The sequence below is a fragment of the Rhizobium sp. K33 genome (genome assembly GCF_056501445.1).
The window spans coordinates 4,486,116-4,583,718 of the sequence record NZ_CP096478.1; the positions used below are offsets into that span (position 1 = coordinate 4,486,116).

Annotated in this window: 83 protein-coding genes, 4 tRNA genes and 1 riboswitch (1 of these 88 running past the window's edge); of the genes, 57 read left to right on the forward strand and 30 right to left on the reverse strand. The window is 62.5% G+C overall.

Annotation, left to right across the window (positions count from 1 at the left end):
- From M1E12_RS21655 to pyrC, 3 genes are all read left to right on the forward strand, one after another.
- On the forward strand, positions 1-2,027 hold the 3' portion of the coding sequence (locus M1E12_RS21655) for an ATP-binding protein (protein WP_479563244.1). 235 nt of this gene lie to the left of the window's left edge; the window shows 2,027 of its 2,262 coding nt (coding positions 236-2,262); the start codon falls outside the window, past its left edge; it ends in the stop codon at positions 2,025-2,027.
- Between the two features lie 17 nt (positions 2,028-2,044).
- The gene (locus M1E12_RS21660; protein WP_479563245.1) at positions 2,045-3,130 is read left to right on the forward strand and encodes an HD domain-containing phosphohydrolase; all 1,086 of its coding nucleotides are present in this window, start codon (positions 2,045-2,047) and stop codon (positions 3,128-3,130) included.
- A gap of 66 nt (positions 3,131-3,196) precedes the next feature.
- Complete coding sequence (gene pyrC, locus M1E12_RS21665) at positions 3,197-4,234, forward strand: dihydroorotase (RefSeq protein WP_479563246.1); 1,038 nt, start codon at positions 3,197-3,199, stop codon at positions 4,232-4,234.
- A gap of 70 nt (positions 4,235-4,304) precedes the next feature.
- On the opposite strand, the gene M1E12_RS21670 is transcribed toward pyrC, so the two are convergent.
- Positions 4,305-4,460: a DUF3096 domain-containing protein gene (locus tag M1E12_RS21670; RefSeq protein WP_113460090.1), complete on the reverse strand. Its 156-nt coding sequence runs from the start codon at positions 4,458-4,460 to the stop codon at positions 4,305-4,307.
- A gap of 131 nt (positions 4,461-4,591) precedes the next feature.
- On the opposite strand from M1E12_RS21670, the gene M1E12_RS21675 reads away from it, so the two are divergent.
- The 3 genes from M1E12_RS21675 (at position 4,592) to M1E12_RS21685 (ending at position 6,940) form a co-directional block, all read left to right on the forward strand.
- Positions 4,592-5,284 carry an orotate phosphoribosyltransferase gene (locus M1E12_RS21675; RefSeq protein ID WP_479563247.1) on the forward strand — a complete coding sequence of 231 codons (693 nt, stop codon included), beginning with the start codon at positions 4,592-4,594 and terminating at the stop codon, positions 5,282-5,284.
- Between the two features lie 77 nt (positions 5,285-5,361).
- Entirely contained in the window at positions 5,362-6,288 is a 927-nt protein-coding gene (locus M1E12_RS21680) for a carbohydrate kinase family protein (RefSeq protein ID WP_479563248.1), read from the forward strand.
- Between the two features lie 106 nt (positions 6,289-6,394).
- Positions 6,395-6,940 carry a hypothetical protein gene (locus tag M1E12_RS21685; protein ID WP_479563249.1) on the forward strand — a complete coding sequence of 182 codons (546 nt, stop codon included), beginning with the start codon at positions 6,395-6,397 and terminating at the stop codon, positions 6,938-6,940.
- Positions 6,941-6,985: 45 nt separating this feature from the next.
- Here M1E12_RS21685 and pgi read toward each other — a convergent pair whose 3' ends face one another.
- Entirely contained in the window at positions 6,986-8,614 is a 1,629-nt protein-coding gene (gene pgi / locus M1E12_RS21690; RefSeq protein WP_479563250.1) for a glucose-6-phosphate isomerase, read from the reverse strand.
- A gap of 102 nt (positions 8,615-8,716) precedes the next feature.
- Positions 8,717-10,423: a long-chain-fatty-acid--CoA ligase gene (locus tag M1E12_RS21695; protein ID WP_479563251.1), complete on the reverse strand. Its 1,707-nt coding sequence runs from the start codon at positions 10,421-10,423 to the stop codon at positions 8,717-8,719.
- Positions 10,424-10,650: 227 nt separating this feature from the next.
- On the opposite strand from M1E12_RS21695, the gene M1E12_RS21700 reads away from it, so the two are divergent.
- Positions 10,651-11,046, forward strand: a complete 396-nt coding sequence (locus M1E12_RS21700) for a PRC-barrel domain-containing protein (protein ID WP_113460082.1) — start codon at positions 10,651-10,653, stop codon at positions 11,044-11,046.
- Between the two features lie 237 nt (positions 11,047-11,283).
- Here M1E12_RS21700 and M1E12_RS21705 read toward each other — a convergent pair.
- The 3 genes from M1E12_RS21705 to M1E12_RS21715 form a co-directional block, all read right to left on the reverse strand.
- Positions 11,284-11,359, reverse strand: a tRNA-Thr gene (locus tag M1E12_RS21705).
- A 148-nt stretch (positions 11,360-11,507) separates the two neighbouring features.
- On the reverse strand, positions 11,508-12,569 hold the full coding sequence (locus tag M1E12_RS21710) for a DUF1176 domain-containing protein (RefSeq protein ID WP_479563252.1): 1,062 nt from the start codon (positions 12,567-12,569) through the stop codon (positions 11,508-11,510).
- A gap of 45 nt (positions 12,570-12,614) precedes the next feature.
- The gene (locus M1E12_RS21715) at positions 12,615-13,574 is read right to left on the reverse strand and encodes an NAD(P)H-dependent flavin oxidoreductase (protein ID WP_136542682.1); all 960 of its coding nucleotides are present in this window, start codon (positions 13,572-13,574) and stop codon (positions 12,615-12,617) included.
- A 269-nt stretch (positions 13,575-13,843) separates the two neighbouring features.
- On the opposite strand from M1E12_RS21715, the gene M1E12_RS21720 reads away from it, so the two are divergent.
- Complete coding sequence (locus tag M1E12_RS21720) at positions 13,844-15,037, forward strand: hypothetical protein (protein WP_479563253.1); 1,194 nt, start codon at positions 13,844-13,846, stop codon at positions 15,035-15,037.
- A gap of 27 nt (positions 15,038-15,064) precedes the next feature.
- Here the strand turns inward: M1E12_RS21720 and ppk2 are convergent, their stop codons facing one another.
- The gene (ppk2, locus tag M1E12_RS21725; RefSeq protein WP_113460078.1) at positions 15,065-15,946 is read right to left on the reverse strand and encodes a polyphosphate kinase 2; all 882 of its coding nucleotides are present in this window, start codon (positions 15,944-15,946) and stop codon (positions 15,065-15,067) included.
- A 198-nt stretch (positions 15,947-16,144) separates the two neighbouring features.
- Between ppk2 and phoR the strand changes: the two genes are divergently transcribed.
- From phoR to phoB, 7 genes are all read left to right on the forward strand, one after another.
- Entirely contained in the window at positions 16,145-17,401 is a 1,257-nt protein-coding gene (phoR, locus tag M1E12_RS21730; RefSeq protein ID WP_479563254.1) for a phosphate regulon sensor histidine kinase PhoR, read from the forward strand.
- A 188-nt stretch (positions 17,402-17,589) separates the two neighbouring features.
- Positions 17,590-18,630, forward strand: coding sequence for a substrate-binding domain-containing protein (locus M1E12_RS21735; RefSeq protein WP_479563255.1), 1,041 nt, complete (start codon positions 17,590-17,592; stop codon positions 18,628-18,630).
- A gap of 69 nt (positions 18,631-18,699) precedes the next feature.
- Positions 18,700-20,160, forward strand: a complete 1,461-nt coding sequence (gene pstC / locus M1E12_RS21740) for a phosphate ABC transporter permease subunit PstC (protein WP_136542687.1) — start codon at positions 18,700-18,702, stop codon at positions 20,158-20,160.
- Complete coding sequence (gene pstA, locus M1E12_RS21745; protein WP_479563256.1) at positions 20,157-21,512, forward strand: phosphate ABC transporter permease PstA; 1,356 nt, start codon at positions 20,157-20,159, stop codon at positions 21,510-21,512. Before pstC ends, pstA begins: the two co-directional genes overlap by 4 nt.
- Before the next feature lie 35 nt (positions 21,513-21,547).
- The gene (gene pstB, locus M1E12_RS21750) at positions 21,548-22,333 is read left to right on the forward strand and encodes a phosphate ABC transporter ATP-binding protein PstB (protein ID WP_246035129.1); all 786 of its coding nucleotides are present in this window, start codon (positions 21,548-21,550) and stop codon (positions 22,331-22,333) included.
- 46 nt (positions 22,334-22,379) lie between these two features.
- Positions 22,380-23,093 carry a phosphate signaling complex protein PhoU gene (phoU, locus tag M1E12_RS21755; protein WP_113460073.1) on the forward strand — a complete coding sequence of 238 codons (714 nt, stop codon included), beginning with the start codon at positions 22,380-22,382 and terminating at the stop codon, positions 23,091-23,093.
- A 25-nt stretch (positions 23,094-23,118) separates the two neighbouring features.
- Complete coding sequence (phoB, locus tag M1E12_RS21760; RefSeq protein WP_006727960.1) at positions 23,119-23,802, forward strand: phosphate regulon transcriptional regulator PhoB; 684 nt, start codon at positions 23,119-23,121, stop codon at positions 23,800-23,802.
- Between the two features lie 128 nt (positions 23,803-23,930).
- Here phoB and M1E12_RS21765 read toward each other — a convergent pair whose 3' ends face one another.
- Positions 23,931-24,467 carry a GcrA family cell cycle regulator gene (locus M1E12_RS21765; protein ID WP_136542741.1) on the reverse strand — a complete coding sequence of 179 codons (537 nt, stop codon included), beginning with the start codon at positions 24,465-24,467 and terminating at the stop codon, positions 23,931-23,933.
- Between the two features lie 445 nt (positions 24,468-24,912).
- On the opposite strand from M1E12_RS21765, the gene M1E12_RS21770 reads away from it, so the two are divergent.
- The 3 genes from M1E12_RS21770 to M1E12_RS21780 all read left to right on the forward strand — a co-directional run bounded on the left by M1E12_RS21770 (position 24,913) and on the right by M1E12_RS21780 (position 28,160).
- Positions 24,913-26,115 carry an acetylornithine transaminase gene (locus tag M1E12_RS21770; RefSeq protein WP_479563257.1) on the forward strand — a complete coding sequence of 401 codons (1,203 nt, stop codon included), beginning with the start codon at positions 24,913-24,915 and terminating at the stop codon, positions 26,113-26,115.
- Positions 26,116-26,129: 14 nt separating this feature from the next.
- Positions 26,130-27,047 carry an ornithine carbamoyltransferase gene (gene argF, locus M1E12_RS21775; RefSeq protein ID WP_136542691.1) on the forward strand — a complete coding sequence of 306 codons (918 nt, stop codon included), beginning with the start codon at positions 26,130-26,132 and terminating at the stop codon, positions 27,045-27,047.
- Positions 27,048-27,167: 120 nt separating this feature from the next.
- Positions 27,168-28,160: an Hsp33 family molecular chaperone gene (locus tag M1E12_RS21780; RefSeq protein ID WP_136542692.1), complete on the forward strand. Its 993-nt coding sequence runs from the start codon at positions 27,168-27,170 to the stop codon at positions 28,158-28,160.
- A gap of 125 nt (positions 28,161-28,285) precedes the next feature.
- Here M1E12_RS21780 and M1E12_RS21785 read toward each other — a convergent pair whose 3' ends face one another.
- From M1E12_RS21785 to M1E12_RS21795, 3 genes are all read right to left on the reverse strand, one after another.
- The gene (locus tag M1E12_RS21785; RefSeq protein WP_479563258.1) at positions 28,286-29,212 is read right to left on the reverse strand and encodes an MYG1 family protein; all 927 of its coding nucleotides are present in this window, start codon (positions 29,210-29,212) and stop codon (positions 28,286-28,288) included.
- Positions 29,213-29,292: 80 nt separating this feature from the next.
- Positions 29,293-29,685: a Co2+/Mg2+ efflux protein ApaG gene (gene apaG, locus M1E12_RS21790; protein WP_113460067.1), complete on the reverse strand. Its 393-nt coding sequence runs from the start codon at positions 29,683-29,685 to the stop codon at positions 29,293-29,295.
- Positions 29,686-29,877: 192 nt separating this feature from the next.
- Positions 29,878-31,056, reverse strand: a complete 1,179-nt coding sequence (locus tag M1E12_RS21795) for an O-succinylhomoserine sulfhydrylase (protein ID WP_479563259.1) — start codon at positions 31,054-31,056, stop codon at positions 29,878-29,880.
- A 45-nt stretch (positions 31,057-31,101) separates the two neighbouring features.
- Positions 31,102-31,180: riboswitch (SAM riboswitch) on the reverse strand.
- 73 nt (positions 31,181-31,253) lie between these two features.
- On the opposite strand from M1E12_RS21795, the gene M1E12_RS21800 reads away from it, so the two are divergent.
- Together M1E12_RS21800 and M1E12_RS21805 are read left to right on the forward strand one after the other, a co-directional pair.
- Positions 31,254-32,351 (forward strand): 2'-deoxycytidine 5'-triphosphate deaminase, encoded by a 1,098-nt coding sequence (locus M1E12_RS21800; protein WP_479563260.1) that lies wholly within the window; start codon positions 31,254-31,256, stop codon positions 32,349-32,351.
- Between the two features lie 73 nt (positions 32,352-32,424).
- Positions 32,425-32,498 (forward strand) — tRNA-Gly (locus M1E12_RS21805).
- Positions 32,499-32,505: 7 nt separating this feature from the next.
- Here M1E12_RS21805 and M1E12_RS21810 read toward each other — a convergent pair.
- Positions 32,506-33,060: an NADPH-dependent FMN reductase gene (locus M1E12_RS21810; RefSeq protein WP_479563261.1), complete on the reverse strand. Its 555-nt coding sequence runs from the start codon at positions 33,058-33,060 to the stop codon at positions 32,506-32,508.
- Positions 33,061-33,114: 54 nt separating this feature from the next.
- Here M1E12_RS21810 and M1E12_RS21815 point away from each other — a divergent pair, with 54 nt between their 5' ends.
- Positions 33,115-34,659, forward strand: coding sequence for a VOC family protein (locus M1E12_RS21815; protein ID WP_479563262.1), 1,545 nt, complete (start codon positions 33,115-33,117; stop codon positions 34,657-34,659).
- Here M1E12_RS21815 and M1E12_RS21820 read toward each other — a convergent pair.
- Entirely contained in the window at positions 34,608-36,434 is a 1,827-nt protein-coding gene (locus M1E12_RS21820; protein ID WP_479563263.1) for a glycosyltransferase family 2 protein, read from the reverse strand. The genes M1E12_RS21815 and M1E12_RS21820 overlap by 52 nt on opposite strands.
- 236 nt (positions 36,435-36,670) lie before the next feature.
- Between M1E12_RS21820 and M1E12_RS21825 the strand changes: the two genes are divergently transcribed.
- On the forward strand, positions 36,671-37,543 hold the full coding sequence (locus M1E12_RS21825) for a transporter substrate-binding domain-containing protein (RefSeq protein WP_479563264.1): 873 nt from the start codon (positions 36,671-36,673) through the stop codon (positions 37,541-37,543).
- A 6-nt stretch (positions 37,544-37,549) separates the two neighbouring features.
- Here M1E12_RS21825 and M1E12_RS21830 read toward each other — a convergent pair whose 3' ends face one another.
- The 5 genes from M1E12_RS21830 to M1E12_RS21850 form a co-directional block, all read right to left on the reverse strand.
- Positions 37,550-37,963: a tellurite resistance TerB family protein gene (locus M1E12_RS21830; RefSeq protein ID WP_136542700.1), complete on the reverse strand. Its 414-nt coding sequence runs from the start codon at positions 37,961-37,963 to the stop codon at positions 37,550-37,552.
- Between the two features lie 99 nt (positions 37,964-38,062).
- Positions 38,063-38,776, reverse strand: coding sequence for a thermonuclease family protein (locus M1E12_RS21835; protein WP_479563265.1), 714 nt, complete (start codon positions 38,774-38,776; stop codon positions 38,063-38,065).
- Positions 38,777-38,789: 13 nt separating this feature from the next.
- Positions 38,790-39,458 carry a S24 family peptidase gene (locus tag M1E12_RS21840; protein ID WP_113460058.1) on the reverse strand — a complete coding sequence of 223 codons (669 nt, stop codon included), beginning with the start codon at positions 39,456-39,458 and terminating at the stop codon, positions 38,790-38,792.
- Positions 39,459-39,571: 113 nt separating this feature from the next.
- Complete coding sequence (locus tag M1E12_RS21845) at positions 39,572-40,219, reverse strand: response regulator (RefSeq protein ID WP_113460057.1); 648 nt, start codon at positions 40,217-40,219, stop codon at positions 39,572-39,574.
- Positions 40,220-40,340: 121 nt separating this feature from the next.
- Positions 40,341-40,772, reverse strand: coding sequence for a hypothetical protein (locus tag M1E12_RS21850; protein WP_479563266.1), 432 nt, complete (start codon positions 40,770-40,772; stop codon positions 40,341-40,343).
- A 97-nt stretch (positions 40,773-40,869) separates the two neighbouring features.
- On the opposite strand from M1E12_RS21850, the gene M1E12_RS21855 reads away from it, so the two are divergent.
- Positions 40,870-41,226 (forward strand): DUF952 domain-containing protein, encoded by a 357-nt coding sequence (locus tag M1E12_RS21855; RefSeq protein WP_479563267.1) that lies wholly within the window; start codon positions 40,870-40,872, stop codon positions 41,224-41,226.
- Complete coding sequence (locus M1E12_RS21860) at positions 41,226-42,314, forward strand: quinone-dependent dihydroorotate dehydrogenase (protein ID WP_479563268.1); 1,089 nt, start codon at positions 41,226-41,228, stop codon at positions 42,312-42,314. The genes M1E12_RS21855 and M1E12_RS21860 overlap by 1 nt, the downstream gene beginning before the upstream one ends.
- On the opposite strand, the gene M1E12_RS21865 is transcribed toward M1E12_RS21860, so the two are convergent.
- From M1E12_RS21865 to M1E12_RS21875, 3 genes are read right to left on the reverse strand one after another with little or no spacing between them, the layout of a single operon-like run.
- The gene (locus M1E12_RS21865) at positions 42,290-43,636 is read right to left on the reverse strand and encodes an MATE family efflux transporter (protein WP_479563269.1); all 1,347 of its coding nucleotides are present in this window, start codon (positions 43,634-43,636) and stop codon (positions 42,290-42,292) included. The genes M1E12_RS21860 and M1E12_RS21865 overlap by 25 nt on opposite strands.
- A 36-nt stretch (positions 43,637-43,672) precedes the next feature.
- Positions 43,673-44,170, reverse strand: a complete 498-nt coding sequence (locus M1E12_RS21870) for a CAP domain-containing protein (protein ID WP_113460052.1) — start codon at positions 44,168-44,170, stop codon at positions 43,673-43,675.
- A 7-nt stretch (positions 44,171-44,177) separates the two neighbouring features.
- Entirely contained in the window at positions 44,178-44,444 is a 267-nt protein-coding gene (locus tag M1E12_RS21875) for a DUF6460 domain-containing protein (RefSeq protein WP_113460051.1), read from the reverse strand.
- A 167-nt stretch (positions 44,445-44,611) separates the two neighbouring features.
- Here M1E12_RS21875 and M1E12_RS21880 point away from each other — a divergent pair, with 167 nt between their 5' ends.
- Together M1E12_RS21880 and M1E12_RS21885 are read left to right on the forward strand one after the other, a co-directional pair.
- Positions 44,612-45,550 carry a class I SAM-dependent methyltransferase gene (locus tag M1E12_RS21880; RefSeq protein ID WP_479563270.1) on the forward strand — a complete coding sequence of 313 codons (939 nt, stop codon included), beginning with the start codon at positions 44,612-44,614 and terminating at the stop codon, positions 45,548-45,550.
- 114 nt (positions 45,551-45,664) lie between these two features.
- Positions 45,665-46,303, forward strand: coding sequence for a YitT family protein (locus M1E12_RS21885; RefSeq protein ID WP_113460050.1), 639 nt, complete (start codon positions 45,665-45,667; stop codon positions 46,301-46,303).
- Between the two features lie 4 nt (positions 46,304-46,307).
- Here M1E12_RS21885 and M1E12_RS21890 read toward each other — a convergent pair whose 3' ends face one another.
- Positions 46,308-46,649: a hypothetical protein gene (locus M1E12_RS21890; RefSeq protein ID WP_479563271.1), complete on the reverse strand. Its 342-nt coding sequence runs from the start codon at positions 46,647-46,649 to the stop codon at positions 46,308-46,310.
- A gap of 123 nt (positions 46,650-46,772) precedes the next feature.
- Positions 46,773-47,048 (reverse strand): type II toxin-antitoxin system Phd/YefM family antitoxin, encoded by a 276-nt coding sequence (locus M1E12_RS21895; RefSeq protein ID WP_479563272.1) that lies wholly within the window; start codon positions 47,046-47,048, stop codon positions 46,773-46,775.
- A gap of 126 nt (positions 47,049-47,174) precedes the next feature.
- Between M1E12_RS21895 and M1E12_RS21900 the strand changes: the two genes are divergently transcribed.
- Together M1E12_RS21900 and pdeM are read left to right on the forward strand one after the other, a co-directional pair.
- On the forward strand, positions 47,175-49,694 hold the full coding sequence (locus M1E12_RS21900; protein WP_479563273.1) for a ligase-associated DNA damage response DEXH box helicase: 2,520 nt from the start codon (positions 47,175-47,177) through the stop codon (positions 49,692-49,694).
- A 56-nt stretch (positions 49,695-49,750) separates the two neighbouring features.
- Positions 49,751-50,467, forward strand: a complete 717-nt coding sequence (pdeM, locus tag M1E12_RS21905; RefSeq protein ID WP_479564942.1) for a ligase-associated DNA damage response endonuclease PdeM — start codon at positions 49,751-49,753, stop codon at positions 50,465-50,467.
- Positions 50,468-50,470: 3 nt separating this feature from the next.
- Here pdeM and M1E12_RS21910 read toward each other — a convergent pair whose 3' ends face one another.
- The 3 genes from M1E12_RS21910 to M1E12_RS21920 all read right to left on the reverse strand — a co-directional run bounded on the left by M1E12_RS21910 (position 50,471) and on the right by M1E12_RS21920 (position 56,207).
- Positions 50,471-51,274 (reverse strand): TIGR02186 family protein, encoded by an 804-nt coding sequence (locus M1E12_RS21910; RefSeq protein WP_479563274.1) that lies wholly within the window; start codon positions 51,272-51,274, stop codon positions 50,471-50,473.
- A gap of 1 nt (position 51,275) precedes the next feature.
- Complete coding sequence (locus M1E12_RS21915; protein ID WP_136542716.1) at positions 51,276-52,193, reverse strand: sulfite exporter TauE/SafE family protein; 918 nt, start codon at positions 52,191-52,193, stop codon at positions 51,276-51,278.
- Between the two features lie 204 nt (positions 52,194-52,397).
- Entirely contained in the window at positions 52,398-56,207 is a 3,810-nt protein-coding gene (locus M1E12_RS21920; RefSeq protein WP_479563275.1) for a peptidoglycan-binding protein, read from the reverse strand.
- A 394-nt stretch (positions 56,208-56,601) separates the two neighbouring features.
- Here M1E12_RS21920 and M1E12_RS21925 point away from each other — a divergent pair, with 394 nt between their 5' ends.
- The 4 genes from M1E12_RS21925 to M1E12_RS21940 all read left to right on the forward strand — a co-directional run bounded on the left by M1E12_RS21925 (position 56,602) and on the right by M1E12_RS21940 (position 62,255).
- The gene (locus M1E12_RS21925) at positions 56,602-58,395 is read left to right on the forward strand and encodes an acyl-CoA dehydrogenase C-terminal domain-containing protein (protein ID WP_479563276.1); all 1,794 of its coding nucleotides are present in this window, start codon (positions 56,602-56,604) and stop codon (positions 58,393-58,395) included.
- 195 nt (positions 58,396-58,590) lie between these two features.
- Positions 58,591-59,799 (forward strand): acetyl-CoA C-acetyltransferase, encoded by a 1,209-nt coding sequence (locus M1E12_RS21930; RefSeq protein ID WP_479563277.1) that lies wholly within the window; start codon positions 58,591-58,593, stop codon positions 59,797-59,799.
- Positions 59,800-59,809: 10 nt separating this feature from the next.
- Positions 59,810-60,007: a hypothetical protein gene (locus M1E12_RS21935; protein ID WP_479563278.1), complete on the forward strand. Its 198-nt coding sequence runs from the start codon at positions 59,810-59,812 to the stop codon at positions 60,005-60,007.
- A 34-nt stretch (positions 60,008-60,041) separates the two neighbouring features.
- Positions 60,042-62,255: an FAD-dependent oxidoreductase gene (locus M1E12_RS21940; protein WP_479563279.1), complete on the forward strand. Its 2,214-nt coding sequence runs from the start codon at positions 60,042-60,044 to the stop codon at positions 62,253-62,255.
- Between the two features lie 69 nt (positions 62,256-62,324).
- Here the strand turns inward: M1E12_RS21940 and M1E12_RS21945 are convergent, their stop codons facing one another.
- Positions 62,325-63,356, reverse strand: a complete 1,032-nt coding sequence (locus M1E12_RS21945; protein ID WP_479563280.1) for a glycerophosphodiester phosphodiesterase family protein — start codon at positions 63,354-63,356, stop codon at positions 62,325-62,327.
- Positions 63,357-63,516: 160 nt separating this feature from the next.
- On the opposite strand from M1E12_RS21945, the gene M1E12_RS21950 reads away from it, so the two are divergent.
- Entirely contained in the window at positions 63,517-65,232 is a 1,716-nt protein-coding gene (locus M1E12_RS21950; protein WP_479563281.1) for a GH32 C-terminal domain-containing protein, read from the forward strand.
- Positions 65,233-65,302: 70 nt separating this feature from the next.
- On the forward strand, positions 65,303-66,778 hold the full coding sequence (locus M1E12_RS21955) for a pyruvate kinase (protein ID WP_136542725.1): 1,476 nt from the start codon (positions 65,303-65,305) through the stop codon (positions 66,776-66,778).
- 33 nt (positions 66,779-66,811) lie between these two features.
- Here M1E12_RS21955 and M1E12_RS21960 read toward each other — a convergent pair whose 3' ends face one another.
- Positions 66,812-70,318: a hybrid sensor histidine kinase/response regulator gene (locus M1E12_RS21960; RefSeq protein ID WP_479563282.1), complete on the reverse strand. Its 3,507-nt coding sequence runs from the start codon at positions 70,316-70,318 to the stop codon at positions 66,812-66,814.
- A gap of 203 nt (positions 70,319-70,521) precedes the next feature.
- On the opposite strand from M1E12_RS21960, the gene mscL reads away from it, so the two are divergent.
- The 6 genes from mscL to M1E12_RS21990 all read left to right on the forward strand — a co-directional run bounded on the left by mscL (position 70,522) and on the right by M1E12_RS21990 (position 78,597).
- Positions 70,522-70,947, forward strand: coding sequence for a large conductance mechanosensitive channel protein MscL (mscL, locus tag M1E12_RS21965; RefSeq protein WP_113460035.1), 426 nt, complete (start codon positions 70,522-70,524; stop codon positions 70,945-70,947).
- Between the two features lie 131 nt (positions 70,948-71,078).
- Positions 71,079-72,248: a pyridoxal phosphate-dependent aminotransferase gene (locus M1E12_RS21970; protein WP_479563283.1), complete on the forward strand. Its 1,170-nt coding sequence runs from the start codon at positions 71,079-71,081 to the stop codon at positions 72,246-72,248.
- Between the two features lie 169 nt (positions 72,249-72,417).
- Positions 72,418-73,449, forward strand: coding sequence for a UDP-glucose 4-epimerase GalE (gene galE / locus M1E12_RS21975; protein ID WP_479563284.1), 1,032 nt, complete (start codon positions 72,418-72,420; stop codon positions 73,447-73,449).
- 182 nt (positions 73,450-73,631) lie between these two features.
- Entirely contained in the window at positions 73,632-74,702 is a 1,071-nt protein-coding gene (locus M1E12_RS21980; RefSeq protein ID WP_136542731.1) for an HlyD family secretion protein, read from the forward strand.
- A 1-nt stretch (position 74,703) separates the two neighbouring features.
- Positions 74,704-77,481 carry a ribosome-associated ATPase/putative transporter RbbA gene (gene rbbA / locus M1E12_RS21985; RefSeq protein WP_479563285.1) on the forward strand — a complete coding sequence of 926 codons (2,778 nt, stop codon included), beginning with the start codon at positions 74,704-74,706 and terminating at the stop codon, positions 77,479-77,481.
- Positions 77,482-77,484: 3 nt separating this feature from the next.
- Positions 77,485-78,597 (forward strand): ABC transporter permease, encoded by a 1,113-nt coding sequence (locus tag M1E12_RS21990; protein WP_479563286.1) that lies wholly within the window; start codon positions 77,485-77,487, stop codon positions 78,595-78,597.
- 104 nt (positions 78,598-78,701) lie between these two features.
- Here M1E12_RS21990 and katG read toward each other — a convergent pair whose 3' ends face one another.
- Positions 78,702-80,879 carry a catalase/peroxidase HPI gene (gene katG / locus M1E12_RS21995; RefSeq protein ID WP_479563287.1) on the reverse strand — a complete coding sequence of 726 codons (2,178 nt, stop codon included), beginning with the start codon at positions 80,877-80,879 and terminating at the stop codon, positions 78,702-78,704.
- A 264-nt stretch (positions 80,880-81,143) separates the two neighbouring features.
- On the opposite strand from katG, the gene M1E12_RS22000 reads away from it, so the two are divergent.
- On the forward strand, positions 81,144-82,058 hold the full coding sequence (locus M1E12_RS22000; protein WP_136542735.1) for a hydrogen peroxide-inducible genes activator: 915 nt from the start codon (positions 81,144-81,146) through the stop codon (positions 82,056-82,058).
- Between the two features lie 59 nt (positions 82,059-82,117).
- Positions 82,118-82,753: a hypothetical protein gene (locus M1E12_RS22005; RefSeq protein ID WP_479563288.1), complete on the forward strand. Its 636-nt coding sequence runs from the start codon at positions 82,118-82,120 to the stop codon at positions 82,751-82,753.
- A 60-nt stretch (positions 82,754-82,813) separates the two neighbouring features.
- Here M1E12_RS22005 and M1E12_RS22010 read toward each other — a convergent pair.
- Positions 82,814-82,888, reverse strand: a tRNA-Thr gene (locus tag M1E12_RS22010).
- Between the two features lie 155 nt (positions 82,889-83,043).
- Here M1E12_RS22010 and M1E12_RS22015 point away from each other — a divergent pair.
- The 15 genes from M1E12_RS22015 (at position 83,044) to M1E12_RS22085 (ending at position 97,556) form a co-directional block, all read left to right on the forward strand.
- Positions 83,044-83,301, forward strand: coding sequence for a hypothetical protein (locus tag M1E12_RS22015; protein ID WP_310240234.1), 258 nt, complete (start codon positions 83,044-83,046; stop codon positions 83,299-83,301).
- Positions 83,302-83,482: 181 nt separating this feature from the next.
- Positions 83,483-84,775, forward strand: a complete 1,293-nt coding sequence (murA, locus tag M1E12_RS22020) for a UDP-N-acetylglucosamine 1-carboxyvinyltransferase (RefSeq protein ID WP_113460025.1) — start codon at positions 83,483-83,485, stop codon at positions 84,773-84,775.
- A gap of 136 nt (positions 84,776-84,911) precedes the next feature.
- The gene (locus M1E12_RS22025) at positions 84,912-85,349 is read left to right on the forward strand and encodes a DUF2948 family protein (RefSeq protein ID WP_479563289.1); all 438 of its coding nucleotides are present in this window, start codon (positions 84,912-84,914) and stop codon (positions 85,347-85,349) included.
- A gap of 64 nt (positions 85,350-85,413) precedes the next feature.
- Complete coding sequence (gene hisD, locus M1E12_RS22030) at positions 85,414-86,712, forward strand: histidinol dehydrogenase (RefSeq protein WP_479563290.1); 1,299 nt, start codon at positions 85,414-85,416, stop codon at positions 86,710-86,712.
- Between the two features lie 2 nt (positions 86,713-86,714).
- Entirely contained in the window at positions 86,715-87,188 is a 474-nt protein-coding gene (locus tag M1E12_RS22035) for a UPF0262 family protein (protein WP_113460022.1), read from the forward strand.
- Between the two features lie 5 nt (positions 87,189-87,193).
- Positions 87,194-87,655: an arsenate-mycothiol transferase ArsC gene (locus M1E12_RS22040; protein WP_479563291.1), complete on the forward strand. Its 462-nt coding sequence runs from the start codon at positions 87,194-87,196 to the stop codon at positions 87,653-87,655.
- Between the two features lie 143 nt (positions 87,656-87,798).
- Positions 87,799-88,017, forward strand: a complete 219-nt coding sequence (gene infA, locus M1E12_RS22045) for a translation initiation factor IF-1 (RefSeq protein WP_004435948.1) — start codon at positions 87,799-87,801, stop codon at positions 88,015-88,017.
- Between the two features lie 39 nt (positions 88,018-88,056).
- Positions 88,057-88,677, forward strand: a complete 621-nt coding sequence (locus M1E12_RS22050; RefSeq protein WP_113460020.1) for a Maf-like protein — start codon at positions 88,057-88,059, stop codon at positions 88,675-88,677.
- A gap of 2 nt (positions 88,678-88,679) precedes the next feature.
- Positions 88,680-88,892 carry a DNA gyrase inhibitor YacG gene (gene yacG / locus M1E12_RS22055; RefSeq protein WP_136543212.1) on the forward strand — a complete coding sequence of 71 codons (213 nt, stop codon included), beginning with the start codon at positions 88,680-88,682 and terminating at the stop codon, positions 88,890-88,892.
- Positions 88,893-89,095: 203 nt separating this feature from the next.
- A tRNA-Phe gene (locus tag M1E12_RS22060) sits at positions 89,096-89,171 on the forward strand.
- A gap of 215 nt (positions 89,172-89,386) precedes the next feature.
- Positions 89,387-90,367: a flagellin N-terminal helical domain-containing protein gene (locus tag M1E12_RS22065; RefSeq protein WP_479563292.1), complete on the forward strand. Its 981-nt coding sequence runs from the start codon at positions 89,387-89,389 to the stop codon at positions 90,365-90,367.
- Between the two features lie 175 nt (positions 90,368-90,542).
- Positions 90,543-91,145: a TetR/AcrR family transcriptional regulator gene (locus M1E12_RS22070; protein WP_479563293.1), complete on the forward strand. Its 603-nt coding sequence runs from the start codon at positions 90,543-90,545 to the stop codon at positions 91,143-91,145.
- A 23-nt stretch (positions 91,146-91,168) separates the two neighbouring features.
- Positions 91,169-92,320, forward strand: a complete 1,152-nt coding sequence (locus M1E12_RS22075) for an efflux RND transporter periplasmic adaptor subunit (protein ID WP_479563294.1) — start codon at positions 91,169-91,171, stop codon at positions 92,318-92,320.
- Between the two features lie 32 nt (positions 92,321-92,352).
- Positions 92,353-95,424 carry an efflux RND transporter permease subunit gene (locus M1E12_RS22080; RefSeq protein WP_479563295.1) on the forward strand — a complete coding sequence of 1,024 codons (3,072 nt, stop codon included), beginning with the start codon at positions 92,353-92,355 and terminating at the stop codon, positions 95,422-95,424.
- Between the two features lie 533 nt (positions 95,425-95,957).
- Positions 95,958-97,556, forward strand: a complete 1,599-nt coding sequence (locus M1E12_RS22085; protein ID WP_479563296.1) for an ABC transporter substrate-binding protein — start codon at positions 95,958-95,960, stop codon at positions 97,554-97,556.
- The last annotated feature ends 47 nt before the right edge of the window (positions 97,557-97,603 follow it).

A 97,603-nucleotide genomic window follows, 5' to 3' on the forward strand; every position in this document is an offset into this window, starting at 1 on the left:
AACCGACACCGCAGGAGCTCGATGAGCTCGCCCTGCGCTACGACATTCTCTACTCGCGCATCTCCATCCTCGACCAGGCCAAGTTCGGCACGTATTTCTCCGGCGACGAGAAGATCCGCAGCTACATCAACGAAGTCACGCAGACGGTCCAGGCGGCGCAGCCGATGTTCGACGCCTATGCGGCGGGTGTCACTCCCGATTCCGCCCAGCTGCAGCAGCTCAACGATCTCCTGGGCCCGATGGGCCGGGCAGCCGAGGACTTCCTTCTCTACACCAATACACGCGTCAGCTACGAACGCGCCGAGAGCCGCTCGACCATCCTCAATCTGGAGCGCACCTCCACGGTGATGCTGACATTGCTGATGGGGTCGGTGGTGTTCCTGGTTGTGACCCTCAACCGTCAGCTCCGCTCGGTCCGTCGCTCGAGCCACGAATTGCAAGTCATGGCGGCTCAGTTGAGTGAGGCCTATGAGGCGGCCGATGCCGGCAACCGGGCGAAGTCGCAATTCATGGCGACCATGGGCCACGAAATCCGCACGCCGCTCAACGCCATCCTCGGCATGTCCGAACTGCTCGAACTGTCGGAACTGCCCGATGACGCGCTTTCCAGCGTCAAGACGATCCGCTCGTCCGGCGAAGCGCTGCTCGAGATCATCAACGAGATCCTGGACTTCTCCAAGATCGAACACGGCAAGCTGGAGCTCGAGGAGCGTGCCTTCGACGTTTGCGCGCTGGCCGAGAGCACCGTCAGCATCATCCGCGGTCGCGCCGATGATCACCAGAACACCGTGATCCTCGATCTGCCGGATTCGCTTCAGGCGCTGTACGTCAAGACCGATCCAACGCGCCTGCGCCAGGTCCTGCTCAATCTCCTGTCGAACGCCGTCAAGTTCACCCATCAGGGCACGGTCACGCTCCGCCTGCGCGACTTCTACCGCGAGGGCAAGCTGATGATCCGCTTCGAGGTGGAAGATACCGGCATCGGCATCGACGAGGCCGGCCTCGACAAGCTGTTCAAGCCTTTCTCGCAGGTCGACGCCTCGATCAGCCGTCGCTATGGCGGCACGGGTCTCGGCCTTACCATCTGCAAGCAGATCGTCGAGAAGCTCGGCGGTGAGCTCGGCATGAGCAGCACCGTCGGTGTCGGTTCGATCTTCTGGTTCGAACTCGGCGTCGTGCCGGTCACCCGCGAAGAGGCGAGCGGCCTCGATGCCAAGGTCGTCGCCGAGGAAACCCTGCCGCGCAAGCGCATCCTCCTGGTCGAGGACAATAAGGTGAACCAGATCGTCGCCACCCGCTTCCTCGCCCGCCTGGGCCAGGACGTCGAGATTGCCAATGATGGCGCCGAAGCCGTGTCCATCTCGCGTGAGCGGGCCTTCGATCTGATCCTTATGGACATGCAGATGCCGGTCATGGACGGCATCGAGGCGACGAAGCGGATAATCGCCGAAGGTGGTCCCTCCGCCGAAGCCCCGATCATCGCCATGACAGCCAATGCCTCCGACGACGATCGTCGCCGTTGCCTCGAGGCCGGCATGAAGGGCTTCGAATCCAAACCCGTGACGTTGGAAAGATTGAAGAAGATGATTGCACACGCCACGTCCTCGACGCGCGAAACCGCGCCGACAGCGGCAACGACGACAGCGCCCCAGAAGCTGGAACTGCCGGAAGTGGATCTGGTCGACATGCCGCTTCAGTCCATGCCAGGCCTCGGCATTGAAGGGCTCGACGAAGCCCGCCATGCCGAGCTCGTCGATGCACTCGGCGAGGACGTCTTCCAGGAGCTTGTGGAATCCTTCTTCGACGATGCCACGGGATTGATGGACGAGTTGAACGAGGCGCTCCGCAAGAACGATCCGGAACGGGTTGATCGTGTCCTGCACACGATCAAGGGAGCGGCCTTCAATGTCGGTCTGAACGATCTTGCCCTGAGAGCAAACGCCCTCAGGAGCCAGACACCGGCGCCCGCGGATATCGAAATGTTCGGCGAGGAGATCCTCGCACTCAAATTCAAACTGGTTGCCTGAGAAGCAAGGAGACGTTCATGCGTATTTTGTTGGTGGACGACAACAGCACAAACCTAAAGCTCCTGACGAAGCTCGTCGGCAAGCTCGACAACTGCGAGGCCCTGCCTTACGCCAGCCCCGACGCCGTGCTCTCGGCCTTGCCCGAACTCGATTTCGACATCGCGATCATCGATTACCAGATGCCGGTCTATAACGGTGTTGAGCTCTACACGGAAATCGTCCGCTTCGACAAATATGCCGAGGTGCCGGTGATATTCGTCACCGCCGACAAGGACATGACGACCCGCATGGCGGCCTTGAATGCCGGTGCAATCGACTTCCTGACGAAACCGGTGAACCCCGTCGAGTTTCAGGCGCGCGTCCAGAACATCGTCAGCCTCGCCCGTGCCCGTCGCCAGCTGGCAGACCAGGCCGAGTGGCTGCGCCGCGAGGTCGAGCGTGCCGTCGGCGAATTGCGTGAGCGCGAGCAGGAAATCATTCACCGGCTGACGCTCGCTGCCGGCTACAAGGACCCGGAGACCGCGCGCCACACGCTGCGCGTCGCGCTCTATTCCGAAGCCATTGCGATCGAACTCGGCCTCTCGCCGCAGCTCTGCCATGACATCCGGCTGGCAGCCCCGATGCATGATATCGGCAAGGTGGCCATGCCGGATACGGTGCTTCTGAAGCAGGGGCGCCTGACCGAAGCCGAGTATCGTCAGATGCAGGCGCATGCCGAAATCGGCAGCGATATTCTCGGCCGCTCGCATTCTTCGCTGCTGCAGCTTGCCTCCGAGATTGCCGCCAGCCACCACGAGCGCTGGGACGGCCAGGGGTATCCGAACCGTCTCGTCGGCACGGCGATCCCGATCTCGGGGCGCATCGTCTGCATCGCCGACAACTTCGATGCCCTGACCACGGAGCGGCCCTACAAGCCGGCCTGGACATTCGAGCGCACGGTCGAGCATATCCTCGGCCGCGCCGGCACCCAGTTCGATCCCGACTGCGTGGCCGCTTTCGAGCGGGCATTGCCGCGGATCAAGGCGATCATGGAGCAGGATCGGCTGGAGCAGGCCCAGGAGGTCGAAAAAGCCATGATCTCGGCGAGCGAACGCGTCGCCTGATGCTTTGATCCCAAGGGATGGACATGCTAAGGGCGGCGAGTTCTCGTCAAGCCGGAGGCTCGCCCCATGTCATCCCTCACCATCCGCCGCCCAGACGACTGGCACCTGCATCTGCGCGATGGTGCCATGCTGGAAGGCGTGATCGGCGACACCAGCCGGCATTTTGCCCGCGCGATCATCATGCCGAACCTCGTGCCGCCGGTGGTCACATCAGCGGATGCGCGCGCCTATCGCGAGCGAATTCTGAAGGCGATTCCCGCAGGCGATCGCTTCGAGCCACTGATGACGCTCTATCTGACAGAGCACACCAATCCCGATGACGTCGAGGAGGGCAAACGCTCCGGCCTGATCACGGCCGTGAAGCTCTATCCCGCAGGCGCGACGACCAATTCGCATGGCGGTGTGCGAGACATGGAAAAGGCCATGCCGGTGCTGGAGCGCATGGCGAAGATCGGCCTGCCGCTCTGCGTCCATGGCGAGGTGACCACACCGGAAGTCGATATCTTCGATCGCGAGAAGGTCTTCATCGACACTGTCCTGGATCCGCTGCGCAAGCGGCTGCCGGAACTGAAGGTCACCATGGAGCACGTGACGACCGAAGACGGCATCGGGTACATCCGCTCCGCGGAGCGCAATCTGGCGGGCTCGATCACCACGCATCACCTGATCATCAACCGCAACGACATTCTCGTCGGCGGCATCCAGCCCCATTACTACTGCCTGCCGGTCGCCAAGCGAGAGAACCATCGCCAGGCCCTGCGCAAGGCGGCCGTCTCCGGTGATGCAAGGTTTTTCCTCGGGACTGACAGTGCCCCGCATGTCGATCCCTTGAAGGAATGCGCCTGCGGCTGTGCGGGCATCTATACGTCGATCAACACCATGAGCTGCCTGGCGCATGTCTTCGAACAGGAGAACGCCCTGGACAAGCTCGAAGCCTTCGCGTCGCTCAACGGCCCCGCCTGGTATGGCCTGCCGGCGAACGAGGAGACCATCACGCTGGTGAAGCGGGATCAACCGGTCGAGTTCCCGCAAAAGATCTACACCGGCGCCGGTCCCGTGACCATCTTCAATCCGAAGTTCCCGCTCCACTGGGATGTCGCCTGAAAAGGAGAGCACCTGACGCTAGACGTCAGATGCTCGTTTTGGAGCTTTACCTGAAAGCTCTCAGCCTTCTTCAGCCGCCCATCGTGGCCAGCTGAGGCCAGAGCCCTAGGACGCCGACGAGGATGAGATAGAGCGCGACCACGTAGTTGAGCAGGCGCGGCATGATGAGGATGAGAACGCCGGCGATCAGGGCGACGAGCGGCTGGATGACGAGGACGTTGTCCATGATTTGCGATCCTTTGTGGTTGGCAGAGCACTTAAAGGTCGGCCGACCCGGATTGTTCCATCGCAGCCCATCTGGCGGGCCGGGCAGCTTGCTGCTATTGCGCCTTGACTGAAGTTTGACAGGAGCGCCCGATGATCCAGACCCCCTTCACCGATCCCGCCGTCATGGCAGACCTCGTGGCGAAGATGCTCTGGGAGATCAAGGCGGTGCATTTCAACGCGGCCGAGCCCTATAAGCTCTCCTCGGGCATGAAGAGCCCGGTTTACATCGACTGCCGCAAGCTTCTCTCCTATCCGCGCGTGCGCTCGGCGGTGATGGACTTCGCAGCCGCGACCCTGATGCGCAATGCGGGCTTCGAACAGTTCGACTGCATTGCAGGCGGCGAGACGGCCGGTATCCCGTTTGCAGCGCTTCTCGCCGATCGCCTCGCCCTGCCGATGATCTATGTACGCAAGGCCCCCAAGGGCCATGGCCGCAATGCCCAGATCGAAGGCCATATGCCGGAAGGTGCGCGCGTGCTCGTTATCGAGGACCTGACGACAGCGGGCGGCAGCATGTTCAAGTTCATCGATGCTATCCGGGCTGCCGGCGGCGTGGTTGATCACGGCATCGCACTCTTCTTCTACGGCATCTTCCCGGAGGCGCTTGAGCGGTTCGATGCCGGCAAGGTAAAGCTCCACTACATCGCCACATGGCGAAACGTTCTTGCCGTGGCCCGCGAGCAGCAACTGTTCGACGAGAAGACGCTGTCGGAAGTCGAGGCCTTCCTCGATGCACCGCTCGAATGGTCGGGACGCAATGGCGGGATTTCGTCGCTCACCTGAGCAAATGCTCATGCTCGCTCTGGAAATCAGGCGCGATATGGTTTAAATCGATTGAAACAGAGTACTGGGAGGTCGAGATGATCCTGTGTTGCGGCGAAGCGCTGATCGACATGTTGCCACGCGAAACCACGCTGGGCGAGCGCGCCTTCGCGCCCTATGCCGGCGGCGCGATCTTCAACACGGCGATTGCGCTCGGGCGCCTCGGCATCGACACCGGCTTCTTCACCGGCCTTTCCGACGACATGCTGGGCGACATCCTGCGCGACACGCTGAAATCATCCGGCGTCGATTTTAGCTATTGCGCGACGCTGTCGCGGCCCTGCACGATCGCGCTGGTGAAGCTCACCAACGGACAGGCATCCTACGCGTTCTACGACGAGAACACGGCCGGCCGGATGATCACGGAAGCTGATCTGCCGACGCTGGACGATCGCTGTGAGGCCCTGCATTTCGGCGCCATCAGCCTGATCCCGGAACCCTGCGGCTCGACCTACGAGGCGCTGATGACGCGCGAGCACAAGACCCGCGTGATCTCGCTCGACCCGAATATCCGCCCCGGCTTCATCAAGGACAAGGCCGCCCACCAGGCCCGCATCGCCCGCATGGCCGACATGTCCGACATCCTGAAATTCTCCGATGAAGATCTCGACTGGTTCGATCTCCAGGGCAGCCAGGACGAACGCGCTGCCCATTGGCTGACGCGCGGCGCCAAGCTCGTGGTGCTGACGAAGGGCGCCGAAGGCGCGACGGCCTATACGGCCAACTTCAAGGTCTCGGTGCCCTCGAACAAGGTCGAGGTGGTCGACACCGTCGGCGCCGGCGATACGTTCGACGCGGGCATTCTGGCATCGCTGAAGCGTCAGGGATTGCTGACCAAGGAAAAGGTCGCAACTCTTTCGGAAGAGGCTGTGCGCGAGGCGCTGACGGTGGGCGCGAAGGCCGCCGCAGTGACGGTGTCACGGGCAGGGGCCAACCCGCCGACGGCGGCGGAGATTGGGTTCTGAGGCTTAGCTGCTCTTTGGGTCTCCGTAACCTAGTTTGTAGCCTTCGTTGGTGCTGATCGCGTCTACCCCGTACTGTGCCGCGAGGATGGAGCCATGAGATCGCTTGGTGCTTGGATACGAATTCTTACCCTCGCCAGAATGGGTTGCGGGCAGTAAGCCCTACGCAATTGCGCTGGGAGCAGTTGGCGCCGGCTTGGCGTACTATGGCGTGCGACGGCTCTTGAATCTGCCGCCGACTACCAAGCGTCATCAGATCATCAATGATTTGCTAGCGGGGCCGGGTTTTTTCCTATCGAGGCAAAAAAGGCAGAAGATTAGCCTCGCGCTCTTACCGCTCGCCGGCTTCGCAGCGGCACATGTATCAGTCTCCCAGCTTCTCCCAATGTCTATTACACTTGCTATCGGCAAGCAGGCCGAGCGGACTTATCAGGTTGATCGTGTGGTGCAGGATAAGGCGTGCAAATACGCTGTCTACTTGCGTGACATGCCGTTCGGGCGCGATCCACTTTGCGGCTTGCCTGAGTGGTTTCGCATTTCCCTCAAGCCGGGGGATTCTCTAGTGATCGAGGGCACGGGATCAGCTGCAGGCATCTTCATCGATACCGTACGCGTCGTTGGAAATGGGGCTCATAGTCACACCGAAGTCAGATAGGCCGTTACTATGCAGCGCGTCTGGCGTGACATCTTACGCGTCTGCTCACCCCGTCTTCCGTTCCGCCAGCGCCGACACCAACCCCGCCGTCGAGCTGTCGTGCCCCGTGGCCGCCACTTTGCCCTGCACCACGGGCAGAAGCCCCGTCGCCAGTTCCTTGCCTAGTTCCACGCCCCACTGGTCGAAGGAATTGATCCGGAAGACGACGCCTTCGACGAAGACGCGGTGTTCGTAGAGCGCGATCAGGCGACCGAGGGTGAAGGGGGTGAGCTGCTCGTAGACGAAGGTGATCGACGGGCGGTTGCCGGAGAAGACGCGATGCGGGGCGAGGAAATCGGCCTCTTCGTCGGAAACACCCTTGGCGGTCAGCTGGCTCTTGGCTTCCGCGAGCGTACGGCCCTTCATGAGCGCTTCCGACTGCGCCAGGCAATTGGCGATCAGCAATTCGTGCTGGTGGCGCAGTTCCGGTTCGAAGCCGTTGGCCGCGATCAGGAACTCTGCCGGGATGACGCTCGTGCCCTGGTGGATCAGCTGGTAGAAGGCGTGCTGGCCATTGGTGCCGGGTTCGCCCCAGACGACCGGGCCCGATGCCCTCTGCACCGGCTTGCCGTCGATCGTGACGCTCTTGCCGTTCGATTCCATGTCGAGCTGCTGCAGATAGGCAGGAAAGCGCGACAGACGCTGATCGTAAGGCAGGATCGCGCGGGTCTGATAGTTCAGCACATTGCGATGATAGACGCCAAGCGCGCCGAGCAGCATCGGCAGGTTCTGCCGGAAGGGGGCGTTGCGGAAATGCTCGTCCATCGCATGGCCGCCGGCGAGAAAATCGCCGAAATTGTCCGGGCCGATTGCGATCATCAGCGGCAGGCCGATGGCCGACCAGATCGAATAGCGTCCACCGACCCAGTCCCAGAAGCCGAAGACGCGGGATGCATCGATGCCGAAGGCGGCGACCTTGTCGAGCGCGGTCGAGACGGCGCAGAAATGATGGCCGACAGCTGCTTCCCCGAGCGCATCGGCGATGAAGGCGCGCGCCGTCTGGGCGTTGGTCATGGTCTCGATGGTGGTGAAGGTCTTCGAGGCGACGATGAAGAGCGTGGTCTGGGCCGAAAGCGCCTTCAGGGTGTCGGCGATATGGGCGCCGTCGATATTCGAGACGAAATGCAGGCGCGGGCCGTCGTGGAAGGGAGAGAGCGCCAGCGTCGCCATGACCGGACCGAGATCCGAGCCGCCGATACCGATATTGACGACATCGGTGATTGCCTTGCCGGTCGCACCCTTGATCTCGCCGGAGCGGATGCCGTCGGCAAACTTGCCCATGGCATCGAGAACGGCATTCACATCAGGCATGACGTCGCGCCCGTCGACCATGACCGGACGGTTCGAGCGATTGCGCAGGGCCGTGTGCAGCACGGCGCGACCTTCGGTGAAGTTGATCGGCGCACCGGAGAACATCTCGTCACGCTTTTCGGCAACCCCGGCCGCCGTCATCAGCTGCTCGAGCAGATCGAGCACCTCGTCATTCACGGCGCATTTGGAATAGTCCATCAACAGGTCGTCGAGCGAGGCCGAGAAGCGGCTGAAGCGCTGCGGATCGGCGGCAAAGGCGGCGCGCAGATCTTCGGCATGGGTGGCGGCGACCGTGCTCGTCAGTGTGTCGATGATGGATTGCATCGGAATGTCCCTGGTTCGACGATGATGCCGGGGACCTTATTAGCGAGTTGAGACGGGATCAAGACGAAGGGGAGGCCGAAGCCTCCCCAAATTTAAATCGATTTATTTTCCGTCGCGCAACTCGCGTCGCAGGATCTTGCCGACATTGGTTTTCGGCAGTTCGGTGCGAAACTCGATGTAGCGCGGACGCTTGTAGTTGGTGAGGTTGGCGGCGCAATGCGCCTTCAGCTCGTCAATGGTGAGGTTCTCGTCCTTCTTGACGACGAAGAGCTTGACGGCCTCGCCCGAATGTTCGTCCGGAACGCCGACGGCAGCGCATTCGAGAACGCCGGCATGCATGACGGCCACTTCCTCGATCTCGTTCGGATAGACGTTGAAGCCGGAGACCAGGATCATGTCCTTCTTGCGGTCGACGATCTTCACGTAGCCGCGCTCGTCCATCAGGCCCATGTCGCCTGAGCGGAAGAAACCGTCGGCCGTCATCACCTTGGCCGTCTCTTCCGGTCGCTGCCAATAGCCGGCCATGACCTGCGGGCCGCGGATGCAGATCTCGCCCACTTCGCCGATGGGCAGCGTGTTGCCGTCCTCGTCGCGGATCTCGATATCCGTGGAGGGAAGGGGCAGGCCGATCATGCCGGTAAAGTCGCGCACGTCCAGCCGGTTGACGGTTGCGACCGGCGAGGTCTCCGACAGGCCGTAACCCTCGGTGATCGGGCGCCCGGTCATCTCCAGCCACCGCTCGGCCACTGGCCGCTGGATCGCCATGCCGCCGCCGAGGACCAGCATGAGCGAGGAGAAATCGATCTTCTTGAAGTCCGGATTGTTCATCATCGCGTTGAACAGCGTGTTGAGGCCCGGGAAGACATGCGCCTTGAAGCTCTGCAGCTCCTTGATGAAGGCGGGAATATCGCGCGGATTGGCGATCAGCAGGTTGTGGCCGCCAAGCGCAATGCCCATCAGCGAATTCACGGTCAGCGCGAAGATGTGGTAGAGCGGCAGCGCGCAGACGAAGTTCAGCACATCGGGACGTCCTTGTCCCGCAAAAGCCGCCTCCAGCCACAGCGCGATCTGCTGCTTGTTGGCCAGCAGATTGGCATGCGTCAGCGTCGCGCCCTTGGAAACACCCGTCGTGCCGCCGGTATACTGAAGGAACGCGACGTCGCTCGACACGACCTCGACAGGCTTGAGCGACAGCTTGTCACCTTCGGCCAGCATCGCCTTGAAGCCCTTGTGGCCGGGGATCGACCAGGCCGGAACCAGCTTCTTGACCTTGCGCACGACGAGATTGACGATGTGGCCCTTGAGACCCAGCATGTCACCCATGGTGCAGACAATCACATGCTTCACGTCGGTGCGGGCAACCACCTGCTCGACTGTATGGGCGAAGTTTTCCAGGACCACGATGGCCTTGGCGCCGGAATCCTTGAGTTGATGCTCGAGTTCGCGCGGCGTGTAGAGCGGGTTGACGTTTACCACTGTCATGCCGGCGCGCAGGATGCCGTAGACGGTTACCGGGTTCTGCAGGATGTTCGGCGTCATGACGGCAACGCGGTCGCCCTTAACGAGGCCCTTTGCCTGCAGCCAGGCGCCCACCTTGCGGGACTGCTGCTCCAGTTCGCGGAAGGTCATGCCCCGACCCATGCTGGAAAAAGCCAGCCGGTCGGCAAATTTCGCGCAGCTTGCCTCGAAGAGCGCGCCCAGCGATGCATGGGCATGCGGCGCGATCTCAGCCGGCACGGCGGCCGGATAGGACTGGATCCAGATTTTTTCGGCGGCGCGGCCGCTGAGGCGGCTCATGGTTTCCGTCATCGTGTACCTCCCGAAACCCTTGTTGTCTGCATGCCCTTCCCGGGGCCGATTCCTCCTCAGGCCCCGAGAGCTTATGCTTTCACACCGGCAGTGCAAGTGACGGGACGCTATATAACCTTGACGTAAACGTCAACAATCGCGTGGTCTCTCCACAAGGCGTCGGCGCGGAACCAAGCTCTTCTGCACCCGTTTACCCATCACGAACAACCGAGAAGGAGGATTTCCCAATGTTGCAGGAAAACCGAAACAATGTCGCCGGCCAGGACCCTTACGTGAAGGACACCGCGAGCCTCATCGCAAGCGACAAGGTCGAAGGCACTGCTGTTTATGGCCGCGACGGTGACCGGATCGGCTCGATCCAGCGCATCATCCTCGAAAAGCGTGGCGGCCGCGTCGCCTATGCGGTTCTGAGCTTCGGCGGTTTCTGGGGTATCGGCGACGACTACTATCCGCTGCCCTGGGAAAAGCTGACTTACGATGAAAGCCTCGATGGCTATCGCATCGACCTCAGCAAGGAGCAGGTGGAAGCCGCGCCGCGCTATCGCGACGACAGCGAGGACTGGTACCGCAACAACGGCCGCTCGGTCTACGACTACTATGGCGTTCCGCCCTACTGGATCTGACCAGTAGCACAAGGTGATATGATCGAAGGGCTCCGCAGTGCGGGGCCCTTTTCCGTGCCGGGGTATCAAAGAAAAGAACGGGCGGCAGCGTAATCGCGCTGCAGCGGGAGAGACGTCAATCAACCCGCCCGAGCCCGTACTAAAGTTTACGGCACTCGCGTCCGACGGCGCTCTTAGCACAGAATGCCAAGACGGGAACGGATATTCCGCAGTCTACGATCAACAAGGGAAAAGAAGTGGTGCCGCTTACGTGACTCGAACACGTGACCCCGTCATTACGAATGACGTGCTCTACCAACTGAGCTAAAGCGGCCTCTGCGAACCGGTTTGACCGTCGCGTTTGGTGAGGGGCTGATACAGGGATTGCCGGGTGATTTCAAGCCGGTTTTCGGCCCTCGTGGAAAAATTCCCGAGCGTTCCTGAGGCGGGGCCGTCGCGATGTCACGCCCCCGCCGGATGACCTACTTCACCGGCCAGGTCTTTGGCCAGCTGCCGGGATCGATCTCGTCCGTCTCGCTGAACTGTTCCGGGCAATCGCGGTAGGTCTCCTCGGTCAGCACAAGCTGCGGTCCCATCGCGCCTTCTGCAATGCGCCACTGGCTGTAGGTGCCGCAATCGCCGATACCCCGGCCCTTGAAGAAGGACGAAAAGCTCTTTGTCTCCCAGTCATAGGCGAGGTTGAAGGCCTGCGGCGTGGCGCTGGGAGCGCCGTCGACCATGGTCGGGAAGGCAAGCGGAAAGATCATGCCGTAGGCGTCGGCATAGGCGACATAGGGCATGTTGTAGGCGCCGCTCATGCCGCAGGGCGTGACATAGATGGTGGTGTTTTCGTCGATCGCATGGGAGAGCGCGTTGCCGTTGAACATGGCGGGATCCGTCTCGGCGCAGTCGCCACCTTCGGCGAAGTGGCTGCGGATCCCCTCCGGCAGTTCGGCAATCGACATGAGATCTGTCACCGGCAGCGGCGGGTTTGGGGCCTTGTCGCCCTTGGCGCTCATCGCGTCGACATGGCCGATGCGATCTTGATATTCATCGATGAACAGGAGGCTGGCAGCCGCGCCGGCCAGAGGAAGATCGCCCTTCGCGGTTTTCTCACCGCGCTTCATGGTAATCGTCGCGGTCGTGCCGTTCTTCAGGCTGTCGATCAGCCCGTCGCCGATGAAATCGCCGTTGAGGGTGAAGGCATAGGTGCCGGGTTCGGCGCTGACCGACGAGCCCGTCACGACCAGCGGTTCCGACCCGTCGACGGAGATCGTCACCTCCGCGACACCTTCGCCTTCGATCAAGGCGTTGTCGCTTGGCGAGACCACCAGCACGACCGGAGCCTCGGGCTTGCCGCTGCGCTGCAATTCGAAGCCGGACAAGGGATTGTCGGAAAGGAATTGCCGCATGCTGCAGGAACGCGTCTGGCTGCAGGAGACCTGCCAGGACTTGAACTCCTTGTAGGCGCCGTCGTCCGCCTGGCTGGAGAGGGCTCCGCTCAACAGGGTGACGAGTGTGAGGGTGGCTTTCAGATAACGCATGGGTCCCCGCAAATCAGATCTGCGGGGACGCTAGCAGCCGAAGCCTCAGCCGCAAATCGCCTTTTTTGCGTCTATATATTCGCGCTCCAGTCGGTCGACGACGGCCGAGACCGGTTCCACCGCCTTGACCGCGCCGATGCCCTGGCCGCAGCCCCAGATATCCTTCCACGCCTTGGCGCCCGTGGTCGCCTTGTCGAAGTCCATCTTCGAGGGGTCGGCAACGGGCAGATTGTCCGGATCCATGCCGGCTGCCACGATCGACGGCTTCAGATAATTGCCATGGATGCCGGTGAAGTAGTTGGAATAGACAATGTCATTGGCATGGGCGTCGACGATCGCCTGCTTGTATTCGTCCGAGGCGCGGGCCTCTTCCGTCGCAATGAAGGGCGAGCCGATATAGGCCATGTCGGCGCCCATGGCCTGGGCAGCCAGCACTGCGCCACCATTGGCGATCGCGCCCGCCAGAAGAAGCGGACCGTCGAACCACTCGCGGATTTCCTGGACGAGAGCGAACGGAGACAAGGTGCCGGCATGACCGCCGGCCCCGGTCGCAACCGCGATCAGACCGTCTGCACCCTTGCGGATGGCAGAATTGGCATGGCGGTTGTTGATCACGTCATGCAGCACGATGCCGCCATAGGAATGCACGGCGGCATTGACCTCCGGCACGGCGCCAAGCGAGGAGATCACGATCGGCACCTTGTACTTCACGCACATCATCAGGTCGTGTTCGAGCCGCTTGTTCGACATGTGCACGATCTGGTTGACGGCAAAGGGGGCGGCCGGACGATCGGGGTTCTTCGCGTTGTGGGAGGCGAGTTCTTCCGTGATTTCCGCCAGCCACTCGTCGAGCTGCGCTTCCGGACGCGCATTGAGAGCCGGAAAGGCGCCGACGATGCCGGCCTTGCACTGGGCAAGCGTCAGCTTCGGATGCGATATGATGAAGAGTGGTGAGGCGACGACAGGAAGCCTCAGATTGTCTTTCAGAATCGGCGGCAGAGCCATCACTTCACCTCCCAGGAAGTTTACGTTTACGCAAACGTCAAATATCAGAACATTGGTCGCGAGAAAAGCCGGTCCATGTTACGGATGGTTTTCGAAGTCGCTTTGATCAGCCATCCGTCCATGACGCTGCCAGCGGCTCGGCCTCATTCCTGTGTTTATTGCGCGCCATAGCGATGTTCCGGGCTTGTGCTGGAAAAATCGAGCGTTTACCGAATCGAAACTATGAAATTGATGTGGCTGGGGCGACCCCAAAAGGAGTATGGCGGCCAATGAGCGGATTGGAAACGGCCATCAGAAACGCCTTGGAGCGCTCGGAGCGGACGAATGCGGAAGCGCGCGCGCGCGTTTATCAGTCGGCGCGCCAGGCGCTGGAGACGGGCCTGCGCAAGCAGAACATCGATGATCCCGAGGCCATCAACTACCAGCGCCGCCGGCTCGAAGCCCTCATTCATGAAATCGAACTGGAAGAACGTGCCCGCCTCGAAGTGAGGCCGGAGCCGCCGGTCTCTCAGGTCGCTCCTCCGCCTGTCTCTCCCGCCGCAGCGCCGATGCGTGCCGCGCCAGAGCCTGCCGTATCGTCGACGACGGACCGCCGAACGGGCCGTGTTGAACCGGGCTTCGCCTCCGTCGAGCCCGCGGACCGCACGCCAGAGCCTGCCCGCGAACCCTCGTTTGCCGACGACATCTCCGTGCCGCCCGACGTTGCCCGCGATGCGCATGCCGATGATGAAGGCCCGATGCCGGACATGCGCTCGGAGCGTCCGCTGAAGGCGCCTCGCCGCCGTCGCGGTGTGGTGGCGCGCCTGATGATCCTGTCGATCTTTTTGGCGACACTCGGCATTGGCGCCTGGTGGGTCTATTCCTCCGGTTTGCTGCTGTCGGAGGCCGAGCGTGATACCTCCGTGCCCAATCCGCCGCCGCGTGTCGAAGCGGAGGACTTTTCCGGAACGCCGGAGCCGGCAACGCCTGCCGCGCCCGCAGGCCCCCAGGCGATCGACGCTCGCGGCGGCTTCTCCGACGACTGGATTGAGGTCTTCGAGCCGCAGCAGGTCTCCGCACTTCGCCCGCGGGCCAATGCACTCGTCGACATCGTCACCGCCAGCGACGGAAATGCCGCCCAGATCGTCTCGCGCAGCGCAGACGCCGCCGGTGCCGTTGAAGTGACCGTGCCGACAGAGATCCTGCGCGAACTGGCAGGGCGCACCTCGACGATCGCGCTGACGGTGCAGTCCACTGACGACAAGCCGGTGCAGATCTCGGTGGAATGCGATTTTCCCCGCATGGGCGACTGCCCGCGCCACCGCTTCACGGTCAATCCGCAGAAGCTCGACGCTCTGTTCCGCGTGTCATTCGACAACGGCATGGCGCCTTCGACACCGGGTCGTCTCTTGATCAATGCCGATCTGGCCGGCGAGGGCAGGGGTGTGAACCTCTACGCAATCCGCATCCTGCCGGGCCAATGAGCCCCGGCAGGGCATCGCCTGGCGTTCTTACTTGAGAAAGTCGGGTCCGCTGCCGATGATCTTCTTGTCCAGTTTTCCGATCTTTTCCGGATCCTTGCCCTCGTAGTCGAGGGAAAGCAGCATGTGGCGGATGAGATTCAGCCGCGCCCGGCGCTTGTCATTGGCATGCAGCACTGTCCACGGCGCCCTCTCGGTATGCGTTTCCTTCAGCATCCGGTCGCGGGCCTTCGTGTAGTCGTCCCACTTGTGAAGGGCGGCAATGTCCATGGGCGAAAGCTTCCAGCACTTTAGCGGATCGTGCCGACGGTCGTGGAAGCGCTTGAGCTGCATCTCCTGCCCCGTGTCCAGCCAGAACTTGAAGAAGCGGATGCCTTCCCGCTCGATCAGCTTTTCGAAGCGCGGCACCTGTTCCAGGAAGCTCTCGTACTGGTCTGGCGTGCAGAAGCCCATGACCGGTTCCACCCCGGCGCGGTTGTACCAGGAGCGGTCGAAGAGCACGAATTCTCCGGCGGTCGGGAAGTGGGAGATGTAGCGCTGGAAATACCACTGGCCGCGCTCGGTTTCGGTCGGCTTCGTCAGCGCAACGACCCGGGCAGAACGAGGGTTCATGTAGGAGAGCGTGGCGTGAATAGCGCCGCCCTTGCCGGCTGCGTCCCGGCCTTCGAACAGGGCCATCACCCGCTCGCCAGTCTTCTGCATCCAGAACTGAACCTTGACCAGCTCGATTTGCAGCTGAGTCAGTTCCTTCTCGTAATCCTTTTCCGACAGTTTCTTGTCATAGGGGAAGCCGCCGGACTTCAGCGCATTGTCCTCGATCCAGTCTGGAAGCTCCGGTAGGTCGATATCGAAGATCCGCTCCTGGCCTCCGACTGTCAGTGTCACTGCCCGGCTTTCCGTCTGCGCATCCATCCCGATTTCCCCTTTGGCTGCTTTTGGTTTTCCTACTTGAGACCAAGCCGAAATGAAGTTCAAGCGTCTCTGTTCCACGCCGGGCCGATCGCGAGCAGCGGGGATAAGACGATCCGTCCAATGGTGCGCTGGTGTAACTTCTGTCATGAATCACGGTTATCAGGCTGGAACAATGATGAAGCGGAGCGTGCGCACGCAATGACAGACGACACTGGCGACGGTTGGCGCAACGATCTTCGGCGGGTTCTGTCGGCTTGGGTTTATATTCTGGCAGCGGCGATCCTATCGGTTGCGGCCTGGGCGACCGGCGCGGCAACCGGCTATGCCGTCATCCTGTTCTGCTTGCTCTTCCTGCTCGTCGTCTTCCGGCAACTGCCGGTCGAAGAGGCGCCTGTCGTGCCAGCGCCCGCCGCAGAGGTGGACGAGCCGGCCCCGGATCCGCTGCCCCTGATCCTGGCATCGCTGGATGGGCTCGACATGCCGATCTTCGTGCTGGGGCTGGAAGCCGAGCTTATCGCGCAGAACCACGCGGCAGAAAAAGTATTCGGCGATCTGGTCGCCGGCCTGCATGTTTCGACACGCTGGCGCTCTCCCGGCATTCTCGACATGATCCGGGAGACCATCGAGACGGGCGCACCGAACCAGATCGAACACTCCGAACGGCATCCCTCGGAGCGCGTCTACATCGTTCGCGTGGCGCCCGTCGATCCGTCCTTCACCTCTGGCGCTTCCTATTTCCTCCTGTCCTTCCGGGACATCTCGGAACTGCGCCGCCTCGACCGCATGCGCAGCGATTTCGTCGCCAATGCCAGCCACGAACTGCGCACGCCGCTCGCGTCACTTCGCGGCTTCATCGAAACCATGCAGGGGCCTGCCCGCGACGATGCGAAGGCCAAGGATCGCTTCCTCACCATCATGCTCGATCAGGCGAACCGCATGAGCCGTCTCGTCGACGACCTGCTCTCCCTGTCGCGCCTGGAACTCAAGGCGCATGTGGCACCAGACCAGAAGGTAGAGCTCGCGCCGATCCTGGGCCATGTGCGTGACAGCCTCGCGCCACTAGCCGCCGAGCTCGGGGTGGAGATCCGGCTCGATCTGCCCGAGGAGAAGGTCGAGGTCATGGGCGAGCGGGATGAACTTGTGCAGGTCTTCGAGAACCTCATGGAGAACGCCTGCAAATATGGTCAGGAGGGCAAGTATGTTGACGTCTCCCTGCGCCGTGAACCCGGCGGCGCGACGGAAGTGAGCGTGCGCGACCACGGTCCGGGTATTCCGGCCGAGCATGTTCCGCGGCTCACCGAGCGCTTCTACCGCGTGAATGTCGAAGACAGCAGATCGAAAAAGGGCACCGGTCTGGGCTTGGCGATCGTCAAGCATATCCTCACACGCCACCGGGCCCGCCTCATCGTGCGGTCAGATCTTGGCGCCGGAAGCGTCTTCACCGTACGTTTTTGACATAAAACCGTCGTCTGTTTGTCGGTAATTTCCGTAAATAATTGAAATTACGGATTTTTCATTGTCACAAATGTTTCACCGAACTGACATAAAAGCGTGAGCCTAGAGCCGCTAAGAACTCAGTCGCCGCTGCTCGGGAGACGCCGCAACGGCCGCAAAGACACACAAGCCCATTCCGGGAGATGATCATGAACGCTCTGAAACTTTCCGTAGCTGCCTTGGCGGCCTCCGTGGCCTTCGCCGGCGCTGCAGTAGCCCGCGACCAGATCCAGATTGCTGGTTCTTCCACCGTCCTGCCCTACGCTTCCATCGTTGCCGAAGCTTTCGGCGAAAACACCGACTTCGCGACCCCGGTTGTTGAGTCCGGCGGTTCTGGCGCTGGCCGCAAGAAGCTCTGCGAAGGCGTGGGTGAAAACACCATCGACATCGCAAACTCCTCCTCGCGCATCAGCAAGTCCGACATCGAGCTCTGCAAGACCAACGGTGTAAACGACATCCAGGAAGTTCGCATCGGTTACGACGGCATCGTATTCGCTTCGGACATCAACGGTCCGGAATACGCCTTCACCCCGTCTGACTGGCACAACGCTCTCGCTGCCAAGGTTCTCAAGGACGGCCAGCTGGTCGACAACCCCTACAAGGCCTGGAACGAAATCCGCGCCGACCTGCCGGCACAGCCGATCCTCGCCTTCATCCCGGGTACCAAGCACGGCACCCGCGAAGTCTTCGACACCAAGGTCATCGTAGCTGGTTGCGAAGAAAACGGCGCGTTCGAAGCCCTGAAGACCGCCGCCGGTGGCGACGAAGACAAGGCTGAAGAAGGCTGCATGGCCCTGCGTACGGACGGCGTTTCCGTCGACATCGACGGCGACTACACCGAGACGCTCGCTCGCGTCGACGCCAACAAGAACGGCATCGGCGTCTTCGGTCTGTCCTTCTACCAGAACAACACCGACAAGCTCCGCGTAGCCACCATGGGCGGCGTTGTTCCTTCGGTTGAGACCATCGCCAAGGGCGAATACCCGGTCTCGCGTCCGCTGTACTTCTACGTCAAGAACGCTCACCTCGACGTCATCCCGGGTCTCCAGGAATACGTAGAGTTCTTCGTTTCTGACGAAATGGCCGGCCCGGATGGCCCGCTCGCTGCTTACGGCCTCGTTTCCGACCCGGAACTGGCCAAGACGCAGGAAGCCGTCAAGGCCCGCACGCCGATGGCGCCGCTGAACTAATCTGAGTGATCGACCGGCGGCGCGCTTCGTGCCGCCGGTCTTTTTTGTTTGGCAGGGGGCGTCTACGATATGAGTGGCGGCATCATAGTTCTAATTCTGGCGGTCCTTGCAGCGGTCGGCTTCGTCCTCGGCAAGCGCCGCGCTCGTTTTCTTTCAGATCGCAGCGGCGAGAAGCTTCACTCGCTTCCGGGCTATTATGGCCAGACCGTTGCCCTCTTTACCGCAGTCCCGGCATTCCTCTTGATGTTGGCCTGGCTGTTCCTGCAGCCGATATTCGTCGAAAGCCGCGCAGACGCGCTCATTCCTGACAGTGTCATCCCCGAAGGAGGCGCCCGCAGTCTCGTTCTCTCGGATGTTCGCCGTATCGCCGGTGGCCTCGACGCCATGATCGCGAACCAGGACGCAAGCGCCAGCGCGCTTGTCGATGGCCAGATCGACGTCTCCACGGTCCGGGCGCGCCTGGCCGAGGTTGGCGTGGCATTGGCCGGTGATGTGCCGGCAGAAGTCTTCGAAGCCGCTAAGGTTTACCGCGATCTCTCGCGCACCGGATCGATCGCGATGACGATCGTGGTTCTGGCGCTCTCAATCGGTCTCGGCCTCTGGTCCCTGAGCCGGATCCGCACCGACATGCGCGCCCGCAATGTCAGCGAAACCTTCGTGACGGTGCTTCTGATCGCGTCCTCCACGATCGCCATTCTCACCACGGTCGGCATCGTTGGCTCACTCGTCTTCGAGACCATCAACTTCTTCCGGATGTATCCGGCCTCCGAATTCTTCTTCTCGACCGTCTGGAACCCACAGTTCCGCGGTGGGTCAGAGCTTGGCATTCTGCCGCTGCTCTGGGGAACGCTCTACGTCTCCTTCGTTGCACTCCTGGTTGCCGTTCCGCTCGGTCTGCTCATTGCCATCTATCTCTCGGAATATGCCGGTGCGACCCTGCGCAGCTTTGCCAAGCCCGCAATCGAAGTGCTCGCCGGCATCCCGACGATCGTCTACGGTCTCTTCGCTCTGGTCACCGTCGGCCCGCTGATCCGCGACTGGCTTGCCCAGCCGCTGGGCCTTGGTACCTCTTCGTCCTCGGTTCTGACCGCGGGCCTGGTCATGGGCATCATGATCATCCCCTTCGTCAGCTCGCTTTCGGACGACATCATCAACGCGGTTCCGCAGTCGCTCCGTGACGGGTCCTATGGCCTCGGTGCCACCCAGTCGGAAACGATCAAGCGGGTGATCCTGCCGGCCGCACTTCCGGGCGTCATGGGTGCCATCCTCCTGGCCGCAAGCCGCGCGATCGGTGAAACCATGATCGTCGTGCTCGGCGCAGGCGCCGCTGCGAAGCTCGATCTCAATCCCTTCGAGGCCATGACGACGGTGACGGTCAAGATCGTCAGCCAGCTGACGGGCGACACCGAATTCGCAAGCCCTGAGACCCTGGTCGCCTTCGCGCTTGGCCTCACACTTTTCGTCATCACGCTCGGCCTCAACGTCGTGGCCCTCTACATCGTACGCAAGTACCGGGAGCAGTACGAATGACCGACATCACCGCTTTCGAAACCGCCCCCAAGGCTGCCGGCGCCAAGTCCATCCTTGCCTCCGACGCCCGCACCCAGAAGCGCAATGCGGCGGAAGCCCGCTTCCGCATGATGGGCCTGATTGCCGTCATCATCGGCGTTCTGGCACTCGTCGGGCTCCTGGCCTCGATCCTGTCGAACGGTCTGTCGTCCTTCCGCCAGACCTACATCACTCTGAATGTCGACCTGGACGCCGCCAAGCTGGACAAGCAGGGCAACCGGGACCTAGCAGAGATCGCCAAGGTTTCGACCTTCGGCTATGCACCTCTCATCGAGGCCGCACTGGCCAGGACCATGCAGGAAAACGGCATTGCCGTCGAAGGCATGAACGCAAAGGCCGCTACCGAACTCATTTCCAAGGAAGCGCCGGCCAGCCTGCGCAACTACGTGCTCGCCAATCCTGACGTGATCGGCACCACGGTGTCCTTCGATCTCCTGGCCTCCGGCCGTATCGACGGCTACTACAAGGGCCGTGTGACGATGGAAAGCGCTGCGCTCGACCGCAACACGTCGCCGGAGCAACTGCGCCTTGCGGATGAACTCAAGGAAGCGGGCGTGCTGACTACCCGCTTCAACTGGGACTTCTTCACCGCACCTGATGCCTCCGACACCCGGCCTGAAGCTTCCGGTCTCGGCGTTGCCATCCTCGGCTCGGCTTACATGATGCTCATCGTGCTTTGCCTCTCCCTGCCGCTCGGCGTCGCCGCCTCGATCTATCTCGAGGAATTCGCGCCGCAGAACTGGTTCACCGACCTGATCGAGGTGAACATCGCCAACCTGGCGGCCGTACCCTCGATCGTCTTCGGTATCCTCGGTCTTGCCGTCTTCATCAACTATGCCGGCCTGCCGCAGTCGGCGCCGGTAGTCGGTGGCCTCGTCCTCACCTTGATGACGCTGCCCACCATCATCATTGCCACCCGCGCAGCATTGAAGGCTGTCCCGCCGTCGATCCGTGATGCGGCCCTCGGCGTCGGCGCCTCGAAGATGCAGTCGATTTTCCATCACGTGCTGCCGCTCGCCATGCCCGGCATCCTGACCGGCACGATCATCGGTCTCGCTCAGGCACTGGGCGAAACGGCGCCGCTGCTTCTGATCGGCATGGTCGCCTTTGTTCGCGAATATCCGGCTGGTCCGCCGGAAGGCTTCTTCGACCCGGCCTCAGCGCTCCCCGTCCAGGTCTACAACTGGACCCAGCGCGGCGATCCGGCCTTCGTCGAGCGTGCCTCCGGTGCCATCATCGTGCTTCTGGTATTCCTGATCCTGATGAACCTGATCGCAATCATTCTTCGTCGCCGCTTCGAGCGTCGCTGGTAAGGAGGTGTATGATGATGAACAATCTCGCGACTAAAATGACCACGACGAAAGCGCCACCCATGAACGAAACGAAGATCACCGCCCGCAACGTGCAGGTCTATTACGGTGAGAAGCACGCCATCAAGGACGTCAACATCGACATCCGTCCGCGTTCCGTCACCGCCTTCATCGGCCCGTCGGGCTGCGGCAAGTCGACCTTCCTGCGCTGCATCAACCGCATGAACGACACGATTGCCAGCTGCCGCGTCGAAGGCAACATCCTGATCGACGCCGAAAACATCTATGACGCCAAGGTTGACCCGGTTCAGCTGCGCGCCAAGGTCGGCATGGTCTTCCAGAAGCCGAACCCGTTCCCGAAGTCGATCTACGAGAACGTCGCCTATGGCCCGCGCATCCATGGTCTCGCCCGCAACAAGGCGGACCTCGATGAGATCGTCTCGATCGCCCTGCAGAAGGCCGGTCTCTGGAACGAAGTGAAGGATCGTCTGGACTCCGCTGGCACAGGTCTTTCCGGCGGTCAGCAGCAGCGTCTGTGCATTGCGCGCGCCGTTGCCGTCAGCCCGGAAGTCATCCTGATGGACGAGCCCTGCTCGGCGCTTGACCCGATCGCCACCGCCAAGGTCGAGGAGCTGATCCACGAGCTGCGCGAAAACTTCACCATCGTGATCGTTACCCACTCGATGCAGCAGGCCGCGCGCGTCTCCCAGCGCACGGCGATGTTCCACCTCGGCGAACTGGTCGAGGAGAACGACACCGACAAGATGTTCACGAATCCGGATGACCAGCGCACGCAGGACTACATCATGGGCCGCTTCGGCTGAGCCCTGACGTCATCCACGGTTGAACTCACTTTCAAGGATGTTTCCTATGGGCTCCTCTCACATTTACTCGGCCTTCGACGACGAACTGAAGTTCCTGATGCGCCGCATCTCCGAAATGGGTGGTCTGGCCGAGCAGATGGTCGCAGACAGCGTTCGTGCACTGGTCAATTCCGATGCCGCACTGGCACAGAAGGTCATCTCCGACGACGTGGTCATGGATGCCATGGAGCGCGAGATCGGTGACAAGGCCGTCGTGACGATCGCCAAGCGCCAGCCGGTGGCGTCCGACCTGCGCGAGATCATCGGTGCGCTCCGCATCGCTGCTGACCTCGAGCGTGTCGGCGATCTCGGCAAGAGTAACTCCAAGCGCGTCGTCGCCATCCAGGCAACCGGCGTGCCGCGCAAGCTTGCCCGTGGCCTGGAGCATCTCTCCGATCTGGCGCTTGCCCAGCTCAAGGAAGTGCTCGACGTCTACACGACCCGTTCGGCCGAAAAGGCGAAGTCGATCCGTGACCGCGACGAGGAGATCGATGCCATCTACACCTCGCTGTTCCGCGAACTCCTGACCTACATGATGGAAGATCCGCGCAACATCACGAGCTGCACGCATCTGCTCTTCTGTGCCAAGAACATCGAGCGCATCGGCGACCACGCGACCAATATCGCCGAAACCATCTATTACATGACCACCGGCGCCCAGCCGGAAGGTGAGCGCCCGAAGGAAGACCAGACTGCTTCCGTCGGTGCGATCTCCGAGTGACGACGGCCAGCGAGGTTGATGACTGATGCAGCCTAAGATCGCCGTAGTCGAAGACGAGGAGGCCCTGTCGGTTCTCCTGCGCTACAATCTCGAAGCCGAGGGATACGAGGTCGAGACCATCCTGCGAGGCGACGAAGCCGAGATCAGGCTTCAGGAGCGGGTTCCTGACCTGCTCATCCTCGACTGGATGCTTCCCGGTGTTTCCGGGATCGAGCTTTGCCGCCGGCTGCGGGTGCGCCCCGAAACCGAGCGCCTGCCGATCATCATGCTGACGGCACGCGGCGAGGAAAGCGAGCGTGTGCGTGGCCTCGCGACCGGTGCGGACGACTATGTGGTCAAGCCCTTCTCGACGCCGGAACTGATGGCCCGCGTCAAGGCCATGCTGCGTCGCGCCAAGCCAGAGGTCCTCTCCAGCGTCCTGCGCTGCGGTGACATAGAGCTCGACCGCGAAACGCACCGCGTACACCGCAAGAGCCGCGAGGTTCGTCTCGGCCCGACGGAATTCCGCCTTCTGGAGTTCCTGATGGCGTCTCCCGGTCGCGTCTTCTCGCGTTCGCAGCTCCTGGATGGCGTCTGGGGTCACGACATCTATGTCGACGAGCGTACGGTCGACGTCCATGTCGGTCGCCTGCGCAAGGCGCTCAATTTCTCGAACATGCAGGATGTCATCCGCACCGTACGTGGCGCGGGATACTCCATGGAAGCCTGAGCGCTCCCAATCCACCCGTCCAGACAAGGCCGCACGGTTTGCCCGTAGCGGCCTTTTTCTTTGGCTCTACGGCCAAAAGAAAACGGGCCCCGAAGGACCCGTTCATCATCTGATCTGTCGCCGAGGGATCAGCGGGCAGCCTTGCGGCGCTCGCTGACCGGCTGATAGGCGAGCTTGGCGTGATAGGTGCAATAAGGTGCACTATCGGCAATCTCGCAGCCGCAGAAATGGAAGTCGTCCTTCATCGGGTCGCCGATCGGCCACTTGCAGGTCCGCTCGGTGAGCTCCGTCAGCGCCAGGCGGCGCGAGATCGGAACGACGACGTTCAGCGACCGGCGAACCTCGACCTCTTCATAGGCCTCGACTTCGATCTCTTCCTTCAGCGCGGTCGCACCGGCAGTCCGGGTAACGGTGCGGGTGCTGGTATTGGCCGCCGGACGGTTCTGGAACGCAGCGGGGCGCGGCGTCTGGGCCGGGCGCTTGGCAGGACGGGCCGCAGACGAGCTGCCGCCGGCCTTGGCGCGACCGGGAAGGTTCAGCCGGTGAACCTTGCCGATGACGGCGTTGCGGCTTACGCCGCCAAGTTGTGCTGCGATCTGGCTGGCGCTGAGGCCCTCGGCCCATAGCCGTTTCAGTTTCTCGACCCGCTCATCAGTCCATTGCATAGTCGTCATGCCATTTCTCTCCGCCGCTCGCGTCTGTGATGGCAGAATCCGTCACCGCTGCTTCGGATGAATCCGAAACACAACCGCCTCGATACTGTCGGTGAGCACTTCCGCCGCATGCAATCTATTAATGAAATTTAACCTAGAGCCAGCCTGACTCCGTGACAAGAGTCGCCGGAATCATCTGGAATCGATTTCGCGGTTTTCCCCAACTTGCTTCCCGAGTGAGTCAAGTATGCAACAGGTGGAATCTTGCTCGGCACTCGTCCAGCGCGTGTCGACCAAAAGGGCGCTTACTCCTGCGATTCCTGCAGAATTCGTTGACAGCTCAGAGCGAAATGCTGATAGTGCCCCCGCCGCCGAAAGGCGGCATTTTTAATTTTTCTTGGGCCTCGCAATGGCCTATCCGTCACGTCACGGATCGTCGAGAAGGATCGTAAACGCCATGGCCGAAGCTACGCCGCTCTACCAGACCTACAATCGGGCGCCGCTGCGTTTCGAACGAGGCGAGGGCGTCTGGCTAGTGACCGAAAGCGGCGAGCGCTATCTCGATTTCGCAGCCGGTGTCGCCGTGACCTCTGTGGGCCATGGCCATCCGCATGTCGTGGGTGCGCTGAAGGATCAGGCCGACAAGGTCTGGCACCTGTCGAACCTCTATGAGGTACCCGGTCAAGAAGTGCTGGCCAAGCGGCTGACCGAGGAGACATTCGCCGATCGTGTCTTCTTCACCAATTCCGGCGCGGAAGCCCTGGAATGTGCCATCAAGACGGCCCGCCGCTACCACTTTGCGAAGGGGCATCCAGAGAAGTTTCACATCATCACCATGGAAGGCGCCTTCCATGGCCGCACGATCGCGACGATCGCGGCCGGCGGCCAGGAAAAATATCTGGAAGGCTTCGGCCCCAAGGCTCCGGGTTTCGATCAGGTGCCGTTCGGTGATCTGGATGCCGTGAAGGCGGCCATATCCGACGCCACCGCCGCGATCCTCGTCGAGCCCGTACAGGGCGAGGGCGGTATCCGCCCGATCCCCGTCGAGATGCTGAAGGCTCTGCGCGCCCTGTGCGACGAGCACGGCCTGCTGCTGATCTTGGATGAGGTTCAGTGCGGCGTCGGCCGCACGGGTAAGCTCTTTGCGCATGAATGGGCCGGCATCAAGCCTGATCTGATGGCGGTCGCCAAGGGCATCGGCGGCGGCTTCCCGCTCGGCGCCTGCCTCGCGACCGAAGAGGCCGCCTATGGCATGAAGCCCGGCACCCATGGCTCGACCTATGGCGGCAATCCGCTCGCCATGGCCGTCGGCAACGCCGTGCTCGACGTCGTGCTGACCGACGGCTTTCTCGAGAACGTACGCGATACGGCGCTCGTTTTCCGCCAGGGACTGGCTTCTCTCAAGGACCGTTTCCCCGATGTGATCGAAGAAGTGCGCGGCGAAGGCCTGATGCTCGGCATCAAGGCCAAGGTCCCGAACACCGAACTCTTGATGGCGATGCGTGACGAGCACTTGCTCGGCGTTCCCGCCGGCGACAACGTCATCCGCCTTCTGCCGCCGCTCACGGTAACGGCCGAAGAGGCGCGCGACGGCCTCGCCCGCATCGAACAGGCAGCAGAACACATCCGCGCCAAGGCCGCAGTCGCCGCGTCAGCCTAAGACAGGATTCATTCATGGCATCTCCGAAGCATTTTCTCGATCTCTCCGCTGTCACGGCTGGGGACCTCCGCGGCATTCTCGAAGACGCGAAGACCCGCAAGCAGGCCACCAAGGCGGGCACCGCCGACAAGCCGCTCGCCGGCAAGATGCTCGCGATGATCTTCGAGAAGCCTTCGACCCGCACCCGCGTCTCCTTCGATGTCGGCATGCGCCAGCTGGGTGGCGAGACGCTGTTCCTCTCCGGCACCGAGATGCAGCTGGGCCGCGCCGAGACGATCGGCGATACGGCCAAGGTTCTGTCGCGCTATGTCGATGCGATCATGATCCGCACCACCGACCATGCCCGCCTCCTGGAAATGGCCGAGCATGCGACGGTGCCGGTCATCAATGCGCTGACGGATCTGACGCACCCCTGTCAGATCATGGCCGACATCATGACGATCGAGGAGCATCGCGGCCCGGTCACGGGCAAGACGCTCGCCTGGACCGGTGACGGCAACAATGTCCTGCATTCGCTTGTCGAGGGCGCGGCCCGCTTCGGCTACAAGATGAACATGGCCGTTCCGCTTGGGTCCGAGCCGGATGACAAGATCCTCAACTGGGCCCGCAACAATGGCGGCGAGATCATGCTGTGCCACGATGCCGATCGCGCTGTTGCCGGCGCCGACGCCGTGATCACCGACACCTGGGTCTCGATGAACCAGGAGCACAAGGCGCGCGGCCACAACGTCTTCCAGCCTTTCCAGGTCAATGCCGACCTGATGAAGAAGGCAAAGGACGAGGCTCTCTTCCTGCATTGCCTGCCCGCCCATCGCGGCGAGGAAGTCACGGACGAAGTGATCGATGGCGTTCAGTCCGTTGTCTTCGACGAGGCGGAAAACAGGCTGCATGCGCAAAAGTCGATCCTGGCCTGGTGCCTGGGCGCCATCTGAGGCCAAAAGAGCGGCGGTCGCGCCTGACTTGACCTTTGGCACGGGTGATCCCATCTGTGCCCTTTCTGATCGGGCCGCTCGGGCCCTGCGTAAGGCGCTTGGGGCGCCGGGAGTACATTCATGTCGACGAGACAAGCAGAACTCGGCGAATTCGGTTTCGCCGGCGATGATCGCGTGGTCCCCTTTCAGGTGGAAGGGCTCGACGTGCGCGGTCGCGCGGTCCAGCTCGGACCGCTGATCAACACCATCCTTGACCGTCACGCCTATCCTGCGCCGGTGGCACGGCTTCTGGCCGAAGCCATCGTCTTGACGGTGCTGATCGGGACGTCGCTCAAGTTCGAAGGCAAGTTCACCGTGCAGACCAAGGGCAACGGCCCGGTCGATCTGCTGGTCGCCGATTTCACCACGCCGGAGAACGTGCGCGCCTATGCTCGCTTTGATGAGCAGGCCGTAGCGGATGCGGTTGCCGCCGGCCGTGCGTCGCCCGAAGAACTGCTGGGCGAAGGCGTGCTTGCCTTCACCATCGACCAGGGCTCCTTCATGCAACCCTATCAGGGCATCGTACCACTCGATGGGACCTCGCTCGAGGACATCGCGGGTGTCTACTTCCGCCAGTCGGAGCAGATCCCGACGCGTGTGCGTCTTGGCGCTGCCGAACTCTTCGATCGCGACGCCGATGGAAAGCCACGCCGGACCTGGCGGGCAGGCGGTCTGATCGCGCAGTTCCTGCCGGATGCGCCCGAGCGCATGCGCCAGCCGGATCTGCATGGCGGCGACGGTGACGACCGCGACACCGATCTGCATGGTGGCGACGACGCCTGGGACGAAGCACGTGTCCTCGTTGAAACGATCGACGCGGACGAGTTGACCGATCCGCAGGTCGGCATCGAACGGCTGCTCTTCCGGCTCTTCCACGAGCGCGGCGTGCGTGCTTACGATCCGCAGCCGGTCTACGACCGCTGCAGCTGCTCCCGCGAGCGGCTAAAGGGCGTGCTCCAGGGCTTCTCCGCGGAAGAGATCGAGGCAAGCTCCGAGGACGGCAAGATCACGGTGACCTGCGAGTTCTGCTCGACGAACTATGATTTCGACCCCGCAGAACTCACGGCGGCTTGAGACGAATGAAGTGATTTGAAAGGGGCCGGGCAACCGGCCCTTCTTGCATCTTCCGGCGGCCGGGTCCTGCGATCCTAGCCGGCGCGGCTCACCCAGCAGGCGTCAGTAGCTAGTCCACGAGACTTTCAGGATTTTGCAAGCGCTTCGGCGACCGCGATTTCCGCCATCTTCAAAATCGCCTCGCGAGACTTCGCTGCAGCGATGAAGCGACCGTTGTGACAGAAGGTGGCGCCTGCGACGCCTGAGACTGCTTCCAGATCGGCATTGCTCAGTCCGGCCCAGGCCACGGGCAGATCGGCGCGTTGCTCGAAGCTGTCTTCCGTCTTGCGGATGCCGGTGATGCACCAGTCCTTGTTACGAGGATGCACGACGAAGAGCAGATGGTCGGCGCCAGCCTTCACGATCGCAGGGCGGAAGGGCATGCCCATCGGCAGTTCCAGGACGCGACTGGTGCCATTGGCGGCGATGGCATCGAGCACCATGCTTTCGGCGCGAAGTTTGGAGGCGCGCTGCGCGATGCCAGCCTCGACGATCGCGCGGGCGATGGCGAGCGCCGCATGGAAACCGCGATCATCGGCGCCGGGCGCTCGGTCATCGAAGACGGGTTTTAAGGTTTCAAGCAGGCTCGGCAGTGTGAGATCCGCCAGCGGCCCTGCGGCAGACGGGCTGAGGGCGCCATTGTCCATCAGATCGATCGGCAGGACGAATTTCGTGTCGAAGCTCTGATGAAGTGCCTCCACATGATCTGCCGGGATGCCGAGCGCGGCAAGATAGGCGCGCCCATAATGCTTCCAGATGAGGCCGAAAGAGCTGTAGGGCTGGCCATCCTCGCGCAAGGGCGCGCCGCGCTGGTGGTGATCGAAAATCTGCGCCGCCGCATCATAGGCACCACCGACATCGTAGATGATGCGATCGGAGGCAGGCGTAATCCATTCGGGTGCGCGGCTGCGCACGATCGTCGCGTCAGGATGGAGCCGGGCCAGGATGACGGAGGACAGCAATTCGTCGGCATGGAAGCCGCCACTATGGGTGACGAGATGGGTGATGTTCATGCCGGAAGAACCTTTGCCGCAGGGGTGCTGATCAAGCCTTCCAGATAGCGGCAGGCACCCTTCAACTCAACTGCCAATCGTCAATTGAGAGTGCGCACCATGCCCGGGCTGTCGAGCGAGAAGGCGGGGATGGCGACATCGAAGCTCTCCCCATCGTCGGTCTCCATCCGGTAGGTCCCGTACATCATGCCCGAGGGCGTATCGAGCGGGCAGCCGGAGGAGTATTCGTAGGTATCGCCAGGGTCGAGACGCGGCTGTTCGCCGACGACGCCGGGCCCGCTCACTTCGTCCACCTGGCCGTTCTGGTCGGTGATGTGCCAATAGCGGTGGGTCAGCCGAACGCTCTTGCCGGAATGATTGGAGATCACGATCCGGTAGCCCCAGACATAGCGGCTGTCATCGGGGTCCGACTGTTCCTCGAGATAGTAAGGTTCAACGAGAACCTCTATGTCCCGTGTCAGTGCGCGATACATGCCTGGACCCTGCGAAAACATCCTGCGATCATGACAGAAACGGCGTTCTTTGTGGCGGTAGCAAGATCAGCCGCAGAACGTCCCGAAGCTTTCAAGGGATAACGACGTGACCGGTGCCGTCAAGGGCCATGGACCGGCTGCGAGACGTCTCGCAGCCGAATTTGTTGCAATATGAAGCGCTTTGAGTAGCACTCAGAGGCGGTTGAGCGCCTTGGCCAGATCTTCGAGCAGATCCTGGGTGTCTTCGATCCCGCAGGAGAGACGCACGGTTCCGGCAGAAATTCCGAGTTCGGCACGGGCTTCGTTGGTCAGGTTCTTGTGCGTCGTGGTCGCCGGATGAGTGATCAGGCTCTTCGCGTCGCCGAGATTGTTGGAGATCTTGATGATCTCCAGCGCATTCTGCAGCTTGAAGGCCGCTTCCTTGCCACCCTTCATCTCGAAGCAGACCAGCGTCGAGCCACCGGTCATCTGCTTGGCGATGATGTCGGCCTGCGGATGATCCTTGCGACCCGGATAGATGACCTTGCCCACCGCGGACTGCTCGGCCAGGAAATCGGCAATCGCGGTTGCGTTCTCCGTCTGCTGCTTGACGCGCAGCGGCAGCGTCTCCATGCCCTTCAGAAGCGTCCAGGCATTGAACGGCGACATGGCAGGACCCGTGTGGCGGAAATAGTCGTGCAGGTTCTCGTTGATCCATTCCTTCGACGACAGCACCACGCCGCCGAGGCAGCGGCCCTGGCCATCGATATGCTTGGTCGCGGAGTAGACGACGACATGCGCGCCGAGCTCCAGCGGCTTCTGGAAGAGCGGCGTCGCAAAGACGTTGTCGACGATCAGCTTGGCGCCAACCTGGTTGGCGAGCTTGGCGACACCGGCCACGTCGATGACCTCGAGCGTCGGGTTGGTCGGGCTTTCCAGGAACATCACCTTGGTGTTCGGCCGGATGGCAGCTTCCCAGTTGGCAAGATCACGGCCGTCGACAAGCGTGCATTCGACGCCGTAGCGCGGGGCAAGCGTCTCGACGACATAGCGGCAGGAGCCGAACAGCGCGCGTGCCGCGACGATATGATCGCCGGCCTTGACCTGGCAGAGCACGGCAGCGGCAACGGCGGCCATGCCGGACGCCATGGCGCGCGCATCCTCGGCGCCTTCCATCATGCACATGCGCTTTTCGAACATGTCATTGGTGGGGCTGCCATAGCGGGCATAGATGTAGCCGTCGTTCTCGCCCTTGAAGCGGGCTTCTGCCGCTTCCGAGCTGTCATAGACGAAGCCCTGGGTGAGGAAGATCGCTTCAGACGTCTCGCCATAGGGAGAGCGCAGCGTGCCGCCATGGACGAGTTGGGTTGCCGGGCGCCAGTTCTTGCTCATGCACGTGCCTTTCGAACACAAAAAAACCGGTCGCGAGAACGGACCGGTTTCGTAAACCCGGTCTATTTAGCCACTTGTTTAACGTGGCTGCAAGCCGACCGGCCAAATCACCACGGGATAAGGCTGCCTTACGCCTTCGCGGGCCTTGCGTCAATTGGTGGGCTTTGGTTTTGTCGAGCCCAAACGGGATTGAGAAGATGACCATGAAGTCAGGGATTTTGTCCGATCGCGCGATCGGCGCCTTGTTCGGTGGCGGCCAGCTGAAAAGCGAGGCCATGCTGGACAAGGATCAGATCCAGCCGGCAAGCCTCGACCTCCGCCTGGGCGGCAAGGCGATCCGCGTCCGTGCGAGCTTCATGCCGGGCCGGGGTCACACCGTCGCCGAGAAGCTGGAGCGGCTGACGCTCCACGAGGTCGATCTGGAAAATGGCGCCGTTCTCGAAACCGGCTGCGTCTACATCGTGCCCTTGATGGAAAGCCTCGACCTGCCGGCCGAGATTTCAGCCTCGGCCAACCCGAAGAGCTCGACAGGCCGCCTCGACATCTTCACCCGCGTCATGGTCGATTACGCCCAGGAATTCGACAAGGTCCCCGCCGGCTACAAGGGCCAGCTCTACCTGGAGATTTCGCCGCGCACCTTCCCGATCATCGTGCGCCGCGGTTCGCGCCTCTCGCAGATCCGTTTCCGTGTGGGCCATGCCGTGTTGGGCGAAAGCGAGCTTTTGGATCTCCACAAGGCGGAAACCCTCGTCGCAAGCGACATGCCGAATGTCTCTGGCGGGGGTATTGCGCTCTCGATCGACCTAAAGGGCTCGGGCCCGGAAGGGCTGATCGGCTATCGTGGCAAGCACCATACGTCTGTCATCGATGTCGACCGCAAGGGTGCACATGACGTGCTCGACTTCTGGGAGCCGCTTTACAGCCGCGGCCGCGACGAGCTGATCCTCGACCCGGACGAATTCTATATCCTCGTCTCCAACGAAGCCGTGCATGTGCCGCCGCTCTACGCCGCCGAGATGACGCCTTATGATCCGCTCGTTGGTGAGTTTCGCGTGCACTATGCGGGCTTCTTCGACCCCGGCTTCGGCCATGCCCCGGCCGGCGGCTCCGGCAGCCGCGCGGTGTTGGAAGTCAGAAGCCACGAAGTGCCGTTCATCCTCGAACACGGCCAGGTCATCGGCCGCCTGGTCTACGAGCACATGCAGGAGCGCCCCGAAGGCCTCTACGGCTCAGGCCTCGGCTCCAACTACCAGGCGCAAGGGTTGAAACTCTCCAAACACTTCCGCCTGCCCTGAGACATGCGCCGCCTGCAAGCTTCGCTGCCGGCGCTTGACACTGGCAGCGAACTGTTGGATTCCTCTCCCCGTCGCGGGTGTAGCTCAATGGTAGAGCAGCAGCTTCCCAAGCTGAATACGAGGGTTCGATTCCCTTCACCCGCTCCAGCTGTTCTCAACGAGCCTCCGCAAACCGCGCAAACGCTGCCAAGAGATCCCCCAGACGCTTGGCCGTTGCCTCGTCGGTGAGGTTGCCGTCGGCGTCGAACAGGGTATGCGCGCGAGACACCATCAGGCGTTTTTCTGAAAACGTTCGGCAGCCCAGCGTGTGCAGCACACTAAGCCAGGCATTCTGGCTGAGCAGCGTGCCGAAATTGCCGGGCGAGGCGCCGACGAGAGCGAAGGCTTTGCCGCCGAAGACCTTCGGGATGTCGGAAGAGGGACGCGACAGCCAGTCGATGGCGTTCTTGAAGGCACCGGGAATGCTGTTGTTGTATTCGGGCGTGAACAGGATGACACCGTCGGCGGCGGTGATCTTTTCCTTCAGTTCCGTCACGGCGGCCGGAATGCCCTCGGCCGCTTCCAGGTCCCCGTCATAAAGCGGGATGCCATGAATGCCGGTGGTCTGAAGCACATAGCCTTCGGCTGGCAGGCCGGCGGCGGCCTTCAGCAGAGCCGAGTTGAGCGAAGCCTTGCGCAGACTTCCCGAAATGCCAAGCAGTGTCACCATGATCTGGTCCCCGTGTCGATATGTTGTAAGGAAGGGTAGAACAGGGAGACGAGCATGACCAGCGGCCTGCACCACATCACGGCGATCACCCGCAAGATCCAGGCGAATGTCGATTTCTACTGCGGTTTTCTGGGGCTGAGGCTCGTCAAGCGCACCGGCGGATTCGAGGATGCGGCACAGCTCCATCTGTTCTACGGCGATGCCGAGGCAAGCCCCGGTTCCCTGGTGACCTTCCTGGCCTGGGAAGATGGATCACCCGGCCGTGTCGGCCATGGCGCTGCAAGCGAGATCGCATTTGCCATTCATCCGGAAGCGATCGGCTTCTGGCTGACCCGTGCATTGCAGTTCGGCGTATCCGCCTCGGGTCCGGCGACGGAATTTGGTGAGCCGGTCCTGAGGCTGACGGATCCCGATGGCATCATCGTCAAGCTCGTCGGCACAACGGCGGTAGAGCCCGGTGCCGCATGGCCCGTTCGCGGGATCGAAGAAGCCGATGCCGTTACCCGCCTGCGGGCGGCCACGCTCCTGTCGGAGAAGCCGGCGGAAAGCCTTAATTTCCTCGCCCGACATGCAGGCTTTTCCGTCGCTGGAACCGAGGGCACGATCACGCGGCTGATTTCGGCGAGCGGCCAGGCGATCGACGTGCGCGATGCCACTGGCTTCTGGCCGGCGGCCCCCGGCACGGGTGCGATCGATCATATTGCCCTGCGCATGCCTGATCAGGCGGCGGTTGAGGCGCAGGCGGCGGCGCTCAGATCCCGCGGTGACGACATGATCAACATGCATGACCGCAAATATTTCTATTCGCTTTATGTGCGAGAGCCGGCCGGCGGGCTGATCGAACTCGCCTCGGACGGCCCCGGTTTTGCCGTCGACGAGCCGCTGGAAACCCTCGGCAGCCGGCTCTTCATCCCCGAGCACTTTCATCTGCGCCCCGAGGATATCGTGCCCATGCTGCCGCAATTCGGGCTTCCGGGAGAGCCGCGCATCATCTACCGCGACCTGCCTTTCGTGCACCGCATCCATGAGCCGGACGCGCCGGACGGATCGACGCTTGTCCTGCTGCATGGCACGGGCGGCAACGAGGCGAGCCTCCTGCCGTTCGGCCGGAAGATCGCCCCCTCCTCGACCCTGATCGGCCCACGGGGGCGCTCGACGGAGGAGGGCGTTGCGCGCTTCTTCCGCCGCTTTGGCGCTCGCGAATACGATCAGAAGGACATTCGCTCGGAGGCAGAGGCATTCGTTGCCTTTGTTCAGCGGGCCGAGGAAGCCTATGGGCTGGACAAGGAGCGCCTGTCTTTTGCCGGCTATTCGAATGGCGCAAACTTCCTCGCCGCTGTGATCATGCTGCATCCGGGCCTGGTGCGCGAGGCCTTGCTGCTGCGCCCGGTGCCGGTCCTGGTCGATCCGCCGGACAATGATCTCTCCGGCACGCGCATACGCATCCTGGTGGGTGCCGATGACCCTGCCGGGGAGGAGACTTCGGTTCTGACCGAACAGTTGCGCAGGCACGGAGCCTTGGTCGATCTGGTGACGGTTGCCGGGGATCACGCCTTGTCCGAGGCGGATGTCATCGCAGCGAAGACTTGGGCCGACTGAGCAGCAAGGCCCGGTGGCAGAGAGCCGCCACGGCTTGGTGTATGCGGCGTCTTGTTCCAGTGAAAGGGCTTGAGCCTCAGTTCGAGCACCGCCTTCCAGGCGGCGAGCGACACGGCCATCCAGTAGATCGGGATCATCGCCCATTTCCAGCCCATGCCCTTCTTCTCGCGGTCGGTCATCGGGGTCGCCCCGAGGGCAAAGAAGACGGCGTAGCTGCCGAGAATGTTGAACACGTCCATGGCGAGCATCATCGTTGTAAAGACACTCGGCTGAGGCGCCGGGATCTGCATCAGCGAGAGGACGGAAAGGGTGATAAAGACGATCAGCCCGGGATGGCTGAGTGCCGCGACCAGCATGCCGCCGACGAGAAGCTGGAAGACGAGGAAGGAGAGCGGCCCCATCTCGCGCGCCGTGCGCAAAGGCCGGCGCATCAGCACCAACCAGGTTTGGAGCCAGCCCTTGTACCAGCGCGTCCTCTGGGCAAGCCAGACCTTGAACTCCGTGGGCGCGTCCTCGTAGGTCGGAAGCGTCAATGTCGACGCGCGGTAACCCATGCGACAAAGACGCATCCCGAGATCAGCATCCTCGGTGACATTGAAGGGATCCCAGCCGCCACTGGCCTTCAGAAGCGCCGTTCGAAAATGGTTTGAGGTGCCACCGAGTGGCAGCGGCAGCCGGTAGAAGCCGAGCGCCGGCAGCAGACGACGAAACAGCGCCGAATATTCGAGCGCAAAGATGGCACTGATCCAGCTCTCGCCGGCATTGCCGATGACGAGCGGCGCCTGCAGGCAGGCGAGTTCTGCTGGTCCCAGCTCGAAGGCGTGGAAGGCTTCGCGCAGTTGCTGCGGATGCGGCCGGTCTTCCGCGTCGTAGATGGTGAGGAACTTGCCGCGCGCGCCGGCCAGCGCATAGGTCAAAGCCTTGGGCTTGGTGCGTGGTGCCATGGCCGGCACCTCGACCACTTCGATATGCGGTCCCGGCCGCGCCTGTCGGATCGCCTCCAGCGTCTCGAGGTCGTCCGCCTCGCAGACCAGTTTCACGTCGAGCAGGCTGCGCGGCCAGTCGAGTGCATCGAGCGCCGCGATCAATTGCGGCACGACGGCGGCCTCGCGGTAAAGCGCGACCATGACGGTATAGACCGGAAGGACATCGCATCCGCTTTCCAGCGAGGCTTCGAGCCTCGGATGCCGCTTGCCATGCGAGATGGCCATGATCCTCAGAAAGAGGGCGGCTGCATGGAAGAAGGAGAGCAGCATGTGCCCCAGCACGACGGCGAGCATCGGAGCGAAGACCAAAAGCAGGCTGAGAAGACAGAGGCTGGCACCGGCAACAAAGCCTTGATCGCCGGTGACCACCAGCCGCGCAGAGAGAGACTGCACGCTGTCGAACAGCCCCCGCACGGCATCGCTGACGCGCCGTGTTTCCCCCGCCTTCCACAGCGCTTTGCGGATCGCCGACGGCGTCGTGATGGCAAGATTGCCGGCGCCGTTGCCATGGCGGCCAAAGCGTCTGGCAAGGCCCTCCATGTGCAGGATCTGCGGCGCCACAGCCATCACCGGCTGCCTGTCGGTGTATTGCAGCCGTACCATGTGCGGCTCGGCCAATTGCGTATCGCCGCAGAGGGGGTCCCCAACCAGCGCGGGATCGATCACCGGCAGGAAGGGCAGTCCATACATGCGCGCAAGCCCGGCAAAATAGGCGTCTTCTTCGATCACGCCGCTGGCGAGAAGCTCGGTTTCGATGCTGGTGCCATTGGTGGCCGCGCGTTGTGCCATACGGGCGATCAAGGGCTTGGAAATTCCCAACCGGTGCAACAAGCCGGCCTCGGGTTTCAAATGCTGAAAATCAGGCGATCCGGCTGCGCGGCCCGCGCTCCGTTGGTCATGCACCCGCGTTGGACTCTGGCGCACGGCAACGATCCGCGGGCCGTATTCCCTCGTCCACACCAAGCTGCTACACGTCATCCGGTCGGATCGACGCCCCACTCATACCCCGGTTGATGATGATAGAGATGCGCGCAAAAGTTACATCCCTAGATTTAATGGGGTTGTGGGCCTCGGTTCTCGCCTTTTTGATGCTGATTTCGGTCTCGACGCCGCCGGCGCGGGCCCAGGATACGGACCTCCCGATCCTCTTCGATGCGCGCGAACGGCTGGTGCGGCCCGATGTGAGCAGCGTGTTGCGCCTGCGCTTCCTGACAACGACGGACTTTCCGCCCTTCAATTTCACCGATCAGAGCGGCCGTCTGGCTGGTTTCCACGTCGATCTTGCGCGGGCGCTCTGCGCCGAACTTGGTCTGCAGGCTCGCTGCCAGATCCAGGCAATGCCCTATGGACAGCTGGTCTCGGCGCTGGAGGCAGGGCAGGGCGAAGCGGTGATGGCCGGTGTCGCCGTAACGCCGGAGCTGCGGGAGCAGTTCAATTTCACCCGGCCCTATCTTCTCCTGCCGGCCCGCTTTCTGATGCAGGGTGATACGGTTCTGCCGCGGCAGGATGCGCAGGGGCTGTTTGGCCGCAAGGTCGGCGTGGTCAAGGATACCGCCCATGCCGCCATGCTGAAGAGCTTCTTCCCCGATATCGAAGCCGTCCCCTTTGACGATCAGGATGCCTTGATGACGGCATTGAAGGAGAAGCAGGTGCCGGCCGTCTTCGCCGACGCCTTGCAGCTGTCCTTCTGGATGATGAGCCCGGCCGCAGACGGATGCTGCCGCTTTCTCGACGGCCCATTCCTGTCGGAGCGGCATCTCGGCGAAGGCATGACGATCATGGTGCGCGGCCAGGACGGCGCACTGATGGCGGCCCTTGAAAGTGCGCTCGCCGCGCTGTCGAAGGATGGCCGGCTGGAGGAGATCTATCTGCGCTACTTCCCCGCCGGCCTCTTCTGAGAATAGTCAGATCCGGCGATAGCGCGCAGACGCGCTACGCTCCAGCGCGGCACAGGTGAGCTTGTCCAGCTCCAGGCGGTCGCGCAACATCTGCAGCAGGCGCAATTCCTCCGGCTTGACCGAGAGGTCGACGGCGGCGATCTCGACAGCCAGTGCGTAAGCCGTCTCATGCAGCCATTCCGGCAGCGCGTCTCGGATGGTCTCGAGCATGATGTCGAGCCCCTCGGGTCCGGAGATCAGGCTTGCGCAACGCTGCGAAACCTCGATCAGGCGCTCCTTGTCGAAATTTTCGAAGACCGGAAGAATATCGATCAATTGACCGATGCGGACGAGTTCCTTTTCCGCCATGGCATTGTCGACGGCTGATGCCATGACCATGACGAAAATCAGCGCTTCTTCCGGAGAGACAGGCTTGTTCATGTAACGTGGTTTCCAGTTGCGTGCGGCCAGAGAGTAGGAGCCGCTTTGCAGCCTTTCAAGGGAGCGGCGGTTTGCAACCCTTTGATGACCCAGGTTCGATCAACGCTGGGGCTCACCAAAAAGCCCGCGTCTTTCGGCGCGGGCTTCTTCCGTCAGCACGGCGAGCGCCGAGCCGGGTTCCGCTTCCGCCCACCCGTATTTCGCAAGCCAGGAGGAGACATCCTGAACGCCGACCCAGCAGCGCGCCCGGATTTCGCCCTGCCATGCGGCGGAACTCGTTTCGCAGGCAAGCGAACGGTTTCGCAGGAAAAGCCTTTGCTGGGTCCGTGCCATGGCACCGCAAGGCCAGGAACCGCCGTCTGCGGCAAGGCAGGTGCGGTTGACATCCGTCTCCGCAATATCGGCCAGGCGCACGCGCTGTTGAGGGCCGAAGGCAACAAGCCCGGCCGAGAGACTGAGCGGACGATGGAGAAGGACGACTTTCGGTTTTGCCGGCTGCACGGTTTCCGACAGCGGCGCCCGCGCTTCGACCCGTTCGAGATCCTCTGCATTGGCAAAGGCCGGCGAACCGAAGACGTCAGGCTCGATGGCCCGGACCGCGCGTTGCGGCTCCGGCTCCGCCATAGGCTCGATCGCCTCGGGCGGCAGGGCGCTGACATCGGGCAGATCGAGCTCGGACGGATCCGGCACGTCGAGGTCCTGCATATCGTAGTCGACGGGGTCATCGCGCAGCGACTCGCCGGCGGCCATGACAAGATAGGCCCACAGGAGGAGCCCGATCGCGCCTGCGATGAAGGTACCGATCCGTCGCATTAGGTCCGTTTTCCTATTGGCTCGCCCAGATGATGCGGGCCACCCACTCGACGTCACCCATGTCGAGAGTGCGGGGCGGATGGTCCGGATTGAGCGACTGCAACTCGATCGACTTGGCGCTCTGCCGGGCAAGGATCTTCGCCATGACTTCGCCTTCTCGCGTCTTGACCACCACACGGTCGCCACGTCGCACCTGGGCGCCGGGTTCGACGATCAGGATGTCGCCGTCGCGGTAGAGCGGCTTCATGCTTTCGCCCTGGACCTCCAGCGCATAGACGCCGTTGTTGCGGCCGGGTGCCGCGGGAAATTCCACGAGATCCCAGCCCTGGCCGGCAGGAAAGCCGCCATCGTCGAAAAAGCCACCGGCACCGGCCTGTGCCATGCCCAGAAGGGGGATCGAGCTCGCCTGGGGTGGAAATGTCCCCTGCGGCAGCGGGCTTCCCCGCAGGCCTTCCGGGGAGACATGGCGCATGAACTGGTCGAGGCTCGCGCCTGTCGCCTCCAGAACCTTCGCGATGGATTCGGTGGAGGGCCAGCGCATACGACCGTCGGCCCCGACGCGCTTGGACTTGTTGAAGGATGTGGGGTCGAGGCCCGCCCGGCGCGCAAGACCGGAAGGCGTCAGCGAATGCTGCTCCGCCAGCCGATCAATCGCGGCCCATATGCTGTCATGCGAAAGCATGTTCGCGCCTCTTAGAGCGCCGGAAACCTCGGATGCCCCTCTCCGGCCATGGCTCACCATAGATCAGGGGATGCCGATAGTAAAGCAAAAAGGAATAAAATCCTCTGGATCGCTTACGCCACCATGGCCATGTTGATCTTGCCGAGCTGGATGACAGCCTGCGTACGGCTATCGACCTTGAGCTTCAGCAGGATCGCGGAAACATGGGCCTTGATCGTCGCTTCCGAGACGCCGAGCTCATAGGCGATCTGCTTGTTGAGCAGTCCTTCGCCGAGCATGCCGAGGACGCGGCTCTGCTGCGGCGTCAGGGTTCTCAGGCGATTGATCAGATCGGCAACGTCGGGATCTGTCTCCTGACCGCCCTGATAGCTCTCCGGCGTGGCGATGTCGCCTTCGAGCACGGACTGGATGCTGGAGCGTATCTCGTCGATCCCGGCCGATTTCGAGATGAAGCCCGAAGCGCCGAGCTCAAGCGCCCGGCGGATGGTCACGGCGTCGTCCGTGGCGGACACAATGACGAGCGGCAGGCTCGCAAATTCCGCACGAAGCGCCATCAGGCCGGAAAAGCCGGAAACGCCAGGCATGGCGAGATCCAGAAGCATAAGATCGGCTTCCGGATGATCGGCCGCCGCCTTGCGTGCGGCTTCGAAATCGCCGGCTTCGATGATGGTTTGTGTACCGTCAATGCCGGTCACGGCCTGGCGCAGCGCGCCCCGAAACAGCGGATGGTCGTCGGCGATGATGAAGGTCGATGCAGCCATGTCACAGCCCCCTCCCAAGAGCGATGTCATATTGCGCACGAATGCGTGGTCTTCTTTTAGCGCTTGCGGAGCCACTAGACAATGGTCGTGCACGGATTGCGCGACCGGCGCTTGACCAATGTCAAGTTCTGTCCGGAATGGGCTCTTGTTGTGGCTGTTCCTCTGCCCCCTGGAACTCCTGAACCAAGTTGAAGAAGGCTCGCATGAAGCGCTCCATGATGCCGATCGATCGGTCGATCTCGGCATCGCTCGGCAACTCGCCGCTCCGCGCGGCCGTCCCGTCCGCCAGTTGTCGTTCAAGCGCCTCGACCCGCTTTTCCAGACGCGCAAGATCTTCGTCATAGGCAGCGCGCTCGTCTGCCGCCATGCGGCAGGTCAGCGTGCCCTGATCCTCGGCGCAGAGTGTCACGGCGCCCGTCTGCCGATCGAGCCGCACGAAGCCGCTTTCCGATTTTTCCAGCGTATAGCGCTCGGCATTCGCTTCTTGAGCGACTGCCGCCGGCGTTGCGAGTGACAGGACCGCCAAGCCGAGCACCGCTTTTCTGATGAGCATCTGAGCCTCCTCCTGTCGTTCCGCGCGCAGGGCGTGGACATTTGTCGACGTTTGCGGCAAACCGCCTCGACCCTCATGATCTGCGAGAGACCGGACCTTGGACAAGACCATATACAAGATCGTGCCGCGAGAATTATGGCAGGAAGCACGCAAGGCGGGCCTTTTCAAGGGCGCGCCGATCGACCTCAAGGACGGCTACATCCATTTTTCGACGGCAGCCCAGGCCATCGAGACAGCGAGGCTGCATTTTGCCGGTGAGGCCGACCTGCTGCTCGTGGCCGTGGATGCCACCGTCTTCGGCGAGACCTTGAAATGGGAGCCCTCTCGCGGCGGCGATCTCTTCCCGCATCTCTATGCCGATCTGCCGCTCGATGCCGTGCTGTGGGAAAAGCCGCTGCCGCTGGGGCCGGATGGTCTGCATGTCTTTCCAACCATGACGCAAGAGAAGCCCTGATGCCCGACCTCTTTTCGCTCGGCCGGCGCGGCCTTTTTCTCTTCGATGCCGAAACCGCTCATGGTCTCTCGATCGCGGCCTTGAAGACCGGCCTCGTCCCGACCTGCAAGGCAGAGGCCGATCCGCGTCTGGCCCAAACCGTTGCCGGGATCCGCTTCCCGAACCCGCTTGGCATGGCCGCCGGCTACGACAAGAATGCCGAGGTCCCGGATGCCCTGCTGTCACTCGGCTTCGGTTTTGCCGAGGTCGGCACGCTCACACCGAAGGCGCAGGCCGGCAATCCGAAGCCGCGCATCTTCCGCCTGGAGCGCGATCATGCGGTGATCAATCGCCTCGGCTTCAACAACGAGGGTCATGCCGCGGCGCTGGCACGGCTTTCTGCGCGGCGCAATCGCTCCGGCATCGTCGGCGTCAACATCGGTGCCAACAAGGATGCTGCCGACCGGATTGCCGATTACGTTGCCGGCATCCGTCGTTTCTATCCGGTCGCGACCTATTTCACCGCCAACATCTCCTCCCCGAACACGCCGGGCCTGCGCGATCTGCAGGCCAAGGAGAGCCTCGATGCGCTTCTCTTTGCCGTACTGGCCGCGAGGTCCGAGGAGGGGCTGAAAGCCGGCAAGCGTCTGCCGGTCTTCCTGAAGATCGCGCCCGATCTCACGGAGGAAGGCATGGACGACATCGCAGAGGTCGTGGCGGCCCATGATCTCGACGGCCTGATCGTCTCCAACACCACGCTGTCACGCGAGGGTCTCACCGACCCAACTTTGGCCGGCGAAGCCGGTGGCCTGTCCGGTGCGCCGCTCTTCGACAAGTCGACGGCAGTGCTGGCACGCATGCGCAAGCGGGTGGGCCCCGACCTGCCGATCATTGGTGTCGGCGGTGTCTCCTCGGCCGAAACCGCGATGGAAAAGATCCGCGCCGGTGCAGACCTCGTGCAGCTCTATTCCTGCATGGTCTACGAAGGACCCGCCCTGCCGGGCCGCATCGTCCGGGGTCTGTCGAGCCTGCTCGATCGCGAGACGGTCGCGAACATCCGCGAGCTGCGGGATTCAAGGCTCGATCACTGGCTGTCGGTAAAGGTCTGATCCGTCTTCGGTTTGAGCCTTGCAAGCAGCAGCAGGCCGCGCAGTCCGAGAAACACGTTGAGCGCAATCCAGAGCCCGTGGTTGGAAAACAGCGGGACGAGTGCGGCGACGCTTGCCAGATAGCCGGCAAGCGCCAGAAGCATCATGTTGCGCATATCCGATGACCAGGTCGCGCCGATGAAGACGCCGTCCATGTGGAAGGCGAGGGCACCGGTAAGGGCCGTCAGGGCTGCATAGACCAGATAGGTTTCAGCCACGCTGCGGACGTCGCCGGCCGTGGTGATGAAGCCGACGATGGCATTGCCGAAGACCAGGAAGAAGACAAGGCTGGCGATTGCGAGGCCGAAGGACCAGAGCCCGGTGAGTTTTACGGCACGCTCGAAGGCGGTCCGCTGCCGCGCGCCAATGGTCTCGCCGGTGATCTGTTCGGCCGCCGTTGCCATGCCATCGAGATAGAAGCTCGCGATCATGAAGAAGTTCATGAGCACGGCATTCGCCGCGAGCGTCACGGCACCGAAGCCGGCGCCGATCCGGGTCATGACGGTAAAGGCCGTGATCAGTGAGAAGGTCCGGATAAGGATGTCCCGGTTGAGGCGGAAGAGCGCCATCAGCTTCGGCCGGTCGGTGACCATCGCGACCTGCGGCACCGCTGCCTGCCCATAGCGCCAGAAGACGAAGGCAAAGCCGGCCAGCATGGCGACGACTTCGCCGATGACCGTTCCCCAGGCGACGCCAGCAATGCCGAAGCCGAAGGTCCAGCCGAGCAGGATGGACATCGCGATGTTGACGCCGTTGAGCAGGATCTGCAGCGCAAGCCCCACAGAACCCAACCCCCGGCCGAGCACGAAGCCGAGCAAGGTGAAGTTGGAGAGCGTCACAGGGGCGGCGAGGATACGGATGGCGATATAGGTCGCCGCGGCAGACTGAACGTTCCCCTCCGCTCCCATGAGTTTTGGCCCGAACCCGATGATGGCGGGAGACAGGAGAAGGATCAGAAGCCCGAAGCCGATCGAGAGCGCGATCGAGCGCCAGAAGACCGCAAACAGTTCATGCGTCTCGCCGCGCCCCTGTGCCTGCGCGACAAGGGCCGTGGTCGAGGCGCGAAGGAAGTTGAGACTGGCGAACAAGAGGTCGAAGAGCGCTGCCGCGATCGCAAGTCCCGCAAGCTGCGCGGCATCGCCGCTGCGCCCGACCACGGCGGTATCGGTGAGGCCGAGCAGCGGCGTCGTGACGAAGCCGAGCGTCATCGGCACGGCGATCGCAAGGACGCTGCGGTGGCTGACCTCGATCGGTCTGGAGGCGGGAGTAGGCAGGCTGTGCATGGAGTGCTCCGGTGGGGACCGGAGCGGGAGAATCACTCAGGCCGACAGCACCATGGCCCAGTAGGGGCGGTTGCCGGAAGCAGAATCCCAGGCCACGGCGACGCCGAGCCCGTTGAAGCCCCCAAGCATGTTGTCGAGATGCCGCTTGGAATCGATCCAGGCCTGCACCGCGCGCTCGACCGTATCCTGGCCGGCTGCGATGTTTTCGGCCGCAGGTAGCGGCACGCCATGGCCCTTCATCCGGGCGCCGAAGCTGTCGTTGAATCCGATCAGATGCGACATTTCCCCCGCACGCGCCATCCGCTTGGCCTGGGCGATGGCCGCGACCTCCGCCGGACGGCTGCGCGAGAGTGACGAGAGCCCCCGCGACTGGCGCAGGCGATTGACCATTGGCAGGGCAGCGTCCGTCTCGGCCCGCGACTGGCCGTCGTCGGGATTGAGGATGTCGGTGGAGCGGCAGCCGGCAATGGCCGCCGTCAAGAGGCCGGCCGAGACCAGGATCAGCCGGCGGCGGGGCAGGGCGAACTGGGTCATCGGCTGCTCAGTTCCGGGAGGCAAAAAGGCGCAGCAGAATGAAGGCGGGAATGACCACGGTCGCACCGATCAACAGATACTGGCCGACCCGTCCGAGAGCATCGAACCCGGTATACCAGAGGTCCAGGATAAAATGCCGGATGCCGTTCAGGAGGTCGACCGGATCGAGCCCGAAAACGGACATCACGAAGCCGACGATGAGCGAAACGACGATCAGCTTGACGAGCGTACGGCCCGGGGTGTCGCCGAGAAATCGATTGAGGCCATCAGCCATGCATATCTCCTGTTGTCGTCCGCTGATATGGGCGCGGTCCGTCTGCCCCGCAAGTCGGTGAAGCAGCGGCTTGCGATAGGACTTGAGTTTTTTCTGGCGATCGGTCAAGACCGCGCGCCCACTCCATGCTGGACCATTCCAGGCTGGCGGGCGCAAGGATCTCTTCGATGCACCCCACCCAGTTTTCCTCCGGCGACGTCATCGCCGACCGCCGCGCTGATTATGCCCGCATGCTTGCCGAGAATGGCGAACATGAGGCGGCCGTGGAATTGATGGAGCAGGCTCTGGAACTGGTGCCCGATTGGCCGGCAGGCCTGTTGAGGCTCGCCGACTATGCCGAGAAGGTCGGACTGACCGCGAAGGCCGTGCCCGCCCTGCGTCGACTGCTGGACCTCGATCCCGAGGATCTGTTCGGCGCACAGCTGAAACTGGCTCTGCTCGGCGCGGAAGAGGTGCCGGATCAGCCGCCGTCTCGCTATGTCGAAGCTCTGTTCGATGACTATGCCGAGCGCTTTGACACCGCACTGGTCGAGAAACTGGACTATTCTGTCCCGCAAAAGCTTGCCCGATTGATCGTCGAGCAGGTGGATCGAGACTTCGGCCTCGCCGTCGACCTCGGCTGCGGCACGGGCCTCTTCGGCGCGGAAATCCGCGACAGGGTCAGGCGCCTCGAAGGTTTCGACCTCTCGGCCAACATGCTGATGAAGGCGGAAGAGAAGGGACATTACGACCTGCTCGCGAAAGCCGACCTGTCGCTCGATCCGGCAATGTCGGGGCTTTTCGAGGCGGGGCTTGAACGCGGCCGTGCCGATCTGGTCTCCGCAGCCGACGTGCTGATGTATCTCGGCGATCTCGCCAATGCCTTCGCGCTTGCCGCGCTGGTCGCGGAACCCGAAGCGCTCTTTGCTTTTTCGGTCGAAGATGCGGGCGAGGGAGATGGTTTCATCCTCGCACCAAGCCTGCGTTACGCACATACCGAACAGCATGTCCGGCAGCGTCTCGAGGAAAACGGCTTCGAACTTCTCAAACTCACCCGCACCACCATTCGCATGGATGGCGGAAAACCGGTCTCCGGCATTCTGTTTCTTGCGAGCCGGATGGCTTAAGAAGCAGCATTCTTGCGAATTGCTCCATAGGTCAGGCTTGCTGACCTATCACCCTTGTTTTCCAGTGGATCTCGCGTAATTTGAGTGCCTGAGATCACCTTCTGGAGACGTGACATGGCGCAGTTGACGAGCATGCTGGGAATCTGGAACTCGAACCCGACCCGCCACACGCCCGCCGAAGATCTTCAGGGTCTGGTCGCCGGCAGCCTGATCGCCGCGCTCGGTCTCTATTTCCTCGCCCAGGTCGGGCTCCTGACCGGTGGCATGGCGGGGCTCGCCTTCGTCCTGCATTATTGGAGCGGCTGGAGCTTCGGTCTCCTCTTCTTTGTGCTCAATCTGCCCTTCTACATCCTGTCGCTGCGCCGTGTGGGCCTCGACTTCACGCTGAAGACATTCGCAGCCGTTGGCCTGACCTCCTTCATCGTCGAAATCGAGAGCCGCTTTCTCGTCATTCAGAGCATCGCGCCAATCTGGGCGGCGATCCTGGGCGGCCTTCTCCTCGGCTTCGGTCTCCTGGCGCTTTACCGCCACCGCGCCAGCCTCGGAGGCCTCGGCATTCTCGCCGTCTATATCCAGGACCGCTTCGGCATCCGCGCTGGCTTGGTCCAGCTCGGTTTCGACCTCTGCGTCATGGCGCTGGCCTTCGCAGTCGTCAGCCCGTCCGTGGTGCTCTATTCGGTGATCGGCGCCGTGGTCCTGAACCTCTTCCTCGCCATCAACCACCGCTCGGACCGGTACATCGCGCTGAGATAACCGCTTAGTCCGTACGTTTCGTCACTGAAAGCTGCCGAAGCTGGTAGCTTTCGGCAAAATGCTGTTTGACGAGGTCAAACCAGTCTGTCGGAAGGGGGCCGAGGACGCAGGTGTCCTCAATGAGCCTCTTCTGTGAAATCCACTGAGCGGGCCGCAGATCTGGGCCCGGCCAGACGAAAAGATTGAGCTCGTCGGTGTAAATCCACTGCGGACGGTCATCGAGACCGATATGGCGGCAGAGCTTTCGCGGCACCTGCAGCGCCCGTCGTGTCGCGGCGGGTGGCATATGTGAGATGCCCAGAGCATAGACGATTGTCGCGCCAAAATCGTCCTTCTTTGCCAGCAAGAGCGCGGTCGGATAGGTCTTCTCTCCATCCTCTCGTCGCTTAGCCTTGCTGGACCAGAGATACTCGTAAGCGATTATATGTCCAATGGGAGGTTCCGCCGGGATTCTCATCCGAGGAAACCGTCAACGTGGCTCCGCAGGCTCATCGGGCAGGTCATCAAGGTTGTACGGTTGGTCGCTAGTCACCTCGGCCTGCATGATTGCCTCGATCTCACCGATGCTGAGCGCTTCCACCGGCATGTTCACGCGGAAGCGCTCCCAAAGCTGCTGAAACATTTCGGCCGACACGAGATAGGCCGTTGGCCGACCGTAGCGGGTGATCTCAACCGGACCCTGATAGATTCGCTCGTGCCACTCGCCGAAATTCTTCTGAAACTCGGAGGCAGGTACGCTAGCCATGACATCTCCTTTTTCCGTAAGTTACGGAAGATAGCACTTTACTCTTACTTTCTCAACATTGCCCAGAGACAGGCTGGGCACCGTATCACCTCTTCTCTTTCCTCGCCCGTCCACTACCTTGGGGCGGTGACAACAGCTGATTCCGCCCTTGCCCTGCTGCCTGCCCCCTTCCTCCGCTGGTTCGGCGAGAAGGGCTGGCATCCGCGTGACCATCAGCTGGAGCTTCTGGGCCGGGCGAGATCGGGCGAAAGCGGTGGCGAAAGCCTGCTTCTGATCGCGCCGACCGGTGCCGGTAAAACGCTGGCCGGCTTTCTGCCGTCACTGACGGAACTCACCGAGCGCGGGCGCAAAAAGCCGGGCGAAGCCTTTACCGGCATCCACACGCTCTACATTTCGCCGCTCAAGGCGCTTGCCGTCGACATCGAGCGCAATCTGATGAAGCCCGTCATCGAGATGGGGCTTCCGATCACCATCGAGAACCGCACCGGTGACACTCCAGCCTCGAAGCGCCAGCGGCAGAAGACCAATCCGCCGGATATCCTGCTGACGACGCCGGAGCAGGTGGCGCTTCTGATCTCGCATTCGGATGCGGAGCGCTTTTTCAAGGACCTGCGTTACGTCATCTTCGACGAACTGCATTCGCTGGTCACATCCAAGCGCGGCCATCTTCTGTCGCTCGGCCTTGCGCGTCTGCGGAAGCTTGCGCCCGGCCTGAAGACCATCGGCCTCTCCGCCACGGTGGCCCAGCCGATGGACCTGCGCCGCTGGCTGGTGGCGCAGCCGGACGAGGGCGAGAGAGCCGCCGGCATTATCACGGTCGACGGCGGTGCGCGACCGAACATCACCATCCTGCAGACGGAGGATCGCATTCCCTGGTCCGGGCACCGGGCCGTCTACGCCATTCCAGAGATCTACAAGGTGCTGAAGGAGTTTCAGACGACGCTGCTCTTCGTCAACACGCGATCCCAGGCCGAGATGCTGTTTCAGGAACTCTGGACGGTGAACGACGACAATCTGCCGATTGCGCTCCACCATGGCTCCCTCGATGTTTCCCAGCGCCGCAAGGTGGAAGCCGCCATGGCCGAAAATCGTCTGCGTGCGGTAGTGGCCACTTCGACGCTCGATCTCGGGATCGACTGGGGCGACGTCGATCTCGTCATCCATGTCGGTGCGCCCAAGGGTGCCTCCCGCCTTGCTCAACGGATCGGCCGCGCCAATCACCGGATGGACGAACCCTCGCGCGCAATCCTGGTGCCGGCCAATCGCTTCGAGGTGATGGAGTGCCAGGCCGCCCTCGATGCCAACTATATCGGCGCGCAGGATACGCCGCCCGTCGGCCAAGGCTCGCTCGATGTGCTGGCCCAGCATGTGCTCGGCATGGCCTGTGCCGATGCCTTCGACGAGGAGGACCTCTATCGCGAGGTGACGACGGCGCTTCCCTATGCTGACCTGCCGCGCGAGACCTTTGCCCGCATCGTTGATTTCGTCGCGACCGGCGGCTACGCGCTTCGCACATACGAACGTTACGCCCGCATCCGCCGCCGCAAGGATGGACTATGGCGCGTCTCAAATCCGCAGGTCGCCCAGCAATATCGCCTCAACCTCGGCACCATCGTCGAAATGCCGATGCTCAATGTCCGTCTCGTCAAGCGCAACCATCTGGGCTCGATCGGTCGCGGCGGCATGACGCTCGGCAAGGTCGAGGAGTATTTCTTCGAGCAGCTGACCCAGGGCGATACCTTCCTGTTCTCGGGCAAGGTGCTGCGCTTCGAGGGCATAAGGGACAACGAATGTCTCGTGTCGAACGCCTTTTCCATGGACCCGAAGATCCCGGCCTATGCCGGCGGCAAGTTCCCGCTCTCGACTTATTTGGCAGATCAGGTCCGCGCCATGCTCGACGACCCCGAGCGCCGCATGAGCCTGCCCGACCAGGTGCGGGACTGGCTGTCCTTGCAGGCGGAGAAGTCGGTCTTGCCCAAACGCGGCGACCTCCTGATCGAGACCTTCCCGCGCGGCGAGCGCTTCTACATGGTGATCTATGCCTTCGAGGGCCGGCTCGCGCATCAGACGCTCGGCATGTTGCTCACCCGCCGTCTGGAGCGGATGCGCGCCAAGCCCCTGGGCTTTGTCGCGACCGATTACGCTCTTGCGATCTGGGGCCTGGAGGACATGGGGTCTCTGATCGCGCGCGGCGCCTTGAGCCTCTCCGAACTCTTCGACCAGGACATGCTGGGCGACGATCTGGAAACCTGGCTCGACGAGAGCTTCATGCTGAAGCGCACCTTCCGCAACTGTGCCGTCATCGCCGGCCTGATCGAGCAGCGTCATCCCGGTAAGGAAAAGTCCGGTCGGCAGGTGACCGTCTCCTCCGACCTGATCTATGACGTCCTCCGCAGCCACGAACCGGACCACATCCTGATGCAGGCGACGCGACAGGATGCCGCCGCAGGACTTTTGGACATTGCCCGCCTTGCCGATATGCTGGAGCGAATCAAGGGGCATATCTTGCACAAGCGCCTCATGCAGATCTCGCCGCTCGCCGTCCCGGTGATGCTGGAGATCGGCAAGGAGCCGGTGGCGGGTGAGGCCCAGGAGCACGTGCTGTCCATGGCGGCGGAAGATCTGATCGCCGAAGCCATGGCGTGAATCAGGCAGACCGGCTATGACGAGGCCTGATGCTGCGGAATGAACAGATGACGGGTATGACGGCCCGGCGCCTCGCGCCGATCGAGACAGTGGAGACGACGACCGAGATTGCCCTTTCGGGTGTCGCGGCCGTTTGTGATCTCACCGGCGCCATGTACCTGCCGGATCATCGCACGCTCGTGGTCTCGGATCTGCACCTCGAGAAAGGCTCAGCCTTTGCCAGACGTGGCCAGTTGCTGCCCCCTTACGACACACTTGCCACGCTCCGCATGCTGGAAAATGTCGTGGCGCGCTACGAGCCGACCACGATCGTCAGCCTGGGCGACAATTTCCACGACCGCGTCGGCTCGGCCCTGATGCCCACGCTGTTCCGCGAGATGATCTTCGGCCTGGCCGGTGGACGCGATTTCGTCTGGATCAACGGCAACCATGATCCGGATGGCACCACGGCTCTGCCGGGCATCTCGGTGGATGAGTTTTCGCTTGCCGGACTGACCTTCCGCCATGAGCCCTCGCTTGCCCATGGCAAGGGCGAAGTTGCCGGCCATCTTCACCCCTCGGCGACCGTCCGCCGCCGCGAAAAATCCGTTCGTCGTCCCTGTTTTGCGACTGACGGCCTGCGCATGATCATGCCCTCCTTCGGCGTCACCACCGGCGGCCTCGACCTGCGCCACAAGGCCTTCACCGGTCTCTTTGCCCGCACCGATCTGATCGCCCACCTCCTCGGCCGCGATCGGATCTACTCGGTCCGCTATGGGAATCTTTTGGGCTAACCGTCAGTCCTTGCGGAAGATCAGGCTTGCGGCCCAGCCTGTGATCAGGGCGAGCAGCACCGCGAAGGCACCGTAGGCGAGGGGGCGCTGATGGGCAGCCTCTGTGATCGCCTCTTCGAGACCTGTCTTGATGACGCGGAGCGGCAGTTCTTTTTCGGCGATGAACTGCCCCGACTTGAAGAGATAGGCATGCACCATGTGTACGCCGTTCGGGATATTGGCCGGGAGCCGGAGCGTCGCCTTGAACAGGCTTGATGACACGAAGCGAACGCCGCCGGTATCGCGCTGGTAGAGCCCGCCGGACTGCTTCAGCCGTCGGAAGGCATCGCGAAACTCGCCAAGATTGGCAGCATTGCTGATAAAGCCCGTGGGCGTCAGCGCCACGTGATCGATCCCGATGCCAAGCGAGGTCAGGACATCGTCGGGTGCGATTTCTTCCACCGGCCGCGTGCTGGCGAGCGAGTAGGAAATCGGCATCTGCTCGAAGGTCAGAGAGGTGCGGTTCACCCAGATCCCGAAGAGCCGTTCTTTCCGGCGCACGGTCGTCCAGTCGCGCGGCCCCTCGAGCGTCACCACCACGTCATACTGGCCGATCGCCAGGAGCAACTGGTCGGTATTCGTCAGCGCCCCGAAAATCGTGAGGTCGGCGCCGGAGAAATCCGAGGTGATGGCGATTTCGCTGGTCGAGGTTCCGATGTCCAGCCCTTCGGTTTCCGCAAGCTGCGACGTCAGCGGATCCTGCGCCGCAACCGGGATCGGCAGCGATGTGAGAACGAGCAGTGCGAGGGCGACGAGAGGTGAACGCATCTCAACCCCCGATCGCCAGCGAGTAGATGTCGTCAGGCGTCACGACCAGTTCGATCGCGAGGCGCACGCCGACGGCCAGCACGAGCAGGCCGAGCAGGGCGCGCAGTTGCTCCCCGCGCAGCTTCTGGCCAACGCGCACGCCGTATTGAGCCCCGATCACGCCTGCGACCATCAGAATGAAGGCGAGCACGATGTCGACGGAATAGTTGGTCGCGGCCTGGACGATCGTGGTGTAGGCGGTGGTGAAGATGATCTGGAAGAGCGAGGTGCCGACAACGACATTGGTCGGGATGCGGAGCAGATAGATCATGGCGGGCACCATGATGAAGCCGCCGCCGACACCCATGACCGAGGTCAGGATGCCGATGCCGAAGCCAAGCGCCAGGATCGGGATGACGCTCAGATAGATCTTCGACTTCTTGAACCGCATCTTGAAGGGCAGCCGATGCACCCAGTTGTGCTGGCCGGGCCGCTTCAGCGGTGCCGCCTCGTTTCGCGCGGCGCGTCTGAGCGCCCGCAGGCTCTCCGCCAGCATCAGCCCGCCCACCGTGCCGAGGAAGACGACGTAGAGGAGCGAGATGATCAGGTCGAGCTGGCCGAGGCGTCTGAGCCAGGAAAAGATGTAGACACCGATCGTCGCGCCGACGAGACCCCCGACAAGCAGGACCGTCCCGAGCTTCATGTCCAGCGTTCCGCGCCGGAAATGCGAGATGGCACCAGAGACCGAGGAGGCCACCACCTGGTTCGCACCGGTCGCGACCGCGACCACGGGCGGGATGTTGTAGAAGATCAGAAGCGGAGTGATGAGGAAGCCGCCGCCCACGCCGAACATGCCCGAGAGGAAACCGACAGCCGCGCCCATGCCGAGGATGATGAACACGTTGACCGACAACTCGGCGATCGGCAGATAGATCGTCACGTCAGGACCTCAAATGCAGGCAGCCGCGCACTCGGGCGCGGTCACATCAGGGCTTCCCGCCCTTTGCTCTTACTCATGCTGGGTGGCAGCAAGTCCTTGATCGGACTTGCTCCCTATCGAATTCTTTCTTGCGCCTCGCGGCCAATCAAGTCAATTCGCGAGCCCGTCATAGACCCTGATTCGCGGTCTTTTGTGACAGGCGCATCATTTGTTGCGCTGGAGCAGTTCCGTCACCAGCTTGTCCGTCACCTGGCCCGTCGGTTCTTCCCCGATGGAGGTTTGGAAAGCCTTGATCGCTGCCACCGTTTTCGCGCCCATCACGCCGTCGGGCGCGCCGGCGTCGAAGCCGTTCTTGTTGAGAATGGCCTGAATGTTGCGGATTGCTTTCTTCATGTCGACGCTGGCCGTCTTCAGGCCCTTGCCGGCCCATTCGTCCGGCGTATTGGCGGAGTTTGCGTCCGGGTTGAGCTCCTTCGGCTTCCAGGAGTCCACGTCGGCGCGCGCCCGCTCCAGCTGGTCCGGCTTCAGCGCATTGGCCACTTCGTCACGCTTCTGGGCGGCATCGGTATCGCCACCCTTGGCGGCAATCGCGAACCACTTGTAGGAGGCGACGAGATCCTGAGCGGTGCCGTTGCCACGGGCGCTGAGGATCGCCAGGTTGAACTGGCTGTCCGACACGCCGTATTCGGAGGCTTTGGTGAACCACTCGACCGCCTTCGCGTAATCCTGTGCGCCATCCTTGCCCGAGGCATAGATGACGGCGAGGTTGTGCATGGCGCTGGCATTGCCGGCATTGGCGGCCATCTCGTAGTAGCGCTTCGCTTCCGCGATATTGGGTGCGACGCCCGTTCCCTTTTCAAGGAAGTTCGCAAGGCGGTACTGGGCGAGCGCGAAGCCCTTGTCGGCGGAAAGGCGGTACCACTTGGCCGCTTCGGCGAAGTCATTTGCGACGCCCCGGCCGTCCGTATAGCGCGCGCCGATTTCGAAGAGCGCCAGCGGATCCCCATTCTTGGCAGCAATCGACAGGGACGGCGGCGTGATTTCGGCGGGTACGACGATCTCGGCCGATGGCGCGGCCGGCTGGATCTCCTCGGCCACCACCACCTTGGCAGGTTCGGCGGGCGCGGGGGCGAGCGTCGAGGCAACCGGTGCGGCTACGGAGGGCTCGAGCGTCTGTGTGGGACCAGTCGGAGCCGGCGCCATTAGGGCGTTGACGGGTGCGGCATTGCCGGCCTGGACAGGTTCGGCTGAGACCACATCCGATGCCGCAGCGATCGGCTCGTCCGTCTCGGCGGGAGCCTCCGCCATATCCTCCGCGGGCAGGGCCGTCGGCTCCACCACTGCATTGGCTTCGACGCCGGTTTCGACAGCATCACCCGGTGCCGCATCGGCCGGAACGGCTTCACTGGTCTGTTCTGCGGCGGATTGCTCGACAACGGCCGGCGCTTCGCTGCGGGTCAGCGTGTTGACCAGCGGCATGGCCATGGCGGCGAGCAGGATAGCGCCGACGGCCATCAGGATCGGCCGGCGATAGCGGGTAAACAGCGAAGGCTCGCCGCCCTTGGCCTTGGCCTTCACGTCGGCCATCGTCTTGTTGCCCGAGGGGGCGGCCTTCTGGGCGCGGTCCATCTCCATGGCGGCCGCCTGCGCGGCGCGGCGTGCAGCTGCGATGTAATCGGTCCGGTCGCCATTGTCCTCGGCAGCCGTGCCGGGCTTTGCCGCCTGCTGGCTGGCGCGCACGCGCTCCAGGATCTTGCGCACGTCTGGCGCACCGGAACCCGGCTCCAGCAATTCATTGGCATCATCGGGCGGGATCACATCGACCGGATCAATCGATGGCGCGGGGTCGATGGCCTGGCGAGCCTCGACGGGTGCCTTCGGGCCCTTCTTGCCGGGCATCAGCTTCTTGCCGAGACCAGCAAGCAGGCTCGGCTTGGCGGCCTTCTTCTCGCGCGCGGCGTCGATGACCGGCAGGGCCGTCATGGTCTGGGCAAAGTCGTCGGCTGCGGCGAGCAGTTCCTCGTCGATCGGATGCGGAGCCTGTGCGGCAGGCTCGACGACCACGCGCTCCGGCTGCGATGCGGCAACAGGCATTTCGGCAGCCCGCTGCTGCGGTGCGCTCGCAAGTGGTGCCTGACCGAAGAGTGGTGCGGGTTCCGTCTGGTAGCTCGGATGATGCAGCTCATCGAGCCGGCCGGCGATCTGCACGAGCGTGTCGTGCAGCGCTTCGAAGGTCCGATGGGTGCGCTCTTCCGAGTGGCGGGTGTAGTCTTCGAGCTGCCGCAGGTGATCGGACAGCGCAGAAAGCGCCGAGATGTCTGCGGCATTCGCCTGAGAGCCCGTCGGGAAACGCTGCGTGAAATTCGCCATGACCGTTTCGGCGGCCTGGCGGGCGGCTTCGATGATGTATTCGTCGCTGGTCGCCACATAGTCTTCCAGCGCGGAGATGCGGCCTGCGACCTCGGGGTCCGCCGGCGACGGCTGGCTGATCAAAGCCGAGAGATGGGCAATCTGGTCTTCGAGCCCCTTGAGGCTGGCGCTCTCGCCACCGACCGGACCCGTGGAGCTCGTCTCCTCCAGCCGGTCGACAACGGCATTCAACCGGTCTTCGAGATTGCGCAACGCGCTGTCGTCGATGACGGCAACGGCCTGCGGTGCGTCCAGTTCTTCGATGCGCCGCGCGAGGATTTCCAGCCGGTCGGCAAGGCGATCATTGACGCTGCCGCCATCGAGCGCATCGATTTTGCGGGAGATGTCGGCGAGGTAGCCGGTCAGTTCCGGAGCCGGGGCGGGCTTCTGCACCTTCTCCAGCATGTAGGAGAGCTGGTCGAGGCGCTCCTCGAGGCGAACCGTGCCCTGCTCGGCGGACAGCTGCTCGATCCGCTCGGTCAGAAGTTCCAGCCGTTCGGCCATTTCGCGCGAGACGTCATACTGGGGTGACCGGTGGTCCGAGATTGTCTCGATCTGACGGGCCAGACCGGAAAGCCGCTCCTCCAGGCGATGGAAGGTGGCGGGATCATTGCCCGGGCCGGTGTTGCGGCTGCCGGCGGCAATCGCGCGCGTGATCTCGTCGAGACGCGTGTCGAGCGCTGCAAACTGCTCCATCACCATGCGCTCGTTCGGGTCGATATGCGCGCCGATATGTTCAAGCGCGGCTGCGACGGTCACGAGCTTTTCTTCGAGCGCCCGGATGGTGCGCGTGTCGCCCATGCCGCCGAGCTGCGACTTGATGTCGTCGAGCCGGTCCGCGATGCGGATGATCTCGTCCCGCATGGCGCCCGTGTCGAGACCGTCGAGCCGCACCTCGACATCATCCCAGCGGCGCTCCATGCGACGCACGGAGTCCTCGCGGGCAAGGCCATCCATCAGCGAGCGGAGTTCGTTGAAATCGTCACGCAGACCGTCCGTGCCCGGGGCCTTCAGGCCTTCGAGCCGCTGGATGCTTTCGGCAAGGCGCGCGATGTCCTGGCGCATGTCGTCCTGCGGACGGCTCTCCTCGGCCAAGGCGCGGATCGAGCGCATCTCGTTTCTGAGGCCGGCAATCTCGTGAGATAGGCTCTCCGCGATGTCGCGCTTGAGTTCCTGGCGCAGGCCGATGAGCGCCTCGGTAAACTCGGAACCTGCGCGTGCAGGCGCGGCGGCACGGGTCGGATAGACGGGTTGCGATTCAGCGAGCGGCGGCAGGGGCTGGCGCAGCGGCGCGCGCGCCGGCAGCTCGTCGCTGCGGCTGTACAGGCTGCGATCGCCGCCGCGGATGCGGCTTTCTTCCAGCGCCCGCTGACGCTGGCGGATCTCGGCTAGCGGATCAGGCCGCTGATCGCGGTCGCTGCGGACAGGATCGTCGGCGCGACGACCGGGGATGACACGCGGTGCAGGCTCGTCTGCGCGGCTGCGGGCGGCCTGCTGGCCGATCAGGCCTTCGATCCGCGCCTCAAGCCCTTCGATTGTGCGGCTCAACGCATCCAGGGAGGATGGGCTGCCGGGCCGTTGGGTCTGGGATCGCGATCCGTTCATGGTTCTGCTCGCCTCGATGATGCCGGACGATGCTTGCGTCCGAATGCGTCCGGGTGCCCCATTTCGGCTTCGACAAAGGCGCCTGCCGTAACGGCAGGCAGGTGAGTCGGAATCGCGGATGGATCACCAGCTTTCAAACGCAACCTTTCATGAAACATGGTAAACAAGCCGTTAAGCTTCGCCTGAAATTCGCTAACGGCAGCACCTTCCGCGCTCACGTCACGCCCCGCGCAAGCGGCTTCCGTTAGGACCATCCGATAAAGCGAAAGTGACGCCCGCAAACGGCAAAAATGCCGCGGGAGAAAATTTTGACGTTTACGCGCACGTCAATTATTTGTATAAGCCTGAACAGTCCGATCCCGTCGGAACCGAAGTCTTTGGAGGAAGATGACCGATGCCTGTCTACAAGGCCCCTGTGAACGACACGCTTTTCATACTCAACGACGTCCTTGGTCTTGAGCGGTATCACAACCTGCCGGGCTTCGAAGACGCGACCCCCGACATGATCGAGGCGATCGTCGGCGAGGCGGCTAAGCTCGCGGAAGAGCAGCTTTTCCCGCTGAACCTCTCCGGTGACCAGGAAGGCTGCGTTCGTTCGGACGATGGTTCGGTCAAGACGCCGAAGGGCTTCAAGGAAGCCTACGACGCCTACTGTCAGGGTGGTTGGTTGGGTCTTGCGGTTCCGGCGGAGTTCGGCGGTCAGGGCCTGCCCTATACCCTGCATTCGGCCGTCGGTGAATACATGTCCTCGGCCAACATGGCGCTGATGATGTATCCGGGCCTGACCCAGGGCGCGATCGCGGCCATCCTGGAGCATGGCTCCGACGAGCAGAAGCAGAAGTACCTGCCGAAGATGGTCGAGGGTGTCTGGACCGGCACCATGAACCTCACCGAGCCCCATTGCGGCACCGACCTCGGACTGCTGCGCACCAAGGCGGTTCCGAACGGCGACGGCTCCTACAAGATTTCCGGCCAGAAGATCTTCATCTCGGCCGGCGAACACGACATGTCGGATAACATCATCCACCTGGTGCTGGCCCGCATCGAAGGTGCACCGGAGGGCACCAAGGGCATCTCGCTCTTCATCGTGCCGAAGTTCATGGTCGGCGACGACGGCTCCGTCGGCGCGCGCAATGGCGTCACCTGCGGTGCGATCGAGCACAAGATGGGCATCCACGGCAACGCCACTTGCGTCATGAACTATGACGAGGCGACCGGTTATCTGATCGGTGCCGAGAACAAGGGCTTGGCTGCCATGTTCGTCATGATGAACGAAGCCCGCCTCGGCGTCGGCCTGCAGGGCCTGTCGATCTCCGAGATCGCTTACCAGAACGCGGCCAACTATGCCCGCGAACGCATCCAGGGCCGCTCTCTCTCCGGTGCCAAGGCGCCGGAAAAGAAGGCCGATCCGATCATCGTGCATCCGGACATCCGCCGCGCCCTGCTGACGATCAAGTCCTTCAACGAAGCCGGCCGTGCCTTCACGCTCTGGACGGCCTTGAAGTCCGACATCGCCCACCGCTCGGGTGATGCCGCTGAAAAGCAGCTCGCTGACGACGTGCTCGGCCTGATGACCCCGATCCTCAAGGGCGTGCTCACCGACAAGGGCTTCGACCATGCGGTCATGGCCCAGCAGGTCTATGGTGGCCACGGCTACATCGAAGAATGGGGCATGAGCCAGTATGTCCGCGATGCCCGCATCGCGATGATCTACGAAGGTGCGAACGGCATCCAGGCGCTGGACCTCGTTGGCCGCAAGCTCGGCCTCAATGGCGGTCGCGCCGTGATGGCGCTCTTCAAGGAAATCGGCGATTTCTGCGAAGAGCATCGCAATGACGAGAAGATGGCCTTCTTCACCAAGGGCCTGAAGAAGGGCTTGAACGACCTGCAGGCTTCCACCATGTGGTTCATGCAGAATGCAATGGCCAAGCCCGACAACGCCGGTGCCGGCTCGACCGATTACATGCACCTCTTCGGCCTCGTCGTGCTCGGCTACATGTGGGCGAAGATGGCGAAGGCCGCCAACGACAACCTTGCCGCAGGCTCTGGCGATGCCGATTACTACAAGAACAAGCTGTTGACCGGCCGCTTCTACATGGAAAAGGTCATGCCGGAGACGGGCCTGCGCAAGGCCCGCATCGAGACCGGCGCCGACAGCCTGATGGAAATGGCCGCGGAAGCGTTTTGAGTTTTTGCCCCTCACCCTACCCTCTCCCCGCATGCGGGGAGAGGGGAAGCGGCCGCTGCGGCTTGGGTAACAGTCCACGCGGCCTATGATGGTTCCTCCTTCTCCCCGCCTGCGGGGAGAAGGTGCCGGCAGGCGGATGAGGGGTTACGCCCCGTCAAGATCAAGGCGCCCCTGCGCGCCCAAGGGAGAGAGACGATGACTGAAGTCTTCATTTATGACCACGTGCGCACGCCCCGCGGGCGCGGCAAGAAGGACGGATCGCTGCACGAAGTGCCGACACCGCGCCTGGCCGCCAAGACGCTGGAAGCGCTGCGCGACCGCAACGGCCTCGACACCTCGACCGTCGACGACATCATCTTCGGCTGCGTCGACCCGGTCATGGAAGCCGGCGCCGTCATCCCGAAGGCCGCCGCCTTCGAGGCAGGTTATGATTTCGCAGCCCCAGGCATCCAGATCTCGCGCTTCTGCGCATCCGGTCTCGATGCGATCAACCTCGCCGCCGGCAAGGTCAAGGCCGGCTCGGACGATATCGTCATCGCCGGTGGCGTGGAAAGCATGTCACGCGTCGGCATGGGCATGTCGGGCGGCGCCTGGTACATGGACCCCTCGGTCAACTTCCCCGGCTATTTCATGCCGCAGGGCGTGTCCGCTGACCTGATCGCCACCAAGTATGGCTTCACCCGCGACGACGTCGACGCCTATGCCGTCGAGAGCCAGAAGCGCGCCGCCGCGTCCTGGGCCGCCGGCAACTTCGCCAAGTCCGTCATCCCCGTGAAGGACGGCAATGGCCTCGTCATCCTCGACCGCGACGAGCACATGCGCCCCGGCACGGACATGCAGTCGCTGGCAAGCCTCAACCCCTCCTTCCAGATGCCGGGCGAGATGGGCGGCTTCGAAGCCGTGGCCATCCAGGCCCATCCCGAAGTCGAGCGCATCAACTACATCCACCATGCCGGCAATTCCTCCGGCATCGTCGATGGCGCAGCGGCCGTTATCGTGGGCTCGAAGGCCGGCGGGGAAAGCATGGGCCTGAAGCCCCGTGCCCGCATTCGCGCCTTCACCAATATCGGCTCCGATCCGGCCCTCATGCTGACCGGTCCGGTCGACGTGACGGAAAAGCTCCTGAAGCGCACCGGCATGAAGATTACCGATTTCGACCTCGTCGAACTGAACGAAGCCTTTGCCGCTGTCGTCCTGCGCTTCATGCAGCATTTCGAAGTCGACCATTCCAAGATGAACGTCGCCGGCGGCGCGATCGCGATGGGCCATCCGCTCGGTGCCACCGGCGCGATGATCCTCGGCACGGTGCTGGACGAACTCGAGCGCCGCGATCTGAACACCGCGCTGGTCACGCTCTGCATCGGCGCTGGCATGGGTACGGCCACGGTGATCGAGCGCGTTTGAGGACAGCACCATGGCCGGTCATCACAACGAGACCAAACGACACTTTGAGCTGAGAAAGATCGAAGGCGACATGAAAGAGGCCGCCGAGAAGGGGCCTCCGATCCTTGCCAAGAAGGATGTCGTTTCGAACCGCATCACCTTTTGGCTCAGTGTTGTTATTCTCGGACTTCTGGTGACCTGGCTGTGTTTCGTTCTCGGCGTCTTCTGAGCGACAAGAGATTTCAGGGAAGAGGAATCCCATCATGACCTACAAGAACTTCACCATCGAGACCGACGCAGACGGCATCGCACTCGTCACCTGGGACATGCCTGACAAGTCGATGAACGTCTTCACTGTCGAAGTGATGGACGAGATCGAGAAGATCCTCGACCAGACCGTTGCCGATGATGGCATCAAGGGCGTGGTCTTCACCTCCGGCAAGTCCTCCTTCTCCGGTGGCGCCGATCTCACCATGATCAAGGGCATGTTCTCCATGCTCGAAGAGGAAAAGGCCAAGGACCCGACCGTCGCTGTCCAGAAGCTCTTCGACGCCGCCGGCCGCATGACCTGGCTGTGGCGCAAGATCGAAACCTGCGGCAAGCCGTGGGTCTCGGCGATCAACGGCACCTGCATGGGTGGCGCGACCGAACTCTCGCTCGCCTGCCATGGCCGCGTGGCGTCGAACGCGAAGTCGGTCAAGATCGGCCTGCCGGAAGTCAAGGTCGGCATCTTCCCCGGCGCCGGCGGCACGCAGCGCGTGGCGCGTCTCGCCAACACGCAGGACGCCCTGCAGATGATGACCACGGGTCAGACCCTCTCGGCCGCTCGCGCCAAGGCAATGAACCTGGTGCACCAGGTCGTCGAACCCGGCGAACTGATCAATGCTGCCAAGCAGATGATCAAGGACGGCCTGAAGCCTGTTGCCCCCTGGGATGAAAAGGGCTTCAAGGTTCCCGGTGGCGGCATCTGGACCCCGGCTTCGGCCCAGCTCTGGCCCGCAGCCTCGGCCATCCTGCGCCGCGAAACCGCCGGCAACTATCCGGCCGCGCTCGCCATCCTCAAATGCGTCTATGAAGGCCTGCAGGTGCCGTTCGACACGGGCCTGAAGATCGAGCAGCGCTATTTCACCGAGATCGTCCAGACCACCGAAGCCTATTCGATGATCCGCTCGCTCTTCGTCTCGATGCAGGAGCTGAACAAGGGCGCCCGTCGCCCGTCAGGTCAGCCGAAGTCCGAGATCAAGAAGGTCGGCGTCGTCGGCGCAGGTTTCATGGGCGCTTCGATCGCTTACGTCACGGCAGCAGCCGGCATCAATGTCGTGCTGATCGACCGTGATATGGAAGCGGCCGGCAAGGGCAAGACGCATTCGGAAGGTCTCGTTGCCGGTGCCGTCGGTAAGGGCAAGATGACCAAGGACGAGGGCGACAAGCTGCTCTCGCTCATCACGCCCTCGGACGATTATGGCACGCTTGCCGACGCCGATCTCGTCATCGAAGCCGTCTTCGAAGACCGCGACGTCAAGAAGGCCGTCATCGAGAAGGTCGAGGCCGTGCTGCCGGAAGGCGCAATCTTCGCCTCCAACACCTCGACGCTGCCGATCACCGGTCTCGCCAAGAATTCCAAGCGTCCGGTCGATTTCATCGGCATCCACTTCTTCTCGCCGGTCGAGAAGATGATGCTGACCGAAGTCATCCTCGGCAAGGAAACCGGCGACAAGGCGCTCGCTGTCGCCCTCGACTATGTTGCCGCGATCAAGAAGACCCCGATCGTCGTCAACGACACCCGCGGCTTCTTCGTCAATCGCTGCGTCCTGCGCTACATGTCCGAGAGCTACAACATGCTCATCGAAGGCGTGCCGCCGGTCATGATCGAGAATGCCGCGAAGTTCGCCGGCATGCCGGTCGGTCCGCTCGCCTTGAACGACGAAGTGGCGATCGATCTTTCCTACAAGATCCTCAAGGCCACCGTTGCCGATCTCGGCGAAAAGGCGATCGACCCGCGCCACATGGAGCTTGTTTCCCGCATGGTGGAGAAGGAAGAGCGCTTCGGCCGCAAGAACGGCAAGGGCTTCTACGACTATCCTGCAAAGCCGGCGAAGAAGCACATCTGGCCGGGCCTGAAGAATCTCTATCCGCAGCAGAAGCCGGACGCCGTGAACGTCAAGACGCTGCAGGAGCGGTTCCTTGCGACTATCGCGCTCGAAGCTGCCCGCACCGTCGAGGAAGGCATTGTGACCGATCCGCGCGAAGCCGATGTCGGCTCGATCCTGGGCTTCGGCTTTGCACCTTACACCGGTGGTGCCCTGTCCTACATCGACGGCATGGGCGTGAAGACCTTCGTGGAACTCTGCGAGCGTCTCGCCAAGGATTACGGCGCGCACTTCACCCCGACGCCGCTCCTTAAGGACATGGCCGCCAAGGGCGAGACCTTCTACGGCCGCTTCGACCCCTATGGTGAAGCCGCCAAGGCCGCCTGAGGCAAATCGGGATGAGTTGGAAAAGGCGGCTTTCGGGCCGCCTTTTCTGTTTTGGCTACACAGTAATCGTCAGTTGGTCAGGTCGTAGGGACGTCGCAGACCCTGGGCATCCAGCCACGCGATCACCGCCTCCGGCTCATCCGTCTGGATGATCGTCACACCCCGATCGACGAAGAAGCCCCAGACATCTTCGGGACGTCCGGTCTTCAGCGCGAGATAATCGCCACGCCCGCCAGCCACCATGCCTTCAGGGCGGTCGGTGATCGGATAGGTGTTGATCCAGAGATGCGCATTGTTGCGAATGGCGGTGGCGCGTGCGAGTGGTGAGAGCAGGGGACCGCCATCGGCGGTGATCGGCTGCGATGCGTCGCGATACCAATGGACGAGTTCGGCAGCCGGTGCGCCGAGGGCCGATTGGGTGCGATCGACAAAGGCCGCTTCCGTCACGGCGTCATCGGCGAGGATCGGCATGAAGGCAATGTCCGGACCGATGGCCCGGCGTATGTCACGGGCCAGTTGCAGCCGTTCGGCATTCCAGACCGCAAGCTTCAGCAGGACGCCGTCGGCCATGCCGAGGCTGCGGGCGAGGTCCGCCACCTCGACCAATGCTTCCGGCTCCAGCTTGTTGTCGATGTTGATCAGGATGCGGCCACGCGCATGCAGCATGGCCTCTTCCAGCGTGAAGACATGTTCGTTCGTCACGCGGCGACTTCCTTCCACCACAAGCTGGCAGGATCTCAGCGCCTTCAGCGTGAAGTCGGCGACCTTGCCGCGGCAGGTGGTGGTGCGATCCAGCGTCTCGTCATGCATGATGACGAGAACGCCATCCTGCGACCGCCTGACATCGAGCTCGACCATTTCGACGCCGGTCGAGACGGCATGGTCGATCGCGGCGAAGGAATTCTCGGCCCTGACGGTTGTTCCGCCCTTCTTCCAGCCGGCGCGATGGGCCACAACCATGACATGATCCCGGTTGAGGTTTGCCTCGGTAAGCCGCTCATGGATGAGGGCGGCCCGGTTCGACGGGGGAATGGGCGCGAGACTGGCCGCCCCTGTGACGAGGGAAAGCAGCAGGCCAAGGACGAGAACGGCGAGACGCATGAGCAGGGCTCCGATCTACAATTTCGTTCCCGCCGCATTAGGTGCTTCGGATGAAGCGCCCGTGACGCTTTTCTGAAGCCTCTGTGACAGGCGAAGATGGAACAGCCGCCGCGCTCCTCCCGTTGAGCGCTGGCCAGGCAAAAAGAAAAGGGAGACGCGAATGACGACAGCGACCGGCATACCGGACCACCACAGGGCCATCGAAGTCGACCTTCCCGTCAACGCCGTGCTGCATCTCTGGCTGAAGGCTGTGACACCGGATGAACCTGGGGCCGTGTCGCTCTACAGTGCCAATGGCAAGTTCGGCGAAATGCAGGCCTCGAATGCAGAAGAGAATTCCTTTCGCATCTACCAGGTCTTCGGCGGCGGTTCGGTCACGCTGGCCTATGATATGGCAGTGACATCGCTTTCAGTCGCCTACTGGTTCACACCCTCAGACGTCCTGGAAACCGGCATCACGGTCATCCACACCAATCCCGCCAATGAGCCACCGGACCTGCCGGATGGCTATCACTTCCGCCCGCCCTTTGGCTGGATGAACGATCCGAACGGCTTCGGCCGGTTCGGTGGTCGCCCGCATCTGTTCTACCAGCACTACTCGCACGGCCGCATCTGGAACAACATGCATTGGGGACATGCTGTCTCGTCCGACTATTTGCGCTGGCGGCATCTGCCGGTCTTCCTCTTCCCCTCCGAGGAGCTGACGGTTCGCCCCGACAAGCGCGGTGGCGCTTTTTCCGGATCCGCCATCGCCCGGACCGATGGTCCCGGCATCCGCGTCTTCTTCACGGAGAAGATTGCCGAGCGTATGCCCGAACAGGAGATCCAGCTGACGGCGACGTCGACGGATCTGTTCAGTGCGGGCGCAGCCGAAGTCTTCCTGCCCCATCGACCGGATGGCGAGGGGCTCACTTTCGATTTTCGCGACCCTTATGTCTTCCGCGGTCCTGACGGGCTCTGGAAGATGCTTCTGGGCAGCCAGAGCGATAAAGGCGGCGTCGTCCTGCTGTATCAGACAGAGGACAACACGGCTGCCTCCGGCTGGACCTATGTCGGCAAGCTCTATACGGAGACGCGGTATGAGACCTCGGCACTGGAATGCCCCTGCCTGTTGCCGATCGATGGCGATTACCGCGATCCCGCAACCCGCTGGGCACTGATCTACGGCTTGATGAATGGCGAGGACAAGGAAACCGGCCGCCGCAACCTCACGATGATCGATATCGGCTGGTTCGACGGCAAGAGCTTTGCCAAGGCCTTTGGCCGTGAGCTCGATTTCGGCACGGACAACTACGCCTTCCAGGCCTTCGTCGATGGCAACACGCCCGTCGGCATCGGTTGGCTCGGCAATTGGGCCGATACCGGCCCAACCATCGATTTCCCATCCGCCATGACATTGCCGAGAACACTTGTCCTCGAAGGCGACACGCTCCTGACGCCGCCGCTCGGCGCGGTGGAAAGCCTGCGGGCTCGCATGCTGGACCGCACCCGTCTCGCAGCCGGGCAGACCGTGAATTTGCCCAATGGCGCAGCCGAGATCACTTTTGAATTGTCCGAGGCCGGCGGCAAGTTTTGTCTCGAGTTCGACCACCCCGACATCCGGCTGGCCGTGGCACAGCACGAGGAAGGTCTGGAGATCCTGCATGGATATCTGGACAAACCCGACGAGCCCCCGGGTCCTCGCTATCTCGCAAAAGCGGCCGGCGCCCGGCGTCTCCGCGTCTTCCTCGATTATGGCTCGCTCGAGGTCTTTGCCGATGGCGGCCGCATTGCCGGCACGAAGCGGATTGCCGGCTTCGAGCCCATCCGGTCCGTGAGGCTGATCGCCGAGCCCGGGATCGTCAGCAATGCGACCGTATGGTGTCTGAGGCTCTGAGGTTCCCGCTGTCATTGGCCTGTCAACAAGCCGGGATTAGGTGTCACAACTGATCAGCCGGGGCCTGTTGATGACGACGACCGAAACGCAGACTGCCGCCAAGCGCGCAGCCGAAGTTCATGCCGAGATGACGGCGTTGAAAAAGGCAATTCTCGAGGGCGCGCGATTGATGCCCGAAGGGGGAGACGATCCAGCGATCGTCAACCTTGGCCATTATCTGGCTCTGCGTCATCATGACATTCGTCCCCTGCAACGACGGCTGATGGCGCTGGGTCTGTCCTCGATGGGAAGGCTCGAGAGCCGCGTCCTGCCGACGATCGATGCCGTTCTTTTCGCACTGTCCAAGATTGCCTCAGATGCGGTTCCGGCAGAAGCGGCGATCCTCCCGGAGCAGGACTTCTTCGCGGGCGAGGCGCAGCTGGAGATCGCGTGCCAGGCCCTGTTCGGCAAACAGCCCGACGCGCGTCGCACCCGCATCATGGTCACACTTCCCAGTCAGGCGGCCGACGGTCCGGATCTCGTTCTGGACCTTGCCCGCGCCGGCATGGATGTCGCACGCATCAACTGCGCCCATGACGGGCCAGAGGCCTGGCGGGAAATGACCCGCTTCGTCCGGGATGCCGCAGCCGTCGTCGGTCGGGACATCAAGGTCCTGATGGACATCGCCGGCCCGAAGATCCGGACGGGTGCCGTCGCCACTCTCGAGAAGAAGGCGCGCCTGCAGCCGGGTGATCGCGTTCGGCTCGTGGCAGAAGGCGCGCCGCGCATCGATGACCAGATAGGCTTTTCTGCTGCAGTGTCGCTGCCTGAAATGGTCACCAGGCTCTCGATCGGCGACCGCCTGCGCTATGATGACGGCAAGCTGGAAGCGGTGGTCGAAAGCCTCGCGGAGGGTGAGGCCGTGATCCTCGTCCGGCGCACCAAGTCCGGCGGGACGAAGCTGAAGCCCGAGAAAGGCATAAACCTTCCAGACACCGCCCTCGGTCTGTCGCCCCTGACGGCCAAGGACGAGACGGATCTCGCCACCGTCATCGAATGCGCCGATCTCATTGGCTATTCCTTCGTCAGCCGCCCCGAGGACATCGATCTGCTGGACGACGTGCTTGCCCGCCAAGGCGCAGGCAACAAATCCCTCGGTCTTATTGCCAAGATTGAGCAGCCTCTGGCGCTCGCCAATCTGCCTGCGCTGATTGCCCGGGCGCGCAGACGCGGTCCTTTCGGCATCATGATCGCGCGCGGTGATCTGGCCGCCGAGATCGGCTTCGAGCGCCTTGCGGAGATGCAGGAGGAGCTGCTCTGGATCTGCGAGGCAGCCTCCGTGCCATGTGTCTGGGCAACCCAGGTGCTGGAAGACATGGTCAAGGAAGGCATTCCGACCCGCGGGGAAATGACGGATGCCGCCATGGCAGCCCGCGCCGAATGCGTGATGCTGAACAAGGGCCCGGCGGTCGTCGAAGCTGTTTCGTTGCTCGACCGACTGATGGCCCGCATGAACGACCACGTGTTCAAGAAGACACCGACGCTGCGCGCGCTGAAGAGCTGGTGACATCGCGCCTCCCGGCTCGCTCTGCCGCACCTGCTATTCGGCAGCCGCACTCCGTTGCGAAGACACTTGAGTGATGAAGGCGCGCAAGGCGGCGGGGCGGACCGGCTTGTGCTGCAAGGTGATCGAGTGGCGCTCCGCCTCGGCCCGCACCTCCGCCGAACGATCCGCAGTAATCAGCAAGGCGGGAATGTCGGATTGCGTGAGTGCCCGGAGCCTCAGGATAGCGCCAATCCCGCTGCCGTCGCCCAGATGATAGTCCGCGATGACGAGGTCGGGGACCTTGCCGTCCTTGATCAGCTCATCCATGTCGGCAATCGAGCCCGCACATTCCACCTCACAGCCCCAGCCGGAAATCAGAAGCTGCATGCCTTCAAGTATCTTTGGCTCGTTGTCGATGCACAGCACCCGGAAGCCCTGGAGTGCCGGCGTGGTCCGGCTGCCGGCATCGATCGGCACGACACCTTTTGCGGCCGGCTTGGCGATGTCGAGCGGCATGACCACCTTGAAGGTCGTGCCCTTGCCGGGCTTGGACGACAGCTCCACGGGGTGCTGCAACACCTTGGCAATGCGGTCGACGATCGAGAGCCCAAGCCCAAGTCCCGAGGCCGTCCGCATACCTTCCTCGAGCCGCGCGAATTCCTTGAAGACGGTTCGGAATTTGGACGAGGGAATGCCGATGCCGCTGTCGGTCACCTGAACCACCACCTGGTCGCCCTGGCGCCGGGCGCCGACGACGACACGACCCGAGGGCGTGTACTTGATCGCGTTGGAAACGAGGTTCTGAACGAGGCGGCGCAACAGCGTCGGGTCAGAACGTACCGAAAGCGTGGTGGGCATTACCACGAGTTTCAGGTTCTTCTCCCGCGCCATCGGCGCAAAATCGGTCTCGATCCTCTGCAGCAAACTGTTGAGCGGCACGCTGGAGAAGCGTGGCTTCATGGCACCCGTGTCGAGCCTCGAGATGTCGAGGACGGCGCCGAGAATGCTCTCGACCGACTCGAGCGCGGAATCGATATTGCCGACCAGCGCGCTGTTTTCGGAATCGCCGAGCCGCTCGACCAGCGACGAGGAGTAAAGCCGCGCCGCATTGAGCGGTTGGAGAATGTCATGACCGGCGGCCGCGAAGAAGCGCGTCTTGCCGATATTGGCTTCGTCGGCCGCGGCCCGGGCTTCGGCCAGCGCGTGATTGACGCGGGTCAGTTCGGCCGTGCGTTCGCTGACGCGCTGTTCCAGGGTCTCGTTGGCCTGTTTCAGAGCCTGATCGGCCTCCACGCGGGCGGTGATATCGCTGAAGGTCGCGACCAGCCCCTTGTCCGGCATCAGATTGCAACGCACTTCAATGATCCGCTTGCCGCCGCCGAGCACCATCTGGAAGGGCCGGTCGAACTGATGGAAACTGCGGATCACCGCTTGCGTCTCGCCTGCGGGCACATCCCCCCGCTGCGCCAGGATGGCGATCATGTCGATCAGCGGAAAACCGACCTGGCCGACATGCTCCGGCAGGTCGAGCAGTGTGCGGAAGCGGCGGTTCCAGATCGTCAATCGGTCCGAAGCGTCGAAGACGGCAATGCCTTGCTCCATCTGCGCAAGCGCGGTCTGCATCATGTCCTGGTTGTATTGCAGCGCCTCAGAGGCCTGGTCGAGGAGCCAGACCGTATCGGCTGACGGATCCTCTGCCTTTTGCAAGATCAGCGACAGCACCAGCCGCGCCGAAGACGAGCCGATCGCACTGCCCAGCAACTGTTCGGAAAAATGGATGAAGGCCATGTCCGCCGGACTGTCGTCTGCCAGCTTCCGTCCCGCCGTCTGCTCGTAAGAGCGGAAGGAGCGCTCCATGCGCTCATTGCCAAGATAACGTGCGATGGCGGCCTTAAGGTCGCCAACAGCGACGCTTGTCTTCCAGCCGCGCGTGGCAGAGTTGGAGCGGGGTTGGCGCTTGATGAAGATGGCGGACTGGATCCGCTCCACCGGACGCGGATTGCGGCTGAGCGACCCGATGACGAAGGCCAGCGTGTTGATCAGCAGGCTGAAGATCGTCGCATTGACCAGCGGGTCCGCATATTGCGGCTCGAACATCGACAGGCCGGGCAGCAGGAAGCCGAGCACCGCAGAAGCGATCCACGAATGGTCTTCCGCTCCGAGACTGGGAAGGAAGAGAAGGTACGCCCAGACGAAGAAGCCGATGGTGAGCCCGGCAATCGCGCCGCGGGCATTGGCTCGCCGCCAGATCAGCCCGCCGAACATCGCCGGTGCGATCTGCGCAATGGCGGTGAAGGAGAGAAGGCCGATCTTGGCAAGTCCGGTCGTGTTGTCGGCCGAGCGGAAATAGACATAGCCGAGCAGCAGCACGCCGAAGATGGCCGTGCGCCGGATATGCAGTAGCGTCTTGGCGAAATCCTCGCGCTGGCTGGGCCTGCCCAAAAGCTTCTGCCGCAGAAAGATCGGCAGAACCATGTCGTTGGAGACCATGATGGCCAGCGCAACGGAAGCCACGATGACCATCGCGGTTGCCGCCGAGAAGCCGCCGATGAAGGTGAGCAAGGAGACGAAGCCGGATCCCGCTTCCAGCGGCAGGGACAGTACATACAGGTCGGCGTCGCCGCTGCCGCCGAAGATCAGAATGCCGGCAATCGCCGCAGGCAGGACGAAAATGTTGATGACGATCAGGTAGATCGGCATCAGGATGCCGGCGAGCTTCAGCTCGCGCGGTGTCCGGTTCTCGACCACGGTGACGTGGAACTGCCGTGGCAGCATGATAATGGCGAAGGCCGAGAGCGCGATCAACAGGATCCAGCGGCTGGCCGGGGTCTCGTGTGAGAGAGCCGCCATCACGGCTTCGCTCTCGGTCGCCTTCTGCCAGAGATCGGCCGGACCGTCGAACATCACCCAGATCACGAAGATGCCGAGTGTCCAAAAGGCCACGAGCTTGACCACCGATTCCATGGCGATGGCAAGGATCAGGCCGTCCTGATGCTCGGTCGCGTCGGTGTGGCGCGTGCCGAAGATCACGGCAAAGCAGGCGAGAATGAAGGCGACGATCAGCGGCAGGTCGATGAAATAGAGATTGCCGGTGCCGATCCCGTAGGCCGTGGGATCCATGACGGCCGCGACCGAACTGGAGACGGCTTTGAGCTGCAACGCGATGTAGGGAATGATGCCGACGAGATAGATCACCGTGACCAGCATGCCGACCACGGGGTTCTTGCCGTAGCGTGCGGCCACGAAGTCCGCACCGGAGGTAATCTTCTCGGTTTTCGCAAGCTCGACGATCCGTCTGAGGATCGGCATGCCGAGCGTATACATCAGGATCGGCCCGATATAGATCGCCATGAATTCGAGGCCGTGCTGCGCGGCGAGCCCGACGCCACCGAAATAGGTCCAGGAGGTGCAGTAGACGGCAAGGCTGAGGGCATAGACGACAGGCCGGCCGCCGGCGGGCACGCCATGCACGCGCGTTTTGCGGTCGCCGTAGCTCGCGACGGCAAACAGAAACAACAGGTAGCCGATCGCTGACGCAACGATGATCCAGCCTGGGAACACCTTTTCCTCCTCGACTGCGCCCGAGCCGGAACCTTAGGCCATGTCTGCGCCTTTTGAAATCGTTTCGGCCATTGACCTTAGTCGAAGTGAAAACGCCGATCGTGAAGATTCACCATTTTCGAATGGACAAATTTTCATTAACCATTGCAACCGGATGGCCAAGATTTGGCCTTTCCCGGTCAGGACACAGAAGGAGCAGGGGTATGTTACAGGAATTCAAGACTTTCATCGCGCGCGGCAACGTCATGGACCTTGCTGTCGGCGTGATCATCGGCGGCGCATTCGGGCTCATCGTCAACTCGCTGGTGGAAGACATCGTGATGCCCGTGGTCGGCGTCATTTTCGGCGGCTTCGACTTCTCGAACTATTTCGTGCCCCTGAGCAGCAACGTTACGGCCAACTCGCTTGCAGCCGCTCGCGAACAGGGCGCCGTCTTCGCCTATGGCAATTTCATCACCGTGGTCATCAACTTCCTGATCCTCGCCTGGATCATCTTCCTGATGGTCAAGGGCGTGAACACCCTGCGCAAGTCCATGGAGAAGGAAGAACTGAAGGCCTCCGAAGCAGCTCCGCCGCCGGCCGACGTCCTCCTGCTGACCGAAATCCGCGACCTTCTAAAGACCCGCTGAGGAACCCCTGCGACCCGCCCGAGGGGCGCAGCACCCATCAGCGAGATCGATTTCATCCTCAAGGAATATCATGGGATTTTTGCCCAACGATCGGTTAGACATTCCGCACTGATCGAAGGAGTTGATTTCCCATGGCCTTGCTGGACAGCCTTAGCCCCCGCGCGCTCGCCGCACCGGAAAGCGGTATCGTCGAGATCATCAACTATGCGCGGGGCCGCGACGGACTTCTTCCGCTCTGGGCAGGCGAGGGCGATCTTCCAACGCCGGACTTCATCAATCGCGCCGCCAGTGAAGCGCTACTGGGCGGCGAGACCTTCTACACCTGGCAGCGGGGCATCCCGGAACTGCGCCAGGCGCTGTCGCGCTACTACCAGCGCCATTTCGCCGTTGATCTGCCCGTCGAGCATTTCTACGTCACGGCTTCGGGCATGCAGGCGATCGCGCTTGCCGTGCAGGCACTCACATCGCCCGGCGACGAGATGATCTATCTGTCACCGTGCTGGCCGAACATCGTCTCGGCAATCGATCTGGCCGGTGCGAAGTCCGTCTGCGTGCCGCTGTCCTTCACCGACGGTCGCTGGGTTCTCGATCTCGACCGGCTGGAAAAGGCGATCACGCCGAAGACCAAGGCCCTCTTCATCAACACCCCGTCCAATCCCACCGGCTGGACGGCAAACCGCGATGATCTCAAGGCGATCCTCGAGATTGCCCGGCGCCATGGCATCTGGATCCTCGCCGACGAGATCTACGCGCTCTATTACTATGGTGCCGAAGAGCGCGCTCCTTCCTTCCTCGATGTGATGGAAGAGGGCGACAAGGTGATCTTTGCCAATTCCTTCTCGAAGAACTGGTCGATGACCGGCTGGCGTGTCGGCTGGATCGTTGCCCCGCCGGAACTTGGCCAGGTCATCGAGAACCTGATCCAGTACTCGACTTCGGGCGTGGCGCAGTTCATGCAGCGCGGTGCGGTGGTCGCCCTCGATCAGGGCGATGATTTCGTTCGGGAAAACATCGCCCGCGCGACCGCATCGCGCGACATTCTCTGCGATGCCCTGATCGCGACCAACCGGGTCGAAACGCTGAAGCCCGAAGGCGCGCTCTACGCCTTCCTGAAAATTGACGGCATCACCGACAGCCGCCAGGCCGCCCTCGATATCGTCGACAAGACCGGCGTCGGCATGGCACCCGGCACGGCCTTCGGAGAAGGTGGATTGCCCTTTCTGCGCGCCTGCTTCCTGCGCAATCCCGCCCATATAGCCGACGCTGCGGAGCGGCTGAGCCAATACGTGAAAGCGCTCTGACGATGGCAGGGCCGCACTTCGCTAAAATTTGAGCAAATGGCGTGACCCGACCTTAACGAAGAAACCAATTAGCAAAGCCAAATCAGTAGGTTGGCGCCCGTTCATAAGCACTCCGTAAGGTGCGCGTGCTTTTCATGTCCCGATAAGAAAAACAACGGGAAGAAAAGTCATGGCGATCTTGGTGACGGGTGGCGCCGGTTTCATTGGCAGCCACATGGTCTGGGCTCTCCTCGACGCAGGCGAAGAAGTCGTCGTCGTCGATCGGCTGTCCACCGGTTTTCGCTGGGCCGTTCCGCCCGCGGCGCGCTTTTATCTCGGCGACATTGGCAGGGCCAATGTCCTCAAGCAGATCTTTGCCGAGAACGAGATCGAGGCCATCATCCATTTCGCCGGATCGATCGTGGTGCCGGAATCCATCACCGATCCGCTGACCTACTACGAGAACAACACGGAGAACACGCGGCGCCTGCTGCAGGCGGCCGTGAAGGCCGGCATTGACAAGGTGATCTTCTCCTCGACGGCTGCCGTCTACGGTCTGCCGGACAAGCCCCTGCCGGTGCGTGAGGACGCGCCGCTCAGACCGGAATCGCCTTACGGCCAGTCCAAGCTGATGAGCGAGATGATGCTGCGCGACACGGCGCGCGCCCATGGACTCTGCTATGTCGCCCTGCGCTATTTCAACGTTGCCGGCGCCGACGTGCAGGGACGTGCCGGCAATTCGGCTGCTGGCGCCACGCATCTGCTCAAGGTCGCCTGCGAGGCAGCCCTCGGCAAGCGGGCCTCGATGTCGGTCTACGGCACGGATTACGACACGCCGGATGGCACTGGCGTGCGCGACTACATCCATATCAACGATCTCGTTGACGCTCATTTGCAGGCGCTGACCTATCTGCGCAAGGGCGGTGGTCCGCTTGTTGCAAACTGCGGTTATGGAAAGGGCTACTCGGTGCTCGACATTGTCGAGGCGGTGCGCCGCGCCACGAATGTCGATTTCCGTGTGGATTACGCCCCGCGGCGCCCGGGCGACGCGCCGCTCGTCGTGGCGGATTCCACGCTGGCCAAACAGGTGCTCGGCTGGACCCCCCGCTACAACGATCTCGGCGTCATCGTCGAGACGGCCTTGTCCTGGGAACGCCGCCTCGCAGAGGTGGAAACCCCGGATATCAAGGATCTTCGTCGCCGGCTTGCCAGCGGTTTCTGATTTCCCCGTTCGTTGCGCCAGAGAGGCACCGCCCCGACCTGTCGGGGCGGTGTTGTCTTGATGCGAGCATGCTTGTGCGGTGCAAACCGCAATTGACGCAGATCAAGATCGTCCGTGGCCTTGCCCCTTAAGACTATCCGCAAAGGACAGAGCGATGTCCTGGTGATTGCGGAGAACTCGGCATGGCAAAGGGTCGGAGCGGCTGGCTAGTCGCATTGATTGTCATTGTGGCGGGCGGTGCCGCCTATTACGCTTGGAAGACCTACGAAGGCGATGGTCTGCCCGCCAACATCGCCCACGGAAACGGCCGCATCGAAGCGGTCGAGATCGACATCTCGACCAAGACCGGCGGGCGCGTCAGGGACATACTCGTTGGCGAGGGTGACTTCGTGACCACCGGACAGGTGCTTGCGGTCATGGATACCAGTCAGCTCGACGCCCGTCGGCGGCAGGCCGTTGCAGAGCATCGCCGGGCCCTGATCGGAGTAGACACGGCCAAAAGCGTGGTGGCGCAGCGGCAAGCCGAGCGCGAGGCGGCTCTCGCCAGTGTCGCCCAGCGTGAGGCCCAGCTGAATTCGGCCGAGACAAGGCTCGCCCGCACCGAGCGCCTCATGGAGAGCCGCACGACCAGCCAGCAAGCCGTTGATGACGATCAGGCCGCTGCCGCCAGTGCGCGGGCAGCACTCGCCGCGGCCAAGGCACAAGTTGCAGCCTCCGAGGCGGCGATCGGAGCGGCACGGGCCCAGGTCATCGACGCCGAAGCTGCAGTTGCAGCCGCCGCTGCCGCCATCGACAGCATCGACGCCGACATTGCCGACAGCACGCTTCGCTCGCCCCGAGACGGACGCGTGCAGTACCGCGTCGCCCAGCTCGGCGAGGTGCTCGGCGCCGGCGGCCGTGTGCTGAATATCGTCGACCTCTCCGATGTCTACATGGCCTTCTTCCTGCCGACGGCTGAAGTCGGCCGCATCGCGCTGGGCAGTGAGGCGCGCATCGTGCTCGATGCCGCGCCGGCCTATACGATCCCCGCCAGCGTCAGCTTTGTCGCCGACGTCGCCCAGTTCACGCCGAAGACGGTCGAGACGGATGAGGAACGGGAAAAGCTGATGTTCCGCGTCAAGGCGCAGATCCCGCAGGCGCTGCTGAAGAAATACATCCAGCAGGTCAAGACGGGCCTGCCGGGCATCGCCTATGTCAATCTCGACCCGCAGGCTGCCTGGCCGGAAAGCCTGACCGCGACCCTGGTGCAGTGAGATGATCGACAAGCCGCAGAGGGACGAAGTGCAAAGGCCGGTGGTGCGGCTGACGGATGTTGGCCTCTCCTATGGCAAGACCCAAGCCCTGCGCGGCATCTCTCTCGACATACCCGCTGGCCGGATGGTGGGTCTCATCGGGCCCGATGGCGTCGGCAAGTCCAGCCTCCTCTCGCTTGTCTCCGGCGCGCGGTCCATTCAGACGGGCCGCGTCGAGGTTTTCGACGGCGACATGGCGCGCGCATCTCACCGCCGCAAGACATGCCCCCGCATCGCCTATATGCCGCAGGGACTGGGCAAGAACCTCTATCCGACGCTGTCAGTCTTCGAGAATGCCGAGTTCTTTGGCCGCTTGTTCGGGCAGGATCGTCGAGAGCGAGAGCATCGGATCGCGGGATTGCTGAGAGCCACGGGCCTGACTGCCTTTGCCGATCGTCCGGCAGGCAAGCTTTCGGGCGGCATGAAGCAGAAGCTCGGCCTCTGCTGTGCGCTGATCCATGATCCCGACCTCTTGATCCTCGACGAGCCGACAACAGGGGTCGATCCTCTCTCCCGCCGTCAGTTCTGGGAACTGATCGACGGCATACGGACGGAGCGGCCGGGAATGAGCGTTATCGTCGCGACCGCCTATATGGAAGAGGCTGAGCGATTCGACTGGCTGGTCGCCATGGATGAGGGCCGGATCCTCGCGAAGGGAACGCCGGCCGAGCTGCGCGAGACAACCGCGACCGAGACGCTCGATGCAGCCTTTGTCGCGCTGCTGCCGGAGGCGAAGCGAGGGCGGGCAGAACCCTTGCAGATCCCGCCCCGCACGCCGGAAGCGGAAACCGAGGTTGCAATCCGAGCCGATCATTTGACCATGCGTTTCGGCGATTTCACAGCCGTCGATGACGTTAGTTTCGAGATCCCGCGCGGCGAAATCTTCGGATTTCTCGGTTCCAATGGCTGCGGCAAGACCACGACCATGAAAATGCTGACGGGGCTGCTCGCCGCAAGCGACGGGACGGCCACCGTCTTCGGCCATGCCGTGGACCCGAAGGACATCGCCCTGCGCCGCCGCGTTGGTTACATGAGCCAGTCTTTTTCGCTGTATGGCGAACTGACGCTCCGCCAGAATCTGGCATTGCATGGCCGCTTGTTCGGCATGTCGGACACCGAGATCGAGCCGCGCCTCAAGGAACTCGTCGCAAGGTTTGGCCTTCAGGCGGTGCTCGACGACCTGCCCGATGCACTGCCGCTCGGCATGCGCCAGAGGTTGTCGCTTGCCGTCGCCCTCATCCACCGCCCGGACATCCTGATCCTTGACGAGCCGACGTCAGGTGTCGATCCGGTCGCGCGCGACGGCTTCTGGCAATTGCTGGCCGATCTCTCGCGCCGCGATAACGTGACGATCTTCGTATCCACCCATTTCATGAACGAGGCGGCGCTTTGCGACCGGATTTCGCTCATGCATGCGGGCAAGGTCCTGGTCACAGATACACCCGATGCGATCGTGGCGCGCGCCAAGGCGGAGAACCTGGAGCAGGCCTTCATCCGCTATCTGGAGGAGGCAATCGGCGAGGAGGCCGTGCCGGAGCAGCCCGCCGATATCGAGCCGGAGGTGGCGGTACCGCGGGGACCTGAGAGACCGCCCAGAAGGCACCGTCCGCTGCTCGATCGCCGTCGCCTTCTGGCCTTCAGCCGCCGCGAGGCGCTGGAGCTCGTGCGCGATCCGATCCGCGCCACGCTGGCCATGTTGGGCAGCCTCATCTTGATGTTCGTCATCGGCTACGGGATCAATCTTGACGTCGAGAACCTCACTTTTGCAGCGCTCGACCGCGACGACACGGTCCTGAGCCGGGAATACGTCGCCGAGCTTGCCGGCTCCCGCTATTTCATCGAGCGGCCATCGATCACCGATTACGCCGAGCTCGATCGCCGCATGCGCTCGGGCGAGATCAGTCTGGCGATCGAGATCCCCGCGGGCTTTGCCAGAGACCTGTCCCGCGGCAATCGCAGCGTCGAGATCGGCGCTTGGATCGATGGCGCGATGCCGGCGCGGGCGGAAACCGTCTCGGGTTATGTTCAGGGCATGCATGCCACCTGGCTGGCGCGCAAGGCACATGAACTATACGGGGACGAGGCGGCCAGCGGCCGTTTTGGCATCGAGCTGCGATACCGCTACAATCCCAACCTCGAGAGCCTGGTGTCGATGGTGCCGGCCGTGATCCCGCTGCTACTGATGCTCATCCCCGCCATGCTCTCGGTCTTGAGCGTCGTGCGGGAGAAGGAACTGGGCTCGATCATCAACTTCTACGTCACGCCGGTGACACGGCTGGAGTTTCTTCTCGGCAAGCAGCTTCCTTATATCGGCATCGCCTTTGTCAATTTTCTGATGCTCACGGCCTTTGCCGTCTTCGCGTTCCGGGTGCCACTGACGGGAAGCTTCGCGGTGCTGGCGCTTGGGGCATTCCTCTATGTTTTCGCCGCAACGGCGCTCGGGCTCCTGCTCTCGAGCTTCATGAAGAGCCAGATCTCCGCGATCTTCGGCACGACGCTGCTGACCATCATCCCGGCCGTACAGTTTTCCGGCATGCTGTCGCCGGTGTCGGCCCTGCAGGGAGCGGGTGCACTGATCGGCCAGATTTACCCGGCCAGCCATTTCGTCACGATCTCGCGCGGCGTCTTTTCGAAGGCGCTGACCTTCGCGGATCTCGGCCCGCAGCTTCTGGCGCTGACCATCGTCGGACCGCTTCTTCTCGTTGCGGGAACCTTGCTCCTGAAGAAACAGGCGGTGTGAGCCATGCGCGTGTCGAACATTATCGAGCTTGGCATCAAGGAGCTTCGTGGTCTCGCGCGGGATCCGGCTCTGCTCTTCCTGATCGTCTACGCTTTCACGCTCAACATCTACACGGCCGCGACCGCCGAACCGGAGACGCTGAACAAGGCGGCCGTCGCCATCGTCGATGAGGACCGGTCGCAGGTTTCGACGCGGATCGAAAACGCGCTTTACCCGCCGTATTTCCTGCCGCCGCAGATGATCGCGCCCAACGAGATCGATCCTCGCATGAATGCCGGGGTCGACACTTTCGTGCTCGACATTCCGCCTGGTTTCCAGCGCGACCTTCTGGCGGACAAAGCACCGCAGATCCAGCTTAATGTCGACGCCACCCAGATGACCCAGGCCTTCTCGGGCGGGCGATACATCCAGGAAATCGTCACGCAGGAGGTCAACGCATTCCTGGACCGAGGAAACGGCGACGAGGCTGCGACGGTCGGTTTGTCGCTCAGGGCGCGCTTCAACCCGGAGCTCGACAAGGGCTGGTTCGGTTCGATCAACGAGGTCATCTCGGCCGTTACCATGCTGTCGATCATCCTGACCGGAGCAGCCCTGATCCGCGAGCGGGAGCATGGGACGATCGAACATCTTCTCGTGATGCCGGTCACGCCGGCCGAGATCATGATGAGCAAGATCTGGTCGATGGGTCTCGTCGTCCTGCTCGCGACGATGTTCTCGCTCTTCGTCGTGGTGGAGGCCGCGCTTGACGTGCCCCTTCAGGGCTCTCTGCTGCTCTTTCTCGTGGGCGCTGCCCTGCAACTCGTTGCCGCCACCTGCATGGGCATCTTCCTCGCAACAGTCGCAGGGTCTATGCCGCAGTTCGGACTTCTCCTGATGCTGGTGCTGCTTCCGTTGCAGATCCTCTCCGGCGGCATGACGCCTCGAGAAAGCATGCCGGAGGTGATCCAGTGGATCATGTCGGCAGCCCCCAACACCCATTTCGTCATCATGGCGCAAGCAGTGCTGTTCCGCGATGCCGGACTTGCCGTCGTCTGGCCCCAGATCCTCGCCTTGATCGCAATCTCGGCGATCTTCTTTGTACTTTCGCTGCAGCGCTTCCGGGCCTTCCTGCGCTAGCGCAACGCTGCCTTGGGCAAAGAAAAAGCCGGAGATGCGACTAGCATCTCCGGCTTCCTCTAGCGGTTCCAAGGCTCGGGGCACGAGCCTCGGGCCCGTAGCTCTCAGGCTTCCAGATCGAAGCGATCGGCGTTCATCACCTTGACCCAGGCGGCGACGAAGTCCTTCACGAACTTCTCCTGGTTGTCATCCTGGGCGTAGACTTCCGCATAGGCACGCAGGACCGAGTTCGAACCGAAGACGAGATCGGCGCGCGTGGCGGTGAACTTCTTCTCACCGGTCTTGCGGTCGCAGATGTCGTAGGAGTTCTTGCCCGTCGGCTTCCAGGTGAAGGCCATGTCGGTCAGGTTGACGAAGAAGTCGTTCGTCAGCTGACCTTCGCGGGTGGTGAACACGCCATGCTTGGTGCCGCCATAGTTGGCGCCGAGCACACGCAGACCGCCGAGCAGCACCGTCATTTCTGCACCGGTCAGGCCCATCAGCTGGGCGCGATCGAGCAGCATCTCTTCCGGGCTGACGACATAGTCCTTCTTGGTCCAGTTGCGGAAACCATCGGCCAGCGGCTCGAGCGGCTTGAAGCTCTCGGCATCCGTCTGTTCGGCAGTGGCATCGCCACGACCGGCGGCGAACGGCACGGTCAGGTCGTAACCGGCAGCCTTGGCCGCCTTTTCCACGCCGACATTGCCGGCCAGCACGATGACGTCGGCAACGCTCGCGCCATATTCGGCCGCGATCGGCTCAAGCACCGCCAGAACCTTGGCGAGACGGGCCGGCTCATTGCCTTCCCAGTCACGCTGCGGAGCGAGACGAATGCGGGCACCGTTCGCACCGCCGCGCATGTCGGACTGGCGGTAGGTCCGCGCGCTGTCCCAGGCGGTGGCGACGAGGTCTGCGATCGAGAGGCCGGAAGCCGCGATCTTGGCCTTGACGGCGCCGATGTCGAAGTTCTTCGGGCCAACCGGGATCGGATCCTGCCAGATCAGGTCTTCGGTCGGGGCCTCTGGGCCGATGTAGCGAACGCGGGGGCCGAGGTCGCGGTGGGTCAGCTTGAACCAGGCACGGGCAAACGTGTCCTGGAAGTAGGCCGGATCCGCCATGAACTTCTCGCAGATGGCGCGGTAGGTCGGGTCGACCTTCATCGCCATGTCGGCATCGGTCATCATGGGCATGCGGCGGATCGACGGATCGGACGCATCGACCGGCATATGCTCTTCCTTGATGCCGATCGGCTGCCACTGCTGGGCACCGGCGGGGCTGTGGGTGAGCTCCCAGTCATAACCGAACAGAAGCTCGAAATAGCCCATGTCGAACACGGTCGGATTGGTCGTCCAGGCGCCTTCGATGCCCGAGGTCACAGCGAGGCTTGCCTTGCCGTTCTGGTTCGGGTTCATCCAGCCGAAGCCCTGGTTTTCCAGGTCGCCGGCTTCCGGCTCAACGCCGAGCGCCTGCGCGTCGCCGTTACCATGCGCCTTGCCGACGGTGTGGCCACCGGCGGTCAGCGCTGCGGTTTCCTCGTCGTTCATCGCCATGCGGGCGAAGGTCTCGCGGACCTGGGCGGCGGTCGCCATCGGGTCCGGCTTGCCGTTCACGCCTTCCGGGTTCACGTAGATGAGACCCATCTGCACGGCGGCGAGCGGGTTTTCCATCGTGTTCGGCTTGGTCACATCTTCGTAGCGGCTATCGGAGGGGGCGAGCCACTGCTTTTCCGCACCCCAGTAGACGTCCTTTTCCGGACCCCAGATGTCGGGACGGCCAAAGGCGAAGCCGAAGGTCTTCAGACCCATGTCTTCGTAGGCAACCGTGCCCGCAAAGAGGATCAGGTCGGCCCAGGAGATCTTGTTGCCGTACTTCTTCTTGAGCGGCCACAGCAGGCGGCGGGCCTTGTCGAGGCTGGCATTGTCGGGCCAGGAATTGAGCGGAGCGAAACGGATATTGCCGGTGCCGCCGCCACCACGGCCGTCGGCCAGGCGATAGGAACCGGCAGAATGCCAGGCGAGACGGATCATCAGGCCGCCGTAGTGACCCCAGTCGGCCGGCCACCATTCCTGGCTGTCGCGCAGCAGGGCCTTCATGTCGGCCTTCAGCGCTGCGACATCGAGCTGCTTCACGGCTTCACGATAGTTGAAGTCCTTGCCCATCGGGTCGGTCTTCGTGTCGTGCTGGTGCAGGATGTCGAGGTTCAGCGCGTTCGGCCACCAGGCCATCGGCGTTGCGCCGCTTTCCGTGTTCGAACCGTGCATGACCGGACATTTCCCGCCATTTTTGTTGCTCATGGTATCCATGATGTACCTCCTTGAAGAACCCGCTTGTCCAGGATCGAATGGCTGACCTGCTCCTGAAGAGCATGCCCGCATCACAATCCGATGAAATGGCGACGAGACTTTGGAGAGCCTCGCCTGATCCGTCTTCATCTGCCTCGACGCGGAAACAGATAAGGCAGGACCGCCCCCTTAAGGCGATCCACCCGACGTCATCTGGAATTGTTCTAGCAAAGGGTTCCGATTAATGTAAGTTGGAATTTATGATCGGTTCCATAGGATAGGGTTATGATAAACTTCACCCTGCGCCAGCTGCGTTATTTCGAGGCGCTCGCCCGACATGGCCATTTCGGACGGGCCGCGGAAGCCTGTTCAATTTCCCAGCCGGCTCTGTCGGTGCAGATCAAGGAGCTGGAAGAAGCGCTCGGTGCGGAGCTCTTCGAAAGGGCCGCGCGACAGCTGCGCCTGTCTGCCTTCGGCGAGGAATTTCTCCTTCGGGTGCGCGAGATCCTGCGCTCGGTGGATGAATTGGGCGATCTTGCCCGGGCCCATCGCAAGCATCTGGTCGGGCGCCTGCGCATCGGGGTCATTCCGACGGTGGCGCCTTATCTTCTTCCGGGAATGATTTCGGCACTCACCCGTGAAAACGCCGATCTCGACATCCATGTTCGCGAAACGGTAACGCCGAAGCTTCTGCAGGAGTTGGCGGAAGGACGCCTGGACACCGCGATCGTCGCCTTGCCGGTGTCCGAGCCCTCGCTGACCGAAATGCCCCTGTTCGAGGAAAGCTTCGTGCTCGTCCGTCCCAAGGAGGATGCCGACAAGCCCGTGCCGAGCCGCGACATGCTGCGCGAGATGCGTTTGCTGCTCCTGGAGGAGGGCCATTGCTTTCGCGAACAGGCACTCTCCTTCTGCGATATGGGCACGGTTCGCCCCCGCGAGATCCTCGACGGCAGCTCGCTCTCGACGCTCGTGCAGATGGTCGGTGCCGGCATCGGTGTCACGCTGATCCCGGAGATTGCCATGCCGGTCGAGACCCGCTCTGCGGATGTCGCAATCGCCCGCTTCGAGGACCCGCAACCATCCCGCCGGATCGGCATGATCTGGCGCAAGACCAGCCCCATCGCCAAGCAGCTGACGGAGGTGGCGGATGTGGTGCGGCGTTCAGCTGACGCTCTGCAGGGGAATGCCTCGCACCGGTGACACGGATTGCGGAAACCTTCGCTCCCGAAAGGCGTTCGGGAGGGCAAGGGAGTGGCATCATGTGGACCTGGTTGAAGGAAAATCACGCGATCATTTCAGCGTTGTCGAGCTTCGCGATGCTCGGTGTGTGGATGCTCTATCTGCATCTGTTCTACTCGAGCTACCGCCATCAGCTCCGGCCCAAGATCCTGATCACCAGGGGAGGGGGCGACACGGTCGCCGCTCGGTGCATCGTCACCAATATGAGCTCCGAAATCATCTTCGTGCAGGCGGTCTTCTTGCGGCTCTCCTATCCAGACCGGGAGCAGGTCTATTCCCTGAGCGAAGCCGATCGCAAAGGCTTCTCGCCATCGGACCGACGCAGCGAACTCGTGCAGGGGCCCTTGCGCAGCGGTGACTTTCTCGATCTCGGCTCGTTCGAGGAGCTGCTGTCGAGCGTGCCCGGCTCCGGCGACGCCCGGGACGAACTTGCCGCAGCCGATGCTTTGTCTGTCGTTGCCGTCGGCTGCTACACCTGGCACGACCGCCTGGTGGCCGCAGAGCGATCCTTCCGGTTGAGTCGTAACAAGGCCGACCAGATCACATTGGTCCCCTCGCGCGTCTTCGCGCGGCAGATCCGATCGAGAGCCGAACGCCGCAAGGTCGCCCGCATGATCGAACACGAAGCAGGATCGAGAGAATCGCGCCGGAGTTGACAATATGAAGGAACGGCGCGCGCAAGCGCCGCTAGAGGGACCGACGGGATGTTGGAAAAATGGTGCTGCTAGAGAGATTTGAACTCTCGGCCTCTCCCTTACCAAGGGAGTGCTCTACCCCTGAGCTATAGCAGCATCTGGCGGGCGACGCTGAGTGGTCGGCCCGGAACGAGGCGCCTATTGCCACAGAGTTTTGGGGAGCGCAAGCCGTAAAGCGTCGAGCTGGCCAAGTTTTGTGACAGGGCCGTCAGGGTCTTTTCGATTTTTCTTCGATCGGTTATCACGCAGCCATGACGAATGACCTGGAAAACAAGGGCGAAGCGGAAGACGACGCTGCGAAGGCGGCGCGGCTTGCCGATCGTGGAAAACGTGCTCTCTCAGACGCCGAACAGAGGCGGCGGGAGCGGGCTGCCGCGAAGCTCAGAGAAAATCTGGCGCGCCGCAAGCAGCAGTCGCGCGCTCGCCGTGCCGGAGAGGCAGAAGACGGCATCGGTTTGCCGGCGGCCCGCGGGAACGATCGTCCGGGTGATCCCGACGACGACGGTTGATAAGCGGCTGGGCTTTCCATCCTTTGCCGCAAATTCGTCCAAACCCGGTGATTAACCGAGCGTTGCGGCGTCAATTGAACCGCCCGTGGTTTTCGTCTAAAGAGCCAGCCTCGCCGGATTGGCTTCCCCTCACACGTTCTCAAGGAAAGGCGGGCAGTTTTCGCCCGTATCGCAGGCTCTCATGGATCGCATCAGGATTGTTGGTGGCAATGCGTTGAACGGGATCATCCCGATCTCGGGCGCCAAGAACGCAGCCCTTCCCCTGATGATCGCCTCGCTTTTGACTTCCGACACGCTGACGCTCGAAAACGTCCCGCATCTGGCCGACGTCGAGGGCCTGATCCGTATTCTCGGCAATCATGGCGTCGATATCGCCGTCAACGGTCGCCGCGAACATCAGGATGGCTCCTATTCGCGAACCATCCATTTCACCTGCCGCACGGTTGCCGACACCACCGCGCCCTATGAGCTGGTTTCCAAGATGCGCGCCAGCTTCTGGGTCATCGGACCCTTGCTTGCACGCGAAGGCCAGGCCCGCGTCTCCCTGCCGGGTGGCTGCGCCATCGGCACGCGTCCAGTCGACCTCTTCATCGAAGGCCTGGCAGCCCTCGGCGCCGAGATGGAAATCGACGGCGGCTACATCAATGCCAAGGCGCCGAAGGGCGGCCTGATCGGCGCCCGCTACACCTTCCCGAAGGTCTCCGTTGGTGCGACCCATGTCATGCTGATGGCCGCCTCGCTTGCGCGCGGCACGACCGTCATCGGCAATGCCGCCCGCGAACCCGAAGTCGTCGACCTCGCCAACTGCCTGATCGCCATGGGTGCGAAGATCTCCGGTGCCGGCACCTCGACGATTACGATCGAGGGTGTGCCGAGCCTCTCCGGCGCACGCCACCGCGTCCTGCCCGATCGCATCGAGACCGGCACCTATGCCATGGCGGTCGCGATGACCGGCGGCGACGTCACGCTTTCGGGCACGGATATCACGCTTCTCGACACGGCAATCGAAGCCATCCGCCGCGCCGGCGCCGAAGTCTCTGCCGTCGAGGGCGGCATCCGTGTCATCGGCCACGGTGACCAGATCAAGCCGGTCGATATCGTGACGGAACCCTTCCCCGGTTTCCCGACCGACCTGCAGGCGCAGTTCATGGGCCTGATGACCCGCGCCAATGGCGTCTCGCATGTCACCGAGACGATCTTCGAAAACCGCTTCATGCATGTCCAGGAACTGGCGCGCCTCGGAGCCAAGATCACGCTTTCCGGCCAGACGGCCCGGATCGAGGGCGTCTCCCGCCTGCGCGGCGCGCCCGTGATGGCAACCGATCTGCGCGCATCCGTGTCGCTGGTCATCGCCGGCCTGGCCGCCGAAGGCGAAACCATGGTCAGCCGCGTCTATCATCTCGATCGCGGTTTCGAGCGACTGGAAGAAAAGCTCACCCGCTGCGGCGCGATCGTCGAGCGCATTAGCGACTGACGGCAGCCGCAGGCCCGCTTTCTCGGCAAGGGCGGGGCGAAAAGTCTTTTTGCCCCGTTGCCACTGGACAAGCCGCAACCTATGTCGAAAACATGAATTCGACGGGCACCGCCGAAGGGCGATACTGTGAGGTGACATGACGGACTTGAAGCTGCTGGCGCTCGATGCCGATGATCTCGCGATCATTTCGGCCCATATGCAGGACGCCGTGTTCAAGGTCGGCGATTTGAGTTTCTCCGCACGCTCCGGGCTGTTTTCGCTCGCGGCTAACCGCTTCGTCTGGGAAAAGGCGGCGCGGGTTTCCAAGAGCTTCGAGCGTCGCCGCGCGGCCCTCAGCTTCAAGCGGGTTGAAGCGGTCCGCTCGATCGGCTTCGATCGAAGCAAGGCCGATGAGGTGATGAGCCTGCTTGCGATCCGCTATGTGCCGAAGGGCGAGGGGCCTGATGGTGTTGTGGAAATGGTGCTGGCCGGCGGCGGAATGATCGCCCTGGAAGTTGAGTGCATCGAGGCCCAGCTCGCCGATACCGGCGGCGCCTGGGAAACGACGGCCCGGCCGGAGCATGAAGCCGGCTGAGACGGAAAGCGCTGCGGGCTGCAGCGCCATGAATTTGGAAATGCTGAAGAGGGAATGACGGGGCGTGGCAATCTGGCTGGATCAGGCATCGGGGGAATTCGAGGCGCGTTTTGCCGCCTTCCTGACGACCAAGCGTGAAGTTTCCGACGATGTGAACGACGCGGTTCGCAAGATCATCGACGATGTGCGCACCCGCGGTGATGCCGCACTCGCCGACTATTCCAGGCGCTTCGATGGCGTGGATTTCGTAGCGGTTCCCATGCAGGTCACGGCCGAAGAGATTGCCGCCGCACTTGCGTCGACGGCACCTGAACTGATCGAAGCGCTAAAGCTTGCCGCAGATCGCATCGAGCGGCACCACGCACGCCAGATGCCGAAGGATGACATCTACGAAGATGCGATCGGCGTCGGTCTTGGTTCGCGCTGGACGGCAATCGACGCCGTCGGTCTCTATGTGCCGGGCGGCACGGCGAGCTATCCGAGCTCCGTGCTGATGAACGCTCTGCCGGCCAAGGTCGCAGGCGTCCCGCGGATCGTGATGGTGGTGCCGGCAACCGGTGGCGCGATCAACGCGACTGTTCTCGCTGCAGCCAGCATCGCCGGTGTGACGGAGATTTACCGCATTGGCGGTGCCCAGGCCGTGGCAGCCCTTGCCTACGGCACGGAGACGATCGCGCCCGTTGCCAAGATCGTCGGCCCCGGCAATGCCTATGTTGCCGCAGCCAAGCGCCAGGTTTTCGGCACGGTTGGGATCGACATGATCGCCGGCCCCTCGGAAGTTCTCGTCATCGCCGACAAGAACAACGATCCGGATTGGATTGCCGCCGACCTGCTCGCCCAGGCCGAACACGACCCGGGCGCCCAGTCGATCGTCATCACCGATGATCGCGCTCTTGGAGAAGCCGTGGAAGCGGCTGTCGAGCGGCAGCTCAAATCTCTGCCGCGGGCCGAGACGGCGTCGGCGAGCTGGCGTGATTTCGGTGCCATCATCAAGGTTGAAAAGCTTGAAGACAGCATTCCGCTCGCCAACCGCATTGCCGCCGAACACCTGGAGCTCGCTGTCGATGATCCAGAGCCGCTGATCTCTGGCATCCGTAATGCCGGCGCGATCTTCGTCGGCCGCCATACGCCCGAAGTCATCGGCGACTATGTCGGTGGCTCCAATCACGTGCTGCCGACGGCCCGCTCGGCCAGGTTCTCCTCAGGGCTGGGCGTGCTGGACTATGTCAAGCGCACCTCGATCCTCAGGCTCGGGCCGGACCAGCTGCGCAAGCTCGCCCCGGCGGCGATCGCACTCGCCAAGTCGGAGGGCCTGGACGCCCATGCCCGCTCCGTCGCCATCAGGCTCAATCTCGGGGACTAGGGATGGCAGCGGGCGACTTTCGGCTCTCAGATGTCGTGCTGGACGAGACCATCGGTCGCTCGACCCCTGACGTCGAGCACGAGAGGGCCGTCGCCATCTTCGATCTGATCGAGGAAAACAGCTTCGAACCCGTTGGCCATGCCGGTGGTCCCTACAAGCTCTATCTGTCGCTGATGGACCGCAAGCTGGTCTTCTCGATCAAGACGGAGGCTGGCGAGGACGTGGCCGTCCATATCCTCTCGCTGACACCGCTGCAGCGGATCATCAAGGACTACTTCATGATCTGCGAGAGCTATTACGAGGCGATCCGCTCCTCGACACCGTCGCAGATCGAAGCGATCGACATGGGCCGTCGCGGCATCCACAACGATGGTTCCCAGACCTTGATGGACAGGCTCTCGGGCAAGATCAAGCTCGACTTCGACACGGCACGCCGTCTTTTCACCCTGGTCTGCGTGCTCTATTGGCGGGGCTAGGCACCATGGATGAGGGCGGGGTAGGTAGCCGCCGTTCGTCGCGGCCGGGGGCGATCCTCTTCATGTGCGGCCAGAATGTCATTCGCAGCCCGATGGCCGAGGCGATTGCGAGGCAGGCGCTTCCCTCGGGCACCTGGGTAGCATCGGCCGGCGTCAAGAAGGGGGAGCGGGATCCCTTCGTCGATGTGGTGCTCGACGAGATCGGTCTGTCGCTCGGCCGCCGCCAGCCTCAGACGCTCGAGGATATGGCCGACGACTTCTTCGATCTCGTGGTGACGCTGACGCCCGAAGCACATCATGCCGCATTGGAGCTGACGCGTCATTCCGCTGTCGAGGTTGAATACTGGCCGATGCCCGATCCGACGGTTGAGACCGGAAGCCGCGAGCAAAGGCTCTCCGCCTATCGCGACGTGCGCGATCGGCTGACCAAGCTGATCCGCGAAAGGCTCGTGCTGGCGCCGGATTAAAGGCGTTTTCGCCCCTCTTGAAACATTTTCCGAAAGCCGAATCTACAAGGTTCACAAATGCCGGGCGATTGTGTAGTTTCCGCCCACATTTTCGGGGCCCTCCGCGCGCCCCGCTCTAAAACCCCAGGAAAGACAACCGCTCTATGGCAAAAGAAGAAGTCCTCGAATTCCCCGGTGTCGTCACCGAACTGCTGCCCAACGCCACTTTTCGCGTGAAGCTCGAAAACGAACACGAAATCATCGCCCACACGGCTGGCCGCATGCGCAAGAACCGTATCCGCGTTCTCGCCGGCGACAAGGTCCTCGTCGAGATGACCCCTTATGACCTGACCAAGGGCCGCATCACCTACCGCTTCAAGTAAGGCTTGAACCACGAGCCGAGGCTTGAGGAGCGCGTCCGGATGGAATTGAGACAGAAGCTGATTTTGGCCTCCGGGTCGCCCCGCCGCGTGGATCTCTTGAAGCAGGCCGGCATTGAGCCCGCGCGTCTGATGCCGATGGATCTCGACGAAACGCCGAAGAAATCGGAGCATCCCCGCTCGCTCGCCCGCCGCCTCTCCGCTGACAAGGCGAGGGCCGCACACCAGCAGGTGCGCAAGGATCTCACCTGGGGCGACAGCTACATCCTTGCCGCCGACACCGTCGTTGCCGTCGGGCGCCGCATCCTGCCGAAGGCAGAGCTGATGCAGGAGGCCTCCTCGGCGCTGCATCTGCTTTCCGGCCGCAGCCACTGGGTCTTCACCGGCGTCTGCCTGATTGCTCCTGACGGCAAGCTGCGCCAGAAGATCGTCGAGACCAAGGTGCGCTTCAAACGCCTCTCCGGCTACGACATCGAGTGCTATCTTGCTTCGGGCGAATGGCGGGGCAAGGCCGGCGCCTATGCCATCCAGGGCATTGCCGGCAGCTTCGTGCAGAAGATCGTCGGCTCCTACACCAATGTGGTTGGCCTGCCGCTCTTCGAGACGCTGCAGATGCTGCAAGGCGAGGGCTATGACGTCCATACCGGCTGGACGGAGGGCTGATCATGGCAGGACAAGAGCACCAGCGGACCGCTAAAGTCGAGCCGCTGCGCAAGACACGGCCATGCCCCGAATGCAATCGTCCCTCGACGCGCGAGAACTACCCCTTCTGCTCCGACCGCTGCCGCAACCTTGATCTCTCGCGTTGGCTGAAGGGCTCCTATGCCATTCCGGTCGCCGACGACGAGTCCAAGGCTGACGACGATTACCGCGACTGAGGAATTGCCATCCCGAACAAGGGGTGCAGCCAGTGGCGATCTGCTTGTTCTTGTTCACCTTTCAGCGATTTTCACATCTTCTTCAAAAAAGTGCCCGAAGGCGCTGGACATGGCCGAACAAGATGTTATAACCCCGCTCGCTCCCGGGGATATGCCCCGGCGGTCTTGAAAAAGACCGGCAGGCTTTGCACAGAAGCCGAGATGCCCGGATAGCTCAGTTGGTAGAGCAGCGGATTGAAAATCCGCGTGTCGGTGGTTCAAATCCGCCTCCGGGCACCATTCCTTCCTTTAAAATTCGCTCTCATGCAGTGCCGCACAGAGACCTTGTCTACGCAGCTCTGCTTTGTGCTGCCGAACCTCTATCGTTGACGCGTGCATGGCAAATTTCCGCTATCCTGCATTGAGTGAGCACACAATTCTTCGCAGTTTGTTAACCATCAGCTGATCAATATCATCCATCAATTTTAGCTGTTTTGATCAGGCAGAAGTATTTGATGGGTAGCATTATCACCAACGGCGCAGCGATCTCAGCGCTGCAAGTCCTTCGCAACATTTCCGGACAGATGGGAGCGGCGCAGGAGGAAGTCTCTTCAGGACTAAGAGTTAAGACGGCTGCCGACAATGCTGCCTACTGGTCGATATCGACGACCATGCGCTCGGACAACATGGCAATGTCTGCGGTGCGGGATGCACTGGGATTGAGCGCGGCCGTGTTGGACACGACCTATGCGGCAGTGGAGACATCCATTGATATCATGGCGCAAATCACCGCCAAACTGGTTGCAGCGCAAGAACAGGGCGTGGACAAGACCAAGATTAATGAGGAGCTTGATCAATTCAAGCAGCAGCTGCAATCGACGATGGATTCTGCAAGTTTCAACGGCCAGAACTGGCTTTCGTGGAACAGCGGCGAAGACTCCAGAGACAAGCAGATTGTCAGTTCCTTCATCCGCAGCAGCGATGGGAATGTTTCGCTGGGAGCGATCTCCTATGAAATTAATACGCCACCGCCGAGAACCGACACCAATGTGCAGTACTTCGTCGACAACGGGGGCAGTGGGGAATACGGCATCTTGTCGAGCGAGGCCTTCGCTGTTCAGGCGGGTTCAGCGATCAATTACGTATTGATCCTCGGCTCGACGGCTCCCGCTTCCGCCGTGGAATTGGTGCTCAGCAACGCGACGTCCTCCGAAGAACTTGATGACATGATCAGCACCGTCGAGGCGATGACAAAGCAGATGGTCTCCGTTGCCTCCCAGATCGGTTCGATGATTTCTCGTGTGGAGATGCAGGCGGAGTTCGCCTTGAAGCTTTCTGACAGCATAGACAGCGGCATCGGCCGGCTTGTCGATGCCGACATGAACGAGGCGTCAACGCGGCTGAAGGCGCTGCAGACGCAGGAGCAATTGGCCGTTCAGTCCCTGTCGATGGCCAACAGCCAGCCGGAGAGTTTGCTCACCTTGTTCCGCCAGTAGGAGCGCGGTCCGGTGGTCCCTGGCTAAGAAGATGAAGAGTGGCGCGTCTCGCCTGAGAGGTTTTGCTCCGCTGCAATATTGCTCTCAGGCGCACTTCAGCTTCACCGCATATTGACCGATAGCGATTTATCGATTACGACTGACGAAATTCAAAAATCGTCAGTCGTAAATCATCATGACCCCAGTTGCTCCGCAGTCCCAGGATTCCGCCGACACCTCGACCCGTATTCTTCAGGCGGCCGAGGCGCAGTTTCGGCATTATGGCTACAGCAAGACGACCGTCGCCGATGTGGCGAAGGATCTCGGCATGTCGCCGGCCAATATCTATCGGTTCTTCGGCTCCAAGAGCGAACTGCTCGAGGGTGTGTGCGCCCGCATGCTGCAGCAGAGCCTTGAAGTTGCAAGGGCTGCCGCTGCGCTCCCGCTGAGCGCCGAGGAAAGGCTGCGCCGCTACTCGATGAGCCATTTCGAGTTCACGGTCGCCACCATGCTCGACGAGCGCAAGGTCCATGAAATGGTCGTTGTCGCCATCGAGCAGAGCTGGGGTGTCATCGACAAGCATATCGACGAGATCCAGGCGATCCTGACCGAGATCATCGCCGACGGCATGGAAAAGGGGGAGTTCGCCAAAGGTGATCCTGCCCATGCGGCCCGCTGTTTCGGCGCTGCGACCTCGCCGCTGCATCATCCGCAGATGGTGGCCCAGTGCATTGGCAAGACCAATCGCGCCGGGCCGGAAGATTTGACTGAATTCGCCATTCGAGCCCTCAAGATCTGAGCCCCAGCCGGGGAGGAACCACCATGTCCGCCAGCGTTCGCTTTTCCTTGCCTGCATTATCGCTCCTCGCAGCATTCGGGCTTGCAGCCTGCACGGAGGGAGGAGCCGAGGTCGTTGAAGAGCCGAGCCTTCGCCCGGTCAAGGTAGTCGAGATCGAAGCCCCGTCCACTGCGCGGGAGCTGCGCTACTCCGGAACGGTTAAGGCCCGCAGCGAAGCTGCAGCCGGTTTCCGGGTTGGTGGCAAGATCATCGAGCGTCTCGTCGATATCGGCGATCGTGTGGCCCCGGGTGACGTGCTGGCACGCATCGACGTGACTGATTATCAGCTCCAGATGAAGAGCGCCGAGGCAAGTCTCGCCGCTGCCGAACGTCAGCTGGAGACCGCGGATTTCGCCTTGAAGCGTGCCGATGCGCTGTATCGTCAGCAGGTCACCACCAAGGCACAGCTCGAGCAAGCGCAGTTGAGCTACAATCAGGCGCTTGCCACGCGCGACAGCCAGCGCTCCTCGCTGGAGCAGGCACGCAATCAGGTCGCCTATGGCGAGCTCAAGGCCGACAAGCCCGGGATTGTCACGCAAATCAGCGCGGACGCAGGACAGGTGGTTGCCGCCGGCAGCCCCGTCGTGACGGTCGCGGCGGATGGCGAAAAGGAAGCCCTGATCGCCGTGCCGGAAAACGAGATCTTCGCCTTTGCGCCTGGCAAGGCAGTCGAGGTCGGTTTCTGGTCCAAGGATGGCCTGACCTTGCAGGGGACCGTCCGTGAAGTGGCCGGCAGCGCGGACGCCACCTCGCGTACCTTCGCCGTGCGCATCGCGCTTCCGGATAATCCGCAGATCCTGCTCGGCATGACCGCGCGCGTCACGGCCACCGCGCCCTCCGATACCAACCTGTTCGAACTGCCTCTGTCGGCGCTGACGCGCGATGGCGCCAAACAGACGATTGTCTGGACCGTCGATCGCATGGCAGCGACAGTCCATGCCCGTCCCGTCGCGGTCGACACCTTCTCCGACAAGGGGATTCAGATCTCCTCGGGACTTGCCCCCGGCGATCTGGTGGTCGTGGCCGGCACGCAATTCATGGCGGAAGACATGAAGGTGCGCCTTGCCGACAAGGACCTGCCGCGCGCCGCAGACGCCGGTAGCGACGCAGCGAAGCCCGACGCGGCGACCCGCTGAGCCCAGCGACCTCACCTTCGGATCCAGACATCATGACACACTCTCCTGCAGAGCCGGGCTCGTTCAACCTGTCCCGTTGGGCGATCGCACATCCCAGCATCGCGCGTTTCCTCTTCGGCCTGATCATCCTGACCGGCCTCTTCGGCCTCATGCGCATGGGGCAGAAGGAAGATCCCGATTTCACCTTCCGCGTCATGGTCGTCCAGGCCTTCTGGCCCGGCGCCTCATTGACCGACATGCAGGATCAGGTCGTCAACAAGATCGAGCGAAAGCTGCAGGAAACGCCCTATCTGGATTGGGTGAAGTCCTATACCCGCCCGGGCTCCGCGATCATCACGCTGCAGGTGAAGGGCAATACCGATGCCGATGACGTGGCAGAGGCCTTCTACCAGGTCCGCAAGAAGGTCGGCGACATCGAGAACGAGCTGCCGGACGGCCTTCTCGGACCCTATTTCAACGACGAATTCGGTGACACCTACATCACGCTCTATGCCCTGACGGGCGACGGCTACAGCTATCCGGAGCTGAAGCAGTATGCGATCCAGGCGCGTGACGTTCTCCTGTCGACCGAAGGCGTTGAGAAGGCCGTGGTTCTGGGTGACCAGCCACAAAAGATCTTCATCGAAGTCTCGTCCAAGGCGCTTGCCGAGCGGGGCCTCACCTTCACCGATCTGCAGAATGCGCTTGCCGGTCAGAATGCGATCGATGCGACGGGCAGCATCGACACCGGCTCGCGATCGGTCCGCATCTCGGTCGATGGTGGCTTCTCGGCTGCCGAAGACATCCGGGAGCTACGGCTGAACTCCGGCAGTCAGGTGACGCGTCTCGGCGACATCGCCACCGTCACCGAAGGTCTGGAAGATCCCTATCAGCGCAAGTTCCGCTTCAACGGCAAGGATTCGGTCCAGGTCGGCGTCGTCATGGCCAAGGGCTTCAAGGTGACGGATGTCGGCCACGCCGTGGAGCAGACGCTGGAGCGCTTTGAAAGCACCCTGCCGATCGGCCTTGAAGTCTCGCAGATCTCCAACCAGCCGGAAGTGGTGCGGGAAGCGATCGGCGAGTTCATGAAAGCGCTTGGCGAGGCTCTCCTCATCGTGCTCGTGGTCTCCTTCGTTTCCATCGGCTGGCGCTCGGGCCTTGTGATCGCGATCGCCATTCCCCTCGTGCTCGCGGCCACCTTCGCCGTCATGTACGAACTCGGCCTCGATCTGCAGCGCATTTCGCTGGGCGCCCTGATCATCGCGCTGGGCCTGCTCGTCGATGACGCCATGATCGTCGTGGAACTCATGGAGAGAAAGCTGGAAGAGGGGCTCGACAAGCTCGATGCGGCGAGTTTCGCCTATTCGTCGACGGCCTTTCCGATGCTGACCGGCACGCTCATCACCACGGCGGGCTTCATTCCCGTCGGCTTCGCCGAGTCCACCGCCGGTGAATATGTCCGCTCGCTCTTCTACGTGGTCGGCATATCCCTGGTCATCTCCTGGTTCGTCGCCGTCTATTTCACGCCCTGGCTCGGCTACATGATCCTGAAACAGCGAGCCCATGTCGGCGATCATCACGATGCCTTTGACACCGCCTTCTATCGTCGGCTGCGCAGCGTCGTGGGCTGGGCTGTCCAACACAGGCTTATCGTGATCGGCGCCACCCTGGCGGTGTTTGCTGTCAGCCTCTGGTCCTTCCAGTTCATTCCCAAGAACTTCTTCCCGCAGTCCTCGCGTCCCGAGATCCTCGTCGACATGTGGCTGCCGGAGGGGACCTCCATCAAGGAGGTCGAAGAGGAGGCGAAGCGTCTCGAAGCCTCGCTCCTGACCGACGAAGACCAGCGCTTCGTCGCCACCTATGTCGGGGAAGGGGCGCCACGCTTCTTCCTGCCGCTTGACCAGCAGCTTCGCAACCCGAACTATGCCCAGCTTCTGGTCATGGCAAAGGATGAGGAGGCCCGCGAGCGGCTGATCACCAAGCTGCGCTTGACACTGGCCGAGGACTTTCCCTCGGTCCGCGGCAAGGTCGATCGCCTCTTCCTCGGCCCTCCCACGGGATGGGCGGTTCAGATGCGCGTCAGTGGGCCGGAGCGGGAGGAGGTGCGCCGCATCGCCGATCAGGTGAAGGCGCGCTTCCACCAGAACCCCATACTGCAGGCCGTTCACGACGATTGGCTGGAGCCGGTCACTGCGATGACCCTCGTCGTTGATCAGGATCGTGCGCGCGCACTCGGCGTCTCCTCGCAGCGCCTGCGCCAGATGCTGCAAGCAACGATGAGCGGGGCGCCTCTCGCAGATGTTCGCGCTGGAGAGGAGACGATCTCAATCGTGGCCCGCGAGCCGGAAGAAAGCCGTCGCCTGCTGAGCGCCGTCAACTCGATCTACGTGCCAACCGATCTCGGCGCCTTCATTCCCTTGTCGCAGATTGCCAAGGTGGTTCCGACCCTGGAGCAGGGCATCGAATGGCGCCGCAACCGCCTGCCCACCATCACGGTCCGCGCCACGGTCCCCGACGGCGTCCAGTCGAACGACGTGACCTTGAAGATGTTCGAGGACATGCAATCGCTGCGCGACAGCCTGCCCGCCGGTTATGCGATCGAGATCCAGGGAGGGGCGGAAGACAGTGCCGAGAGCCAGAACTCGATCGCCGCCAAGGCGCCGATCATGCTGCTCGTCATCGTCGTTCTGCTGATGATCCAGTTGCAGCATTTCGGCAAGGCCATGCTGGTGCTCGCCACCGGTCCGCTGGGCATCATCGGTGCGGCTGCAGCGCTGCTGATCTCAGGCGCCCCCTTCGGCTTCGTCGCGATCCTCGGCGTCATCGCGCTGCTCGGCATCATCATCCGCAACTCGATCATCCTGATCGACCAGATTGACCAGGATATCGCGGCCGGCATGGAGCGGCGGGAAGCCATCATTGGCTCGGCGGTGCGCCGCTTCCGCCCGATCATGCTGACGGCGCTGACCGCCGTGCTTGCTCTGATCCCGATCTCTCGCGGCATTTTCTGGGGCCCGCTCGCCTACGCCATGATGGGCGGCATCCTGGTCGCGACGGTTTTGACCATCCTGGTTCTGCCGGCAGCCTATGCCTTCTTCTTCGGTCGCTCTCCCCACAAAGCGTGACCGAAGCGAGAGGAGGAGGGGATCCCCAAGCCTCTCCTCCTCTCCCCCTGAGGGCACAGGCGGCTGGCGCTGTGAGCCCTTCTTTTCTTGATCGGTTGATAAATTTTTCTGACCTTGTTAGATCGCCTCAAAAGGCGACAAAACCGGTTTCCTCTTTGCGACGCATATCCCCGGAAGCATTGATTCTGCGGCACTATCTTGAATCGCTAACTTTTGTTGGGCTTGCTGAAAAACCGCTACATCAGTGGAAATTATGCGCTGCAACGCAGCGATTACGGCGAAAACCAGACCAAATCTGTGACCGAATTGAGCCGAATCTCTCTTTACAACGTTTCCGAAGGCGATAAGACACTGCTTCAGTGATTGAAAGGACGCCTTTTGTCGCTTGTCAGAATACGACTTGAGCATGGCGGCCCTTCGATTGCCGGAAGACCGGTTGACCCCGACCTTCACAAAACACGGGCGCGATCCACGCGCCGCGGGACCAAAAGAACCGGCGTAGGCTCTTGTCCTCCGCCTTTGGGAGACTGCTCATGAAAACCAAGTTCGCACTTGCTGCCGCAGCCCTTGCAGCGGCAACCTTCCTGTCGGGCGCCGCAAGCGCCAAGACCTTCGTTTATTGCTCGGAAGGTTCGCCGGAAGGCTTCGACCCCGGCATGTACACCGCCGGCACCACCTTTGATGCCTCCGCCCATCCGATCTACAGCCGCCTGATGGAATTCAAGCCGGGCACGACGGAAGCCGAAGCCGGTCTCGCCGAGAGCTACGAAGTCAATGCCGACGGCACTGAATACACCTTCAAGCTCCGTCCGGGCGTCAAGTTCCACACCACCGATTTCTTCACCCCGTCGCGCGAACTGAACGCTGACGACGTGATCTTCTCGCTGGAGCGCCAGCTGAAGGCTGACCATCCGTGGAACCAGTATGTTGCCGGCACCTCTTGGGAATATGCCGCTGGCATGGGCTTCCCGGAGCTGATCAAGACCATCGAGAAGGTTGACGATCTGACTGTCAAGATCACCCTGAACCGTCCGGAAGCTCCGTTCCTCGCGAACCTCGCGATGCCTTTCGCATCGATCGTTTCGAAGGAATATGCCGACAAGCTCGAAGCTGAAGGCAAGAAGGAACAGCTGAACCAGATGCCGGTCGGCACGGGTCCGTTCTCCTTCGTCGGCTACCAGCAGGACGCCGTCATCCGCTACAAGAAGAACGCCGACTACTGGGGTGGCGCACCGAAGATCGACGACCTCGTCTTCGCCATCACCACCGATGCCGCCGTTCGCTACCAGAAGCTCAAGGCTGGCGAATGCCACCTGATGCCGTTCCCGAACGCAGCCGACGTTGAGTCGATGAAGTCCGACCCGGCCCTGACGGTCATGGAGCAGGAAGGCCTCAACGTCGCCTACCTCGCCTACAACACGACCCAGGCTCCGTTCGACAAGCCGGAAGTCCGCAAGGCGCTGAACAAGGCGATCAACAAGGAAGCCATCGTTGATGCCGTCTTCCAGGGCATGGCAACGCCGGCCAAGAACCCGATCCCGCCGACCATGTGGTCCTACAACCAGTCCACCCAGGACGACGCGTACGACCTGGATGCTGCCAAGAAGGAACTCGAAGCAGCTGGCGTCACCGGTCTGTCGATGAAGATCTGGGCTATGCCGGTTTCGCGTCCGTACATGCTGAACGCACGTCGCGCTGCTGAAATCATGCAGGACGACTTCGCCAAGATCGGCGTCAACGTCGAGATCGTGTCCTACGAATGGGCCGAATACCTCGACCGTTCGAAGGCCAAGGATCGTGACGGCGCCGTCATGCTCGGCTGGACCGGCGACAACGGCGACCCGGACAACTTCCTCGACACCCTGCTCGGCTGCGAGGCCGTCGGCGGCAACAACCGCGCTCAGTGGTGCAACGAAGAGTTCAACGAACTGGTGAAGAAGGCCAAGGTCACCTCCGACCAGGCCGAGCGCACCAAGCTCTACGAAGAAGCTCAGCTCGTCTTCAAGCGCGAAGCACCTTGGGCCACGATCGACCACTCTCTCTCGGTCGTTCCGATGCGCAAGGAAGTCTCCGGCTTCGTTCAGAGCCCGCTCGGCGACTTCACCTTCGAAAACGTCGACATCGCCGAGTAATCGGAACTGTCATCCTTTCGCCGCGGGCCATTGTGCCCGCGGCGTTT

What these genes read in the sequence shown, in the direction of transcription:
- phoB (WP_006727960.1), top strand. Translation starts at nt 23,119, where the DNA reads ATGCAGCCTAAGATCGCCGTAGTCGAAGACGAGGAGGCCCTGTCGGTT.
- murA (WP_113460025.1), top strand. Translation starts at nt 83,483, where the DNA reads ATGGATCGCATCAGGATTGTTGGTGGCAATGCGTTGAACGGGATCATC.
- M1E12_RS21785 (WP_479563258.1), bottom strand. Translation starts at nt 29,212, where the DNA reads ATGAACATCACCCATCTCGTCACCCATAGTGGCGGCTTCCATGCCGAC.
- M1E12_RS21675 (WP_479563247.1), top strand. Translation starts at nt 4,592, where the DNA reads ATGATCCAGACCCCCTTCACCGATCCCGCCGTCATGGCAGACCTCGTG.
- M1E12_RS22080 (WP_479563295.1), top strand. Translation starts at nt 92,353, where the DNA reads ATGACACACTCTCCTGCAGAGCCGGGCTCGTTCAACCTGTCCCGTTGG.
- M1E12_RS22070 (WP_479563293.1), top strand. Translation starts at nt 90,543, where the DNA reads ATGACCCCAGTTGCTCCGCAGTCCCAGGATTCCGCCGACACCTCGACC.
- M1E12_RS21980 (WP_136542731.1), top strand. Translation starts at nt 73,632, where the DNA reads ATGGCAAAGGGTCGGAGCGGCTGGCTAGTCGCATTGATTGTCATTGTG.
- M1E12_RS21670 (WP_113460090.1), bottom strand. Translation starts at nt 4,460, where the DNA reads ATGGACAACGTCCTCGTCATCCAGCCGCTCGTCGCCCTGATCGCCGGC.
- pstB (WP_246035129.1), top strand. Translation starts at nt 21,548, where the DNA reads ATGACCACGACGAAAGCGCCACCCATGAACGAAACGAAGATCACCGCC.
- M1E12_RS21955 (WP_136542725.1), top strand. Translation starts at nt 65,303, where the DNA reads ATGACGACGACCGAAACGCAGACTGCCGCCAAGCGCGCAGCCGAAGTT.
- M1E12_RS21840 (WP_113460058.1), bottom strand. Translation starts at nt 39,458, where the DNA reads ATGCTTTCGCATGACAGCATATGGGCCGCGATTGATCGGCTGGCGGAG.
- M1E12_RS21720 (WP_479563253.1), top strand. Translation starts at nt 13,844, where the DNA reads ATGAGCGGATTGGAAACGGCCATCAGAAACGCCTTGGAGCGCTCGGAG.
- M1E12_RS22015 (WP_310240234.1), top strand. Translation starts at nt 83,044, where the DNA reads ATGACGAATGACCTGGAAAACAAGGGCGAAGCGGAAGACGACGCTGCG.
- M1E12_RS21925 (WP_479563276.1), top strand. Translation starts at nt 56,602, where the DNA reads ATGCCTGTCTACAAGGCCCCTGTGAACGACACGCTTTTCATACTCAAC.
- M1E12_RS21970 (WP_479563283.1), top strand. Translation starts at nt 71,079, where the DNA reads ATGGCCTTGCTGGACAGCCTTAGCCCCCGCGCGCTCGCCGCACCGGAA.
- M1E12_RS21825 (WP_479563264.1), top strand. Translation starts at nt 36,671, where the DNA reads ATGCGCGCAAAAGTTACATCCCTAGATTTAATGGGGTTGTGGGCCTCG.
- M1E12_RS21895 (WP_479563272.1), bottom strand. Translation starts at nt 47,048, where the DNA reads ATGGCTAGCGTACCTGCCTCCGAGTTTCAGAAGAATTTCGGCGAGTGG.
- argF (WP_136542691.1), top strand. Translation starts at nt 26,130, where the DNA reads ATGGCATCTCCGAAGCATTTTCTCGATCTCTCCGCTGTCACGGCTGGG.
- pgi (WP_479563250.1), bottom strand. Translation starts at nt 8,614, where the DNA reads ATGCAATCCATCATCGACACACTGACGAGCACGGTCGCCGCCACCCAT.
- M1E12_RS22085 (WP_479563296.1), top strand. Translation starts at nt 95,958, where the DNA reads ATGAAAACCAAGTTCGCACTTGCTGCCGCAGCCCTTGCAGCGGCAACC.
- M1E12_RS21885 (WP_113460050.1), top strand. Translation starts at nt 45,665, where the DNA reads ATGGCGCAGTTGACGAGCATGCTGGGAATCTGGAACTCGAACCCGACC.
- M1E12_RS21810 (WP_479563261.1), bottom strand. Translation starts at nt 33,060, where the DNA reads ATGGTGACACTGCTTGGCATTTCGGGAAGTCTGCGCAAGGCTTCGCTC.
- M1E12_RS22005 (WP_479563288.1), top strand. Translation starts at nt 82,118, where the DNA reads ATGTGGACCTGGTTGAAGGAAAATCACGCGATCATTTCAGCGTTGTCG.
- M1E12_RS22025 (WP_479563289.1), top strand. Translation starts at nt 84,912, where the DNA reads ATGACGGACTTGAAGCTGCTGGCGCTCGATGCCGATGATCTCGCGATC.
- M1E12_RS21880 (WP_479563270.1), top strand. Translation starts at nt 44,612, where the DNA reads ATGCACCCCACCCAGTTTTCCTCCGGCGACGTCATCGCCGACCGCCGC.
- pyrC (WP_479563246.1), top strand. Translation starts at nt 3,197, where the DNA reads ATGTCATCCCTCACCATCCGCCGCCCAGACGACTGGCACCTGCATCTG.
- M1E12_RS21950 (WP_479563281.1), top strand. Translation starts at nt 63,517, where the DNA reads ATGACGACAGCGACCGGCATACCGGACCACCACAGGGCCATCGAAGTC.
- M1E12_RS21870 (WP_113460052.1), bottom strand. Translation starts at nt 44,170, where the DNA reads ATGACCCAGTTCGCCCTGCCCCGCCGCCGGCTGATCCTGGTCTCGGCC.
- phoU (WP_113460073.1), top strand. Translation starts at nt 22,380, where the DNA reads ATGGGCTCCTCTCACATTTACTCGGCCTTCGACGACGAACTGAAGTTC.
- M1E12_RS21695 (WP_479563251.1), bottom strand. Translation starts at nt 10,423, where the DNA reads ATGACGGAAACCATGAGCCGCCTCAGCGGCCGCGCCGCCGAAAAAATC.
- M1E12_RS21910 (WP_479563274.1), bottom strand. Translation starts at nt 51,274, where the DNA reads ATGCGTTCACCTCTCGTCGCCCTCGCACTGCTCGTTCTCACATCGCTG.
- M1E12_RS21780 (WP_136542692.1), top strand. Translation starts at nt 27,168, where the DNA reads ATGTCGACGAGACAAGCAGAACTCGGCGAATTCGGTTTCGCCGGCGAT.
- M1E12_RS21875 (WP_113460051.1), bottom strand. Translation starts at nt 44,444, where the DNA reads ATGGCTGATGGCCTCAATCGATTTCTCGGCGACACCCCGGGCCGTACG.
- M1E12_RS21865 (WP_479563269.1), bottom strand. Translation starts at nt 43,636, where the DNA reads ATGCACAGCCTGCCTACTCCCGCCTCCAGACCGATCGAGGTCAGCCAC.
- infA (WP_004435948.1), top strand. Translation starts at nt 87,799, where the DNA reads ATGGCAAAAGAAGAAGTCCTCGAATTCCCCGGTGTCGTCACCGAACTG.
- ppk2 (WP_113460078.1), bottom strand. Translation starts at nt 15,946, where the DNA reads ATGGATGCGCAGACGGAAAGCCGGGCAGTGACACTGACAGTCGGAGGC.
- M1E12_RS21940 (WP_479563279.1), top strand. Translation starts at nt 60,042, where the DNA reads ATGACCTACAAGAACTTCACCATCGAGACCGACGCAGACGGCATCGCA.
- M1E12_RS21835 (WP_479563265.1), bottom strand. Translation starts at nt 38,776, where the DNA reads ATGCGACGGATCGGTACCTTCATCGCAGGCGCGATCGGGCTCCTCCTG.
- M1E12_RS22035 (WP_113460022.1), top strand. Translation starts at nt 86,715, where the DNA reads ATGGCAGCGGGCGACTTTCGGCTCTCAGATGTCGTGCTGGACGAGACC.
- M1E12_RS21845 (WP_113460057.1), bottom strand. Translation starts at nt 40,219, where the DNA reads ATGGCTGCATCGACCTTCATCATCGCCGACGACCATCCGCTGTTTCGG.
- M1E12_RS21715 (WP_136542682.1), bottom strand. Translation starts at nt 13,574, where the DNA reads ATGGCTCTGCCGCCGATTCTGAAAGACAATCTGAGGCTTCCTGTCGTC.
- M1E12_RS22050 (WP_113460020.1), top strand. Translation starts at nt 88,057, where the DNA reads ATGGAATTGAGACAGAAGCTGATTTTGGCCTCCGGGTCGCCCCGCCGC.
- M1E12_RS21660 (WP_479563245.1), top strand. Translation starts at nt 2,045, where the DNA reads ATGCGTATTTTGTTGGTGGACGACAACAGCACAAACCTAAAGCTCCTG.
- M1E12_RS21795 (WP_479563259.1), bottom strand. Translation starts at nt 31,056, where the DNA reads ATGAGCAAGAACTGGCGCCCGGCAACCCAACTCGTCCATGGCGGCACG.
- M1E12_RS22065 (WP_479563292.1), top strand. Translation starts at nt 89,387, where the DNA reads ATGGGTAGCATTATCACCAACGGCGCAGCGATCTCAGCGCTGCAAGTC.
- M1E12_RS21830 (WP_136542700.1), bottom strand. Translation starts at nt 37,963, where the DNA reads ATGAACAAGCCTGTCTCTCCGGAAGAAGCGCTGATTTTCGTCATGGTC.
- phoR (WP_479563254.1), top strand. Translation starts at nt 16,145, where the DNA reads ATGACAGACGACACTGGCGACGGTTGGCGCAACGATCTTCGGCGGGTT.
- M1E12_RS21815 (WP_479563262.1), top strand. Translation starts at nt 33,115, where the DNA reads ATGACCAGCGGCCTGCACCACATCACGGCGATCACCCGCAAGATCCAG.
- M1E12_RS21920 (WP_479563275.1), bottom strand. Translation starts at nt 56,207, where the DNA reads ATGAACGGATCGCGATCCCAGACCCAACGGCCCGGCAGCCCATCCTCC.
- M1E12_RS21860 (WP_479563268.1), top strand. Translation starts at nt 41,226, where the DNA reads ATGCCCGACCTCTTTTCGCTCGGCCGGCGCGGCCTTTTTCTCTTCGAT.
- M1E12_RS21935 (WP_479563278.1), top strand. Translation starts at nt 59,810, where the DNA reads ATGGCCGGTCATCACAACGAGACCAAACGACACTTTGAGCTGAGAAAG.
- mscL (WP_113460035.1), top strand. Translation starts at nt 70,522, where the DNA reads ATGTTACAGGAATTCAAGACTTTCATCGCGCGCGGCAACGTCATGGAC.
- M1E12_RS21930 (WP_479563277.1), top strand. Translation starts at nt 58,591, where the DNA reads ATGACTGAAGTCTTCATTTATGACCACGTGCGCACGCCCCGCGGGCGC.
- M1E12_RS21735 (WP_479563255.1), top strand. Translation starts at nt 17,590, where the DNA reads ATGAACGCTCTGAAACTTTCCGTAGCTGCCTTGGCGGCCTCCGTGGCC.
- M1E12_RS21820 (WP_479563263.1), bottom strand. Translation starts at nt 36,434, where the DNA reads ATGGCACAACGCGCGGCCACCAATGGCACCAGCATCGAAACCGAGCTT.
- rbbA (WP_479563285.1), top strand. Translation starts at nt 74,704, where the DNA reads ATGATCGACAAGCCGCAGAGGGACGAAGTGCAAAGGCCGGTGGTGCGG.
- M1E12_RS21800 (WP_479563260.1), top strand. Translation starts at nt 31,254, where the DNA reads ATGACCATGAAGTCAGGGATTTTGTCCGATCGCGCGATCGGCGCCTTG.
- pstA (WP_479563256.1), top strand. Translation starts at nt 20,157, where the DNA reads ATGACCGACATCACCGCTTTCGAAACCGCCCCCAAGGCTGCCGGCGCC.
- M1E12_RS21765 (WP_136542741.1), bottom strand. Translation starts at nt 24,467, where the DNA reads ATGCAATGGACTGATGAGCGGGTCGAGAAACTGAAACGGCTATGGGCC.
- M1E12_RS21850 (WP_479563266.1), bottom strand. Translation starts at nt 40,772, where the DNA reads ATGCTCATCAGAAAAGCGGTGCTCGGCTTGGCGGTCCTGTCACTCGCA.
- M1E12_RS21990 (WP_479563286.1), top strand. Translation starts at nt 77,485, where the DNA reads ATGCGCGTGTCGAACATTATCGAGCTTGGCATCAAGGAGCTTCGTGGT.
- apaG (WP_113460067.1), bottom strand. Translation starts at nt 29,685, where the DNA reads ATGTATCGCGCACTGACACGGGACATAGAGGTTCTCGTTGAACCTTAC.
- pdeM (WP_479564942.1), top strand. Translation starts at nt 49,751, where the DNA reads ATGACGGCCCGGCGCCTCGCGCCGATCGAGACAGTGGAGACGACGACC.
- M1E12_RS22000 (WP_136542735.1), top strand. Translation starts at nt 81,144, where the DNA reads ATGATAAACTTCACCCTGCGCCAGCTGCGTTATTTCGAGGCGCTCGCC.
- M1E12_RS21680 (WP_479563248.1), top strand. Translation starts at nt 5,362, where the DNA reads ATGATCCTGTGTTGCGGCGAAGCGCTGATCGACATGTTGCCACGCGAA.
- pstC (WP_136542687.1), top strand. Translation starts at nt 18,700, where the DNA reads ATGAGTGGCGGCATCATAGTTCTAATTCTGGCGGTCCTTGCAGCGGTC.
- M1E12_RS21945 (WP_479563280.1), bottom strand. Translation starts at nt 63,356, where the DNA reads ATGCGTCTCGCCGTTCTCGTCCTTGGCCTGCTGCTTTCCCTCGTCACA.
- M1E12_RS22075 (WP_479563294.1), top strand. Translation starts at nt 91,169, where the DNA reads ATGTCCGCCAGCGTTCGCTTTTCCTTGCCTGCATTATCGCTCCTCGCA.
- M1E12_RS22040 (WP_479563291.1), top strand. Translation starts at nt 87,194, where the DNA reads ATGGATGAGGGCGGGGTAGGTAGCCGCCGTTCGTCGCGGCCGGGGGCG.
- galE (WP_479563284.1), top strand. Translation starts at nt 72,418, where the DNA reads ATGGCGATCTTGGTGACGGGTGGCGCCGGTTTCATTGGCAGCCACATG.
- katG (WP_479563287.1), bottom strand. Translation starts at nt 80,879, where the DNA reads ATGGATACCATGAGCAACAAAAATGGCGGGAAATGTCCGGTCATGCAC.
- M1E12_RS21770 (WP_479563257.1), top strand. Translation starts at nt 24,913, where the DNA reads ATGGCCGAAGCTACGCCGCTCTACCAGACCTACAATCGGGCGCCGCTG.
- yacG (WP_136543212.1), top strand. Translation starts at nt 88,680, where the DNA reads ATGGCAGGACAAGAGCACCAGCGGACCGCTAAAGTCGAGCCGCTGCGC.
- M1E12_RS21700 (WP_113460082.1), top strand. Translation starts at nt 10,651, where the DNA reads ATGTTGCAGGAAAACCGAAACAATGTCGCCGGCCAGGACCCTTACGTG.
- M1E12_RS21710 (WP_479563252.1), bottom strand. Translation starts at nt 12,569, where the DNA reads ATGCGTTATCTGAAAGCCACCCTCACACTCGTCACCCTGTTGAGCGGA.